At 55.9% G+C, this 114372-nt stretch carries 103 protein-coding genes and 4 pseudogenes (2 of these 107 only partly in view); 45 read left to right on the top strand and 62 right to left on the bottom strand.

Features of this window, described 5'->3' with window-relative positions; all coding sequences use genetic code 11:
• Both ABLV08_RS18315 and ABLV08_RS18310 read left to right on the top strand, forming a co-directional pair.
• On the top strand, positions 1-677 hold the 3' portion of the coding sequence (locus tag ABLV08_RS18315; RefSeq protein ID WP_348856126.1) for an oligopeptide/dipeptide ABC transporter ATP-binding protein. Its footprint begins 292 nt before the window's first position; 677 of the gene's 969 nt are visible here — the last part of the coding sequence; the start codon falls outside the window, past its left edge; it ends in the stop codon at positions 675-677.
• A gap of 122 nt (positions 678-799) precedes the next feature.
• Positions 800-1345 (top strand): anti-virulence regulator CigR family protein, encoded by a 546-nt coding sequence (locus tag ABLV08_RS18310; RefSeq protein WP_348856125.1) that lies wholly within the window; start codon positions 800-802, stop codon positions 1343-1345.
• Positions 1346-1668: 323 nt separating this feature from the next.
• Here ABLV08_RS18310 and ABLV08_RS18305 read toward each other — a convergent pair whose 3' ends face one another.
• The gene (locus ABLV08_RS18305; protein WP_348856124.1) at positions 1669-4068 is read right to left on the bottom strand and encodes a membrane-bound PQQ-dependent dehydrogenase, glucose/quinate/shikimate family; all 2400 of its coding nucleotides are present in this window, start codon (positions 4066-4068) and stop codon (positions 1669-1671) included.
• Positions 4069-4389: 321 nt separating this feature from the next.
• Positions 4390-5304 (bottom strand): DUF535 family protein, encoded by a 915-nt coding sequence (locus ABLV08_RS18300; protein ID WP_348856123.1) that lies wholly within the window; start codon positions 5302-5304, stop codon positions 4390-4392.
• Positions 5305-5619: 315 nt separating this feature from the next.
• Here ABLV08_RS18300 and ABLV08_RS18295 point away from each other — a divergent pair, with 315 nt between their 5' ends.
• On the top strand, positions 5620-5760 hold the full coding sequence (locus tag ABLV08_RS18295; RefSeq protein ID WP_015705194.1) for a hypothetical protein: 141 nt from the start codon (positions 5620-5622) through the stop codon (positions 5758-5760).
• Between the two features lie 46 nt (positions 5761-5806).
• Here the strand turns inward: ABLV08_RS18295 and ABLV08_RS18290 are convergent, their stop codons facing one another.
• Complete coding sequence (locus ABLV08_RS18290; protein ID WP_045367010.1) at positions 5807-6697, bottom strand: LysR family transcriptional regulator; 891 nt, start codon at positions 6695-6697, stop codon at positions 5807-5809.
• A gap of 140 nt (positions 6698-6837) precedes the next feature.
• On the opposite strand from ABLV08_RS18290, the gene ABLV08_RS18285 reads away from it, so the two are divergent.
• From ABLV08_RS18285 to ABLV08_RS18260, 6 genes are read left to right on the top strand one after another with little or no spacing between them, the layout of a single operon-like run.
• Positions 6838-7554 carry a CoA transferase subunit A gene (locus tag ABLV08_RS18285; protein ID WP_289576908.1) on the top strand — a complete coding sequence of 239 codons (717 nt, stop codon included), beginning with the start codon at positions 6838-6840 and terminating at the stop codon, positions 7552-7554.
• On the top strand, positions 7548-8204 hold the full coding sequence (locus tag ABLV08_RS18280) for a CoA transferase subunit B (RefSeq protein ID WP_348856121.1): 657 nt from the start codon (positions 7548-7550) through the stop codon (positions 8202-8204). Before ABLV08_RS18285 ends, ABLV08_RS18280 begins: the two co-directional genes overlap by 7 nt.
• Before the next feature lie 9 nt (positions 8205-8213).
• Positions 8214-9395: an acetyl-CoA C-acetyltransferase gene (locus ABLV08_RS18275; protein ID WP_348856120.1), complete on the top strand. Its 1182-nt coding sequence runs from the start codon at positions 8214-8216 to the stop codon at positions 9393-9395.
• An 11-nt stretch (positions 9396-9406) separates the two neighbouring features.
• Positions 9407-10330 (top strand): 3-hydroxyacyl-CoA dehydrogenase family protein, encoded by a 924-nt coding sequence (locus tag ABLV08_RS18270; RefSeq protein ID WP_348856119.1) that lies wholly within the window; start codon positions 9407-9409, stop codon positions 10328-10330.
• Between the two features lie 47 nt (positions 10331-10377).
• Complete coding sequence (locus tag ABLV08_RS18265) at positions 10378-11769, top strand: GntP family permease (RefSeq protein ID WP_325896045.1); 1392 nt, start codon at positions 10378-10380, stop codon at positions 11767-11769.
• A gap of 23 nt (positions 11770-11792) precedes the next feature.
• Positions 11793-12563 (top strand): 3-hydroxybutyrate dehydrogenase, encoded by a 771-nt coding sequence (locus ABLV08_RS18260; protein WP_325896044.1) that lies wholly within the window; start codon positions 11793-11795, stop codon positions 12561-12563.
• Positions 12564-12626: 63 nt separating this feature from the next.
• On the opposite strand, the gene ABLV08_RS18255 is transcribed toward ABLV08_RS18260, so the two are convergent.
• Positions 12627-13499, bottom strand: a complete 873-nt coding sequence (locus ABLV08_RS18255) for a LysR family transcriptional regulator (protein ID WP_048228686.1) — start codon at positions 13497-13499, stop codon at positions 12627-12629.
• Positions 13500-13605: 106 nt separating this feature from the next.
• Between ABLV08_RS18255 and budA the strand changes: the two genes are divergently transcribed.
• From budA to ABLV08_RS18240, 3 genes are read left to right on the top strand one after another with little or no spacing between them, the layout of a single operon-like run.
• The gene (budA, locus tag ABLV08_RS18250) at positions 13606-14385 is read left to right on the top strand and encodes an acetolactate decarboxylase (RefSeq protein WP_015705188.1); all 780 of its coding nucleotides are present in this window, start codon (positions 13606-13608) and stop codon (positions 14383-14385) included.
• Between the two features lie 9 nt (positions 14386-14394).
• Positions 14395-16074, top strand: coding sequence for an acetolactate synthase AlsS (gene alsS, locus ABLV08_RS18245; RefSeq protein ID WP_234276436.1), 1680 nt, complete (start codon positions 14395-14397; stop codon positions 16072-16074).
• Positions 16075-16096: 22 nt separating this feature from the next.
• The gene (locus ABLV08_RS18240) at positions 16097-16867 is read left to right on the top strand and encodes a (S)-acetoin forming diacetyl reductase (protein ID WP_015366942.1); all 771 of its coding nucleotides are present in this window, start codon (positions 16097-16099) and stop codon (positions 16865-16867) included.
• Between the two features lie 184 nt (positions 16868-17051).
• Here the strand turns inward: ABLV08_RS18240 and ccmI are convergent, their stop codons facing one another.
• From ccmI to ABLV08_RS18220, 4 genes are all read right to left on the bottom strand, one after another.
• Positions 17052-19757 carry a c-type cytochrome biogenesis protein CcmI gene (gene ccmI / locus ABLV08_RS18235; RefSeq protein ID WP_348856118.1) on the bottom strand — a complete coding sequence of 902 codons (2706 nt, stop codon included), beginning with the start codon at positions 19755-19757 and terminating at the stop codon, positions 17052-17054.
• 79 nt (positions 19758-19836) lie between these two features.
• Complete coding sequence (locus tag ABLV08_RS18230) at positions 19837-21180, bottom strand: cytochrome c (protein ID WP_348856132.1); 1344 nt, start codon at positions 21178-21180, stop codon at positions 19837-19839.
• A gap of 10 nt (positions 21181-21190) precedes the next feature.
• Positions 21191-22975, bottom strand: a complete 1785-nt coding sequence (locus ABLV08_RS18225) for a GMC family oxidoreductase (RefSeq protein WP_015366945.1) — start codon at positions 22973-22975, stop codon at positions 21191-21193.
• A gap of 2 nt (positions 22976-22977) precedes the next feature.
• Positions 22978-23727 (bottom strand): gluconate 2-dehydrogenase subunit 3 family protein, encoded by a 750-nt coding sequence (locus tag ABLV08_RS18220; RefSeq protein WP_348856131.1) that lies wholly within the window; start codon positions 23725-23727, stop codon positions 22978-22980.
• A gap of 511 nt (positions 23728-24238) precedes the next feature.
• Here ABLV08_RS18220 and ABLV08_RS18215 point away from each other — a divergent pair.
• Positions 24239-24610: a VOC family protein gene (locus ABLV08_RS18215; protein WP_015366948.1), complete on the top strand. Its 372-nt coding sequence runs from the start codon at positions 24239-24241 to the stop codon at positions 24608-24610.
• A gap of 7 nt (positions 24611-24617) precedes the next feature.
• On the opposite strand, the gene ABLV08_RS18210 is transcribed toward ABLV08_RS18215, so the two are convergent.
• The 3 genes from ABLV08_RS18210 to ABLV08_RS18200 all read right to left on the bottom strand — a co-directional run bounded on the left by ABLV08_RS18210 (position 24618) and on the right by ABLV08_RS18200 (position 28664).
• The gene (locus tag ABLV08_RS18210) at positions 24618-25688 is read right to left on the bottom strand and encodes an ABC transporter ATP-binding protein (RefSeq protein WP_015366949.1); all 1071 of its coding nucleotides are present in this window, start codon (positions 25686-25688) and stop codon (positions 24618-24620) included.
• Positions 25681-27450 carry an iron ABC transporter permease gene (locus tag ABLV08_RS18205; protein ID WP_015366950.1) on the bottom strand — a complete coding sequence of 590 codons (1770 nt, stop codon included), beginning with the start codon at positions 27448-27450 and terminating at the stop codon, positions 25681-25683. The genes ABLV08_RS18210 and ABLV08_RS18205 overlap by 8 nt, the downstream gene beginning before the upstream one ends.
• A gap of 125 nt (positions 27451-27575) precedes the next feature.
• Positions 27576-28664 carry an ABC transporter substrate-binding protein gene (locus tag ABLV08_RS18200; RefSeq protein WP_020079034.1) on the bottom strand — a complete coding sequence of 363 codons (1089 nt, stop codon included), beginning with the start codon at positions 28662-28664 and terminating at the stop codon, positions 27576-27578.
• A gap of 484 nt (positions 28665-29148) precedes the next feature.
• Here ABLV08_RS18200 and ABLV08_RS18195 point away from each other — a divergent pair, with 484 nt between their 5' ends.
• Positions 29149-30240 carry a malate/lactate/ureidoglycolate dehydrogenase gene (locus ABLV08_RS18195; protein ID WP_348856116.1) on the top strand — a complete coding sequence of 364 codons (1092 nt, stop codon included), beginning with the start codon at positions 29149-29151 and terminating at the stop codon, positions 30238-30240.
• A 244-nt stretch (positions 30241-30484) separates the two neighbouring features.
• A complete protein-coding gene (fdhF, locus tag ABLV08_RS18190; protein WP_032707864.1) occupies positions 30485-32635 on the top strand; it encodes a formate dehydrogenase subunit alpha in 2151 nt (716 codons plus the stop codon).
• 219 nt (positions 32636-32854) lie between these two features.
• On the opposite strand, the pseudogene ABLV08_RS18185 reads toward fdhF, so the two are convergent.
• Positions 32855-33861: pseudogene (locus ABLV08_RS18185) on the bottom strand (AraC family transcriptional regulator ligand-binding domain-containing protein).
• Positions 33862-34140: 279 nt separating this feature from the next.
• Here ABLV08_RS18185 and ABLV08_RS18180 point away from each other — a divergent pair.
• Positions 34141-35742, top strand: a complete 1602-nt coding sequence (locus tag ABLV08_RS18180) for an aldehyde dehydrogenase family protein (RefSeq protein ID WP_348856115.1) — start codon at positions 34141-34143, stop codon at positions 35740-35742.
• A gap of 368 nt (positions 35743-36110) precedes the next feature.
• Positions 36111-36554, top strand: coding sequence for an acetyltransferase (locus ABLV08_RS18175; RefSeq protein WP_032707861.1), 444 nt, complete (start codon positions 36111-36113; stop codon positions 36552-36554).
• Positions 36555-36572: 18 nt separating this feature from the next.
• Here ABLV08_RS18175 and ABLV08_RS18170 read toward each other — a convergent pair whose 3' ends face one another.
• The 3 genes from ABLV08_RS18170 to ABLV08_RS18160 form a co-directional block, all read right to left on the bottom strand.
• Positions 36573-37157 carry a helix-turn-helix domain-containing protein gene (locus ABLV08_RS18170; RefSeq protein ID WP_032707860.1) on the bottom strand — a complete coding sequence of 195 codons (585 nt, stop codon included), beginning with the start codon at positions 37155-37157 and terminating at the stop codon, positions 36573-36575.
• A gap of 323 nt (positions 37158-37480) precedes the next feature.
• Positions 37481-38101: a histidine phosphatase family protein gene (locus ABLV08_RS18165; protein WP_071609823.1), complete on the bottom strand. Its 621-nt coding sequence runs from the start codon at positions 38099-38101 to the stop codon at positions 37481-37483.
• Positions 38102-38353: 252 nt separating this feature from the next.
• Positions 38354-38902, bottom strand: coding sequence for a GNAT family N-acetyltransferase (locus ABLV08_RS18160; RefSeq protein WP_032707855.1), 549 nt, complete (start codon positions 38900-38902; stop codon positions 38354-38356).
• 338 nt (positions 38903-39240) lie between these two features.
• Between ABLV08_RS18160 and ABLV08_RS18155 the strand changes: the two genes are divergently transcribed.
• Entirely contained in the window at positions 39241-39597 is a 357-nt protein-coding gene (locus ABLV08_RS18155; RefSeq protein ID WP_161798772.1) for an ASCH domain-containing protein, read from the top strand.
• A gap of 202 nt (positions 39598-39799) precedes the next feature.
• Positions 39800-40018 (top strand): hypothetical protein, encoded by a 219-nt coding sequence (locus ABLV08_RS18150; protein ID WP_015366962.1) that lies wholly within the window; start codon positions 39800-39802, stop codon positions 40016-40018.
• Positions 40019-40333: 315 nt separating this feature from the next.
• On the opposite strand, the gene ABLV08_RS18145 is transcribed toward ABLV08_RS18150, so the two are convergent.
• A complete protein-coding gene (locus tag ABLV08_RS18145; protein WP_015705172.1) occupies positions 40334-40936 on the bottom strand; it encodes a TetR/AcrR family transcriptional regulator in 603 nt (200 codons plus the stop codon).
• 138 nt (positions 40937-41074) lie between these two features.
• On the opposite strand from ABLV08_RS18145, the gene ABLV08_RS18140 reads away from it, so the two are divergent.
• On the top strand, positions 41075-41476 hold the full coding sequence (locus ABLV08_RS18140; RefSeq protein WP_213796238.1) for a RidA family protein: 402 nt from the start codon (positions 41075-41077) through the stop codon (positions 41474-41476).
• A 1272-nt stretch (positions 41477-42748) separates the two neighbouring features.
• Positions 42749-42835, top strand: a pseudogene (locus ABLV08_RS18135) (DUF1348 domain-containing protein); the annotation flags it as partial.
• A 97-nt stretch (positions 42836-42932) separates the two neighbouring features.
• On the opposite strand, the gene ABLV08_RS18130 reads toward ABLV08_RS18135, so the two are convergent.
• The 5 genes from ABLV08_RS18130 to ABLV08_RS18110 form a co-directional block, all read right to left on the bottom strand.
• Entirely contained in the window at positions 42933-44252 is a 1320-nt protein-coding gene (locus ABLV08_RS18130) for an FAD-binding oxidoreductase (protein ID WP_032711475.1), read from the bottom strand.
• Positions 44253-44466: 214 nt separating this feature from the next.
• A complete protein-coding gene (locus ABLV08_RS18125; RefSeq protein WP_032711474.1) occupies positions 44467-45168 on the bottom strand; it encodes a GntR family transcriptional regulator in 702 nt (233 codons plus the stop codon).
• A 95-nt stretch (positions 45169-45263) separates the two neighbouring features.
• Positions 45264-45572 carry a hypothetical protein gene (locus ABLV08_RS18120; protein WP_227502109.1) on the bottom strand — a complete coding sequence of 103 codons (309 nt, stop codon included), beginning with the start codon at positions 45570-45572 and terminating at the stop codon, positions 45264-45266.
• Positions 45547-47049 (bottom strand): aldehyde dehydrogenase, encoded by a 1503-nt coding sequence (locus ABLV08_RS18115; RefSeq protein WP_032711473.1) that lies wholly within the window; start codon positions 47047-47049, stop codon positions 45547-45549. Before ABLV08_RS18115 ends, ABLV08_RS18120 begins: the two co-directional genes overlap by 26 nt.
• A gap of 9 nt (positions 47050-47058) precedes the next feature.
• Positions 47059-47955 carry a dihydrodipicolinate synthase family protein gene (locus ABLV08_RS18110; protein ID WP_101881619.1) on the bottom strand — a complete coding sequence of 299 codons (897 nt, stop codon included), beginning with the start codon at positions 47953-47955 and terminating at the stop codon, positions 47059-47061.
• Between the two features lie 427 nt (positions 47956-48382).
• Here ABLV08_RS18110 and yddG point away from each other — a divergent pair, with 427 nt between their 5' ends.
• Complete coding sequence (yddG, locus tag ABLV08_RS18105; protein WP_032707849.1) at positions 48383-49294, top strand: aromatic amino acid DMT transporter YddG; 912 nt, start codon at positions 48383-48385, stop codon at positions 49292-49294.
• A gap of 263 nt (positions 49295-49557) precedes the next feature.
• Positions 49558-50940: an MFS transporter gene (locus ABLV08_RS18100; RefSeq protein ID WP_032707848.1), complete on the top strand. Its 1383-nt coding sequence runs from the start codon at positions 49558-49560 to the stop codon at positions 50938-50940.
• Between the two features lie 63 nt (positions 50941-51003).
• On the opposite strand, the gene ABLV08_RS18095 is transcribed toward ABLV08_RS18100, so the two are convergent.
• Together ABLV08_RS18095 and ABLV08_RS18090 are read right to left on the bottom strand one after the other, a co-directional pair.
• Positions 51004-52020, bottom strand: a complete 1017-nt coding sequence (locus ABLV08_RS18095) for a GlxA family transcriptional regulator (RefSeq protein WP_080687166.1) — start codon at positions 52018-52020, stop codon at positions 51004-51006.
• A 5-nt stretch (positions 52021-52025) separates the two neighbouring features.
• Positions 52026-52487, bottom strand: a complete 462-nt coding sequence (locus ABLV08_RS18090; RefSeq protein ID WP_348856114.1) for a MarR family transcriptional regulator — start codon at positions 52485-52487, stop codon at positions 52026-52028.
• A gap of 96 nt (positions 52488-52583) precedes the next feature.
• On the opposite strand from ABLV08_RS18090, the gene ABLV08_RS18085 reads away from it, so the two are divergent.
• From ABLV08_RS18085 to ABLV08_RS18075, 3 genes are all read left to right on the top strand, one after another.
• Positions 52584-53159: a UbiX family flavin prenyltransferase gene (locus tag ABLV08_RS18085; protein ID WP_160183988.1), complete on the top strand. Its 576-nt coding sequence runs from the start codon at positions 52584-52586 to the stop codon at positions 53157-53159.
• A 10-nt stretch (positions 53160-53169) separates the two neighbouring features.
• Positions 53170-54636 (top strand): UbiD family decarboxylase, encoded by a 1467-nt coding sequence (locus ABLV08_RS18080; RefSeq protein ID WP_348856112.1) that lies wholly within the window; start codon positions 53170-53172, stop codon positions 54634-54636.
• Between the two features lie 418 nt (positions 54637-55054).
• On the top strand, positions 55055-55945 hold the full coding sequence (locus tag ABLV08_RS18075; protein WP_063411150.1) for a GNAT family protein: 891 nt from the start codon (positions 55055-55057) through the stop codon (positions 55943-55945).
• Between the two features lie 199 nt (positions 55946-56144).
• On the opposite strand, the gene ABLV08_RS18070 is transcribed toward ABLV08_RS18075, so the two are convergent.
• The gene (locus ABLV08_RS18070; protein WP_063421951.1) at positions 56145-56717 is read right to left on the bottom strand and encodes a flavin reductase; all 573 of its coding nucleotides are present in this window, start codon (positions 56715-56717) and stop codon (positions 56145-56147) included.
• A gap of 129 nt (positions 56718-56846) precedes the next feature.
• Here ABLV08_RS18070 and ABLV08_RS18065 point away from each other — a divergent pair, with 129 nt between their 5' ends.
• The 3 genes from ABLV08_RS18065 (at position 56847) to ABLV08_RS18055 (ending at position 59494) form a co-directional block, all read left to right on the top strand.
• Positions 56847-57746, top strand: a complete 900-nt coding sequence (locus ABLV08_RS18065) for a LysR family transcriptional regulator (protein WP_032709936.1) — start codon at positions 56847-56849, stop codon at positions 57744-57746.
• A 199-nt stretch (positions 57747-57945) separates the two neighbouring features.
• Positions 57946-58854: a LysR family transcriptional regulator gene (locus ABLV08_RS18060; RefSeq protein WP_032711470.1), complete on the top strand. Its 909-nt coding sequence runs from the start codon at positions 57946-57948 to the stop codon at positions 58852-58854.
• A 133-nt stretch (positions 58855-58987) separates the two neighbouring features.
• Positions 58988-59494: a polyketide cyclase gene (locus ABLV08_RS18055; protein WP_045396209.1), complete on the top strand. Its 507-nt coding sequence runs from the start codon at positions 58988-58990 to the stop codon at positions 59492-59494.
• Positions 59495-59760: 266 nt separating this feature from the next.
• Here ABLV08_RS18055 and ABLV08_RS18050 read toward each other — a convergent pair whose 3' ends face one another.
• Positions 59761-60789, bottom strand: coding sequence for an alpha/beta hydrolase (locus ABLV08_RS18050; RefSeq protein ID WP_348856111.1), 1029 nt, complete (start codon positions 60787-60789; stop codon positions 59761-59763).
• A 13-nt stretch (positions 60790-60802) separates the two neighbouring features.
• Positions 60803-62032, bottom strand: coding sequence for an MFS transporter (locus tag ABLV08_RS18045; protein WP_348856109.1), 1230 nt, complete (start codon positions 62030-62032; stop codon positions 60803-60805).
• A 295-nt stretch (positions 62033-62327) separates the two neighbouring features.
• Here ABLV08_RS18045 and ABLV08_RS18040 point away from each other — a divergent pair, with 295 nt between their 5' ends.
• The 3 genes from ABLV08_RS18040 (at position 62328) to ABLV08_RS18030 (ending at position 64773) form a co-directional block, all read left to right on the top strand.
• Positions 62328-63227, top strand: a complete 900-nt coding sequence (locus ABLV08_RS18040) for a LysR family transcriptional regulator (protein WP_015366976.1) — start codon at positions 62328-62330, stop codon at positions 63225-63227.
• A 39-nt stretch (positions 63228-63266) separates the two neighbouring features.
• Positions 63267-63956, top strand: a complete 690-nt coding sequence (locus ABLV08_RS18035; protein ID WP_348856108.1) for a YafY family protein — start codon at positions 63267-63269, stop codon at positions 63954-63956.
• A 70-nt stretch (positions 63957-64026) separates the two neighbouring features.
• Complete coding sequence (locus ABLV08_RS18030) at positions 64027-64773, top strand: SDR family NAD(P)-dependent oxidoreductase (protein ID WP_348856107.1); 747 nt, start codon at positions 64027-64029, stop codon at positions 64771-64773.
• Positions 64774-64878: 105 nt separating this feature from the next.
• Here ABLV08_RS18030 and ABLV08_RS18025 read toward each other — a convergent pair whose 3' ends face one another.
• Positions 64879-65370, bottom strand: a complete 492-nt coding sequence (locus ABLV08_RS18025) for a DUF523 domain-containing protein (protein WP_020079058.1) — start codon at positions 65368-65370, stop codon at positions 64879-64881.
• A 55-nt stretch (positions 65371-65425) separates the two neighbouring features.
• The gene (locus ABLV08_RS18020) at positions 65426-66589 is read right to left on the bottom strand and encodes a M20 aminoacylase family protein (RefSeq protein ID WP_348856106.1); all 1164 of its coding nucleotides are present in this window, start codon (positions 66587-66589) and stop codon (positions 65426-65428) included.
• 257 nt (positions 66590-66846) lie between these two features.
• Between ABLV08_RS18020 and ABLV08_RS18015 the strand changes: the two genes are divergently transcribed.
• A complete protein-coding gene (locus tag ABLV08_RS18015; protein ID WP_348856104.1) occupies positions 66847-68046 on the top strand; it encodes an MFS transporter in 1200 nt (399 codons plus the stop codon).
• 54 nt (positions 68047-68100) lie between these two features.
• Here ABLV08_RS18015 and ABLV08_RS18010 read toward each other — a convergent pair whose 3' ends face one another.
• From ABLV08_RS18010 to ABLV08_RS17975, 8 genes and pseudogenes are all read right to left on the bottom strand, one after another.
• On the bottom strand, positions 68101-68823 hold the full coding sequence (locus tag ABLV08_RS18010) for an amino acid ABC transporter ATP-binding protein (protein ID WP_058649269.1): 723 nt from the start codon (positions 68821-68823) through the stop codon (positions 68101-68103).
• A complete protein-coding gene (locus ABLV08_RS18005) occupies positions 68810-69574 on the bottom strand; it encodes an amino acid ABC transporter permease (RefSeq protein WP_100279863.1) in 765 nt (254 codons plus the stop codon). Before ABLV08_RS18005 ends, ABLV08_RS18010 begins: the two co-directional genes overlap by 14 nt.
• 62 nt (positions 69575-69636) lie before the next feature.
• The gene (locus ABLV08_RS18000; protein WP_015366984.1) at positions 69637-70404 is read right to left on the bottom strand and encodes a basic amino acid ABC transporter substrate-binding protein; all 768 of its coding nucleotides are present in this window, start codon (positions 70402-70404) and stop codon (positions 69637-69639) included.
• A 96-nt stretch (positions 70405-70500) separates the two neighbouring features.
• A complete protein-coding gene (locus tag ABLV08_RS17995) occupies positions 70501-71400 on the bottom strand; it encodes a MurR/RpiR family transcriptional regulator (protein ID WP_015705156.1) in 900 nt (299 codons plus the stop codon).
• Positions 71397-72349, bottom strand: a pseudogene (locus ABLV08_RS17990) (iron-siderophore ABC transporter substrate-binding protein). The gene ABLV08_RS17995 and the pseudogene ABLV08_RS17990 overlap by 4 nt, the downstream one beginning before the upstream one ends.
• A gap of 11 nt (positions 72350-72360) precedes the next feature.
• Positions 72361-73413: an iron ABC transporter permease gene (locus tag ABLV08_RS17985; RefSeq protein WP_020079065.1), complete on the bottom strand. Its 1053-nt coding sequence runs from the start codon at positions 73411-73413 to the stop codon at positions 72361-72363.
• Positions 73410-74435: an iron ABC transporter permease gene (locus ABLV08_RS17980; RefSeq protein ID WP_348856103.1), complete on the bottom strand. Its 1026-nt coding sequence runs from the start codon at positions 74433-74435 to the stop codon at positions 73410-73412. The genes ABLV08_RS17985 and ABLV08_RS17980 overlap by 4 nt, the downstream gene beginning before the upstream one ends.
• The gene (locus ABLV08_RS17975; protein WP_020079067.1) at positions 74432-75253 is read right to left on the bottom strand and encodes an ABC transporter ATP-binding protein; all 822 of its coding nucleotides are present in this window, start codon (positions 75251-75253) and stop codon (positions 74432-74434) included. The genes ABLV08_RS17980 and ABLV08_RS17975 overlap by 4 nt, the downstream gene beginning before the upstream one ends.
• A 505-nt stretch (positions 75254-75758) precedes the next feature.
• Between ABLV08_RS17975 and ABLV08_RS17970 the strand changes: the two genes are divergently transcribed.
• Complete coding sequence (locus tag ABLV08_RS17970; protein ID WP_072206517.1) at positions 75759-77831, top strand: TonB-dependent siderophore receptor; 2073 nt, start codon at positions 75759-75761, stop codon at positions 77829-77831.
• Positions 77832-77926: 95 nt separating this feature from the next.
• Here ABLV08_RS17970 and ABLV08_RS17965 read toward each other — a convergent pair whose 3' ends face one another.
• From ABLV08_RS17965 to ABLV08_RS17935, 7 genes and pseudogenes are all read right to left on the bottom strand, one after another.
• On the bottom strand, positions 77927-78703 hold the full coding sequence (locus tag ABLV08_RS17965) for an ATP-binding cassette domain-containing protein (protein WP_348856102.1): 777 nt from the start codon (positions 78701-78703) through the stop codon (positions 77927-77929).
• On the bottom strand, positions 78697-79692 hold the full coding sequence (locus tag ABLV08_RS17960; RefSeq protein ID WP_348856101.1) for an ABC transporter permease subunit: 996 nt from the start codon (positions 79690-79692) through the stop codon (positions 78697-78699). Before ABLV08_RS17960 ends, ABLV08_RS17965 begins: the two co-directional genes overlap by 7 nt.
• Positions 79673-80710: an ABC transporter substrate-binding protein gene (locus tag ABLV08_RS17955; protein WP_348856100.1), complete on the bottom strand. Its 1038-nt coding sequence runs from the start codon at positions 80708-80710 to the stop codon at positions 79673-79675. The genes ABLV08_RS17960 and ABLV08_RS17955 overlap by 20 nt, the downstream gene beginning before the upstream one ends.
• Positions 80707-81681, bottom strand: a complete 975-nt coding sequence (locus tag ABLV08_RS17950) for an ABC transporter substrate-binding protein (RefSeq protein ID WP_015366990.1) — start codon at positions 81679-81681, stop codon at positions 80707-80709. The genes ABLV08_RS17955 and ABLV08_RS17950 overlap by 4 nt, the downstream gene beginning before the upstream one ends.
• A 5-nt stretch (positions 81682-81686) precedes the next feature.
• Entirely contained in the window at positions 81687-82781 is a 1095-nt protein-coding gene (locus ABLV08_RS17945; protein ID WP_348856130.1) for an acyl-CoA dehydrogenase family protein, read from the bottom strand.
• Between the two features lie 85 nt (positions 82782-82866).
• A pseudogene (locus ABLV08_RS17940) lies at positions 82867-83920 on the bottom strand (LLM class flavin-dependent oxidoreductase); the annotation flags it as partial.
• Between the two features lie 144 nt (positions 83921-84064).
• The gene (locus ABLV08_RS17935; protein ID WP_020079075.1) at positions 84065-84958 is read right to left on the bottom strand and encodes a LysR family transcriptional regulator; all 894 of its coding nucleotides are present in this window, start codon (positions 84956-84958) and stop codon (positions 84065-84067) included.
• Positions 84959-85065: 107 nt separating this feature from the next.
• On the opposite strand from ABLV08_RS17935, the gene ABLV08_RS17930 reads away from it, so the two are divergent.
• Both ABLV08_RS17930 and ABLV08_RS17925 read left to right on the top strand, forming a co-directional pair.
• Complete coding sequence (locus tag ABLV08_RS17930) at positions 85066-85671, top strand: cysteine dioxygenase (RefSeq protein WP_348856098.1); 606 nt, start codon at positions 85066-85068, stop codon at positions 85669-85671.
• Entirely contained in the window at positions 85664-87244 is a 1581-nt protein-coding gene (locus ABLV08_RS17925) for a rhodanese homology domain-containing protein (RefSeq protein ID WP_045361235.1), read from the top strand. The genes ABLV08_RS17930 and ABLV08_RS17925 overlap by 8 nt, the downstream gene beginning before the upstream one ends.
• A gap of 54 nt (positions 87245-87298) precedes the next feature.
• Here ABLV08_RS17925 and ABLV08_RS17920 read toward each other — a convergent pair whose 3' ends face one another.
• Complete coding sequence (locus ABLV08_RS17920) at positions 87299-88702, bottom strand: DUF1996 domain-containing protein (protein ID WP_348856097.1); 1404 nt, start codon at positions 88700-88702, stop codon at positions 87299-87301.
• An 80-nt stretch (positions 88703-88782) separates the two neighbouring features.
• Positions 88783-89502 carry a polyphenol oxidase family protein gene (locus ABLV08_RS17915; RefSeq protein WP_046884222.1) on the bottom strand — a complete coding sequence of 240 codons (720 nt, stop codon included), beginning with the start codon at positions 89500-89502 and terminating at the stop codon, positions 88783-88785.
• 136 nt (positions 89503-89638) lie between these two features.
• Between ABLV08_RS17915 and ABLV08_RS17910 the strand changes: the two genes are divergently transcribed.
• From ABLV08_RS17910 to ABLV08_RS17900, 3 genes are read left to right on the top strand one after another with little or no spacing between them, the layout of a single operon-like run.
• Positions 89639-90697, top strand: a complete 1059-nt coding sequence (locus ABLV08_RS17910) for an ABC transporter substrate-binding protein (RefSeq protein ID WP_015366998.1) — start codon at positions 89639-89641, stop codon at positions 90695-90697.
• On the top strand, positions 90687-91694 hold the full coding sequence (locus ABLV08_RS17905; protein ID WP_348856096.1) for an iron ABC transporter permease: 1008 nt from the start codon (positions 90687-90689) through the stop codon (positions 91692-91694). Before ABLV08_RS17910 ends, ABLV08_RS17905 begins: the two co-directional genes overlap by 11 nt.
• Complete coding sequence (locus tag ABLV08_RS17900) at positions 91691-92440, top strand: ABC transporter ATP-binding protein (protein WP_015705137.1); 750 nt, start codon at positions 91691-91693, stop codon at positions 92438-92440. The genes ABLV08_RS17905 and ABLV08_RS17900 overlap by 4 nt, the downstream gene beginning before the upstream one ends.
• On the opposite strand, the gene ABLV08_RS17895 is transcribed toward ABLV08_RS17900, so the two are convergent.
• The 4 genes from ABLV08_RS17895 to ABLV08_RS17880 form a co-directional block, all read right to left on the bottom strand.
• Positions 92424-93164: a substrate-binding domain-containing protein gene (locus ABLV08_RS17895; RefSeq protein WP_086630961.1), complete on the bottom strand. Its 741-nt coding sequence runs from the start codon at positions 93162-93164 to the stop codon at positions 92424-92426. The two genes, ABLV08_RS17900 and ABLV08_RS17895, sit on opposite strands and share 17 nt — an antisense overlap.
• Positions 93165-93222: 58 nt before the next feature.
• Positions 93223-94059 carry a shikimate dehydrogenase gene (locus ABLV08_RS17890; RefSeq protein WP_348856094.1) on the bottom strand — a complete coding sequence of 279 codons (837 nt, stop codon included), beginning with the start codon at positions 94057-94059 and terminating at the stop codon, positions 93223-93225.
• Positions 94060-94074: 15 nt separating this feature from the next.
• The gene (locus ABLV08_RS17885) at positions 94075-95397 is read right to left on the bottom strand and encodes an MFS transporter (RefSeq protein ID WP_015367003.1); all 1323 of its coding nucleotides are present in this window, start codon (positions 95395-95397) and stop codon (positions 94075-94077) included.
• A gap of 76 nt (positions 95398-95473) precedes the next feature.
• Positions 95474-97324 carry a TIM barrel protein gene (locus ABLV08_RS17880; protein ID WP_348856092.1) on the bottom strand — a complete coding sequence of 617 codons (1851 nt, stop codon included), beginning with the start codon at positions 97322-97324 and terminating at the stop codon, positions 95474-95476.
• Between the two features lie 127 nt (positions 97325-97451).
• Between ABLV08_RS17880 and ABLV08_RS17875 the strand changes: the two genes are divergently transcribed.
• Complete coding sequence (locus ABLV08_RS17875) at positions 97452-98090, top strand: TetR family transcriptional regulator (protein ID WP_015367005.1); 639 nt, start codon at positions 97452-97454, stop codon at positions 98088-98090.
• 26 nt (positions 98091-98116) lie between these two features.
• Here the strand turns inward: ABLV08_RS17875 and fumD are convergent, their stop codons facing one another.
• Together fumD and ABLV08_RS17865 are read right to left on the bottom strand one after the other, a co-directional pair.
• Positions 98117-98329 carry a fumarate hydratase FumD gene (gene fumD, locus ABLV08_RS17870; protein WP_015367006.1) on the bottom strand — a complete coding sequence of 71 codons (213 nt, stop codon included), beginning with the start codon at positions 98327-98329 and terminating at the stop codon, positions 98117-98119.
• 235 nt (positions 98330-98564) lie between these two features.
• Positions 98565-98696 (bottom strand): hypothetical protein, encoded by a 132-nt coding sequence (locus ABLV08_RS17865; RefSeq protein ID WP_161799851.1) that lies wholly within the window; start codon positions 98694-98696, stop codon positions 98565-98567.
• A gap of 137 nt (positions 98697-98833) precedes the next feature.
• Here ABLV08_RS17865 and pykF point away from each other — a divergent pair, with 137 nt between their 5' ends.
• Together pykF and ABLV08_RS17855 are read left to right on the top strand one after the other, a co-directional pair.
• Positions 98834-100246 carry a pyruvate kinase PykF gene (gene pykF, locus ABLV08_RS17860; protein ID WP_015705134.1) on the top strand — a complete coding sequence of 471 codons (1413 nt, stop codon included), beginning with the start codon at positions 98834-98836 and terminating at the stop codon, positions 100244-100246.
• Between the two features lie 312 nt (positions 100247-100558).
• Positions 100559-100795 carry a major outer membrane lipoprotein gene (locus ABLV08_RS17855; RefSeq protein ID WP_002908860.1) on the top strand — a complete coding sequence of 79 codons (237 nt, stop codon included), beginning with the start codon at positions 100559-100561 and terminating at the stop codon, positions 100793-100795.
• A gap of 60 nt (positions 100796-100855) precedes the next feature.
• Here the strand turns inward: ABLV08_RS17855 and ABLV08_RS17850 are convergent, their stop codons facing one another.
• The 7 genes from ABLV08_RS17850 to sufA all read right to left on the bottom strand — a co-directional run bounded on the left by ABLV08_RS17850 (position 100856) and on the right by sufA (position 107464).
• Positions 100856-101842 (bottom strand): L,D-transpeptidase family protein, encoded by a 987-nt coding sequence (locus ABLV08_RS17850; protein ID WP_020079084.1) that lies wholly within the window; start codon positions 101840-101842, stop codon positions 100856-100858.
• A 100-nt stretch (positions 101843-101942) separates the two neighbouring features.
• Positions 101943-102359: a cysteine desulfuration protein SufE gene (gene sufE / locus ABLV08_RS17845; protein WP_015705132.1), complete on the bottom strand. Its 417-nt coding sequence runs from the start codon at positions 102357-102359 to the stop codon at positions 101943-101945.
• An 11-nt stretch (positions 102360-102370) separates the two neighbouring features.
• Entirely contained in the window at positions 102371-103591 is a 1221-nt protein-coding gene (sufS, locus tag ABLV08_RS17840; RefSeq protein WP_348856091.1) for a cysteine desulfurase SufS, read from the bottom strand.
• Positions 103588-104859: a Fe-S cluster assembly protein SufD gene (gene sufD, locus ABLV08_RS17835; RefSeq protein ID WP_045366933.1), complete on the bottom strand. Its 1272-nt coding sequence runs from the start codon at positions 104857-104859 to the stop codon at positions 103588-103590. The genes sufS and sufD overlap by 4 nt, the downstream gene beginning before the upstream one ends.
• Complete coding sequence (sufC, locus tag ABLV08_RS17830) at positions 104834-105580, bottom strand: Fe-S cluster assembly ATPase SufC (RefSeq protein ID WP_015367012.1); 747 nt, start codon at positions 105578-105580, stop codon at positions 104834-104836. The genes sufD and sufC overlap by 26 nt, the downstream gene beginning before the upstream one ends.
• 16 nt (positions 105581-105596) lie before the next feature.
• Positions 105597-107084 (bottom strand): Fe-S cluster assembly protein SufB, encoded by a 1488-nt coding sequence (gene sufB / locus ABLV08_RS17825; RefSeq protein ID WP_015705129.1) that lies wholly within the window; start codon positions 107082-107084, stop codon positions 105597-105599.
• 2 nt (positions 107085-107086) lie between these two features.
• The gene (sufA, locus tag ABLV08_RS17820) at positions 107087-107464 is read right to left on the bottom strand and encodes a Fe-S cluster assembly scaffold SufA (protein WP_015367014.1); all 378 of its coding nucleotides are present in this window, start codon (positions 107462-107464) and stop codon (positions 107087-107089) included.
• 361 nt (positions 107465-107825) lie between these two features.
• On the opposite strand from sufA, the gene ABLV08_RS17815 reads away from it, so the two are divergent.
• A complete protein-coding gene (locus tag ABLV08_RS17815; protein ID WP_032707813.1) occupies positions 107826-108227 on the top strand; it encodes a hypothetical protein in 402 nt (133 codons plus the stop codon).
• Positions 108228-108273: 46 nt separating this feature from the next.
• Here the strand turns inward: ABLV08_RS17815 and ABLV08_RS17810 are convergent, their stop codons facing one another.
• On the bottom strand, positions 108274-109071 hold the full coding sequence (locus ABLV08_RS17810) for an MBL fold metallo-hydrolase (RefSeq protein WP_348856089.1): 798 nt from the start codon (positions 109069-109071) through the stop codon (positions 108274-108276).
• A 178-nt stretch (positions 109072-109249) separates the two neighbouring features.
• On the opposite strand from ABLV08_RS17810, the gene ABLV08_RS17805 reads away from it, so the two are divergent.
• Positions 109250-109849 carry a hypothetical protein gene (locus ABLV08_RS17805; protein ID WP_032711440.1) on the top strand — a complete coding sequence of 200 codons (600 nt, stop codon included), beginning with the start codon at positions 109250-109252 and terminating at the stop codon, positions 109847-109849.
• Positions 109850-110345: 496 nt separating this feature from the next.
• Here the strand turns inward: ABLV08_RS17805 and ABLV08_RS17800 are convergent, their stop codons facing one another.
• Complete coding sequence (locus ABLV08_RS17800; RefSeq protein WP_015367020.1) at positions 110346-110594, bottom strand: GlsB/YeaQ/YmgE family stress response membrane protein; 249 nt, start codon at positions 110592-110594, stop codon at positions 110346-110348.
• 168 nt (positions 110595-110762) lie between these two features.
• On the opposite strand from ABLV08_RS17800, the gene ABLV08_RS17795 reads away from it, so the two are divergent.
• Positions 110763-110951: a YegP family protein gene (locus tag ABLV08_RS17795; protein WP_015705124.1), complete on the top strand. Its 189-nt coding sequence runs from the start codon at positions 110763-110765 to the stop codon at positions 110949-110951.
• A gap of 47 nt (positions 110952-110998) precedes the next feature.
• Here ABLV08_RS17795 and menI read toward each other — a convergent pair whose 3' ends face one another.
• Positions 110999-111409 (bottom strand): 1,4-dihydroxy-2-naphthoyl-CoA hydrolase, encoded by a 411-nt coding sequence (gene menI, locus ABLV08_RS17790; RefSeq protein ID WP_015367022.1) that lies wholly within the window; start codon positions 111407-111409, stop codon positions 110999-111001.
• A protein-coding gene (locus ABLV08_RS17785; protein ID WP_015367023.1) for an FAD-binding and (Fe-S)-binding domain-containing protein crosses the window boundary here: on the bottom strand, positions 111406-114372 show its 3' portion. Its footprint extends 90 nt past the window's final position; 2967 of the gene's 3057 nt are visible here — the last part of the coding sequence; its start codon lies off the right edge, out of view; the stop codon is at positions 111406-111408. The genes menI and ABLV08_RS17785 overlap by 4 nt, the downstream gene beginning before the upstream one ends.

The following is a 114372-nucleotide window of genomic DNA, read 5'->3' as shown; positions in this document are numbered from 1 at the left end:
TGGTGTTTCAGGATCCCTATAGTTCACTGAACCCACGCATTCGCATCGGTGAGGCGATTGGCGAGGCGATGCTGCAGCATAAACTATGCACGCGCGCTGAACTCTATGAGAAAGTCATTGCGGTGATGAAGATATGCGGGCTGGCGCCTCAGCATTACCACCGTTTTCCGCATGAATTTTCCGGCGGTCAGCGGCAGCGCATCGGCATCGCCCGCGCGCTTATCCTCAATCCGGACTTTATCGTCGCCGATGAACCCATTTCCGCACTCGATGTGTCGATTCAGGCGCAGATTATCAATCTGTTTGCCGACCTGCGCGACGAGCGTGGCGTCACCTTTCTATTCATCTCCCATGACCTTGGAGTTGTAGAGCATTTGTGCGACGACGTGGCGGTGATGTACCTCGGTCAACTGGTGGAAACCGCCAGCCGCGATGCGCTGTTTAGCCGCCCTCTTCATCCCTATACCCAGGCGCTGCTGGCCGCGGTACCCACACTCGATCCCGAAAGCGAACCGCAGGCGGTCGTCCAGGGAGAAATCCCGGATCCGTCGCGCCCGCCTGAGGGCTGCCGGTTTTCGTCACGCTGCCCGCAGGCAAGTGACCACTGCCGCCGTCAGGCGCCGACGCTTCGTGAAATTTCGCCTGGACACCTGGTCGCCTGTCATTGGGCAGGATAACGATGATCAGAAAAGGCGAGGCATATTTTCTGCGGAGTATAAAAATAAGAAAACATGACATTGTTAAGGTTATGCGCACGTCATATCTTCAAAGCGTGTACTTCACTTTAAGGAACACCCTTATGATTAAGCGTCGCACTCTCAAAGCTGCACTTGCGGCGGTTATTTCGCTCGCCGTCCTTGCCGCGCCAGTTTATGCCAACCCTGGTAATGGCAACGGGGGTGGCGGAGGTCATGGCAATAGCGGCGGAGGTGGCAACCACGGTAATAGCGGTGGAAACCACGGCAATAGCGGTAACCATGGCAACAGCAGTGACCACAGCAACAAAGGCCAGGGAAATGATAAGTCGAAAGAGGATCACGGTAACCGTAAAAACTACGGCAAACCCGACCATGTCGACTCTGATATTAGCTTCTCGCGAGCCCGTTCTCTGGCGGTGAATTATGGTCTGGTAGGTTATCAGGCGCTACCGCCGGGTATTGCAAAAAATGTGGTTCGCGGCAAACCATTACCTCCAGGTATTGCCAAAAAAACGTTGCCGGCATCTATGATTAACGATCTGCCTTACTACCCGGGTTATGAATGGCGCGCAGTGGGCGATGATTTAGTGCTGGTTGCGTTAAGTACCGCAATCGTCACTTCCGTCATTAACGGCGTTTTTGATTAATTTTTACACCTTTCAGGCTACACGCCGAACGTCAAAAAGGCCCATCACCAGGATGGGCCTTTTTTTGCTTTATGCGACAGGGAATAATGAGGATCCAGACGGACTGGCGGAAAGCGCTAAGAATGTGCAATGGATTTTAATGATTTGAGAGTAGAGAAAACCACGGGTTCGCCGATGTCTCTGGCCTACGTCAATGCCGCAGGGCAGCGTATTGCGCAGAGTGATATTCAGAGAGTAAAAGTCCAGCATTGCCCCCTGCTACCTCCCCCGGCTGTCAGCCAGGAACAGGTCCCGTTTACCGGGACCTGTTTCGTTTAGAGAGGTTATTCCTCCAGCGCGTAGGCGATGATATCGTCCCCGACGTCCGGCGAGTGGCTGGCGCCGCCGGCGGAAATCAGCACATACTCTTTGCCGGTTTTCGGCGATTTGTAGACCAGCGGCGCCGCTACCGCGCCAACCGGCAAGCGAGCGCGCCACAGCTCTTTACCGCTGGCGGAATCCAGCGCCCGCAGGTAGTTATCCTGGGTACCGGCGAAGAATACCAGCCCAGAGGCGGTAGAGGTTGGGCCGCCCAGGGTCGGCATTCCCAGCGGGATATGCAGATGGGTTTTCATCCCCAGCGGACCGGTATCTTCCACCGAGCCCATCGGCACCTGCCACAGTAGCTGACGGCTATTCAGGTCAATAGCGCTCATGGTACCAAACGGCGGGGTATTACAGGGCACGCCCAGCGCGGACTGCAGGATGTCGATACGCACGCCGCCGTAAGGCCCGGCAACTTGCGGGCGAACGGTGCCCATAAAGCCAGGGACTTCGTCGGTGGAGACTTTGTATTTCGCCATCTCTTCTTTGCGCACCAGCGACATCCGCAACGGCATACGCATATCGTTGACGAACAGCGTGCCGGTATGTTCATCGATGGTGATGCCGCCCCAGTTCATGCCGCCGAGCAGGCTTGGCCACTCGATATACGGTTTCTCTGACGGCGGCGTATACATGCCAAGGTAGGTCGACTCTTTAAAATCGATACGGCACATCAGTTGGTCGAACGGCGTCACGCCCCACATTGATTTTTCGCTCAGCGGCTCGACGCCTAACTGCGGCATGCCGGTAGAGAACGGCTGGGTGGCAGACAGATGTTCGCCCTCCGCCCCCTGATGAGCGACCGGCAGTTCTTCGACGCGGGTCACCGGTTTGCCGGTGCGGCGGTCAAGCACATAAATCTGTCCGGTTTTGGTGGTCTGGATCAGAACCGGGACGTCCTCGCCCTGCTCGTTTTTCATGTGGAACAGTACTGGCTGCGATGGCAGGTCGTAATCCCAGATATCGTGGTGAACGGTCTGGAAAACCCATTTTGTTTTACCGGTACTGGCATCCACCGCCACCACCGCGGAGCCATATTTCTCTTTCGCTTCATTACGATCGCCGCCCCAGTAGTCCGGCGGCCCGTTACCGGTCGGCAGATAAACCAGATTCAGCTCTTTATCAAAGCCGGGAATGGTCCACACGTTCGGCGTTTCGAGCGTATAAACGCGGCCTTTTTCCGGGTCGGTGATATTTTCCGGCTTGCCGACATCCCAGGCCCAGACGACTTTACCATCGCGTACGTCAAAAGCGCGTACGACCCCGGATGGCTCGCCGTGTACGATATCGCGTACCCAACCGCCCAGCACCGCAATATGCCCCATGATCACCGGCGTTGAAGTCGGATGGTAGCGTTTGCTGTTTTCGGTGTCGCCCATGCCCTGCTTCAGATCCACGCTGCCGTGGTCGCCGAAGTCAGCGCACAGTTCGCCGGTTTTTGCATTCAGCGCCAGCAGGCGCGCATCCACGGTCGATACCATGATCCGCTGCGGACACTGTTGCAGCGCCGGGCTCGCTTTTTCTTCCGCGCTGAGCGTATCGTCGCTCTGCACATCATAGTAACCCACGCCGCGACAGGTCACATGTTCCGCCGTCTGCGCGTGCGGGTCAAAGCGCCAGCGCGCCTTGCCGGTATCGGCATCAATGGCGGTCACCACGTTAAGCGGCGTACAGGAATACAGCGTATCGCCAATTTGCAGCGGCGTATTTTCGTCAACGCCAATGGCCGGGCCGGTCAGGCGGCGGCCTGTGTGGTAGGTCCAGGCGACTTTCAGCTTATGAACGTTTTCCGGGGTAATATCTGTATACGGCGCAAAACGGGTGCCGGAGGCATCGCGGCCGAAGAACTCCCAGTTATCGCTTTTTGCCGCCTGCGTCGCGCTGTTGCCGCTCGCCGCTTTCACGACGCCATTATGGATGCCGCCGTGCGGGTAGAACGCCGAAACCAGCGTCGCCAGCAGCGCAATAAAGATAACCGTTCCGCTCCAGTTCGCCAGACGCACGCGAGCCACCGGCATCGCCGCCGCCAGCCACAGGGCCAGCATCAGCATCAGCGCAGGAACCACCAGACGAGGGATCAAGCCCCAGTAGCTGAGCTGCACTTCATACAGCGCCCAGGCCAGCGTTAACAGAAAGGTAAGAACAGCAAGAGGAAGCGCGTATTGACTACGAGTGAAGTAACCGACGGCGATGATGAGATAAGCGAGACCGGCTAACAGATACCAGGCGCTGCCGCCGAGCGAGAGCAGCTTGCCCCCCCAGATAGTTAAGAAAATCCCAATGCCAAAACTCAGTAACACAAAAAGCAATCGGTATATGGTGAAGAAAATCCTTCGACCATGCCCTTTTTGTTCGTCCATATTTTATCCCATTCGACAGATGTCGATATAACCAAAGCATTTATTTTTAAAGCGCCGATCGATAAGCGATGCCGCTCAGCGCAGTTAACCTGTTGGTTGGACGCCCCAAACCAGGGCGAAGAACGTAAGAAAGTATATGGACATGTAAATTTTATGTAAAATTTAACCGCATAAAATGTTTAAAATATTTTAACTTATAAACTGAATTTGATAGATGAGCAGGTTGTATAGGAGAGTGGTGTTAAGCAGGAGCCGCGGGGAGAGAGATAGCATCTATCATGGGTGCCGACCCGCCGCCCCCGGCGAATCGGCAATCCAGTATTAAGGTTTGTTGGCGCTTTCACCAACGGTTATCTTCTGTAATGCGGCGATCAGATCCAACTGAGCCTGTTCTTTTAAACTTTCACGTTTAATAAACTGGCTGCGATGTTTACTTTTCACCTCTTCCAGACTTTTTTTAATCTCTTGTGCAGGTAATTTGTACCAACCACGCCGCTGCTTCTCGCCGCCGATTTCTAACCACAACTCTGAGTAACTGGCTTTCACCTTGTCGCTCTTCACATGGTAGTCGCTGTCGATGGCGTAGATCTCACGAATATTAAAGTGGCGCAATAACCCGTACAGCAAGGTGATAATCAGGTTTTTTGGCCGCGTGCCGTAGAGCTCTTTGGTCAACGCCTTCACTTCATCGTTGCTAATGTCTTTACCGCCCTGAATACCGCCAATCCACGCGCTTCCTTGATCCGTGCAGGAAAAACAGACGCTATATACGCGTTTATTTTCAAAGAACATCTGCAGCATCAGTTCCCCCTCTTCCTGGAACGGCGAGGCCAGAAGTTTCACTTCCAGGCTGGTTCCATTCTTCAACGGGATGGCAATCATCGAACAACCGAACGCTGATACATTATACAACTGCGGTAATATTTCCGCTTGAAAGCTTTTTTCAATAAAATTCAACGCGCCATGGGCAATATTCAGTTTAGCTCTTTTCGACATTCGCTTATTTAAATAAGCTTTGAAGGGCTTATCTTCAAAATGTACCAGTCCCGGCGTCTCGCTGGTCAATTTAGCACAGCTGTATGTCTGGCAAAGCCGTTGATATTGCTTGTACTTACCTCCTGTTAAAGGTATTTCGCGGCACTTACGCAACACCTTTTTATATTTAAGTTTAACGTGACAAATGACTTTATTATTTCTCCGCCATTCTTTGATGGCAGATGCTGTTATCGATACCATTGATCAAGATCCATAGACTCATCCATAATCGCGGCCATATTATCATGTTTGAAACGGGTCAATGGTTATTTGCAGGTTCGTTGTCATTTCATTTAAGAAATAATCCGAAAATTATCATTTTATGCTCTCTGTATAATACAAGAATAATGTCAACTATAAATAATAGCGGTTATTGACTAATACTCCGCCCTCCCGCTACATGAAACAGGCTGACGATTAACGCTCTGTGCGATAGCGTTGGGCGCGGGGTGCAACCATCAACCGTTTTGACCTATACTCTGCCGACAGTCAAAACAGTAGCAAAGTGGGTACCTCATGGAAATTGATCTCGACAACCTGGTCTTTAGCGGCCTGGAAGAAGCGGAAGAGCGTAACGCTGAACGCCTGGATGAAGCGGATAAAAAAGCGCAGGCGATTGTTGCCGATGATGATTGCGGCGATGCCTGCAAAATCTAATGATTAAACCGGCTAACCAGGCCGGTTTTTTTTCGCCTGTAACTGCCTAAGCGGGCAAAAAGCCCTTTAGCGTTTCCAGCAGCGCCTGCGCCGCCTTCGACAACTGCATATGTCCGGCATGAATAACGCCAATACACTTTTCAATCGGCGGATCGCTTAACGGTAGACAAACCGCTCCCAGCGACTGCATCTGCGACTGGCATAACGCGGGCACCGCGCTGCCGCCCAGACCGCTGGCGACCATCCGCCCGACGGTGACCAACTGATGACTTTCCAGCGCCACGTCCAACTGGCTACCGCTACGCGCCAACTCTTCTTCCAGCATCAAACGCACCGCCGATGGCCGCTGCAGGGTTATAAAATCCAGCGTCAGCAGTTCACGCCAGCTCAACTGCTTTTTACTCGCCAAAGGCGACGTTTTCGGCACGATCGCCATGAAGCGATCCACCGCAAGCGGCGTAAACAGCAGATTGTTGCCGGGCGATGGCTCAAACGCGATCCCCATCTCCACCCGGCCTTCGCGCACCATCTCAATGACCTGCTCATTAATCACGTCATGCACCGTTACATTGACTCCCGCATAGCGGTCGCGGAAGGCTTTAAGCACTTCCGGCAGCACGTTAGCGGCAAACGACGGCATCGCGGCGACGGAGATCTTTCCCCGCTGCAGGGTGAAACTTTGCCGCATCGCCTCTTCGGCATTATCCCAGTCCGCCAGCAGCTGGCGGGCCATCGGCAGAAAAGTTTCTCCCTCCTGGGTTAAGGTCACTTTGCGGGTGCTGCGCTGCAGCAATGCCCCGCCAAGCGCCTCTTCCAACCCCTTAATGGTCAAACTCAGCGCCGGCTGCGACAGGTTCAGGCGCTCGCTGGCGTGGGCGAAGTTAAGAGTGTGAGCTACCGCTAGAAACGCGCGTAACTGTTTGACACTCATTCTCATTTTTCTACCTGTTAACTAATTGAAAGAATTTAGTTAACGATAAATTAATAAAAAAACCAAATGAGTGGGTCACAAATTCAAAATTATCAAATCAGTCCGCGCCCTTAATGATAGAGCCATCGCAAGGCAGGAGAAAAATGATGGCAGGACTGGATAAGCGCGTCGCCAGCTATGAAGCGGCGCTGGACGGATTAACCGATGGCATGACGTTACTGGCCGGCGGCTTCGGCCTGTGCGGCATTCCGGAAAACTTAATTGCCGAGGTCAAACGCCGCCAGGTACAGGGCCTGACGGTAGTTTCTAATAACTGCGGCGTCGATGGCTTTGGTCTCGGCATGCTGCTGGAAACGCGCCAGGTGCGCAAAGTCGTGGCTTCCTACGTGGGAGAAAACGCCCTCTTCGAACAGCTGGTACTAAGCGGCGAACTCGCCGTGGAGCTGACGCCGCAAGGGACGCTTGCCGAGAAAATTCGCGCCGGCGGAGCCGGAATCCCCGGATTCTATACCGCGACCGGTTACGGCACGCCGGTGGCGCAAGGCAAAGAAGTGCGTCAGTTCGACGGTAAAAATTACATTCTCGAAGAGGCCATTCGCGGCGATTTCGCCCTTGTAAAGGGCTGGAAAGCCGACTGGTACGGTAACGTGGTCTACCGCCATACCGCGCAGAATTTTAACCCGTTGATGGCCACCGCCGGGCGGATCACGGTAGTGGAAGTCGAAGAAATCGTCGCGCCGGGAGAACTCCCTCCTTCCGCCATCCACACGCCCGGTATTTATGTCGACCGGCTGATCGTCGGGCAATTCGAAAAACGTATTGAACAGCGCACGCTGCGTGCCGGAGGGAACTTAACATGTTAACTCGCGAACAAATGGCGATGCGCGTCGCCCAGGAACTGCGCGACGGCGATTATGTCAATCTCGGTATCGGCATTCCCACGCTGGTCGCTAACTATATTCCCGCCGGTATTGAAGTGATGCTGCAGTCGGAAAACGGCCTGTTGGGGATGGGCGAATTTCCCGATGAGTCGACTCTCGATGCCGACATGATTAATGCCGGCAAGCAGACCGTTACCGCCCAAACCGGGGCGGCTATCTTTGACTCCGCCCAGTCCTTCGCCATGATCCGCGGCGGCCACGTCGATCTCACGGTTCTGGGCGCTTTTGAGGTCGATGTCGCGGGCAATATCGCCTCGTGGATGATCCCCGGGAAAATGGTGAAAGGCATGGGCGGCGCCATGGATCTGGTGGCCGGCGCGCAAAACATCATCGTGGTGATGACGCACGCCTCGAAAAACGGCGAATCCAAACTGCTGGCGCAGTGCACCCTGCCGCTCACCGGCGCGGGCTGTATTCGCCGGGTACTGACCGATCTCGCGCTGCTGGAAATTAGCGACGGCGCCTTTGTTCTGCGCGAATACGCTCCCGGCGTCAGCATTGACGAAATTGTCCGTAAAACGGCTGGACGGTTGGTCATTGCCGATGACGTCCGCGAAATGCGCTTCAACTGAGGAGGCAATATGAAAGAAGTCGCTATCGTCTGCGCGCTACGTACGCCAATCGGCAGTTTTCGCGGCGCCTTATCTTCCCTTTCCGCCGTCGAGCTTGGCGCCGCCGTAGTGCGTGGTCTGCTTGAACGCACACAGCTACCGGCCAGCGCCGTTGACGAACTGATTTTTGGCCAAGTATTAACCGCCGGCTGCGGACAGAATCCGGCGCGACAAACCGCGCTGCGCGCCGGGCTACCGGTTGAAACCCCGGCCGTTACCGTCAATCTGGTTTGCGGTTCCGGGCTGAAAGCCGTGCAACAGGCAGTACAGGCCATTCGCAGCGGCGAGGCGGAGATCGTTATCGCCGGCGGCCAGGAGAGCATGAGCAATGCTCCGTATCTGGTTCAGGGCGCGCGCGATGGTCTGCGCTTCGGCCATGCCAGCATGCAGGACAGTATGATTCAGGACGGATTATGGGATGCGTTTAACGACTATCACATGGGCATCACCGCCGAGAACCTTGCCGACGCCTTTGACATCTCCCGCCCCCAGCAGGATGCCTTCGCCGCCCTTTCGCAGCGCAAAGCCGCCGCCGCGATAGCCGCCGGACGCTTTCAGGCTGAGATAGTGCCGCTGAGCGTCCCTCAGGGTAAAAAAGCGCCGCGCAGGGTGGACGCAGACGAACAGCCGCGCCCGGAAACCAGCGAACAACAGCTGGCGCAGTTGCGCCCGGCCTTCCGCACGGAAGATGGCAGCGTTACCGCGGGCAATGCCTCTTCGCTCAACGATGGCGCGGCGGCAGTCTTATTGATGAGCGTCGATAAAGCGCGGCAGCTTGGCTTGCCGGTGCTGGCGCGAATAGTCAGCTCTGCGGTGGCCGGCGTCGATCCGTCCGTGATGGGTATCGGCCCGGTAAGCGCTTGCCGGAAGGCGCTGCAGCGCGCCGGCTGGGCGCTGGAGAAGGTGGACCTCATCGAAGCCAACGAGGCCTTTGCCGTACAGGCGCTGGCAGTCGGTAAATTGCTTGAGTGGGACAACCAGAAGGTCAACGTCAATGGCGGCGCTATCGCGCTCGGCCACCCGATTGGCGCCTCAGGATGTCGCATTCTGGTTAGTCTGCTGCACGAAATGCAGCGCCGCGATGTCAGCAAAGGCCTGGCGACGCTTTGCGTTGGTGGCGGTCAGGGTATCGCGATGACCATCGAACGTTAACAGGAGCCACTATGTTTACACCACAACTGGCGGTACTGGGCGCCGGCCTGATGGGCGTCGGCATCGCCTGCCATTTTGCCCGCCACGGCCACGCCGTACGCCTCTACGATACCGACCCGGCGCGCATTAGCGAGATCGAGAACGTCGCCGCCGCCATTTTGCGCGAGCTTGAAGAGTGCGAGCAGTTTGACGCCGCTCAGCGTGCGTCGGTGCTCTCGCGCCTCTCCGGCACCACGGCATTAGGCGATCTTGCTGACGCCAGCTTGCTGATCGAAGCGATTCCGGAGCGTCTGGCACTCAAGCACGCCTTATACCGGGAACTGGAAACGCTGATCGCCGACGAAGCCATCATCGCCAGCAACACCAGCGGACTACCGCCCGATCGGTTGGCGCAGGGTATGCGGCATCCGGAACGCTTGTTAATCGCCCACTTCTGGCATCCGCCGCATTTTATCCCGCTGGTGGAAGTGGTGCCGGGCAGCGCAACACTGCCGCATCTCGCCAACCAGGTCAGCGATTTTTTATCCTCCTGCTCGCTGGAAGCGGTAGTACTCAACCGCGCCGCGCCGGGGTTCGTCGGCAACCGACTACAGTTCGCCCTGCTGCGCGAAGCGCTGCATATCGTTAAGAGCGGCATCGCTTCGCCGGAGGTGGTCGACAAAGTCATGCGCGCCTCGCTCGGCCGCCGCTACGCGATGGTCGGGCCGCTGGAAGCCGCCGATATGACCGGTTTAGCGACGGTCCAGGATATCTGCCAGCACCTGCTGCCGGAACTGGCCACAGGCAGCGACATGATGTCGCTGGTCGCCGACAAGGTTGCGCAAGGCGCTACCGGCGCCCGCAGCGGGCAAGGTTTTTACCGCTGGGATGAGACCCGGCAGAAACGAATACAGTCGCGCCGTGAACATCAGCTGCGCTACGCCCTGAAACCGTAACTTCTCGTTTTGTACCCCGACAATAACAATGATAGTGAGGAGTCGTAATGAGTGTGTTGATTGCCCTGGCCGCGCTGGCATTATTGATGCTGGCTGCGTATCGTGGATACAGCGTTATCCTGTTTGCCCCTATCGCTGCGCTTGGCGCGGTCCTGCTCACCGACCCGAGCGCGGTAGGCCCGACCTTTACCGGCCTGTTTATGGAAAAAATGGTCGGTTTTGTGAAGCTCTATTTTCCGGTATTCCTGCTCGGCGCCGTCTTTGGCAAGCTGATTGAACTATCGGGCTTCTCGCGTTCCATCGTCGCCGCCGCGATTCAAATTCTCGGGCGTCGACATGCGATCCCGGTGATCGTGCTGGTCTGCGCCCTGCTGACCTACGGCGGCGTTTCGCTGTTCGTGGTGGCATTTGCGGTCTATCCCTTTGCCGCCGAACTGTTTCGCCAGAGCTGTATCCCGAAACGGCTGATCCCGGCAACCGTCGCGCTGGGTGCGTTCTCTTTCACTATGGATGCCCTGCCGGGCACCCCGCAGATTCAGAACATTATCCCCACCAGCTTTTTTGGCACCAACGCCTGGGCCGCCCCCTGGCTTGGATTGATAGGTTCACTGTTTATCATCACCTTCGGTTTACTGTGGCTGGAACGACAGCGGCGTAAAGCGCTCGCGAATGGCGAGGGTTACGGTACAGATCTGCAAAACGAGCCGCAGACGCCGGATAACATCAATCTGCCGCATCCGCTGATCGCCATTGCCCCGCTGCTGCTGGTTGGCCTGCTGAACCTGCTGTTTACCCGCTGGATCCCGCAGTGGTATGGCGCCAGCCACGAGCTAACGCTGCCAGGGCTTGCCAAACCCATCGTCACCGAGGTCGGCAAAATCACCGCTATCTGGGCCGTCGAGGCCGCGCTGCTGTCCGGCATCGTCGTGGTGCTGGTGTTCGGTTTTCGCAATATCCGCGGCCGTCTGGCGGAAGGCAGCCGTACGGCGGTCGGCGGCGCGATCCTCGCGGCGATGAATACCGCCTCGGAATATGGCTTCGGGGCGGTGATTGCCGCCCTGCCGGGTTTTCTGGTGTTGTCGAAAGCACTGACCGCCATTCCCAATCCCCTGTTAAACGAGGCGATAAGCGTAACCGTACTGGCGGGGATCACCGGCTCCGCCTCCGGCGGGATGAGCATCGCGCTGGCGGCAATGTCCGATACCTTCGTGGCCGCCGCCCACGCCGCTAATATTCCGCTTGAAGTACTCCACCGCGTCGCTTCAATGGCCAGCGGCGGCATGGATACCCTGCCGCATAACGGCGCCGTCATCACGCTGCTGGCAATCACCGGCTTAAGTCATCGCCAGGCTTACGGCGGCATTTTCGCCATTACGCTTATCAAAAGCCTCGCGGTTCTGTTTGTCATTGCCGTGTTCTATTTAACCGGTATTGTCTGATGCCTGATTTAAGGAGTAACGAAATGAATTTAAACGGTAAAACGGCGCTGGTCACCGGCTCCACCAGCGGTATTGGTTTAGGCATTGCCAAAGTACTGGCGCAGGCCGGCGCGCAGCTGGTGTTGAATGGTTTTGGCGACAGCACGAGCGCGCGAGCCGAGGTTGCCGCGCTGGGTAAAATTCCCGGCTATCACGATGCCGACCTGCGCGACGTTGGGCAAATTGAAGCGATGATGCGCTATGCCGAAAGCGAATTTGGCGGCGTCGATATTGTGATTAATAACGCCGGTATCCAGCATGTTGCGCCGGTGGAGCAGTTCGCGGTGGAAAAGTGGAACGATATTCTGGCGATAAATCTGTCCAGCGTCTTCCACACCAGCCGCCTGGCGCTGCCGGGCATGCGCGAGCGCAACTGGGGGCGGATTATTAATATTGCCTCCGTGCATGGGTTAGTCGCCTCGAAAGAGAAATCCGCCTACGTTGCCGCCAAGCATGGGGTGATTGGCTTTAGCAAAACGCTGGCGCTGGAGACTGCGCGCACCGGCATTACCTGCAACGCGATTTGCCCCGGCTGGGTACTGACGCCGCTGGTTCAGCAGCAGATCGATAAACGTATCGCTGAGGGGGCCCACCCTGAGCAGGCCAGAGCGCAGTTGCTGGCTGAAAAACAACCTTCCGGCGAATTCGTGACGCCTCAGCAACTGGGTGAGATGGCGCTATTTTTATGCAGCGACGCCGCCGCGCAGGTTCGCGGCGCGGCGTGGAATATGGATGGCGGCTGGGTGGCGCAGTAACGGGTAACCCAACGGAGAAAAGGTCAGCGTATCTCCGTTGGGTCGCGCTATGCGCCCCGGGAATTAGAACATCTCTAAAAATCGCTTCACCGTGCGCGAACGCTCGAAGCGCCGCCAGGCGATGGCAATATCGGTCTTGACCGGCGTCCCCTGTATCGATTGATAGCTGACGTTGGGCAGCGCGATACAGGTCATCGACTGCGGCACCAGCGCGAAACCAAATCCGGCGTTAACCATACTCAGCGACGATGAAATCTGCGACGACTGCCTGGCGCGGTTCATATCGATACCGGCGCGCAGGCAGCTATTGAACACCAGCTCATACAAACCCGGCGCCACTTCGCGCGGGAAGAGGATCGGCGCGACGTCCCGCAACTGTTCCAGCGCCAGCGTCGGTTCCGCTGACAATGGATTATCGCGCGGGAGCGCAATGACCATTGGCTCTTCATCAATGATACGCAAGTTAAACGCCTTACTGCTTTCACACGGCAAACGGACAAAGGCGATATCGATCTCCGCCTCGCTCAGCGCCGCCATCAAATTTGCCATGTTGCCCTCCCGTTGATGGAGGACGACGCCTGGGTGATCGAGCTGAAAACGGTGCAGCAAGGTGAAGATTTGTGGATGGAAAGCATCAGAACTGGTAATGCCTAATGACAGGCTGCCGTTCATTCCGCGGGCAATGCCCTTGGCCTTTTCCAGCGCCGCATCGCTCAGCGCGAGGATTTGGCAGGCATCTTCATAAAAGGATTCCCCGGCTTCGGTCAGCTCCACCCCGCGGGTTAGCCGACGCAACAGCGGAGTGCCTACCTCACGCTCAAGTCGCTGAATTTGCTGACTTAACGGTGGCTGTGAGATACCCAGTTCTTTCGCTGCCCGGGTGAAGTGCCGCGTCCGGGCGACGGCGACAAAATAGCGTAGATAACGAAGTTCCATATCGAAAACGTCTCAAACCAGCATGGTTTCTATATTGGAACTGTGAGCTGAATCGGGTCAACCTTTATTTAACCTTTCTTATATTTGTTGAACGAGGAAGTGGCTCATGAATCATGCTTCAGATTGCACCTGTGAAGAGAGTCTGTGTGAAACGCTACGCGCGTTTTCCGCTCAGCATCCCGATAGCGTGCTGTATCAAACTTCGCTGATGAGCGCCCTGCTCAGCGGCGTCTACGAAGGTACCACCACCATTGCGGACCTGCTGAAGCACGGTGATTTCGGGCTCGGCACTTTTAATGAACTCGACGGCGAGCTGATCGCGTTTAGCAGCCAGGTTTATCAACTGCGTGCCGACGGCAGCGCGCGTAAAGCGCGTCCGGAACAGAAAACGCCGTTTGCGGTGATGACCTGGTTTCAGCCGCAGTACCGTAAAACCTTTGACCATCCGGTCAGCCGCCAGCAGCTGCATGAGGTTATTGACCAGCAAATTCCTTCCGACAATCTGTTCTGCGCGCTGCGAATCGATGGTCATTTCCGCCACGCCCATACCCGCACCGTGCCTCGTCAGACGCCGCCCTACCGGGCGATGACCGACGTGCTCGACGATCAGCCGGTTTTCCGCTTTAACCAGCGTGACGGCGTACTGGTCGGTTTTCGGACCCCCCAGCATATGCAGGGAATTAACGTCGCCGGCTATCACGAACACTTCATTACCGATGACCGCCAGGGCGGCGGCCACCTGCTGGACTACCAGCTCGACCATGGGGTATTGACCTTCGGCGAAATTCATAAGCTGATGATCGACCTTCCCGCCGACAGCGCGTTCCTGCAGGCCAATTTGCATCCCGATAATCTCGATGCCGCCATCCGTTCAGTAGAAAGTTAGGAGGTTCACATGGACAAACAGTATCCGCAGCGCCAGTGGGCGCACGGCGCCGATCTGGTCGTCAGCCAACTGGAAGCGCAAGGCGTACGGCAGGTCTTCGGGATCCCCGGCGCTAAAATCGATAAGGTTTTCGACTCGTTGCTGGACTCCTCAATCCGCATTATTCCGGTACGTCACGAGGCCAACGCCGCCTTTATGGCCGCCGCGGTCGGGCGCATTACCGGCAAAGCGGGCGTCGCGCTGGTGACCTCCGGACCCGGTTGTTCCAACCTGATAACCGGGATGGCCACCGCCAATAGCGAAGGCGACCCGGTGGTGGCGCTGGGCGGCGCGGTCAAACGCGCGGATAAAGCCAAACAGGTACACCAGAGTATGGACACGGTGGCGATGTTCAGCCCGGTCACCAAATACGCGGTAGAAGTGACCTCGCCGGATGCGCTGGCGGAAGTGGTTTCTAACGCTTTTCGCGCCGCCGAGCAGGGTCGCCCGGGCAGCGCCTTCGTCAGTCTGCCGCAGGATGTGGTCGATGGTCCGGTGACCGGCAAAGTCCTGCCCGCCAGCAGCGCGCCGCAGATGGGCGCCGCGCCTGACGAGGCAATCAATCAGGTTGCGAAGTTGATTGCCCAGGCTAAGAATCCGGTGTTCCTGCTTGGATTAATGGCCAGCCAGATGGAAAACAGCGCCGCGCTGCATCGTTTGCTGGAAACCAGCCATATTCCGGTCACCAGCACCTATCAGGCCGCCGGGGCGGTCAATCAGGATAACTTCTCGCGCTTCGCCGGGCGCGTCGGGCTGTTTAACAATCAGGCCGGTGACCGCTTATTGCAACTGGCCGACCTGGTTATCTGCATCGGCTATAGCCCGGTGGAATACGAACCGGCGATGTGGAACAGCGGCAACGCGACGCTGGTCCACATCGACGTACTGCCCGCCTATGAAGAGCGTAACTACACGCCGGATGTCGAGCTGGTGGGCGACATCGCCGGCACGCTGAACAAGCTGGCGCAAAATATCGATCATCGGCTGGTGCTCTCGCCGCAGGCCGCTGAAATCCTCCACGACCGCCAGCATCAACGCGAACTGCTTGACCGCCGCGGAGCGCAGTTGAATCAGTTTGCCCTGCACCCGCTGCGCATCGTTCGCGCCATGCAGGATATCGTCAACAGCGACGTCACGCTGACGGTCGATATGGGGAGCTTCCATATCTGGATCGCCCGCTATCTCTACAGCTTCCGCGCCCGTCAGGTGATGATCTCCAACGGTCAGCAGACCATGGGCGTCGCCCTGCCGTGGGCCATCGGGGCCTGGCTGGTCAATCCGCAGCGCAAAGTGGTCTCGGTCTCCGGCGATGGCGGTTTTCTGCAATCCAGCATGGAGCTGGAAACGGCGGTCCGCCTGAAAGCCAACATCCTGCATCTTATCTGGGTCGATAACGGCTACAACATGGTCGCTATCCAGGAAGAGAAAAAATATCAACGCCTGTCCGGCGTCGAGTTCGGTCCTATGGATTTTAAAGCCTATGCCGAATCCTTCGGCGCGAAAGGGTTTGCGGTGGAAAGCGCTGAGGCGCTGGAGCCGACGCTACGCGCGGCGATGGACGTCGACGGCCCGGCGGTGGTCGCCATCCCCGTGGATTACCGTGATAACCCGCTGCTGATGGGCCAGCTACACCTGAGTCAAATTCTTTAAGTCATCACAAAAGGGAATGGAAATGAAAAAAGTCGCACTTGTCACCGGCGCCGGTCAGGGCATTGGTAAAGCTATCGCGTTACGCCTCGTGAAGGACGGTTTTGCCGTGGCGATCGCCGATTACAATGACGTCACAGCGAAAGCCGTGGCGGATGAAATCAACCAGCACGGCGGCCGGGCAATCGCGGTCAAAGTCGATGTTTCCGACCGTGAGCAGGTGTTTGCCGCCGTCGAACAGGCGCGAAAAACGCTGGGCGGATTCAACGTCATCGTCAATAACGCCGGGGTCGCGCCATCAACGCCTATCGAATCCATTACGCCGGAGATTGTCGACAAGGTCTACAACATCAACGTTAAAGGGGTGATCTGGGGGATTCAGGCGGCAGTCGAGGCCTTTAAAAAAGAGGGGCACGGCGGCAAAATCATCAACGCCTGTTCGCAGGCCGGCCACGTCGGCAACCCGGAACTGGCGGTCTACAGCTCAAGCAAATTCGCCGTACGCGGTTTAACGCAAACCGCCGCTCGCGACCTGGCGCCGCTGGGTATTACCGTTAACGGCTACTGCCCGGGGATTGTGAAAACGCCGATGTGGGCCGAGATCGATCGTCAGGTATCCGAAGCGGCGGGTAAACCTCTGGGCTACGGGACTGCCGAATTCGCCAAACGCATCACCCTCGGCCGCCTTTCGGAGCCAGAAGATGTCGCCGCCTGCGTCTCTTATCTCGCCAGCCCGGATTCAGATTATATGACCGGTCAATCGCTGCTGATCGATGGCGGGATGGTATTCAATTAATAAAAAATAAGCTCTGACATGGTTTGCCCCTGCCTGTTCGCAGGGGCTTTTTTTCGTCTATTACGCCGTTATTTTGCCGGGTGGCGGCTACGCCTTACCCGGCCTACCGTTCGCGCGGTCACTGCCATTTGTAGCCCCGGTAAGCGACAGCGCGACCGGGGAGTAGTGCAGAAAAAGCAAATATTTACCGCGCCTGCTGCTGCGCCTGAGCCAGTTGGCGGGCAATCGCCTCGCGGCGGGCATCGCCCTCCGGCAACAACATCAGCAACTGCTGTAGCGCCGCTACCGCCTGCGGATAGTCTTCATTGCGTACCGCGCTGAGCGCCAGCATCTCCAGCACCGGCAGGTTTTTCGGCTGCCGCTGATGCAGATCGCGCAGCAACAGCTCGCCCATCCGCATCTGCGCGTTATCGCCCGCCCGCACCAGCGCGCTGGCATAATCAAAACTTGCCGCCGGGTCATCCGGCGCCAGCTTATGCGCCCGCCCGAACGCGCCGATCGCCGTCTCGCCATCGTTTAGCAGCAGACCGAGCCGCCCAAGCAGTTGCCAGCCGGCAAGATCGTCAGGGCTAGCCTGCAGATGGCTGCGCAGCCCAAGCCGCAGCTGGGCCAACTCATCCATCCGCAGCGGCGCCGCGGTCGGATCTTTCGCCTGCGCCAGCAGCGCGGGATAATGGCGCTCGCTCTGTCGCCACAGCAGCACCTGACCCACATCGCTGGTTTTCAGATAGAGCCCGCCGCTGACGAAGACCAATAACAGCGCCCCCGGTAGCAGCAACCAGCGGCTAAGCGGCCGAACGCGCGTCGGTTCCTGCAGCGAGATATCCGCCAGCAGCGTACGTTGCAGCTCGACAATCATCGCCTCATTACCGTCAGTACGCTCCTGCTCAAGTTCGCGCAGTCGGGACTGGTACAGCGAGCGGTTAATGTCATTGCGATCCACTGCTGTTTTCTGTTGCCGCGACCGGCGGTAACGTGGATCGAGCATACAGCACAGCCCACCCAGCGCCATCAGTACGCCGCCGTACCAGATCCAGCGCACGAACGGTTTGTAGTACAGACGCACCGCCCAACTGCCATCATCCAGCTCTTCGCCCAACGCGGCGTAAAGATCGCGGGTAAACCCGCCGCTGATGGCCGCTTCAGTCATCATCATCCGGCTGGCGGTGTAAAAGCGTTTTTCGGCATACAGCATGGCTTCCGGGCGACCACTGCGGCTGACGGCAATCACGCCCTCGCCGCCGCTCCAGTTCGGCCCGACGATATTACGCACGCCCTTGAAGACGAAGTGATAACGATGAATATCGAGGCTGTCGCCAGCCCGCATGCGGACATCGCGCTCAATGCTGTAGTTCTGGCTGAAGGTGATGCCAATGACGGTTACCGCCACGCCGACATGGCCGAGCACCATTCCCCACTGGCTGCGGGTTAAGGTACGCAGGCCGCGCCAGAAACCGTGGCGATGCGTGGCCCGTTCGTGGACTTCAATCAGCGCGAAGATAAGCACCCACAGCGCCATCATCAGGCCGATGACCGCCATCGCGGTGATGCGGTCCTGAAGAAGCCATGGTAACGCCAGTGAAAGTGACAACGTCACGATTAGTGATATCGCCAATCGTTTAAGCTGTTTACCTGGCTCATCGCGGCGCCAACGAATCAGCGGCCCCAGCCCCAGCAGCAGCGCAAACGGCGCCATCAGCGCGGTGAACATGGTATTGAAGAACGGTTCGCCGATCGATATCGTCCCCAGCCCCAACGCTTTATGCACCAACGGCAGCAGCGTGCCTAATAGCACCACCAGCATCGCGGCCATCAGCAGAATATTGTTGCCAAGCAGGAACGACTCGCGCGACCAGAGCGTATGTTCCACTCGCGCCCGCACTCGCCCACCTTTCACCGCATACAGCAGCAGCGAGCCGCCAATCGCGAGGGTCAACAAGGCCAGTATAAACATCCCGCGCGCCGGATCGGAGGCAAAGGAGTGCACCGATACCAGCACGCCGGATCGCACAAGAAAAGTCCCCAGCAGGCACAGCGAGAAAGCCGCCAGCGCCAGCAGTACCGTCCAGGCGCGGAAGCTGCCGCGCTTTTCGGTCACCGCCAGCGAATGCAGCAAGGCGGTGCCGACCAGCCACGGCATAAACGAGGCGTTTTCCACCGGGTCCCAGAACCACCAACCGCCCCAGCCCAGTTCGTAATAGGCCCACGCCGAGCCCAGCACGATCCCAAGTGTCAGGAACATCCACGCCGCCTGCGTCCACGGGCGCGACCATCGCGCCCACGCGGTATCCAGCCGCCCCGCCAGCAGCGACGCAATCGCGAAGGCGAAGGCCACCGAGAAGCCAACGTAGCCCATGTAGAGGATCGGTGGATGAAAAATCATCCCGATATCCTGCAGCATAGGATTGAGATCGCGGCCATCTACGGGATACAGCGGCAGGCTGCGGCTGAACGGATTGGAGGTGAACAGGATAAAAAGCAGGAAACCGAAGGCGATCATTCCCATCACCGCCAGCACCCGCGCTACCGCGTCGGGCGGCATCTGGCGACTGAAGAGCGCGACGGCGAACGTCCACACGCTGAGCAGCAGCACCCACAGCAGCAAAGAGCCTTCGTGCGCTCCCCAGGTGGCCGCCACCCTGTACCACACCGGCAGCGCGCTGTTGGAGTTTTCCGCCACATAGCGCACGGTGAAATCATTGATTACAAAAGCATGCACCAGCAGCGCAAACGCGCCGATGATGCAGATAAACAGCGCGCAGGCCAGCGGCCGGGCTAATGCCATCAGCCATCGTTCCTGTCGCGCTGCGCCCCATAGCGGAAAGATACTTAGCAGCAGCGCCAGCCCTGCCGCCAGACACAGCAGGTAGTTGCCCAGTTCCGGCATCATGGCTGTGTCCCCTGTTGTTCAGGTGTCATCACGTTTTTTACCTCAGGCGGGGCGAATCCAGTGCCCCGCCCCGGCCCAGTTACTCTGCAGCAGCCGGCAGTTTCGAGACGTCGGCGTTACCTAACGCCTTCTCATCGCGAATCATCGACTTATCTTTTCGTACTTTCGCCACATCGCTGGCGCTCACCGGCGGCGCGTTGTTGCCCCAACTGGTGCGGATGAAGTTGACCACATCCGCAACCTGTTGATCGTCAAGACGCCAGCCGAATGACGGCATAGTCAGGTTCGAGACCGCATCCTTCACCGCCGGCGTGGTGTTGCCGGTCAGAATGATGTGAATCAGCGAGGTCGCATCTTCGGTCTGTACCACCGGGTTGCCTTTCAACGACGGGAACGCGCGTTTATAACCGACGCCGTCGGTACGGTGGCAGGCAGCGCAGTTATCGACGTACAGCGCCGCGCCGGTTTTGCTGTCATCGCCTTTCCACAGATCTTTCGCCACGCTATCTTCCACCGGAGCTGGCGTCTGTTTACCGCCGCGCGGCGGTAGCGACTTCAGATAGCGGGCAATAGCGGTGATATCGTCGTTCGAGAGATACTGCAGGCTGTGCTCAACCACGTCGCTCATGCCGCCGAAGACCACGGATTTGTCATTGCGCCCGGTTTTCAGGAACTCGGCCAGCTCGGCCTCGCTCCAGCTCCCCAGACCGTCGCGATTTTCACCGCGCAGGCTGGAAGCTACCCAACCGTCAATCGGCGCATTGCTACCCGCCAGGTAATCATCGCCTTCACTTTCGCTAAGCGCTTTTTCCTGCATCGTCAGGCTACGCGGGGTGTGGCAGGCGCCGCAGTGGCCGAGCCCTTCCACGAGATAACGGCCGCGCTCCAGTACCGGATCCACGTGCGGATTGGCGACAAAGTCGCTCGGCGTCGGGGCGAAGATGCCGCGCCAGAACGCCAGCGGCCAGCGCATCGACAGCGGCCACGGGATGTCCGTGTCTTTGTTGGCGACGTTAACCGGCTCCACGCCGTGCATAAAGTAGGCGTACATGGCGCGCATATCCGCTTCGTTGATACGGGCGAAGGAAGGATACGGCATCGCCGGATAGAGCGTGGAGCCGTCTTTACGCACGCCTTTACGCACCGCGTCGTCAAACTCTTCGAAGGTATAACCGCCAATACCGTGCGCTTTGTCCGGCGTGATGTTGGTGGAATAAATGGTGCCGATCGGCGTTTCCATCGGCAGACCGCCGGCAAAAGGTTTGCCCTCTTTACCGTTGGTGTGGCAGGCCACGCAGTCGCCGGCGCGCGCCAGATATTCGCCCTGCTTAATCAGATTGCTGTCCGCAGGCGCCTCTTCGGCGAACGCCGCGCAGCTTAACGCACCGAGAACCAGTGCCGATAACCATTGCATTTTCATGATTTGCTTTCCCTTATGCCTGCACCAATGGACCCGGATTTCTCAGGTACTGTTCGCGGATAGCCTTCGCCGACCAGTAGGCCAGCGCGGCAACGGTCCCCGTCGGGTTGTAGCCCAGCCCCTGTGGGAAAGCGGAAGCGCCGATGACGAAGACGTTATGCACGTCCCAGCTCTGCAGATAACGGTTCACCGCGCTGGTTTTCGGATCTTCGCCCATCACCGCGCCGCCGTTCATATGGGTGGTCTGGTAGCTGGTGGTGTCAAAGTGGCTATTGGCGTTTTTCGGGCTGCCGAGCATATATTTCGGCTTCATCGCTTTGGCGATCGGCGCCATCTTATCGAACATAAACTGCGCCATCTTGATGTCGTTTTCCTGCCAGTCGAAGGTCATGCGCAGCAGCGGCTGACCAAAGACGTTTTTGTAGTTCGGATCGAGATCGAGATAGTTCTGGCGATAGGACTGATGCGCGCCGTGGGCATCCATCGACAGGTGGTGGGTGTAGGTGTCGGCCACCGCCGATTTCCATTTACTGCCCCACGCAGGGGTACCCGGAGGCACCGGCACGCCGGAGATAGGCTTGGTCCCCGCCTGGTTGACCCAGAACGGCGAACCGCCGACGAAGCCCGCCGCGCCGTGATCGAAGTTATCGGCGTTGAAGTCATCGACGCCGACGCCGTTGCCGCCCGCGCCGATGAACGGGTTGGTGAAGGTATCTTTATCGAAAATGGCCTTGATAGTGGTCATGTTCTGATAGGCGAAGTTACGCCCGACCACCCCTTCGCCCGTCTCAGGATTGTACGGTTTACCGATCCCGGAAAGCAGCATCAGATGCACGTTATGGAACTGGAAGGCGCCGATAATCACCAGATCCGCCGGCTGTTCCATTTCACGGCCCTGACCGTCGACATAGGTCACACCGGTGGCGCGGGATTTATCGTCGGTCAGATTGACCTTCAGCACATTGGCGTTGGTACGCAGTTCAAAGCGTTTTTCCTGGCGCAGCGCCGGCAGGATGTTCACGTTCGGCGAGGCTTTCGAATACATGTAGCAGGCGTAGCCGCTGCAGAAACCGCAGAAGTTACACGGCCCCATCTGCGCGCCATACGGGTTGGTATAGGAGTCGGAGGTGTTTGCGGAAGGCAGGTTATAGGGATGATAGCCCACTTCCAGCGCCGCTTTTTCAAACAGCTGCGCCGACCAGGTATTTTTCTGCGCCGGCAGCGGGAAATCGTCCGAGCGATCCGGCGCGAAGGCGTTACCGCCGCGGCCTTTACCGACAACCTTCCCTTTAACCGACCAGGCGGTACCGGAGGTGCCAAAGACTTTTTCCGCTTTATCGAAGAACGGTTCCAGTTCGTCGTAGGTGACGCCGAAATCCTGGATGATCATATCCTGGGGAATGAAGTTTTTGCCGTAACGCTCTTCATAATGGCTGCGCATACGTAGTTCGATCGGATCGACGCGGAAATGCACGCCGGACCAGTGCAGACCCGCGCCGCCAACGCCGGTTCCCGGCAGGAAGGCGGCCAGTTGGCGATAGGGTACCGCCTGCTGGCTGGTGTTGTGACGAATCGTCACCGTGCTTTTAGAGAGATCCTGGAACAGCTTGCGGCGGATGTTATAGGTCAGCTCATCGATAACCTGCGGATAAGCGCCGTCCGGCCAGGTATCGCGCATCGGGCCGCGCTCCAGCGCGACGACGTTGAGCCCCGCTTCCGTCAGCTCTTTGGCCATGATCGCGCCAACCCAGCCGAAGCCAACGATCGCTACATCGGTTTTTTTCAATACGGTCGCCATGATTACGCCCTCTCCCCATTAATTGATACCGGCGGGAAGGGATAGCGTTCGCCTCGTTCAACCCAGTCCATAAAGTCGGCGCGCGCGCCGGGAAAATTAATCAGCGTCCAGCCGACCATGCCTTTATTGCCGCCATGGATAGGGTCGCTGAAGAAGCCTTCGCGGGTGTTTTGCAACAGATAGGAAAAAAACAGCGAGGCCGGCAGCTGTTTGAACTGCGCCTTGCCGGATTCCCACAGACCGAGCGCCTCATCCTGCTGTTCGCCGCTCAGTTCAGCAAAGCTCTTGTGATACTGGTTTTGACACCACTCTTCGGCATCGGCGATACCGAGGTTATAAATCTGTTTTGGTACCAGCGGCAACTGGTAGCCCATCTCTTTCGGCACGTCGGGGTTAAATGGCCCCTGCATATACCAGATGGAACCGGTGGCATAAGGGGTGTTAAGCTGGCGGTCGATAAACTCCGACACACCGGCCTCTTTGGCGCCGGGACCGAGTTCATCGGCCGGGATTAAGCGAGCGACGGCGGCGTTGATAAACAGCCACTCGCGATCGTTGAAGAATTGCGGCTTCCAGTCGCTGGATGTCGCGTTGCCACCGGCTGAAGGTGCGGAGGCCGCCTGTGCCGTGGCGCTCGCCGCCACGCCAATGGCGCCCACGCTGCCGCCGCCGATGACTACCGTTGGAATCAAGGCCATTGATTTTACTAAAAAATCACGCCTTGAATTGTTGGTTTTCTCGCTCGACATAATCACATTCCTGTCAATTAAAAATACTGTTTTGTCGCTTACAAGCCCAGCAAATCCCGCTCTGGTACCGATACCATTGAACTGTTGCGAAACAGACCGTCTGGCTTTGGCCAATAAGACGTACAATAAATCGCCAATAGCGATAAGATTTATAGGGTTATCGTTTGGATATTAGACGATTCTCAACGCAACGCGGGAAAATGGCGCAAATATTCACCGGGTTGTCACGATAAGATCGGGCATTTAATAACCTGAGTGCGGTAAGTCATGCGGAAATTTCGCGCCTTTGGTTTTACCAAAGCGCCAATAAAGGGTGATATGTATCACATTTGTTATTTTTTGTTTATGGTACATGGCAGATTAAGCACCTGTAAATACTCGCTTAATGAATAATTAAACAATTCGAGCTGTTAAATTAGTTAATCACCGTTGTTAATTAAATCGATACTGGTTCCCTTATCAATTTAACGACACGGTGATGTCGTACAGATATTCCCAACCACAAGGAGAATTTATGTTCGATCATGTCAAATTTGGCGTCAGTGATTATGCCGCGAGCAAGGCATTCTTTTTACAGGCGCTGGCGCCGCTCGGCGTGACGCTGGCGGGCGAAGGCGAGCCGGCTTACGGCGCGGAGCTAGCCGGAGCGAACGATGCCTCTTTATGCCTCTATCAAAGCGAAGATAAACCCGCGCCGCTGCATATCGCCTTTTGCGCCGAGAGCCGCGAGCAGGTTGACGCCTTCTGGCACGCGGCGCTGGCCGCCGGAGGCAAGGATAACGGCGCGCCGGGATTACGACCTAATTACCACGCCAATTACTACGCCGCCTTTGTCATTGCGCCAGATGGACACAATATCGAAGCGGTGTGTCATCTGGCGCCCTGAGCAAAGTTTATCGCTGCGGAAAAATCCACACATCATCCGCGGGCAGCGTCAGATGACAATGTTCGGCATCGCGCAGGGCCGTGCCGTAGGCGCGGATGGCAAAGTCATCGCCCTCGGTGCGGAACAGATATTCCCACCGATCGCCAAGGTACATGCTGGTCAGCAGCGGAAGTTCCAGGCTGTTATCCTGCGGCGAGCAGTCAAGGCGCAGCCGTTCGACGCGGATCACCGCCGTCGCCGGCTGACCGACGCTGACCCCCTCGCCCGCGCGGCCCCATAGCGCCCAGCTGGCGCCTTCAACTCGCGCGCGTCCGTCCTCCAGCGCCGTCACCTTACCGTGCAGGCGGTTATTACTGCCCATAAACTCGGCGGCGAACAGGGTGGCCGGATTGCCGTACATCTCCTGCGGCGTCCCCTGCTGTTCAATCACGCCGTTGTTAAGCAACAAAATGCGATCGGAGATCGCCATTGCTTCATTCTGATCGTGGGTGACCATCAGCGCCGACAGGCCCAGCTTAATAATGAGCTCGCGCAGGAATACCCGCGCCTCTTCGCGCAGCTTGGCGTCGAGGTTAGATAGCGGCTCATCCAGCAGAATAACCGGTGGGTTATAGACCAGCGCCCGTCCTATAGCCACGCGCTGCTGCTGGCCGCCGGATAGCTGATGCGGATGCCGATTACCGAGATGTCCCAGACCTAGCTGCTCGAGAACGCTCTGCACCCGCTGTTTAATCTCGCCGCTGGCCACCTTACGCAGTTTCAGCGGATAGGCCACGTTGTCGAATACCGTTTTATGCGGCCACAGGGCGTAGGACTGGAACACCAGCCCGAGATTACGCTCTTCCGCCGGGATCTCGCTACGCGGACTGCCGTCATAAACCACGTTATTGCCGATGGTGATCCGCCCGGCGGTCGGTTTCTCCAGCCCGGCGACCGCACGCAACAGCGTGGTTTTCCCGCTACCTGAAGGGCCAAGCAGCGACACCACTTCCCCGCGTTTGAGCTCCATCGACACCCCTTTCAGCACCGGGTTGTCGCCATAGGTCAGATGCAGATTGTCTACCGATAACTCAATCATGTAATTTCACTCCAAAGCGCAGGGCGATACCCAGACCGACTACCACCAGCAGAATATTGATAAACGATAGCGCCGCGACGATATCAATGGCGCCCGCCGCCCACAGAGAGACCAGCATCGACCCGATCGTTTCGGTGCCTGGCGACAACAAATAAACGCCGGTTGAATATTCGCGTTCAAAGATCAGGAACATCAGCAGCCAGGAGCCGATAAGCCCGTAGCGCGCCAGCGGAACGGTGACGTGGCGGGTGATTTGCCCGCGAGAGGCGCCGGTGCTACGCGCGGCCTCCTCCAGCTCCGGCGCCACCTGCAGCAGCGTTGATGAGATAAGGCGCAGGCCGTAGGCCATCCACACCACCGTATAGGCCAACCAGACGCTGAAAATGGTGTTGCGCAGCGCGCGCAATTGCACGATAAGGTGTTCGCGCAGCCAGTCGGCGACCGGCAGCGTCGAGAGCCAGCCGTTTTTCAATGACTGATCGAGCCACATCGGCACAAACAGAAACACCCACAGAAACGCCAGACCGGCCAACAGGCCCGGCACCGCGCGCGGTACCAGCACGCTGTAGTCGAGAAAGCGCGTGACGTTATCCGGTTTACGGTGCATGGCGATACCGACAAACAGATAGCACACCACCGCCAGCGCGCCGCCGATAATCCCGATCGCCATCGAGTTGACGATCGCCCGCAGCAGATTCGGCTGCTGCCAGATGTTGCGGAAAGTCGCCAGCGACAGCTCATCCCATAATGAAACGCCAACGCCCCAATTGGAAATAAAGGCCCGTAGCGCCACACCCAGTAGCGGAACGCCGATGGTCACGGTTAACCACGCCACCACGACCGCGCCCGCGACCCAACGCCATTTCCCCAGCGGCAAGGCGCGCGACTGCGACGCTTTACCTTTCATGGTCACGAAGCGGTTGGCGGTACGCATCAACCGGCGCTGCAACATCACCAGCGGAATGGTAATGCAGATTAACACCACCGCGACCGCCGCCATCAGATGGTAAGAAGGCGTTCCCAGTTTATTGGTCAACTTATAGAGATAGGTCGCCAGCACCATGTTGCCCTCCGGATCGCCGAGCACCAGCATCAGGCCAAAGACCTCAAGGCCGAGGAAGAACAGCAGCACGCAGGCGTAGAGAATGGACGGGCGTACCATCGGCAGGCTCACCGAGGTCATCACCTGCAGCGGCGTGGCGCCGACGGTACGCGCCGCCTCTTCCACATCCGAACCGACGCTACGCAGCGCCGAGGAGATATAAAGATAGGCATGCGGGACGTGCGTTAAACCGGCGATTACCACGATGCTGAACATCGAGTAGATATTCCACGGCACAAAACCAAGCCACGCCTGCGCCCACTGCGACAGGAAACCGACCGGCCCGGCGGCCACCACGTAACCAAAGCCCAGCACCATCGGCGAGACGAAAATCGGCACCAGGATCAGCGGCTCAATAAAGCGCCTGCCGGGTAAATCGGTACGTACCATTAAAAAGGCCAGAATGCCGCCCAGCGGAATCGCGATAATGACCAGACCAAAAGCGAGGATAAATCCAGAGCGTAAGGCCAGGTAAAAATCCGGGTCGGTAAAAATAAAACCGAAGGCTTCGAGGCTCCACTCTTTCGAGCGGGCAAAAAATGGTGCGGAAAGAAAACTTTGCGCCACGATAAATAATAGCGGAACGTAAATTACCAGTGCCGCTATCAATACCACCATGCCACGCGGTAGCCCTTGCCACTTTCTGCGTAAAATGTTCATCTTTAATTCCCCTGGCAAAGTGCAGAGATAAATTATCAAGAAGAGATAATGAGTACTTATTTACTGAATACTGATACGATCATTCCCCCGGATACATTCCAGGGGAAGTTTCACAGGTAATTACTTTATTTCGCAGCAGCGGCGCGCCATTGCTTAATAAATTCCAGACGCTGTTTGGGTTGCAGATATTGCAGCAGGCTTTCATCCACCGGAATAGGCTTCAGCGCATTGCCCAGTAATTTGGTCATCCCGTCGATATCATTTTTACCTTCAATGTCGTTGCGAATTGACGGGATATCGCCCTGAGAGGCAAGAATCGTTTGCCCTTTTTCCGACAGTACATAATCGAACCACAGTTTCGCCGCATTAGGATGCCCTGCTTCCGCGGTGATAAATGAGACGCGGGACAGCACCAGCACGTAGTCTTTCGGATAGGCGATGCCTAATGACGGGTCGGTTTTAGCGCGCGCTTCGGCATAGGATCCCAGAATGTTATAGCCGATCAGGTTTTCACCGGAGGAGACGCGCTCCATCATGGTGCCGGTAGAGGATTGCACCGTCAGGCCGCCTTTGGCGATATTCGCCAGGTCGGCAAAGTAATTGCCGTCAGCCTTGCTATCCTGCACCGCCAGCATAAAACCAAGCCCCGATTTCTCGATATCGTAGGTGGTGACTTTGCCTTTAAATTTATCAGCCTGCCCGGCGATAAGTTTGGCCAATGCGGTATGTGAATCCGGCACTTCATTTTGTGGGATCAGCCGTTTGTTATAGATAAAGACCACCGGCTCATAGGTTGTGCCGTAGGCTTTTTGCTGCCAGACCGCCCATTTCGGCAGCTTGCCAACTTCTGGTGAAGCATACTCTTGCGCATAATCGGTGGCTAATTTCAGCGCCGTGTCCATAGAAGAGCTCCACACCACGTCGCCGCTCCCGCCGCCGGCGGCTTGTTCACTAATATAACGGTTGTACAGCTCGGTGCTGTTCATATCGTTATATTCAACTTTAATCCCAGGATATTGCGCTTCAAAGCCTTTAATTAACGGCCCTGCCGCTTTGGTGTCCGTTGTGGAATAAACCACGACTTTGCCCTCTTTCACCCCGGCATCAACGACTTTTTGATAATCTGCCGGGTAGCCCTGCGGCACCTCCGCCAGCGCGGAGTACGAGAAGACTGTCGTCAGTGAAACCACTAAACCGCCGATTTTCTTATACATAAAATCAACCCTTAAGCATCAATAATTAAACACAAATTTAACATATAGTGCTACAACCCCCTCTGCAACGCTGGGGGAAGGGTTTTTATGGCTTTTGTGACAGTGGTGTAGTTTAAAAAGTGGTGTTTATGGAGTTTATTCAGCGAATAGAGAAAACAGCGAGCGAGGTCACAGATTAATGCCGCAGCGTCACGAAGCGATTACCGCCAATGGCAAAGCCTTTATTTGCATTTCTTCAGGACCATTCGAATAAAGAAAAACAGGAGCAGCGCCATTACGAGGATGGAGTAATAAATGTACCTTTTACATATTCACCTAATATTACATTCAACACCATTTTGCCGGGCGGTTTCGTCAAAATGAACCATGCCAATAATCTCCCTATTCAGTGAGAGATATTTATCGCCTTGATCTTCTGCGCCTTGCGGCGCAGCATGGAATGGCAAACGCAACAAAACAACAACATACATCGAGGAGACTATTCGTGCCTACAGGACATCGCTTTCGCCCCACGGAGCTGCACCACTTCGTTACCACCCTGTTCACGCAGCTGGGCAGTACACCAACCGAAGCCGCGCTGGTCGCAGACCACCTGATCGCTGCCAACCTTGCCGGACACGATTCGCACGGCGTCGGCATGATCCCGAGTTACGTAAAATCCCATAGCGAAGGATTTTTGCAGCTTAACCGCCATGCCAGCGTGATGAAAGACGCCGGCGCCGTCGTCACCCTTGACGGTAACGCCGGCTTCGGTCAGGTCGTTGCCCATGAAGCCATGCAGTTGGGGATTGAAAAAGCCAAACAGCACGGCCTGGCCGCGGTAGCGCTGCGCAATGCTCACCATATCGGGCGCATCGGTTACTGGGCGGAACAGTGCGCCGCGCAGGGGTTAATATCCATTCATTTCGTCAGCGTCGTCGGCGATCCGATGGTGGCGCCATTTCGCGGCAAAGATAGCCGCTTCGGCACTAACCCGCTCTGCGTGGTCTTCCCGCGTGAAGGCCACCCGCCGCTGCTGCTCGATTACGCCACCAGCGCCATCGCTTTTGGCAAAACCCGCGTCGCGTGGCATAAAGACGAAGCGGTGCCCGCCGGCTCATTGATTGACTCTCGCGGCGAACCGACCACCGATCCGGCGGTGATGCAGACCTCACCGCTTGGCGCCCTGCTCACCTTTGCCCAACATAAAGGCTATGCCCTGGCGACGCTGTGCGAGGTGCTCGGCGGCGCGGTCTCGGGCGGACAAACGACCCACCAGGATAGCCTGCAGGGCTGCGTCGACGCCATCTTCAACTGCATGACTACCATTATTCTCAGCCCCGAAGCCTTCGATGCGCCGCAGATGCAGCGCGAAACCGAGGCCTTTATCGACTGGTGTAAACAGTCGCCGCACGATGCCGATACGCCTATTCTGGCGCCGGGTGAGTGGGAAGCGGCCAATCGTCAGCAGCGGCTGGCAAACGGTATTCCGCTCGATGCCAGTAGCTGGCAGGCGATCTGCGCCGCCGCGCGGCAGGCCGGCATGTCGCAAGAGACGCTGAACCAACTTCAGCAGAATATGGAAGTTAACGCTTAACCTCAATCCCCGCGGGGCGATCGTCAGCCACGGCGTCCCGCGTCATCGTCACTTATGACGACATCCATGATTTTCCCGCGTCTTCATCACCTTCATCCCGCGTCATCAGCGCTATCTTCACTTTGGCACGCATTATGCAATCGATTTGTATCGCACGACGATCGACGTCGCGCGTTTGCTGACGGTAGCCTGCCGGGCCCGGCGCGCTATCGCCCTATCTTCACTGTTAACAGGTCTGTTACTGATGAATAAAATTACCAGCGTGTGCCCCTATTGCGGGGCGGGTTGTAAACTCAAATTGGTTGTCGAAAATGATAAAATCATTCGCGCCGAGGCCGCCGACGGCGTCACCAATCAAAACCAGCTATGCCTGAAAGGCTACTACGGCTGGGATTTCCTCAATGACACGCAGCTTCTCACGCCTCGCCTGAAGCAGCCGATGATTCGTTATCAGAAAGGCGGCCCGTTCACCCCGGTCAGTTGGGAAGAAGCGATTCGCTACACCGCCGCTAAGCTCCGCGAGATCAAGGCCAAATATGGCCCGCGCGCCATCATGACCACCGGTTCGTCCCGCGGCACGGGGAATGAAACCAATTACGTAATGCAGAAATTCGCCCGTGCGGTACTCAATACCAATAACGTCGACTGCTGCGCCCGCGTTTGCCACGGGCCGTCGGTCGCCGGGCTGCAGGCTTCGCTCGGCAATGGCGCGATGAGCAACTCGATAAGCGATATTGAGAACTCAAAATGTCTGCTGGTCTTTGGCTATAACTGCGCCGATTCTCACCCTATCGTGGCGCGAAGGGTATTGAGAGCCCGCGACAACGGCGCGAAAATCATCGTCTGCGATCCGCGGCGCATTGAAACCGCCCGCATCGCCGACCAGCATCTGCAGCTCAACAACGGCAGCAATATGGCGCTGGTCAACGCCTTCGCCTATGTCCTGCTGGAAGAAGATCTCTACAATCACGATTACGTTGAGCGTTATACCGAAGGGCTTGAGGCCTATCGTGAGGCGGTGAAAGACTACTCTCCCGAAGCCGTGGAAGCGCTGGTCGGCGTCCCGGCGCTGGCCATTCGCCGGGCGATGCGCACCTTCGCCGCCGCCCCTTCCGCCACCATTATGTGGGGAATGGGCGTAACCCAGTTTGGCCAGGCGGTTGATGTCGTCCGCGGTCTCGCCAGCCTCGCGCTGCTGACCGGCAACCTCGGGCGGGCTAACGTCGGCGTCGGCCCGGTCCGTGGACAAAATAACGTCCAGGGCGCCTGCGATATGGGGGTGTTACCCAACCAGTTCCCGGGCTATCAGGACGTCACCGACGCCGCGGTGCGCGCCAAATTCGCCAATGCCTGGGGCATCGATCCGGCGCTGATGGATACGCAAATCGGCACCCGTATCACCGAAGTCCCGCATAAAGCGCTGGCGGGAGAAATCAAAGCCTACTACATCATGGGAGAGGATCCGCTGCAAACCGAGGCCGATCTGGGTCTGGTACGCAAAGGGATGGAAGCGCTGGATTTTGTGGTAGTGCAGGATATTTTTATGACCAAAACGGCGGAAGTGGCTGACGTGCTGCTGCCGGCGACGTCCTGGGGCGAGCACGGCGGCGTCTTTACCTGCGCCGACCGCGGCTTCCAGCGTTTCGAACAGGCTATTCCGCCCACAGGTAATGTGAAACGCGATTGGGAAATTATCAGCCTGCTGGCCAGCGAGATGGGCTATCCGATGCATTACGCCAGTAACCAGCAAATCTGGGATGAAATGCGCGAACTCTGTCCGCTGTTCTACGGCGTAACCTGGGAGAAAATGGGCGATATGGGCCACGTGCAGTGGCCGTGCCCAACGCTCGATCACCCCGGTACGCCATGGTTGTATCAGGATAATCACTTTGATACTCCATCGGGCAAAGGGCAACTGTTCGCCGCGCCGTGGCGCGCGCCGGCGGAAACGCCGGACGATGATTTCCCGCTGGTGCTCTGCACGGTGCGCGAAGTCGGCCATTACTCCTGCCGTTCAATGACCGGCAACTGCGCGGCGCTGCAGTCGCTGGCGGACGAACCTGGCCGGATCCAGATGCACCCTGCCGATGCAGAGCGGACTGGTATCGCCGATCGTCAGCTGGTATGGGTGAGTTCGCGGCGCGGCAAAGTGATGACTCGCGCCGATCTCAGCGAGCGAATCAACCCCGGCGCGGTGTATATGACCTACCAGTGGTGGGTCGGCGCCTGTAACGAGCTGACCCAGGATAATCTGGATCCTATCTCGAAAACCCCGGAAACCAAGTACTGCGCGGTGAAGGTAGAGGCTATTGCCGACCAGGACTGGGCGGAACGGTACGCGTGGACGACCTATAGCCTGATGAAGGCGCGGTTAAAGGCGGCAGCTAACGCCTGAGGGTGAATTCAGGGAGAGGCTTAGCTTCTCCCTGATATCTGACGTTGACCGGATTGACATAAAAATAGGTCTTCTTTGGCAGGCCTGCTTTATGAAAATCTGTTGTCCCGTTCAGGGATCTGCCAGCAGGGACTGAAGTATAAAGCCGCCCACCCGTCCTGGGACGCCGGCAAACAGGGCTTTCTCCTGTTCGGTAAGTTAAGACATGGTGTGTTTTCCTCAATTCAAGCGCATGGCATGACGGACGCTGTCAGGTGTTTTTCCAGTCCACCCCTGGAATGCGCGATAAAAGGAATTGGGATCTTCGAATCCAAGGAGGAAAGCGATCTCTGCGCCGGACATCGTGGTATTTGCCAGGTAGTGTCGGGCAAGGCTCTCCCGCACCATATTGACCAGGGCGCGAAAGTTTTCCCCCTCCTCCTCAGCCGACGTTGAAGCGTACGCTTACTCAAGCCCAGTCGTTCCGCGGCCTTCTCAATGGTAGCCGCATTACCAGGCAACAGCTCCAGTAAGACAGCACGCACGCGTTCCGCCGTCGACGCCGTCGAATCAAGTTCACTGAGCCGTCGGCGAAGATCGGGTTCGAACGCGTGAAACATGCTTTCGTTGACCGTCAGGAATGGACGCAAAGCATCCACAGCGGCGAAAGCGATAACTGGATACTCTCCCTTTTGCACAGGTACGCCGAAGAAATTCTCGTAACGCCGGAGATAACGACTGGACGGAAGTTGCGGCAGGATAACGCGATGCGCCTTAATGTGCTCACGGGTAGCCAGTCTGGTTAGTCGCACGAAAAACGCAATCTCGGCCACTTGCAGCGAGTAAGGTACCTCGGTTTGTATCGACAACCAGCGAGGCGTCACGACCAGCTCGCCTGCGTCACCCGTATTGACTTCCAGGCTCATGGGCGCCACCAGTTGCTTGTATTTGGCGAGGCGCTGCAAAGCCTGTACCAGATTCGCGCTGCACAGGGCAGCGAACAGTGGTGGGTTGAAAGAATCAGCCGAGAGAGTCTCGACGAGGCGTAAGGGAAACATGGCATTACTTGCCTCAGCCTCTAAAGCGCGCCAGAAACGAAAATAGTCTTCGCCAGAAAGCCCCTGTCTTGTACGAGAGAGTAAATCGTCTGGAAGGCCGGCCCGACGTAATACATGACCAGGCTGAACATCTAAGTCCTTCAGTATTGCCAGCCAGCCAATATCCATGGGAAAAGTTTTGTTTTGCACCTTCAGAACTCCGTCACTATTGCTCTTTCAACCGACGCTCAGAGTATAGAGCAGTCGTGCGCTTAACCCCCTTCAAACCGCGCCACAATGACTGCACGTTACGCCAATCTGTAACATCCACGACTCAACTCCCTGTGCTGGCATCTCTCGCATTAAAATTGGCGCGGATTGCCAGAGCGTTGTCGTGGCTTGCTTCCTATAGTGAGATGTAAACATCACACCAGCCAGGACACGTTCCACCTGTCCTGGCGGTCCAATCTGAACAATAGAGAAATTCCCATGAATGCTACCGAAGCTATCGACCAACTGGATCCCCAAAAATGGACCACAACATCTCCCGCAGAACGTTTGCGTCTGCTGGAGGAAGTCCGTGCAAACCTGAAGAAGTACGGTGATGACCTCGCCTTCGCCGACAGCAAGATGAAGAACGGCATCCTCGGTGCGCCTCTTTTTTCATACCCAATGTCAAAGGTTGCTACCGTCGTTCCTATGGCGAGTACCGTCTCGGCAGCCATCATCCTTTATGAATCCATTCTCGACGGCAAGATGCCACAGCCGCTGAGCGTGGAAAAAGTGAGTGAGGATCTCTACGATATTTATGTCTTTCCGCAGGAGCGGAAGGACAAGTTGATGTACGCGGATCAGAAGAGTCGCATCCGTGTGAAAGGCGCACCGAAACAAATCAATCCGATGGAAAAGCCCGCGGGTATTATTGCCGTGCTGGGTGCAGGCAACTACAGCTCAGCGCTCGAGGTGTTGAAAGCGATCTTCTTCGAGAACTGTACAGTCGTACACAAACCGCATCACCTGAACGAAGAAACCGACAGGATTTGGGCAAAGATCATGCAGCCGCTGATTGATCGGCGCGTTCTGAGCTTCTGCGATGCCGATCGGGGACAAGATCTGACAGTAGACCCCCGCCTCTCCAGGATCTACTTTACTGGTGGAACCGCAACGGCCGAGGCTATCATGTCAGCGACAGAGACGCCGCTGATCTCCGAATGCGGCGGTAATAACCCATGCATCATCGTGCCGGGCGACCGGCCATGGACAAAGAAGGAAATTGAGCACCAGGCAGTGCAGATAGCCACCATGGCAAAGTTCAATGGTGGCGCGAACTGCGGTCGTCCCCAAACTCTGGTGACAAGCAAACACTGGCCGCAGCGCAAGGAATTCCTCGACGCGCTGCGGGTCGCTATCTCGGAGACTACTCCGGCCATGGGTATGTACTACCCTGGCGCCGACAAGGTCGTGGATGGTTTTCGACAGGCCTATCCCGATGCGGAAGTACTGAGCCCCGAGGGCGGCAAGTATCCGCATTCCGATGTCATATTACTCACAGACGTTGAGCCCGGTGGCTACGCCACTTCACATGAAGCGTTCAGCCTGGTGCTCGCTGAAGTGCCGCTTGACCTGCCAGCCAATGCCGCGCACTTTCTCCCCGGCGCCGTCAAGTTCGCCAACACCCAGCTCCTGGGCACGCTCGCCAGTGCGATACTTATCGATGAGGACACCAGAAAGGCCCATCAGAAATTACTTGAGCAGGCGGTGTCTGACCTGGAATATGGTGCGGTCGCCATCAACAGCATGCCGTCCTTCATTTTTCTCAACCCCTATCTGGCCTGGGGTGGAAATGAGGCAGGCAAGACGTTCGTTTCTGGTCGCGGCAACTTTGGCAACCTACTCAATTACGAGAACGTTGAGAAATCGATCATGGAGACAAAGTTTATGTCACCTGGGCACATGCTCTACACCAACAAGCGAGCGTTCGACAATATGGCTGGAAACATGGCGAATTTCGCAGTCGAGCCTACCTGGATGAACCTGACCTGTCTGATGGGGGACGCCATCCGCGATAGCTTCCGTAAAAAAGATTTCTGAGTCAGTAGAACGTATCGGCCTGAAAGGCCTTATCCATTGCCCTTTACTCGACTATCTTCTAGCGAGTCTGCTTCGTAGCCTGAGCAGTGAATGTGACCTTGAGGACATGCATAGGGTGAGCTCCACAACAATAAATCGGAACTCATCGCGGCTTTCCACAATAAATCGTGGTGCTCGAACGGCTTGTACGCCAGTTCGAGCGCTATCAGGCCAGAGCCGGTCGTGGCATTCTGCACCTGAAAGTGAGTCTAGCAACGATAGACTTGACGACACCTTCACTATTGTGAATTTAATTACACCATAGTAAATTACGTGGATTCATTTTGTAGGTTATTACCCAAAAACATGTCCATTTTAAGGAAAAAAAGATGATAAAAATCAGAATGTCACGACCTTCTGAAGCGGAAGACATCATCCAAATTTGGAAAAATTCTGTCGATGCTACGCACGATTTTCTGAAAGCTCACGACCGGCAAGAGATCGAAAAAGAGGTGGTCGGCTTTTTTTCGGAAACCCCTGTATGGGTAGCGACAAATGATGAAGACCAGCCACTCGGATTTATGTTTTTACATGATGGTCACCTGGAGGCCCTGTTCGTAGATGCTGCTGCTCGCGGGCTTGGCGTCGGAAAACAGTTGATATCCCATGCCCTTGCTCTTCATCCTGATTTAAGCGTCGACGTCAATGAACAAAACCAACAGGCTGTCGGGTTTTATCAACATATGGGCTTTCAGGTTTCAGGGCGCTCCGGGCAGGATAGTCAGGGAAGACCTTATCCCCTGCTGCACCTGCGTAAAGGGCATGGCGTCTAACCGTTTGCCAGGGAAATATCATCTGTTTTTTTGGCTAAACGCAACGATGTATGTACAGCTCTGTTCGCTATCCGGGTTGGTCATTTGGCACTCGCCTGCAAAGGTAAGAGCAAGACAGTCACCCGCTTGCAAATGATGAGTCTGATGATTGATCCTAAAATCAAGGTTGCCGCTCAGCATCCAAAGTGTTTGCCCGCAAAGATGCTCAATAGCGGAAGCGGGGATCGTCAGTTGCCCCAGTGCAGGGATTTCAACTTTTATCAGTTCCGGACTGGCGCCCGCCGGGGACAATGTCCAACGAATAATGCCTGATTGTTCATCTGTCCAATGCTGCTGCTGGTGAGCGAAACGAACCAGCGAATTCTGATGTTGCTCAAGCTCGGCGAAAAGTTTTGATAGCGTAATATTCATGGCGTTCGCTAAACGACTAAGGATAGTCGCGCTGGGGCTGGAGACGCCTCGTTCAATCTTACTAATCATCGCCTGGCTCACGCCTGAGCGTTGAGCAAGCTCCGTTACCGTCCAGTTACGAGCTTTCCTGTGCTTTAGTAATAACTGTGCAATGTCGCTATCTACTATCTGATTTTTCGCTGTTTTATCCATTTTCACCCTCACTTTCGCCTGCCTGATTATGCCATTAGCCAAATTAGGCTGGAATCATTGATTATGTCAGTGTGAAAAAATCAGGTTTCAATGGATGGACAATTATCTTTAGCACCCACGTCATCAGAAGAGCATGAGTTTGCGATGCCCGCATCCGGCACAACGCGGGTAAGTTAATCCGAGTTCTTCGTTTCATAGCAACGTCCCCCCTTGATTAAGGATAGCGTTGCATCGACCCGTTGAACTCACAGCGAGGAGTGAACATTGTGCTTAAATAATGATGATTCTGGCAGGATGGGTTTTCAATGCCTGGAAGGTAGCCACTAATTCAGGTGACGTAAATGTGTAGCAATCCCCCACTTTAGGCCAATACATTTTCCATTAATCAGGTCGATAACAGAATAACTTGCATTGGGATGAGCATAGCGAGGGAAACTATCGACAGTCCCTTCTTTAAGAATTGCCAGAGTGCCCTGACTGACATGCCCGTGAGACACAATACATATTGTTTGTTGATGTGATGAAGTATCTTCCAGGTTTTGTAAAAAACGCATAACTCGCTGAGAAGCATGCGCCAGTGACTCCCCCCCTGGTGGACAATACTCTGCATCAAGCCTGAATAATGCATTTGCATAGTTTGGATGTTTTTGTCTGAGTAGTTCTAACGGCATACCTTCAAACTGACCAAAGGCCTGCTCTTTAAGGGCCGGTTCAGCCGTCAGTGAACAATGAAAGTGTTCAGCCAGGCTTTGCCCCATTTGCCAGGCACGCCCAAGCGGAGAAGCGTAAATACGCTCTATTTGATACTCACTTGCACTAAACGCTGCTAGTAGGAGGGATGTTTCACGCAAACCCCGACAGGTCAAGGAGCTATCGCTGTGCCCCTGAATAATTCCTTCCCAATTCCACTCTGTTTCTGCGTGTCGAACAAGTATCAATTTCATCGTTAGCTGGCCATGCTCGTTGTTGATCAAAATGTCCCAACTGCGCGATGTCAAACACACACCGTTGAAGCAGCGGAAGGCTTTCCTGTTGTGGAAATAATGAACAAGTGTAGCTTATTGCCGTTATGCAGCGGCTCTGGGTGTGGGGCGCTGAATTTTATCCGTAGTTAACTTCCGCTTTTGGCACGGAGCGGACGTGTTAACGAAGCTGAAGGTCCGCTGGGAGCGCTTAGCGGACATGCCATCAGCTTATCAGCCACCTTTACGAGCATTCCATTCATCACGTGTGATTTCCCATAGCTCGGAATCCAGCAGACCGCTGACATATGCTTTCTTTTCAGTCCTAATGAGCCGCATGCCACTGCTTTGTGAGATACGTTTGGAGCGGTTATTGAGAGCCGCTTTCGGCGCACGCAATATAGTCTTATTTAAGGAATTGAACCAATAATCTGTAGCTGCGTTACAGGCCTCACGCATAAAACCTTTGCCCTGATGCTCCGGAGATAACCAAAATCCTCGGTTGTTATCCTCAACATCATAAAGACAGATTAAACCTACCATGTTGTCAGGTGTTTCACGATGCCTAATAGTCCAGATCCAAGCGATTCCATTTGCTATATCAGGCAAGGCAACGTTATTGACATAATTCTCGGCGCCATTATCCGGATAGGGCCACGGTACTGATGAGACCATGTACCGAACAATCTCCCAGCGAGGATAAAGTATCTGAATTTGTGAGGCATCTTCTGAGGATAATGGTTTTAACAGTAAGCGTTCTGTATAGAGAATAGGTATTGGCATCAGCACTTTTCCTTCCTGAACTTAGTGTCTATTACTATTTAAGCCATTAAATAGCTATCTCAATGTATCTTGATGTACAGAAAATATCTATACAATAGGAGGCGCGGTTAACAAGCAGTCAGGGGCAGTTTTTGGCACTGCGCGGATGAACCAACTGAGTTTAAGCTCCAGTCTGAGCGAAGAGCAAACCACACTATCTGAGGTAACGTATTACTGTTAATGGTGACCCCATTAACGCTAATACTATTATTACTTTTTTCATCAACGGTTAGGCAGATGCATTAATGGTTAAGCTTAGGGAAATAGAAATGAAATATCCAGGCGCAGGGGCCTGGCAAATGGGAGACAGTCCAGAACTGGCAAGCGAGCTTGCTAACCTTATTAAAAAAGGAATCAAAACGGCCTCTTGTGGATCTTTTGCCTCTTACCAACAGGAAGAATCTGCTCCGAGGATTGGCAGCTATAACATAATTCTTGATGGACAGAATGTCCCGGTATGCGTGATCCGGCTGGTTTCGCTACAATTGGTGCGTTTTTGCGATATTAATGAGGAGTTCGCTCGCAAAGAGGGTGAAGGCGATTTAAGTCTTGAATACTGGAAGAAAGAGCATCAGCGATTTTTCATCCGTGAAGGTCATTTTTCTGAGGATATGGAGTTGATCGCAGAAGAATTCGAAGTGGTTGAGGTGCTGTAATCGGAGATAAAATTGCTGATGTTTATCTATCACCCTTTTCATAAACGTCCGCTCCTGGCACGAAGCGGTCAGCATGCAGGATCACCAGAACTGTCATGACAAAAGAAGATGTTGTCCTCTAACGAATGCAGGATTTATTCTCTGCCTTTCTTATTCGAAGTAATATAACGTGTGGTTTGATTGACATTACTGGAGGTATAACATGTTGGTTTATAATGTCTTTGGTCGATACCTTGGCATTCTGCGTAAGAATGAGTGCTGGTTGGTTTTTCGAGTAGATCTGACAGAAAGAAAGTATTCCCGTATCTATGACGTTGTTATTCCAGATGATCTGGCAGAAGATGAAATTGCAGGCTGGTTAGATGATATTTTCCATGAAGCTGCAACCGAACGTCATCCAGATGTTAAACGCATCGAATAATTAATTGATCAAATTATCAATATCCGCTTCTGGCGCGACGCGGACTGCCTGAATAGCCGTAAGATCTCTATGAATGAAAGGTGGAGTTTAGCTTCTCGGGCCTGTTTATACACAATCGGGCTGGCTGTATTGTAACGTCCGAAAAATCTGGTAAAACATTGCTACACAAAATTCTTTACTATCAAGATTCGTGAAGGCCGTATTGAACCGGCCTTATGTGATTTTCAGACTGAATTACTGACCCGAGAGAATCGAAGCCGGAACAAGCGGCACGGAGCTCAACTTATTAACGAACCTTCAGGTTGAGAATGGAGGTTATGGGTGCTTGCCCTCTTCCAGCAGGCCATTTACCAGCAGGGTGAAAACCTGAATCGCTTTTGGTAAAGCATGCTGCGGATCTTCACTGGCAGCCACCCACTGAGCGGCATTCAGTGCAGCTCCATTTAACAGCCAGGCGGTAGCATCCACATCTACCGGCTTGATTAAGCCGCGTTCAATCAGATCTGAAATGCTCTCTCGGGTGGCGTCAAGGCAGTTATTCTGACTCGGCCATTTCGTAGGATCGCCAAGAAAAGCCGGGCCATCAAGCAGAACGATACGCCGGACTTCTTCATCCAGAGCCATTCTGATATAGGCTATCCCTTCAGCCAGAAGCTTTTGCTGGTCATCCCTGAACTGTGTCGCTGCACTCTTGGCACTTTGTGCCATTTCTGAGTCAATCTGGGCAACCACAGCGGCAAGCAACCCTTTTTTGTCCCCAAAATTATGGTACAGAGCCCCACGCGTCAGGCCAACGCTGGCAGTCAAATCATCCATTGATGCTGCTGCAAACCCTTTTTCGGCAAAGGCTTTTCGTGCGGCTGTAATCAACTTCGTGCGGGTTTCTTCCATCGTTTCGGCGCGGCGTTTGGCAGCCATGCGGACTCCTTGCAATATACGCAGCGTATGAAATTTGACATACGCCGCGTATGTGTGGTTAAGTTTACATACACTGCGTATATTAATTCATTTATTTATGTCACGCACGGCTTCACACATCCGAAAAAAGGATACGTTATGAACCAACCGAAACCTGTTTTCCCGGCGAATCGCCACGCTCTCTATGAGAAGCATGGTTATTCTGCTGCGATCCGCTCTGGTGATTTACTGTTTGTATCCGGTCAGGTGGGTAGCCGGGAAGATGGTAGTCCTGAGCCCGACTTTGCAACGCAGGTAGAACGTGCCTTTGAAAACCTCAAGGCCACTCTTACCGCCGCAGGATGTTCGTTTGAAGATCTTATCGATGTGACAACCTTTCATACCGATCCGGAGAGTCAGTTTTCAACCATTATGCAGGTGAAACAAACCGTTTTTCCGAAGCCGCCATATCCCAACTGGACAGCCGTGGGGGTTAACTGGCTGGCGGGATTTGATTTTGAGATAAAGGTTATCGCCCGGATTCCGGAACATCAGCAATAAAAACTTCACACACAGATATCACGAGATCCGATATCTGTGTGTAAACCCGCCGCCAGGTCAGCTAAGTCTGGCTTCGGCATTCACTTCATCCAATCGAGTGAATATTTTCTTTTTTTAAGCTCTGCAGTCAGCTCTTACACATGTTTCAACGTGATATGGTATTTCGCTATAATGCCCCTGAGACTCATACGAATCCATTCCATATCGATATGACACTTTTTACCCCCTTTTCATATGGTCAGGGTACAATTTGCTCTACACAGGTAAACTATTATCCTTCTGGGCTTCTGGGTATTGACGAAACAGCGCTAAATATTCAATTTTTCCACAGGTGCTCAAACCGCCTATATACAACTGACCTGCCCTCAGCGGCTTAGATTGTTTTATTGTGCCTGGATTCTGTGCTCTGCTGTAATAAGGCCGTCGTATGGGTGTACGTGGTTTTGATCTCTGTTTAATATATGAAACTCAAAAGCAGGAGTTATGATAAAAGTACAACGGTACTTATCCCCTCTCCTCAAACTATTGATGGTTACAGCCAGGATAAAGCGGATACCTTGCCGAGATACGGCGAGCGAAAATAGAGCCATCAGGTGCTGTTATCCCGCATCAGTCAGGACAAATTAGATGACATTTATTATTGAGATCAATAGGTTATTCTGTCACGGAGTGGACGGATTCACTGAGCAGAAAGGCCACTGTGAGCGAAGAGCTGTCATGCTTACCTATGGAACAGGTTCTCAATGGTGGCATCACTTAATAATGAAGGGAAGCAAGCCAACGAATCAGCACAGGAATGCCCATTATACACGTGTATAATGGGCATTCCTGTTATGGCATGGCGAACTTAGCTGGAGGACCGCAGTGAGCGAAAAGCAGACGTTGCTTTTAGCTCTAAATCTAAATATGTATACATTGATACTGGTGTCCCTGTGCGCACAAAGCTATTCAATTAACGCAAAAAAACTAAAGATGGGGACAGAAATACCCACACATTGGATTTCAATTTGTCCTCTTTGAATCGTAAGTTGTGTCCCGCGGGCTTATTACCCTGAAGTCTTTGCGTACCTACACTGGTCCCCGTTTAATATATCGAGTCCACGTAGTTTATGAGTACGAGAATTATCCTTTATCCCATTTTACTGGTCGTTTCACTTAACGCCGTCGCGTCGTCCACCTGGGTGGATAACCGTTACGCACAAAAAAACCAGTACAAGATTGGTGGACAAGGAATCACTGAATCACACAAACACCCTTATAACAAACTGCACGCCAAGCAAGGAATCCGAGCAACTCTATCACTGGCCGCTGGGAAGACGTCCTGACGATCACCCGAGTCTGAGTGATCCTGCACTGTAAGGCATTCAGTAAGAGCGTCGGGTGGCGCTGCGCTTACCCGACCGGGATACTCCGTAGGCCTGATAAACGCAGCGCCATCAGGCATTTTAACGGAATGCTACACCTCCAGTCCGGCGCGGAACTGGCCCCACTTCAGCACCGAGTTCACCCCAATCGACAGGAACGGCTCCGGCGGGGTTCTGTTCGGGCCCGGCGAGGCCACCAGGAAATCGATCAGCTCGTTGCGCTCCCCGGCGATCATATCCGCCAGCAGTTTGCCGGTGGCGGTGCCGCGGGTTATCCCCAGACCGTTACAGCACAGCGCGCCATAGACGTTCGGCGCCAGCTGGCCGAAGAAGCCTTCGTGATTGTCTGACAGGCAGATGGCCCCGCTCCAGGAGTATTCGAAATCAACCTTGCTCAGCATCGGGAAGCGGCGCTCGAACGATTTACGGTGGGTCTCAATATTGTGCTTCAGCTGTTTTTCACGCGGGCGACCGTCGGGATGGAAGCTAAAGCTGTTGCGCATCAGGATGCGATTATCAACCGTGCGGCGCACGGTGCTGCCAAACGGATGCGCGGGAATAACGCCCCACACCGGCTTACCGCCAAGCTGCGCCTGCTCTTCGGTGGTCAACGGACGGGTCAGGCTGCCATAGAGGAAGGTCGGCAGCAGGCGACCGCGCAGAAAACCAAAGTGCGCAGCAAAGGCGTTGTTCGCCAGGATCAGCGTGTCGGCGGTGATGCTGCCGTGGTCATGCACCAGCGTCACTTTGTCGCCATAGTCGATGGACGTGATCGGCGTATTTTCATACAGGGTCACGTTAGAGGGCAGGCTGTCCGCCAGTCCTTTCACCAGCGCCGAGGGCTGGAGCAGAATAGTGCCCGGAATGTAGAGTGCCTGCTGGTAGTATGAGGTGCCGATATGGTCCGGCAGATCCTTCCCGGGGATCATCTCCGCGTGACGGCCAATTTTCTCCAGCCCGCTGCGGTAAGCCTCGAGAATAGCGATCCCCTTCTCCCCCACCGCGGCCTGATATTTGCCGGAATCGCTCATCTGACATTCAATGCCGTGCTCCTTCACAATCTCACGCAGGTAGTTCTGCCCGAGGGTGTTGAGCTTGAGGATCAGATTCGCGGTGGTGACATCACCGATATAATCCTTCGCCCCGATATCGTGCGGGACATCAATGGCGAAACCGGCGTTGCGCCCGGAGGAGCCGTAGCCCACGTCTTGCGCCTCAACCAGCACCACTTCATCATCCGGGAAGTTGAGCGCCAGCTGGCGGGCCGCGGCCAGCCCGGTTAATCCGGCTCCGACTATTGCCCAGCGGGCATGCTTTTGCCCGACGTGGGCAAGACGCGGGGTACGCGGTTGACTGGTGTGATACCAACCCGGCAGGGCGTCGTCAGCAGGTAGAGAAGTGATCTTTTGCACGTGGGTTACTCCGGTAAGTAGCGTTGAATCAATGTTAGCCATCCCGAGAAAATGTGTATGTGATGTATATCTCATGTATACATAAAGTATAAAAATAGTTGCGAGAATAATAAAAAAGGCGTGCAGAGCCCGGCGCAGCGGGGCGTCAGAGAAGAAATACGAATGGGGAAAGGAGGCCTGTCAGCGGGTGCCAGCAGACCTTAGCGGGATGCGATCAGCGGTTATTGCCCTCAGGGAAAGGGGCGAAGTTATCGGCTTTCAGCCCCTGGGGCGCGATGAAGATCTCCATGTTTTCCCGCGACAGTTCCCAGTGCTCAAACACCAGATCGACAACCGCCTGTTCGTCACGCGCTTCGATGGCAGCGATAAAGGCGTCGTGATGATCCGCAGCCAGCTGTAAACGGCGCTCCATGTCCTCGTTTTGCGGCCGGAAGAAGGTATGTCCGATGCGACAGTGGTCGATCAGCAAACGCCCCAGGCTCGGCTGCAGATAGGGGTTGGCCGCCATCTCGCCCATGATCTCGTGAAAACGATTGTTCTCCAGCGCCAGCGCTTCGGCATCGCGGGTTTGCACCGCCTTACGAAAGCGTTTCTGGGTCTCTTTCAGCGCCTTAAGCTGCGCCGGTTTGTAGTGCTGCACGGCAAGGCGTCCGGTGGCGGCATAGATCATCGGTGCCACCAGGAAGAAATTACGCAGCGTCGAGTGGCTCATCGGGATCACCCGTACGCCGCGTTTTTCCACAATCTCGAGATACCCTTCCCCCGCCAGGCGCTGGAATACTTCACGCACCGGTGTACGGGAGAGACCGTACTGCGCGGTCAGCGCGGCTTCATCCAGCAGCTCGTCCGGATCCAGCTCCATGGTGAGAATATGTCGCTTGAGATCCTCATACAGCGCTACCTTTCCCGTTCTCATTGCCGCCTCCTGAAAATCGACCTGTGATGCTTAACTATGATGTTGCTTAACCTACAGATAAAGATGTGCAACAGCAAAATTATTAGCCACAGCAATCATGCTCTGCGCATCTCGCTGGCAGTTTGATAGATCAGCCTCAGGAGGGGCTCCGGATCCCGGTCCGGTGGATGGCGCAGGATCTCCCCACGCAGCCAGACAATTTCACTGCCAGCCACGTGGCGAAACGGCGGCAGCTGCCCGGCATTTTTTAGCCACTTCATAATAAAGGCATTTTTCTGCCGGTTTGAGCAGATGCGTCCCTGCTTTCTCGACAGGCCAACCGCCACCAGAAGACAGAAATAGAAATGAATTCTCTCTTCCAGACCGTTAAAAACGGCTTCAGGCGTCGTCTTCAGAGAGATCAACCCACAGGGTCTTCAGTTCGGTGTACTGGTCGAGGGCGAAGACAGATTTATCGCGCCCGCCAAAGCCCGACTGCTTGTAGCCGCCAAACGGGGTGGTGGCGTCGCCTTCCCCGAAGCAGTTCACCGTCACCGTGCCGGCGCGAATGGCGCGCGATACGCGAATGGCCCGGTTCAGCCTGCCGGTGTAAACCGACGCGGCCAGTCCGTACTGGGTATCGTTGGCCAGCGCGATGGCCTCGGCTTCGGTTTTGAACGTGGTGACGCACAGCACCGGGCCGAAGATCTCCTCCCGGAACAGCGCGCTCTCAGGCGTTACGCCATCGATAATGGTCGGCTGGACGTAAGCGCCCTGCTCGGTATCGCCGCCCTGCACCATCCGCAGCCCTTCCTGGCGGGCGGTGTCGAGATAGCCGCTCACCTTGCTGAAATGCTCCGTCGAGACCATGGCCCCCAGCCGGTTGTTCGGATCGAGCGGGTTGCCCATCGGCCAGTCGCCGATCTGTTTGGCCATCTCGGCCAGCAGCGCCTCTTTGACACTTTCCTGCACCAGCAGGCGCGAGGTGGCAGAACAGTTCTCGCCCATGTTCCAGAATGCGCCATTCAGCACGTGGCTAGCCACGGTCGCCAGATCCTGAGCATCGTCAAAGACAACCGCCGGGTTTTTACCGCCGCACTCCAGCACCACCTTCTTGAGGTTGGACTCTGCCGCATAGTGCAGGAAACGCCGTCCGGTGGCGGTGGAGCCGGTAAAGCTCACCATGTCGATATCCGGATGCAGGCCAATCGGTTCACCCACTTCTTTGCCGGTGCCGGTGACGATATTCAGCACGCCCGCCGGGACGCCCGCTTCGAACGCCAGCCCGGCGACCCGCAGCGCGGTGAGCGAGGTTTGCTCCGCCGGTTTCACGATCACCGAGCAGCCAGCCGCCAGCGCCGGGCCGATTTTCCAGGCCAGCATCAGCAGCGGGAAGTTCCACGGCAGGACGCAACCCACCACGCCAATCGGCTCGCGCACCACCAGCGCCATCGTGCCGTTACCGACCGGGGCAGTATGGTCGTAGAGTTTGTCGATGGATTCGGCGTGCCATTTCAGCACGTGAATGGTTTCCGGCACGTCCACCGCCAGGCATTCGCTGACCGGTTTGCCGCTGTCGAGGCTCTCCAGCACCGCCAGCTGGTCGATCTCCTGCTCCATCATCGCTGCCAGTTTCAGCAGCACCGCTTTGCGTTCGCCGGGTGCCCGCTTGCTCCAGCTTCCGGCCTCGAACGCGCTGCGCGCCCCTTCCACCGCCGCGTTAACGTCGGTGGCGTCGCAGGCGGCAATGTGGCCGATGGTCTCTCCGGTAGCCGGGTTAGTAGTCGGCAGCGTTTTGCCGGATTGCGCGGCCACGAAGCGCCCGTTGATAAAGGCCTTACTCGCCAGGGAGAGTTCCCGTGCAATGGCCGTTACGTCGTCCAGGGTCTGCAACTGACTCATAGTGCCTCCTTACAGCGCCGCAGCGACGTTGCGTTTCACATCGGCAATCACCGCTTTCAGCTGCACTTTCTCTTCTTCATTCAGATCCTGCAGCGGCGCGCGCACCGTGCCGGAGGTCAGGCCATTCAGCTCGCAGCCGTAACGGATCGACTGCACGAACTTACCGCCGTCGAGGAAGTTCATCAGCGGCATCATCGCAGCCATGATCTTGCGGCCTTTGGCGAAATCTTTCTCCACCACGCAGGCTTCATACAGCGCCACGTGTTCACGCGGAATAAAGTTGGAGCCGGCGCAGACCCAACTTTGCGCCCCCCAGGCGAAGAATTCGAGAGCCTGATCGTCCCAGCCGCAGGAGAGCGCGATGTTCGGGAACTTGCAGGCCAGCAGGTGCAGGTTATTGAAATCGCCGGAGCTCTCTTTGATGGCGACCACGTTCGATGAGCGGCTCACTTCGCGGAAATAGGTTTCGCCCATGGTGATGCCCATGCGACCCGGGTAGTTGTAGAGCATGATCGGCAGCTGCGCGGCTTTATCCACGGTCAGCGCATGATGGGCGTTTTCCAGCTCGGTCGGCAGGGCGTACGGCGGTGAGGTCACCAGAATGGCATCGGCTTTATGCTCACGGGCATGTTTAGCGTACTCCACCGCGTCTTCAGTACGGGTAGCCCCGGTGCCGACAATCAGCGGCAGGCGGGTGCCAATCACCTGGCGGGCATGTTCTACCAGCGCTTTACGCTCTTCCGGGCTCTGGGCGTAGTATTCACCGGTAGAGCCACCGATGATGATGCCGTGTACGCGGGCCTCGATCAGCGACTCCAGCACGTCGGAAAAGCGTGCAAAATCAATGCTGCCATCGGCTGCGTAAGGGGTAATTGCCGGGGTGTAGATACCTTCAAATGTCAACACGATAACCTCCAGGGGGAATTCACGACCATCACAGTCTGCTACGCAACCCTGATGGACTGCGTTTGTTAAAAATTTGCATACGGGGGGGCAAAAGGTCAATGAATGAATATTTTTTGTATACATAAAAAATACAACGAAAATACGTAATAACAGAAGATTATGACAAACACTGAAAATTTATATTATACAAATCAATAAATTAAATATTTTATTTCATCGTAGTAATTTTCTATATGATTTCCGATAGCGATCACATTCCCGAATTATCACCCTCTGAGACGTATTTACAGCGCCTTTCCGGCGGCATAGTTTTAATGCTGTAGTTAACCAGAATTTAACAAAGCGGCACGCCGGAACGCCGGAACGCCGGAACGCCGGAACGCCGGAACGCCGGATTATGACCAGAATGTAAACAGAGGTACAGGGCATGCCCCATAAGAAAGCGACACTCATCGGCCTGATCGCCATCCTGCTCTGGAGCGCGATTGTCGGCCTGATCAAAAGCGTGAGCGAAGGCTTTGGCCCGGTGGGCGGGGCGGCACTGATCTACACCTGCAGCGCGGTGCTGCTGCTGTTTACCCTTGGCTTTCCGAAGATCAAAAAATTCCCGGTGAGTTACCTCATCATCGGCAGCGTACTGTTCGTCTGCTATGAGCTGTGCCTGTCGCTGTCGCTGGGCTTTACCCACTCCGGGCGGCAGGCGATTGAAGTGGGGATGGTGAATTATCTCTGGCCGAGCATGACCATTTTACTGGCGGTGATCGTTAACCGGCAGAAAACCAGCCCGTTAATTATTCCCGGGGTGATTTTAGCCATCGTCGGAATAGGCCGAGTATTAGGTGGCGACGACGGGTTTTCGCTGACGGAAATGATGAATAACGTTATGGATAATCCGTTGAGTTACGGGCTGGCATTCAGCGGAGCGGTGATCTGGGCGACTTATTGCGTAGTCACCCAGCGTATCGCTCAGGGAAATAACGGCATTACCTTGTTCTTTATCTTAACGGCGCTGACGCTGTGGGTAAAATATCTCACCTCACCCCAGCCGGAATTTAATCTTTCGTGGCATGCGTGGATCAGTCTGATGCTGGCGGCGATGGCGATGGGCTTTGGCTACGCCGCCTGGAACGTCGGGATCCTGCACGGCAACGTCACGGTGCTGGCGGCAGCGTCCTACTTTATTCCGATTATCTCGGCAGTACTGGCGGCCTTTATGCTGGACTCACACCTGACGCTGGCCTTCTGGCAGGGAACGGCGATGGTCAGCCTCGGATCGCTAATCTGCTGGTGGTCGACGCGTACGGTTGCCGTAAAACGCTTATCTGACGAAGCGTCTTAAAATAACAAACACAGTAACAACATAATAAATATAAATAACATCTTATCCGACCATCCTGCAGCGGAGGAGTATTTGCCATGAATTACGCGAAATAACGCACGCTCTTATTTAACGCTTGAACCTTCTTAGACCTATATTTATTCCGTAATCGATGATTAATGGAAAGCGGTTTCGCTCGGCCTGAATAAACATTCATCGCTAATGATGTTTATTCCTGCTGTGACCCATTAATTCAACGATATCGGGGAAAGACAGGAGTTACCATGTCAAATACCGTTTCTGTTGAAGACGTACCACTCAACCGCTTTCACCGTCTGCTGACCGTTCGCTCCGGCGGCGGCTCCTTCGTCGATGGCTATGTGCTGAGCATTATCGGCATCGCCATGATGAAGGTCTCCCCGGCCCTGGGGCTGACCGCCTTCTGGGAGGGGCTGATTGCCGCCTCGGCGCTGATCGGCATCTTCTTTGGCGGTTTTATCGGCGGCGCTCTTACCGACCGGCTGGGCAGACGGATGCTCTATTTCGTTGGCCCGACGCTGTTTGTGGTCTGCTCCGTGGCGCAATACTGGGTGCAGAGCGGCGAGATGCTGTTTGCCCTGCGCTTTTTAAACGGCGTGGCGGTGGGCATTGAATACCCGGTGGCGACCGCCTTCCTGGTGGAGTTTTTGCCGAAGAAAAACCGCGGGCCGTGCCTGGCCACCCTCACCATCCTGTGGTTTGCCGGTGCCGCCGCAGCCTATATGCTCGGCGAAGCGCTGCTGCACTTTGGCGGCCCGGACGCCTGGCGTCTGACCCTGGCCAGCACTGCGGTCATTGGTGCGCTGCTGTTCCTGGTGCGTATGGGCACCCCGGAATCCCCGCGCTGGCTGATCAGCAAAGGCCGTCACGCTGAAGCCGAAGCGATTATTCGCAAGGTGTATGGCCCTGACTTTGGCCTGGGCAACCTGCCGGAGCAGGCGGAAAGCAAAAACCTCTCCTTCTTCAACCTGCTGCACTCAGGTTACGGTAAACGTATGGCGTTCGTGGCCATCTTCTGGACCTGCTCAGTGATCCCGGTCTTCGCGGTGTATGCCTTTGCGCCGAAAGTGCTGGATGCCCTGCACCTGAGCGGTAAGTGGGCCTCCTACGGTTCCGTCGCCATCACGTTGCTGTTCGTGGTCGGCTGCGTTATCGCAACCCGGCTGGTGAACACTCTGGGCCGCCGCAAGCTGCTGCTGCAAAGCTTCCTCTGGTCGGGACTGGCGCTGCTGCTGCTGGGCCTGCTGCGTGACGGTCCGTCGATGATCATTCTGCTGATGTTCGGTGCCTACGCGCTGTTTATCGGTGGAGCGCAGGTGCTGCAGCTGGTCTATCCGAACGAGATCTTCCCGACGGAGATCCGTGCCGGTGCGGTGGGCGTGGGGACCTCGCTGTCGCGCATTGGTGCCGCGGTCGGGACCTGGCTGGTGCCCGCCTCGCTGCAGAGCCTGGGGATCGGCACAACCATGTACATCGCCGCGGCGATCACCTTTGTGGGACTGGTCGTCTCCTGGTGGCTGGCACCGGAAACCAACGCCCGCAGCCTGGCCGATGCGTCCTCGCTGGATAATGAGGCCTCGCAGAAAGCGCGCGTGCCGGGGCATATGGCGAAGCGGCATATGTTGTAGTTGTGCCGTCTGTTGTGCCGGGTGGCGCTACGCTTACCCGGCCTACAAAAGGGCAAAGGCCCTTTACTCTTTCACTAGTTTTTCCACTTTCCTGCGCCGCTTTCTGAATGAACTGGGGGTTTCACCGTACTGCTTACGGAACCAGGCGATCAGGTGCGAGGCATCCGCAAAACCGGTGGCCGTGGCAATGGCGTTAATGCTGTTGCTGGAGTCGGCCATCAGCTTACGCGCCTGCTCAAGCCGCATCCGCCGCCAGTACACCGCCGCCGAGTGGCCGGTACACTGGGTAAAGATCAGATTGAGCTGGCGGAAGGTTACCCCGGCAAACTCTGCCACCTCCGCCAGCGGCACCGGCGAGTCGAGATGGTGCTTCATAAACTCAATCACCCTGGTGACCAGCGGGTTCTCGTAAACGTCGGGTTCGCTGAGCGACGCTTTGTACTTCGCTTTCGGCGTGAGCACCTCATCCACCAGCAGATATTTCAGCACCTTTTGCGAGCGCACCAGCCCGCAGTGCTGGCGGATCAGATCCGCCGCCAGGTCAATCGCCGTGCCGCCCGGACAGGAGATAATCCCGCCGTCCTTGATGTAGGTTTTATCAATCACCGGAATGGCATTCGGGAAGCGCAGCCGGAACTCATCCCGGGTGGTGAAGTGGATCGCGCAGTGGCGACCGTCCAGCAGCCCGGCGTTACCGGCGACAAAGGCCCCGCTGCACAGGGTAATGATCGGGATATTGCGGGCATGCAGGTCCCGCAGGGCCTGCAACAGCCACTCCGGCGACTGGCGGGTCTCTTCCAGCAGTCCGCCCGCGACCACGAAGTAATCCCACTCTTTTGAGAAATCGAGCTTAGCGGTGGGTGACACCGGCAGACCGCAGCTGGCGGTAATCGGCTGGTCATCGCAGGTCATCCACTCCCAGCGGCAGAAGATCTGCCGGCTGGAGAAGGACTCGTCCGCCGCAAAGCGCAGGGACTCCACCAGCCCCGCCACCGAGGCCAGCGTAAAGTGCTTCATTAGCAGAAAGCCGATCGTCAGATCGGGCTTCGGCTCACTGTCAGGCAATTTCGTTGGAGGCATAGTCATCAGGCTCCTGCAATCCCCCCCAGCTTGCTCAGCAGACGCTTCAGGTCCGCGATATCCTGGGAATTCAGACCAGCGGTAATCATCTTCTCGGCGCTTTTGGCCTGCTCAATCATCCGGGCAAGCATCGCCTCACCCTCTGCGGTCATGGAGACCTGCTTGCGGCGGCGGTTGGCGGGATCGGTCTCTACCGTCAGTAACCCACTTTTGGTCATACGATCAATCACATAGGTGCCGGTGGCTTTATCAAACCCGGCGCGGCTCCCTAGCGTTTGCTGGTCGCAGGTGGTTTCTTCCGCCAGCACTACCAGTATGGCGTACTGCACGGCAGATAACCCGGTATCGACGCACTGGCTCCAGCAGGTGGTGGAGTGCTGCCCTGCGCGGCGCATCAGGTGCATTAATGAACAATCGCCGTGCGGCCACAGGGGCGCGGCAAGGATTAAGTCGCGATTTTCTGCCATCGACTCTCTTGACTCCTGAAAATGACAATCATATTGTTCGAGAACAAACAGTTTGAACTCAAACTATACATGAAAGAATACATTCAGAGAACCCGCATGAAGCTTGTTGTAGGCATGACTGGCGCGACAGGCGCTGCAATTGGCGTTCGTTTACTGGCCGCGTTGAAAACTCTGGACGTCGAAACGCATCTGATCATCTCCAAGTGGGCGCGCGCCACCATTCAACTGGAAACGCCCTACAGTGTACAGGAGGTTGTCGCCCTCGCCTCGAAGACTTATAGCAAGCACGACCAGGCGGCCGCCATCTCCAGCGGCTCATTCCGCGTCGACGGCATGATCGTCGTGCCGTGCAGCATGGAAACCCTTGCCGCCATCCGCTGCGGCTACGGCGATGGCCTGATTGCCCGCGCCGCCGACGTGACCCTGAAAGAGCAGCGCAAGCTGATGCTGGTGCCACGGGAATCGCCGCTCAACGCCATCTACCTGGAGAACATGCTCGCCCTGACCCGCGCCGGGGCGATGATGCTGCCGCCGATGCCCGCCTTCTATAACAACCCCACCAGCACGGACGACATCATCAACCACTTTGTGTCGCGCATTCTGAATCAGTTCGGCCTGGATAACGCTTTAACAAAACGCAGGGGGGAATCTCACTCCACCCCAACGGCTTAAGGAGAGCCTGATGAACTATTACGGTGATTTACGCAGTTATATCGATGCCCTCGACGCCATGGGCGACATCATGCACGTGACCCGCGAAGTGGACGGTGATTTTGAGCCGAGCGCTATTACCCGCCGCAGCTATGAGATCCAGTCCCCTGCCCCGCTGTTCCATAAGGTGGCAGGCGTGGCCCCCGGTTTCCGCCTGTTCGGTGCCCCGGCCAGCCTCTCCTCCCGTCAGGAGATGCCTTATGCCCGCGTGGCGATGTCGCTCGGCCTGGCCCCGGAATCCACCGGGCCGCAGATCGTCGAAGCGCTGTCGGCGGCGCGCCATAAGCCCGGCATTCCCCCGGTGCGGGTGGAGTCTGCGGATGCCCTGTGTCATCAGAACATCCTGCGCGGTGAAGAGGCGAACCTCGATCGCTTCCCGATCCCCTTTGCCCACGACAAGGACGGTGGTCGCTACGCCAACACCTGGGGCACGCTGATCGTCAAAACGCCGGACGGCAAATGGGTGAACTGGTCCATCGCCCGCGTGATGAAGGTCGACGGCAAACGGATGGTGGGGCTGATTGTGCCGAGCCAGCATATCGGCCAGATCTGGAGTGAGTGGGTCAAACTCGGCCAGCCGATGCCTTACGCCCTGGTGCAGGGCCCGGCTCCGGCGATCTCGTGCGTGTCCGGCATTCCGATCCCGGCCCACGCCGACGAGGCGGATTACATCGGCACCCTGGCGGGCGATCCGGTGCCGGTGGTGAAAGCGGTCAGTATAGATCTGGACGTGCCTGCCACGGCAGAGATTGTGATTGAGGGCCATGTCTCGATCAACCGCGATTGCCGGGAAGGCCCCTACGGCGAGTACGGCGGCTATCTTGGCGAGGGCTCGTCTGCCCAACCGACCTTCCACGTCGAGACCATTACCCACCGGGACGACCCGATCTGGCCGATGTCGATCACCGGCCGACCGACCGACGAGTCGCACACGCTCTGGGCGATGGGACTGGCCGCCGATGCCCTGACGTATCTGCGTGAAGCGGAACTGCCGATTGTCACCGCCTGGATCCCGGAGGACTCTACCGTCCACTGGCTGCTGGTGGTGGTGCCGCAGAACTGGCGCGAGCTACTGCCAGGCGTCAGCAGCGAAGCCCTGGCCCAGCGCATCGGCGAGGTGCTGTTTAAGACCGACGCGATGGTATTTATTCCGAAGGTCTACGTGGTAGACGATGATTTTGATCCCACCAACCTGCGCGAAGTGGTGTGGGCGCTCTCAACCCGCGTTCACCCGGTTGGCCGCCGCGTGGTGTTCGACGATCAGCGCGTGATCCGCTTGCCGCAGTGTTATGAAGAAGAAGAGTATGTGGCAGGTAAGGGGGCAAAAGTGGTGTTTGATACGCTGCAGTCCACCCGCCATCTGCATGCCTCATTTGAGCAGGGGTATCCGGAAGAGGTACGCCAGCGCGTACTGGAGAACTGGCCGTCGGAGTTATAAGTCTCTTAAGCCTGTCTGTTTAAACAACTGACAGGCATGTCCGGGTTTCCCATCGCCCACTTATACGGCGATGAAAAACGACAAGGTCAAAGCTGTTGTCGCCTTCGAGCCTGGCAGCAGCTCTGTATTCCCGGAAATATCTTGAGTATGTTACCAGTCGTACCTGCCTGTGGCGTTTATCTCAGTAATACCTGAATCAATTGAAAGAAGATATACACTGACCTGCTCCCCACAGATTGATGCAAATAGATGTTAGTAACGTCCGCTCTTGGCACGAAGCGGACAGAACTTTAGCGGCGCAACGCGCCATAAACCAGAAGTGGATTCTTTAGTTCCGAAAGCTGCTTGCTATTTGAGCGAAAGGTAGTGCAATCTGTGTAGCCTCAGTTGAACCATGGAATTATGCCAGACAAATATGATGCTAGAATTCATGCTTTCTCAGTATGCTCAACTGCCCGTACCACAGGATATTCTCCATAGCTGGCTTGAAAAATGGATTTCTGAGCAGGAAAAATACTGTGTGGATAGCACCTTTTCAGCAAGGTTTCCGTGGAAAGAAACTGGCTTGCCACAGGAGTATTTTTTACAGCGAAAACTTAATATCGATGGACAGCATTTTCTTACTGGTCCGCGTTACCGTGGGGGCGATATCAATAGCCCTTTCATTGACATTGTCGCTTCAGACTCCAGTATAGATTGTTCTGTACTCAAATACGTTTGCCAAGAGTGGGCGCAGCTAAAGCCGCTGTACATTCGAATTCTCACGCCCGGCCATCATAAAAATCAGGGTATAACAGATCAATTCATCTATGCATCCTGCCTGTCAGGTGCCTCAGAATATCAGGATGACACAGTAACCCTGAGGCTGGCTAAACACGCCGATTTTGAATGGTGTCGAAAGGCGCTCATGGATGCCTATCAGAATTCGTTGTCAGCTATCCCAGCCTTAAGAGGCAATCTGTGCTCTGTCGATGACGAAGAACTCAGTGATTATATTTCAGAAGGCGTTGCACATATTGTTTATGAAGAAGGAGTACGCGTCGGACTAATAATTTGCGAAAAAGGAGGCGTCGCTTTTTTAAGTGGCCACAGGATTTCTGAAGAGGTAATCCTTCCTGCCTTTCGCGGACGCTCTCTGGCCTCCCGGGCTCAGCGCCTGCTTTGTAACCATCTTCAACGCTCCAGCCGGGAACCCTGCCTAATGACAGGGACTATCATTCCGGAAAATTTGCCGTCGATAAAGACAGCTGAAAAAGCGGGGCGGACATGCATTCTCAGATTTGAGTATTTACCTGTGATGTTTAGTTAATCTGCTGAACCTGAACGTTAAATCTGTTGCTGCGTGTGATATGAAATATGTCTATATAACTCTTTTCTTGCTGCACAAGGCAGACAAGATAAGTAGCGTTAAGGTCCGCAGTGAACGAGAAGCGGACATCTTAATTATTTTTTATGCTACTACCTCAATGTAGCCATGTTATATGGCTATATTTAGAAAGTGGTAAGGATTAGTCTTTTCCTGGACCATAATTAAATTTTGTACCTTTGCCAATGGCGTAAAACTGTCCGCCAGCTACGTAATGGACAGTACGTAATTCATCAGGCGCATCATCAAAAATCCAGTGCCCATTTCTGAAAACGCGGTCATCGCTCCATGCTCCGACAATTTCCCCCATGAACAAGTTGTGCTGCTTTTCATTTTCTTCATTGGGTATGACCTTACAGACTAGCCAACCAACGCAACCTTCAACTAAAGGCAGATCAAACTCTTTCTGATAAAACAGTGGAATTTTACTGTTTTTATCGGGTGTGTCAGAATAACTGTGGCCCCCAGCATATAAAACCATTTCCATCTGATTTACTACTGGGATCTGGACAACGTAATATCCGCTTTTTTCTACAAGCCCACGAGTAAATGCCTGTGGACCTATAAAAGCCATCACTTTGTTATTGCCTATTAATCCCACCCAAGCCGCTGCCATGACATTTTCAATGCCATCATTTTTAGCCGATATCATTGTTGTTGGCCCGATCTGCAATAAACGATAGGCTTTGTTTAACTCTACTGGTTGAATTGACATAATTTACTCTTTTGAGTTCTGATAAAAAATTAAGACAGGTTACTTATTTGATTGTTCGATTATATGACTGGAATAGTTGCAAATTAATTGCTATTATCAAAATACATTATTGCAATTTTCACAACAATCATGAACAAACTTGATGCTCTAAAGTTTTTTATCATCGCCTCTGATACCCTGAACTTCCGCGAAGCAGCAACCAAGCTGTCGGTTTCACCATCAGTAGTCACGCGGACAGTCGCTGAGCTGGAGAAACAACTTGGTGAACCTCTTTTCAAACGCAATACTCGTTCGATCTTTCTCACCAGTTTCGGCGAGCTATTTTTACCCCAAGCGAAGCGACTGCTGGAGGATTCTGAAAAACTATTTCAGACGGCGAAAGATGATAATGAAATGAAGGGTATTGTTCGTATCACATTACTTCGATTTCCAAATCATGAACAAATATTGTATGAACTATTGACTGCACTACGTCCCTATCCTGAGTTATTTATCGACTGGCGTTTAGATATGATGAAACTTGATACTATAGAGCATCGTATCGATATAGGTATACGCGTAGGGCGAGAACCTAATCCTAACTTTATCATTAAAAACATCGGGCAAGTTGAACATATTTTAGTCTCATCCCCTGAACTCATTGCACGCCTGGGAGCACCAACTGATTTAGAAGATCTTCGGCAGCGTTATCCATTTAGTGGTTTAATTAACCCTGATACAGGAAAATTATTTGAGTTTATGAGTGACGCAGTGAATACTTTTGTCCCTCGTCATATCGAGTTTTATACAACAGACCCATACGCCGAAATTCAGGCTGCCTTGGCCGGGAAAACAGTTGTACAATCCAGCGATTTTATTTGTAGGGAGTACTTAACAAGCGGCCAACTTGTTCCCCCACTGCCAGAACTGCGACAGGAGAAATGGCAATTTTATTTATATCGGCCTTACCAGCTGATTACTCCAAAAAGGGTGACGGTCGTTTTCTCGCTATTAGAAAAAATATTACGCAAATATTTCGCATCAAAATAACATTCTCCTCAACGTCCGCCTCTGGCACGGAGCGGACAAACTCAGGTCTGCCGTAAGCGAAGAGCGGATTTATCTTTACAAAGGTTACCAGCCAAAACTAAAAGATCACCAAAAGGAAAACACTCATAAACCTTCTAGACAACCTTTTCCCGAGCATTTAGCCTGAATTAAAATTTTATATCTGTCAGGCTACTTCACTATGAAAAATGATATGAGAACCCTCGACCTTAACCTTCTTAAGGCCCTTGATGCATTACTGGATGAAGGAAGCGTGACCCGGGCTGCGCAGCGCCTCTCCCTGACACAACCTGCCGTCAGTGGCATGCTTATTCGCTTGCGTGATTATTTTGACGATCCCCTCTTTGTTCGCACCAGTCACGGTATGGTTCCCACAATGCGGGCCACCGAACTTTCTATGCCGGTGAAACAAATACTCACCGATATCGCTATCATGCTGAAACCAAAGCAATTTGATCCTATGGCGGCGGAGCTGACTTATACCATCGTCGCAACGGACTATGCACTTAAGGCTGTTGTCGTTCCGTTGATGGCTGAGCTAAAACAACGTGCACCGAATATTAAAATCGCCGTGCGACCCGTGGACAATGAGCGAATGTATCAGCAGTTGTCTCGGGGTGAAGTTGATCTGGCTTTGATAACACCGCAAACAACCCCCGAAGACCTGCATGGAAGAGCGCTCTATGAAGAAGATTATGTCTGCGTAGCACGACGTCATCATCCTCTGGCAGCGAGTTCGGAAATGACGCTCGAACAATTTTGCAAACAGGAACATATTTTGGTGTCATCAGAAGGTAACTTCACCGGTGTTACAGATGAAGCACTGGCTAAGCTCAGTCTGACACGACGAGTAGGCATGTCAGTTAACAGTTTTCAGGTGATACCTGATATATTGCAAGTAACTGATATGATTGCAGTTGTACCTCACCGCATGGTCTTGACTAACAACGATCTCATCATTCTCCCTTTGCCCCTGAAAGTACCCGGCTTTACCAAGAGCATGGCCTGGCATGAGCGAACCCATCGTGACCCAAGTCATCAGTGGATTCGTGCTTTATGCGCAGAAGTAAGCCAACATCCCGCGCCCTGATATAATTTATCTTATTAAGAATATAAGTAATGACAATTCGCCTTATAACTCCATTGCACCAATAATCACTGTCATCACGTTACTTCCGTAACGGCACACGCAGTGCAATCAACTATCGCAGCTGGAGAAATTTATGAACGCGATTAACTGGCCTGAAGGCTTTATTCCGGGTTTTACCGATAACTTTGTTTCTAATGAAATGATCATCTCAGGTCTGAACGTCAATGATGTCTGGCCGCTCCTGTGTCAGCCACTGCTATGGCCGGAATACTATAAAAATTCCGCCGATGTGCGCTTTTATGACAACAAAGGTCCAGAATTGGAAAATGGGGTTCGCTTCTACTTCAGCACGTTTGGTTTCCCAGTTGAAGCTCAGGTTGTGGAGTTTGTTCCACCTGCTGAGGGTAAACCTGCTCGCCTGGCATGGCACGGATGGGCCGGTGAAAAAGATACCGCTCAACGACTCGATGTCCATCATGCGTGGCTACTGGAGGATCTTTCCGGTCATAGGGTCCGTATCCTAACGCAGGAAACACAGAACGGAGTCCCGGCAAAAGATCTGGCCAATACCCGCCCGAACCCAATGCTTAATGGTCATCAGGAATGGCTTGACGGCCTGATTCGAGCAGCAAAGAAATAATAAACCGCTTTCCACAGTCATATCACTGAGGCTGCACTTCCCCGCAGCCTCAAGAATATTTGCCCGTTTGCTATGGCACTTGATTACAGGTAAATCATGTAACCCCCGCAAGTGACACCACACAGCCATCTCTGTAATGTCCCCTCCTGGCACTACACAGACATTTCAACTCTCAGTGATGCGGCAGCATTTTGTCCTTTTGATCAAATTACGCCCCACTACCGACCCGAAGGCCGGTAGCTGTTGATACAACCCATTACCACGCGTTATTTGAGATTCTTGCGGAAAAAGTCCGTCAGCTTGTCGAAGGGGATCACATCCGTGCGGTCATACAGATCGACGTGCCCTGCCCCCGGAACGACATACAGCTCTTTAGGCTGACCGGCGCGTTTAAAGGCGTCCTCGCTGAACTCTTTTGAATGGGCTTGGTCACCGGTAATAAAGAGCATCGGACGCGGCGAAATGGTTTCAATATCATTGAAAGGATAGAAGTTCATAAACTTACCGATACTGCTCAGCATCGGTTTTGTCGTCAGTTCCTCTTTCTCGCCCTGCGGGGTATAACCGCCGCGTTCGGTACGGTAGAAATCAAAGAACTCGCGCTGAATTTCCGGCGTGGAAGCGTCCAGCTTATTCACAGTGCCCGGAATGTATGCTTTCTCTCCTCCTTTGAACTCGGCAAACCGCTGCTCAATGGCCGACTGGATAAAGGCCTTACGCTGTTCCAGCGTCTGGGAGTGGTTAAGGCCGTTACGAAACGCGGCGCCCATGTCATACATACTGACGGTGGCGATAGCTTTCATACGCGGGTCAATTTTCGCGGCGCTGATGACAAAACTTCCGCTACCGCAGATGCCCAGCACGCCGATATTTTCTGGATCAATAAACGATTGTGTACTGAGGTAATCCACCGCCGCGCTGAAATCATCCGCGTAGATTTCTGGTGAAATCAGGTGCCCCGGCTTGCCTTCGCTTTCCCCCCAGAACGAGAGATCGATCGCCAGCGTAACAAACCCCTGCTCCGCCAGCTTCTGCGCATACAGGTTTGCGCTTTGTTCCTTGACCGCGCCCATTGGATGACCAACGACGATCGCCGGGTTTTTGGCGTTCTGATTTAACGTTTTCGGGACAAACAGATTGCCAACCACGTTCATTTGATACTGATTTTTAAAGGTGACTTTCTGCTGCGTCACCTTTTCGCTTTTATAAAAGTTATCAGCGCCTCTGGACATATCCGCCGCCGAGGCGGCAAATGCGCTGATGAACATTCCCAGGGCTAACGCAAATTTATTCATGATAGTTTCCTTGTCAGGACGAGTGTGATGAAAGACCCTCGGCAGACGCGTCTGCACGTGAGGTCAGGAAAATCAGTACGGTTGCGATAATCAACATCGCGGCGCTAGCCAGAAAGGTGCTCTGGTAGCCATGATGGTCGAACAGCACGCCCCCCACGGTGGATCCCAGCGCTATGGACAACTGCACCATCGCCACCATCAGCCCGCCGCCCGCTTCGGCATTCTGGGGGAACGTGCGTGGAACCCATGCCCACCATCCCACGGGCGCGGCGGTTGAAATAAACCCCCACAGCCCGAGCAAGGCCGTCACGATGGCCGCCTGGCTGCCAAACGCGATCAGGGTCAGCGCGACGATCGCCATCAGCACAGGAATAGCCATTAGCGTCGGGTAGAATCCGCGCTTCAGTACCCGGCCAATCAGCGTGGTGCCGATGAAACCCGCGCTCCCGATGACCAGCAGGATGAGGGTCACCGCTGAGGCGTCCACCTTCGTGACCGTCTCAAGGAAAGGCCGGATATAGGTAAAGAGCGTGAACTGCCCCATAAAGAAGATCCCCACACCGAGCATGCCCAGCATGACCACCCGACGGCGTAACAGTGCAAAGACGTTGCCGGCCCCCGCTGGCTGGCGGGTAACCTGCATGGAAGGCAGGCTGAGCAGTTGCCAGATAAACGCGACGATGGCGACGGGTAACAGGCACAAAAAGGCTCCCCGCCAGCCGATGACGGAACCCAGCCAGCTGCCCAGAGGCGCGGCCACAACGGTTGCCAGCGCGTTGCCGCTGTTAAAAATGGCCAGGGCCAGCGGAACACGGTGCACCGGCACCAGGCGCATCGCTGTCGCCGCCGACATCGACCAGAACCCGCCGACCACGATGCCAATCAGGGCCCGGCCGGTCATATAGGTCAGGTAATTAGGTGCCATCGCAATGACGCCCCCCGAAAGTGCCATGATGCACGTCAGGCCAAGCAGCAGCTTTTTCCGGTTAAGCGTGCCTGCCAGTCGGGAAATAAACAGGCTGGTCACCACCGCAAACGCGCCGGAAATAGCGATCCCCTGCCCGGCCATGCCTTCGGTGACGTTTAGGGAGTGCGCCATCGATGTCAGAAGGCTGACCGGCATAAACTCGGAGGCGATTAGGGCGAAGACGCACAGCGTCATAGCAAACACGCCGCCCCAGTGCGCCTGTTGTTTTTCACTTGCTCCGTTCTGGTTTTTGGTTTCAGTTTTCTGATTACGCATTTAGCCTTTCTTTTCCGTTGATAATGGGATGCCCTTCCCCTTCTGAAACGGCGACGTGGGGGATAAGCGCGTGAGTTAAAGAGAACGATGGATATGGAAGGCGCGACGGCTCAATCCGCAGCCCTGAGCCCGGCAGAGAGGAGCATCAGCAGGGACGTCTTACGGTGAGCATTTTCCATCTCGTTTAGCGTTGACTTTTTCATCGCATTATTGTTACCAATAGGCAGCGGTGAAACTAGCTAATGAATACTTAACAGCCTTATAAGTAAAATTTATAAATAGCCCGGAAACCAATATGGCAAGACGCAACCTCAACGATTTACTCTCTTTCGTCACCGTGGCGCGGGAAGGCAGCTTCACGCGTGCCGCCGCGCAGCTTGGCGTGACCCAGCCTGCGCTGAGCCAGGCGATTTCCGGGCTGGAAGAGCGAATGCAAATCCGCCTGCTGACGCGGACCACCCGCAGTGTGTCCCCGACGGCGGCCGGGGAACGCCTGTTGCAATCAGTGGGCCATCGTATTGATGAGATAGAGGCTGAGCTGGACATGCTGACTGAACTGCGGGACAAGCCTGCGGGAATCGTCCGCATTACCTGCGGACCGAACGTGCTGAAAACGACCCTGCTGCCCAAGCTGGCGCCGCTGCTCCGCGAATATCCGGATATTCATATTGAGTTCGATGCTAATCACGGATTCCGGGATATCGTGGCGGATCGGTTTGATGCGGGCGTGCGGCTTGGCGATACGATTGATAAAGATATGATAGCGATGCCAATCGGCCCGAAACTGCGCATGGCAGCAGCCGCCTCGCCAGATTATTTCGCACGATACCCGGTGCCGAAAACGCCTCATGATCTGACGCAGCATCAGTGTATTAATATGCGCATGGTCCGCTCCGGCGGGATTTATGTCTGGGAATTCGATCACGAGGGAGGAGAGTTGAAGGTCCGGGTTAATGGACAGTTGACGTTTAACACGTCGGATCATGTTGTCGACGCCGCCCTGGCAGGGTTAGGCATCGCCTTTTTACCTGAAGAGGAATTCGGCTCACACATCAGAGAAGGTCGTCTCGTACGCGTGCTTGAGTCCTGGTGTCATCCTTTTCCGGGCTACTATCTTTATTATCCCAGCCGCAAACAGCCTTCCCCAGCCTTCTCACTCGTTGTTGATGCGCTGCGCATGAACGGGAAACTTTAGGTTTAAGATTTTTTCGCTGTATCAGGATGGACTTATCAAATGACCAGAACAGAGAGGCTTCTCGAGTTACTACAGATATTAAGAGCGCAAAGATATCCCATCACGGCATCCACGCTCTCAGAAAGATTAGGGATAAGCGTACGTTCACTTTACAGGGATATAAAAACGCTACAGCATCAAGGGGTGCGCATTGAAGGTGGGGCCGGAATGGGTTATATCGTTAAGTCTGACTTTCATTTACCACCCTTAAATTTTTCTCATGAAGAAATCAATGCTATTACCCTTGGGCTAAATTGGGTATCTCATAACACAGATGATGATTTCAAAAACACAGCAAGGAATGCGCTTGCTAAAATACACGCCGTCATTCCCGACGAATTAAAAAGCCTTATCGAAAGCCAATCTTATTTAATCGGTCCTTCAGAAAGTAATGAGGTCTTTTTCAAAGACATTCGCGATGCTATTAAAAAGCAAAAGAGAGTCCAAATAAAATATTGTGACAAGAAAGGCACTGACTCTTCTCGTGTTATATGGCCCATCGGATTGGCATATATGCAGTCATGTTGGCTTTTGGTCACATGGTGTGAGATGAGAAATGATTTTCGTCACTTTAGAACTGATCAAATTGCAGAGATGACACAACTGGACTCTATCTACAGGGAAAGCCGAACGGCTTTATTGAAAAAATGGAGAATAAAAGAAAGGATCGACGAGGAAAAAGAGTACTGACAAAAACTGTCACAGCTATTTTGTATACTCCCCCAGATGCAAGACTCAATTCTACGCCATAGGGGGAAGGATGAATTTCCAGAATAAAGTTGCTGTCATCACAGGAAGCACGACAGGGATAGGTGAGGCAGTCGCAGAGCAATTACACCAATATGGTGCTAAGGTCGTTATTGTCTCCCGCTCGCCAGAGCAGGCCATCCAAAAAGCGAAACAATTATCTTCACAGGGGCAACAGGCGCTGGGGATCGGATGCGATGTGTCGCAACCTGAACAAGTACAGAAAATGATTGCTGAAGTGATCAAACATTTCGGCAGACTTGATTATGCTGTAAATAATGCGGGCATAACAGGTGAGCATGGTAAAAATATAACAGAACAGACAGTTGAAAACTGGGACAAAGTTATTGCCACTTCATTGAGCGGCGTTTTTTACTGCCTAAAATACGAAATACCTGCAATGATGAAGTTTGGCGGCTCTATCGTTAATTTATCTGCAGTCAATGGTCTGGTTGGCATTCCAGGATTAGCGCCCTACACCGTGGCTAAACACGGTATCATCGGTTTAACCCAAACCGCTGCATTAGAGTTTGCAACGCAAGGCATTCGAATCAATGCCGTTGCTCCGGGCTACGTCCAAACGCCACGAATGAGTGAATTCCCTGACAATATCGTACGTAGTTTCGCCAATAGCCACCCAATGAAGAGGATGGCAAAAATGCAAGAAATAGCAGACTTCATACTGTTTTTGCTATCAGAAAATGCGGCGTTCTGTACCGGCGGCGTTTATCCCATCGATGGTGGTTATTTAGCTGAGTGAAACTCCCCCCAGTGCTTTTAAACTGCAAGAGTTTCATAAGGCTTTAACGTCGGCTATGTCGAGGTGTGAACCTCATACAGTTCGACGTTAACCCTGGGGAACCGCTCATTCCCGTTCTTCTATCCAGCTCACAAGCTCCGCAAACTGAGCTTCTGAAAATACCGCGATGCCATGCTCACTGAGCAGTGACGCCGCCACTCCCATACCCGATTTACGCTGATTACTGAAAGAACCATTATAGATAAACTGACTGCCGCACGTAGGACTACCATCAGTTAACAATGCGGCGGTACAACCTGCTTCTTGTGCTGCTCGCAGAGCCAGCCAGGCTGCCAGTTGATAATGCGGCGTAACATCCCTTCCCGTATTTTCAATTATTCTGGCTTGTCCACTCATTACGTCTCTCCCATCAGCCGACACGATCTCGGCAGGTGGTCGCGGAACAGGTAGCCCGGCAGCCAGCTCAGGACAGTGGATTACCAGGCGCTGCTCCCGCTGCCAGCGAGCAAGTTGATGGGTCATCTGCGCTTTCTCTTTTCCGTTATAACGGACTTTAAGGCCCATCAGGCAGGCACTGACCAATATTTTATTTATCATTTCTTTGTTGGCCCCCGGAGACCGTTCACCCGCGCTTTCCGCGGCACACGAAAACTTAGCCCTGCCCGGCAGGCAGCAGTGATTCCACCAGCGCCGTCCACAGCGCCACGCCCGGCGCCAGTAGATCGTCGTTAAAATCGTAGCTGGCATTGTGTAGCGGCCTGGAGGGCGTCTCGCCGTCTGTGCCTATCCAGAAATAGGCGCCGGGACACACTTCCAGCATGCAGGCAAAATCCTCCGACGCCATGGAAGGATTGATCTGCCAGCGCACCGCGGCTTCGCCGAGCTCGGCCTGCGCCACCTCGCGCACCTTCAGCGCCTGTTGCGCATCATTTTTGGTCACCGGATAGCCCGGATACCACGAAATCTGACCGTCAACGTCGGAAACCTGCGGCTGCGTATGCACGTACTGCTCAATCAGGTTTTTTACCCGCTCGCGCACCGTATTGCTCAGGCAGCGAAAAGTCCCGCGCAGCACCACGCGGTCCGGCAGCACGTTGATCGCCTCACCGCCGTTTATCTGGGTAATGCTGACCACTGCGGAATCCTGCGGCGACAGGCGGCGCGACGGAATCGTCTGCAGCGCCATAATCAGCTGGGCGGCGGCGACGATAGGGTCGACGCCGCTCTCCGGCATCGCCGCATGGCAGCTTTTACCGGTGAGCGTTATCTCGAAGGCATCAAGCGAGGCCATCATTGCCCCGGGATTCACCGCCACATGCCCCAGCGGCAAGCCTGGCCAGTTGTGCAACGCGTAAATGGCGTCCATCGGGAAGCGCTCGAACAACCCCTCTTCCACCATTTTGCGCGCGCCGCCGAGGTTCTCCTCCGCGGGCTGAAAGACAAAATGCACGGTGCCGCCAAAGTTGCGGGTCTGGGCAAGGTGCGCGGCGGCAGCCAACAGCATGGCGGTGTGGCCGTCATGACCGCAGGCATGCATCACGCCAGCACGACGCGAACGATATTCCACCGTCCCCTGTTCAGCGATCGGTAGCGCATCCATATCGGCGCGCAGGCCAATCACCGGCCCCGGGCCGTTCTCAAGCGTCGCGACGACCCCGGTACCTGCCAGCCCGACATGTACCTGCAGGCCGAACGAAGCCAGTAGCCCGGCAACCCGACGCGAGGTCTCCTGCTCCTGGTACCCGAGCTCCGGATGAGCATGAAAATCGCGACGCCAGCCGATAGCTTCGGCAATCAGTGAAGACGATACCGCCATGTCCTGTTCCTTCCATTACTGAATGAGTGGTCCCCGTCCTGCTGCTTCCAGGCGGCACCCTTCGTTATATCCTTTCGCCCCCGCGGCTGACAACTTCAGCGATGATGATTTTTGTCTATTCACCAGCGGATCGTTTTATCGATATCAAAAATAGTAGCTATTCCAGCGGTGACTTCCGTCAGCTGATTAATTATCATGCAGACTGGTCGGCGTCTTGCCGGATTATCCACCTGCAACCTTCCGTTATCGGGAATACAATGTTTAACCCAGACCAGAATCGCCTGGCCCCCACGCTGGCGATGATCATGGCCGCTTCACTTGTGGGATTTATCACCGGCTATACGGTGCCATTAATCAGCCTTGAGCTGGCGCAGCAGCAAGTTGCTCCGCTTTATGTCGGCCTGCTGGCCGCGCTGCCGCCCGCTGGAATGATGCACTCTTCTTTTCTTTCTCCCGCGCTGTGCCGTCGTTTTGAAATGGGCGCGTTGCTCAGCGTTAGCCTGATCCTGCTGGCGTTGGCGACCATCGCCTCCTGCATGACCACCGACATGACGCTGTTGCTGGTGCCGCGTCTGCTGACCGGACTCGCCTCCGGCGTCATTATCGTATTGGGGGAAAGCTGGATAACCGGCGGCGCGGCGGGCAGTAATCGCGCTACTCTCACCGGCATCTATGCCTCGGCCTTTACCGGCTGCCAGCTCGCCGGCCCGCTGCTTATCTCCGTCGGCCCCGCCTGGCAACACGCGGCGCTGATGGCCATTGTCGCCATTACCGCCGTTTGCCTGCTAATGCTGCGTCATCTGCCGCGCGGCAGTCGCGAAAGCCTTGCCGAGCGCGCCAGCTGGCGCAGCCTGGGGGCGTTTCTACCGGTGCTGGCCTCTGGGGTATTCTGCTTTGCCTTCTTCGACGCCAGTATTCTCGCGCTACTGCCGCTGTACGGCATCGATAAAGGTTTAAATGAAACGATGGCGGTACTGCTGGTCACCGTCGTCCTCACCGGCGACGCTATGTTCCAGGCGCCGCTGGGCTGGGTTGCCGACCGCTTCGGCATCCGTCGCGTGCATCTTATCTGCGCGGTTGTCTTTAGTCTGTCGCTACTGGCGCTGCCGTTTATGCTCGCCTCGCGAGTACAGCTGATGGCTATCTGCCTGCTGCTCGGCGCCGCGGCGGGCGCGCTTTACACCCTGTCGCTGGTGCGGGCGGGGAAAACCTTTAGCGGGCAAAAGCTCATCATGATTAACGCCCTGTTTGGCTTTTTCTGGTCCGCCGGTAGCGTGGCCGGGCCGATTGTCAGCGGCATGCTGATTGGCGTCTCCGGCTATGACGGCTTGATCATCACCCTGTTCGCCAGCGGCGTGCTGTTCCTGCTAATCCAGTGTCTTAGCAAGAATGAAAAAACGCTGCTCGCCAATGAGCAGGAAGAAGACATGGAAGAGGCTACCGAGACCGCGCAATAGCGGAGGTTGTTGATAACGGGCAGGCGGGGATCCACCTGCCCGTTTTGCTTTTGGCTACAGCACCTTACTGAGGAAGGCAGCGGTGCGCGGATTGGTCGGCGCGCTAAAGATCTGCGCCGGTTTGCCCTCTTCCTGAATCACCCCCTGATCGATGAAAATCACCCGGTCGGCCACTTCGCGGGCAAAGCCCATTTCGTGGGTCACGATCACCATCGTCATCCCTTCGCTGGCGAGATTTTTCATCACTTCCAGCACATCCCCTACCAGTTCCGGATCCAGCGCTGACGTGGGCTCATCAAACAGCATGATCGATGGCTTCATTGCCAGCGCACGGGCAATCGCTACCCGCTGCTGCTGACCGCCGGAGAGGCTGGAAGGCCAGGCGTCACGCTTATCGCTGAGTCCCACCTTCGCCAGCAAGGCCTCCGCCAGGTCGACCGCCTGTTGGCGCGGCATGTTGCGCAAATTCATCGGCGCCATCAGCAGGTTTTCCAGCACCGTCATATGCGGGAACAGGTTAAAGCGCTGGAACACCATGCCAACGCTTTCACGCATCTTGTTGAGGTCGGTCGTCCGGTCATGGGCGGCAAAGCCGTTGACCACCACTTCGCCTTCGCTCACGGTTTCCAGCGCATTCATACAGCGCAAAAAGGTGCTTTTGCCGGAGCCGGAGGGCCCGATAATGCACACCACTTCCTGCGGTTTAATATCGCAACTGATGCCGCGCAGCACGTGGCTATCGCCAAAACGCTTATGTAAATTATTAATGTGAATCACTTTTGCCAAACCTCTTTTCCAGACGGTTAACCAGCTGCGCCAGCAGGAAGGTAATCACCCAATAGACCAGCGAGATCGTCAGGTAGGGCTCCCAGTAGGTGGCGTACGCGCCGGAGACGGTTCGCGCCGCGTAGGCCAGATCGGCAAGCCCGATCGCCGAGGCCAGCGATGAGTCTTTAACAATAGCGATAGCGTTGTTGCCAAGCGGCGGCAGAATGCGGCGAAATGCCTGCGGCAGGATCACTTTACGCATGGTTTTCCACCACGGCATACCCAGCGCGCGCGAAGCTTCCATCTGCCCTTTATCGATAGACTGGATCCCGGCGCGGAAAATCTCCGACACGTAGGCCCCGGCGTTAAGGGTAATCGCCACGATACAGGAGAGGAACGCGCCGTAGTTAGAACGCAGTTCGCGGGCAAAATCGGCGCTCATCATCCCGCTGGTGACCAGCAGGCCGTCGCGCGGGTTAATAAACAGCGGCACCAGCGCAAAGTGGACCACCATGATCTGCACAAACAGCGGCGTACCGCGGAAGGCGCTGACGTAGAAGCGCACCGGAAACTGCACCAGATAACGCAGAATATATTTCCATGGCCCGTGCTCGGCCTTCGCCATCCGCCCCAGCCCAAGCGTTAACCCCCACAGCGTCCCGAGGATCACGCAGATAATGGTACATTTAATCGTCATCAAGGCGCCGTCCATAAACAGCGGGCCATACTCCTCGATGATCTCCCAACGGAATCCCGTCATAGTCTTTCCCTAAAAAATACGGCCATCGCCTGAGCGACAGCCGCGGTCACTGAAAATTCGTGTTATTGCGCAGGCAGCGTCGGTACGTTGTCATCGAACCAGGTTTTATAGATTTTGGCGTAGGTGCCGTCGGCAACAATTTTCTGCAAACCGGCGTTGATTTTGCCCAGCAGTTCACTGTTACCTTTAGCGACGGCGATGCCGAAATACTGGCGCTCAAATTTAGCGTCAGGCACCAGCTTGAACTGCTTTTCCGGGTGCTGCTTGATGTAGTATTTAACCACCCCGACGTCGCCTACCGCGGCGCTGACGCCATCCTCAAACAGCTCCTGCAGCATCAGCGGCGTATTGTCGAAGCGCTTAATAGAGGTGCTGTTTTTACCCAGCTCCTGCGAAACCACAATATCGCCAGTGCTGGAGTTCACCACGCCGACTTTTTCGTTTTTTAACGCCGCCAGCGAGTTCACTTTTGAACCTTGCGGCACCACAATCGACTGCTCGGCCGGGAAGTACGGCGCGGAGAAATCCACCATCTGTTTGCGTTTATCGGTGATGGTAATACCCGAGATGATAATGTCGCGATCGCCGGTACCCAGAGTGGCGAAAATGCCCTCCCAGGGGGTATTGACCAGCTTCACGTCAAAACCTTCGGCCCTGGCGATCGCTTTGATGATATCGATATCAAAGCCTTCCAGCTGCTTTTGGCTATTTTCGAATTCAAAGGGACGGTAGGTGCCGCCGGAGCCGACGGTATAGGTTTCCGCAGCCGCCTGTCCGGCTGCCGCCAGCGCGGCCATCATGAAACACGCTTTGAGCAAATTCTTGACCATGAGATATCCTTTTTATGCATTTATTTTGCATAAAAAATACACACACTTAGCATAGCATGCAACCGGAAAGCATCGGGATAGCGAATTATCGTTTGTTCAACCGCGTTGACCACCTGATTTGCCAATGGCTCGATGCAATTCATTGATTCGCTTCATTGATTTGACCGTCTTTTGCGGCGTAGTCGAGGCAACGGACAGCACGATCATTTCAAGGCAAATCAGCACCGTACCGTGCAGCGGCACTCGCCCGTTATCGCCGCCGCGCGGAACATCAATCACCACCTGTGCCAGTTGACTGAAGCGCGAATCCAGCGCCTGGGTGAGTAATATCGTCGGGATCCCCAGCCGCTGCGCCTCGCGCAACGTGGTCATGCCCTCCCGATGCGGTGATTTTTGCCCCATCATAATCAGCACGTCGCCGCGCTGCAGGCTAATCAACTGCTCAGCAAGACTGAAGCCGGTACGGTTGAGGGTACAGGCAGGTAAGCCAATACGATTAAACAGACGCGCGGTGTACTCGGCGAGGATCCCCGACGCCCCGATGCCAAATATCGCCACCTGACGCGCATCGCCCAGCAGCGCCACCGCCTGGGCTACCGCCGCGCGATTGTCCGCACGCGATAGCACCTCACAGGCGCGTTGATGCCCATCGAGCACAAAATCGATGCTGGAATTGACATCACAGGAGAGTGCCCCCACCGTCGAGCGCATCTTTTCCGACGAGGTCGCTGACGGCCCGAACCAGCGCGCCATGGTCTCTTTTAATTCGCGTAGCCCGGCAAAACCCAATGCCTGAATTGCCCTCACCACGGTGGCATCGGAGGTGTGAGTAGCGGTGGCGATCTCCATCGCCGTGCGTTCCAGTACCACCTCGCGATTATCATTGATGTAGTTTGCCACTTCGCGTAAACGGGGCGAAAGTTGATGCGCGCGGGCGCGAAAACGCTCGCCAAACAGATCGACTCTCCCCTTCTCTTTTTTCACTCCCGCTTTCATTTCGCCCCCGCCGGAATCGGCCGACCGGCGATGTGCGACTGCACCTGAGCAACCATCAGCGTCAATGCGGCATACGAATTAGAAATAACCTCTTCGCGCGGCAGCAAAATATAGCGGCCGGTGCGGCAGGCGCGCATAAAATCACACCAGCCGGGCATTACCGCCTCCATGGCCTTTAGCTCATCCTGCGGCTTACCGCCGGTGTCCGAACGCCAGGTCGCGAAGACAAAATCGGCATCCAGTTCCGGTAGCTGCTCGGCGCTGACGTCGATCCGCTGGCCATCGGGGATCTTGTCGATCAACGGCGGGAAGCGGAACCCGGCGTCACGCAGAACTCGCCCCAGCGCGTGATAGGAGTAGTGTACCGTCACCTTGCCGTTATTCGCCTGAATCACCGACACGCGGTACTGCTGCGGGTCGACCGTGGCCTTTAGCTGTTTAATTTGTTCCTGATAACGACGTTCAAGCACCGCCAGCCGCGCCTGGCTGCCGGTGAGCTGCGCCAGTTTGCGGTAAATCCGCGGCGCGCTGCCCTGCAGGTGATCGATACTGACCGTCGGCGCGATTTTCGCCAGTTGCTCCACCGAGACATGGCGGCTGGGCTCGGTAATAATCAGATCCGGCTTCGCCGCAGCCACGGCTTCAAGGTCGATATCGGCGGTGCCAATAAAGCGGATCTCGCTATTGTCGAAATCGACGCCGGTTAACTGGGCGCTGGAGCGCAGGTAGTGGCTACCGTCCGGGCGCGTGCGGCCATGGCTGGCCACCGGCGGTACCCCAAGCTCAATTAGCGGGATGGTAATATCGAGATCGTGCATCGAAACGATACGCTGCGGATGCAGCGGTACGCTCACCGTACGACCTAAATCGTCGGTGAAGGTTTGCGAATCGGCAGCCGCGGCAGCGCCCGCGCACAGCACCAGCAGAGAAACGAACCAACGCATAACAATCCTTTTTGATTTACAGGGCGTCACGGCGACGCCAAAGCAGAGCAATAAAAAATGGGCACCCTACCAGCGCAATGACAATCCCCGCCGGGATCTGCAGCGGCGCAAACGCCAGCCGCCCCAGCGTATCGGTTGCCAGCACCAGCAACGCGCCAATCAGCGCGCTGCCGCAGAGTAGCGCCACCTGACCGCCGCGCAGGACGAAGCGCGCCATATGCGGCGCCATCAGACCGACAAAACCCAGACTGCCAACGCAGGAAACGCTGGCAGAGGTCAGCAGCACGGGGGCAAAGAAGCGTAGCAGCGTGAGCTGCGGCAAACGTACGCCAAGACCGATGGCAGTACGATCGCCCAGCAGCGCCACATCCGCCGCGCGGGCGGTGCAAAACAGAATCAATGCGCCAGGCAGCGCCCAGCAAAACGCCACCGCCAGCAGCGGCCAGGTCGCCGCGTGCAGGCTGCCGGAGAGCCAGATCATCGCCGTCTGTACATCGCGTACGTCGGCGGTGGTCATAAAAATGCCAACCGCCGCCGCCAGCGTCCATGACACGCCGATGCCAATCAGAATAAAGCGCGGACGTGAACAATCGCGCGCCAGCGCCAGCACCAACAGCGCCACCAATACGCCGCCGAGCATTCCCGCCAGCGGCCGCCACGCCAGCCCTATGGCCGGGAAGAACAGAATTAGCGCCAGTACCACAATGCAGGCTCCCTCTTTGACGCCAATAAGGCCGGGGTCCGCCAGGCCGTTACGGGTAATGCTCTGCATCGCCGCCCCCGCCAGGCCAAGCATGGCGCCGCACAGCAGCGCCATCAAAATTCGCGGCAGGCGAATGTCAAACAGGATAAAGCGTTGCTGCTCGCCAATCTGCTCCGGCGCCAGCAGCGCACGCGCCCATGTCGAAGACGGCAGCGGGAAGCTGCCGCGGCTGAGGCTGTAGAGCCCCAGCGTCAGCAAAATGAACAGGATGAAGGCGGCAATTTTTAATGCCGCCGGACGTAACAATAGGCGGGTTGAACCCATCGCCAGAGGCCGAAATCCGGCGCGATGAACGGCGCGTTTCATTTAAAAAACCTCGCGGCAATAAAGATAAACAGCGGCGCGCCCACCAGCGCGGTCATCGCGCCGGTCGCCAGTTCCAGCGGGGCGACGATCGTACGGGCGGCGATATCCGCCAGCACCAGCACCAGCGCCCCTACCGGCGCCGCCAGCGGTAACGCCAGACGAATATCTTGCGTTATCAGACGGCGCACCACGTGTGGCACCACCAGCCCGACGAACCCTATTGGTCCGGCGACCGCCACCGCCGCGCCGCACAGCAACGCAATAGCGGCCAGCCCCAGCAGCCGGGTCTGCACCAGATTCACCCCCAGCCCCATCGCCACTTTATCGCCCAGCGCCAGCACGTTCAGACGTGGCGCGAGGCGCAGCGCCAGTCCCATGCCAGAAAGCACCGGCACCAGCGCCGCCTGTAGGGTAGCCCAGTTCAACCCGGCCAGATCGCCGGCAAGCCAGGTGCGCATCGCCAGCAGCGTTTGTTCGTCAAGAATTAATATCGCCGCCGTCACCGCCGAGGCAAACGCCGAGATCGCCACGCCGCATAGCGTAATGCGCAGCGGCGTCGCCCCGCCGCGCCCGGCAGAGGCCAGCGCCATTACCCCGCCGAAAAGTAGCGCCGCGCCACAGGCGGCGGTTAGCGGGCGAGCTGCCGGAAAATCGCCGACAGAGAGGCCCAGCGCCGAGGTCGCGACCACCGCCAACGAGGCCCCGGCGTTGAGCCCAAGGATATGCGGCTCGCCAAGCGGGTTGCGGATCACCGTCTGCAGCAGCACCCCGGCAACGCCAAGCGCCGCGCCGGTCAACAGCGCCGCTGCCAGCCGAACCAGACGTAAATCAACAATAATACGGTGACCGAAGTTCCGCGGGTCGTACTCGATCAGCGCCTGCAGGACCGTCTGCGGCGCGATCCATCGGGCGCCTAAACCAAGATGAATCAGCGAACCGGCGATTAGCATCAGGGTTAATAGCAGCATGGCCAACCGCGGACGAGTACGACGCCGCGTGGCGTACAGCACGGCGGCGCTCATCGGGCAACGGCCTGGGGTGCGCGAAACGGCATAAAGAAAGGTTTGCCGGTTTGCGGATTGATTGACATCTGCACATCAACATCAAAGACGTTTTTAATCAGTTCGGGGCTGCAGATTTCCTGTTCTGAAATGGTCCCGGCTATCCGCCCCTTTTTGAGAAATACCAGCAGGTCGGCATAGTTCACCGCAAAGTTCAGGTCGTGAAGCACCGTCACTACCGTGCGGCCATGTTCGCGGGTCAGGCTTTGCAGAAGTTCAAGAATTTCGACCTGATAGCGCAGGTCGAGCCAGGTGGTCGGCTCATCCAGTAATATGGTTTTCGTCTGCTGGGCCAGCGCCATCGCTATCCAGCAGCGCTGACGCTGGCCGCCGGAAAGGCTATCCACCGCCAAATGGGCGAATTCGGCGGTGCCGGTTAATAGCAGCGCCTCTTCCACCGCCTGTTCATCGGCTTCAGACCACTGGCGCATCAACCCCTGCCACGGGTAGCGCCCGCGCGATACCAGTTCGAATACCGTGAGCCCTTCCGGCGTCAGCGGCGATTGCGGCAGGATCCCCAGCTGGCGGGAGACCGTTTTGGTCGGCATGTCGTGGATGGCCTTTCCGTCCAGACGCACGCAGCCGCCGAGCGGCTTTAGCATCCGGGCGATGGTCGATAACAGCGTTGATTTGCCAGAGCCGTTAGCCCCGGCAAGCACCGTCATTTTACCGCTGGGGATCGTCAGGTTAATGTCATCGACGATAAGCGTCTGGCCATATCCGGCCGACAGGGATTCCAGGACGATCCCCTTTTCTGCAGGGTTTACCCGCTGTGGCATAACTCGCTCCTGCGCCGCAGCGTTCCGGCATCAGCCCTCGACGTTCTGCAGTCAAATCAAAATAAATCTCATTCTCTTTTGATCATGAAGGGGATGAATGTAGTAGTCAATACTGTGCTTCATGTTGCTTCCTTCACGTTGACCATCTCGCGAAGCGACAAAATGAATTTTATGAATAGCATTTATAATCAATAAAATAAGAGCATCTTACCGCCTACGACAGGCTGCGAAATCGCGCTTTTCTTCTGCGATGATTTTTTATCTTACATAACATTTACTACTACATTTCTTCGTGTTTGAATGATTCTCAATTACATATCTGAAGGCGCGTTCAGACGCTTAACAGATAGGTTTTATTTTCAGGGCAATGATTTTATTGGCTTTATCTGACCGCAAAGGCAGATTCGTTCACGAGAAACAGATAATGACTCAACCCCATGTCGCCTGCAGGACATTGCAAAGGCGCGCGCTTTTTTCGCTTCTTTTTTTAGCCTCACCGGGATTAATGGCCGCAGAAAATAACGCGGCAAAGAATACAAAGGATGTTGAGGACACTATTACCGTGGTGGCTGACGGCCGCCAGCAGAACGCCACCAGCGGTTATCAGCCGCTGAGTTCGTCCACGGCGACATTGACCTCAATGCCGCTGCTGGATATTCCGCAGGTGGTGAATACCGTCAGCGACCGGGTGCTGGAAGATCAGCACGCTACCTCGCTGGATGAAGCGTTGTATAACGTCGCCAACGTAGTGCAGACCAATACCCTCGGCGGTACCCAGGATGCCTTTACCCGCCGCGGCTTCGGCGCCAATCGCGACGGTTCTATCATGACCAACGGCCTGCGTACCGTTCTACCGCGCAGCTTTAACGCCGCTACCGAGCGGGTTGAAGTCCTGAAAGGCCCGGCCTCAACGCTGTATGGGATTCTCGACCCCGGCGGGCTGATTAACGTGGTCACCAAACGCCCCGAGCGCCAGTTCTCCGGTTCTGTTTCCGCCACCTCCAGCAGTTTTGGCGGCGGCACGGGTAGCTTCGACGTGACCGGTCCGATAGAAGGGACTCGTCTGGCCTATCGTCTGATCGGCGAATATCAAAATGAAGATTACTGGCGCAATTTCGGCAAGAACAAAAGCAGCTTTATCGCCCCTTCCCTGAGCTGGTTTGGCGATAGCGCGACCATTACCGCTTCGTATTCACATCGCGATTACAGCGCCCCCTTTGACCGCGGCACCATTTTCGACCTCGATACCGGCCACGCGGTCAACGTCGATCGTAAAACCCGTTTCGATGAAGCCTTTAATATCACCGATGGTTATTCCGATATTGCCCAACTGAATGCCGAGTATCGACTTAACAGCGCCTGGACCGCGCGCTTTGATTACAGTTACAGTCAGGATCACTACAACGATAACCAGGCCAGGGTAATGGCCTATGATTCTGCGACCGGCAACCTGACCCGCCGGGTCGACGGCACGCACGGCTCGACGCAAAAGATGCATTCCACCCGCGCCGATCTACAAGGCAATGTGGTCATCGGCGGCTTTTATAATGAACTGCTGACCGGCGTCGCCTATGAGAATTACGATTTGCTGCGTACCGATATGCTGCGTTGTAAGAACGTGAAAGGCTTTAATATTTATCATCCGGTTTACGGCACTCTCGATACCTGTAATACCGTTTCCGCTGCCGATAGCGATCAGCGCATCAAGCAGGAGAGCTATGCGACCTATCTGCAGGACGCCCTGTATCTGACCGACAACTGGATTGCCGTGGCCGGCGTACGCTACCAGTATTACACCCAGTACGCCGGTAAAGGCCGTCCGTTTAACGTCAATACCGATAGCCGCGATGAGAAATGGACGCCGAAGGCTGGGCTGGTTTACAAGGTAACGCCAAACGTGTCGCTGTTTGCTAACGTCGCCCAGTCGTTTATGCCGCAGTCGTCGATTGCCAGCTATATCGGCGAACTGCCGCCGGAAGAGTCCACCTCTTACGAAGTCGGCGCAAAATTCGACCTTTTAGAGGGTATTACCGCCAATATCGCGTTATTTGATATTCATAAACGTAACGTGCTGTATACCGAAAGTATTGGCGACGAGACGGTGGCGAAGACCGCGGGTAAGGTTCGCTCGCGCGGTGTGGAGGTGGATCTGGCGGGCTCGCTCACCGATAACCTCAGCGTCATCGCCAGCTACGGCTATACCGATGCCAAAGTGCTGGAAGATCCCGATTATGCCGGTAAACCGCTACCGAACGTGCCAAAACATACCGGTTCGCTGTTCCTGACCTATGACATTCATAACGTCTATAACAGCAACACCCTGACCGTTGGCGGCGGCGGCCACGCGGTCAGCAAACGTTCCGGCACCAACGGCGCGGATTATTATTTGCAGGGCTATGCGGTGGCCGACGTCTTCGCGGCCTATAAAATGAAGCTGCAGTATCCGGTAACGCTACAGATGAATGTGAAGAACCTGTTCGATAAGACCTATTACACCTCGTCAATCGGCACCAATAATCTCGGCAACCAGATTGGCGACCCGCGTGAAGTGCAGTTTACGGTGAAAATGGATTTTTAAACCTTGCCCTGCCCCGGATAGCGGCGCGCTGCGCCTTATCCGGGCTACTTCTCCCCAACCCCTGCTGCGGGGAAATACCGGATAACGCATTTGGCTTACCAATCCTCTTCCTGGCCGAGGATACGCAAAATATCCTGCCGATGCTGCAATAGCAGCGGATTGTCGCGATGGCGGGGAAACGCCAGAGGAAGCGTAAATTCAGCGATAATGCGCCCCGGCCGCGGCGACATCACCAGTACTCTCTCGCAAAGCAGCAACGCTTCTTCAATATCGTGAGTGACCAGCAGGCTGGTATAACCCTGCTGCTGCCACAGCGCAATCAGCTCGCGCTGCATGCTGATGCGAGTGAGCGAATCCAGCTTACCCAGCGGCTCATCAAGCAGCAGTAAACGCGGTTCATTCAGCAACGCGCGCGCCAGCGCCGCACGCTGCGCCATCCCGCCGGAAAGCTGCCGCGGCCACGCCTCGCTGAACGACTGCAGCCCGATGCGCGAAATCAGCGCGTCGGCCTTCGGCGCCAGCCCCTTTTTCCCCTGCGCCTGCGGCCCCAGCAGCACGTTCTGCCGCACCGTCAGCCACGGATAAAGCGTCGGGTCCTGGAAAACCAGGATCCGTTCCGGCCCCGGCCCGCCCATCGCCGCATCGTCAATCTCAATATGCCCGCTTTGCTGTGGCTCCAGCCCCGCCAGCAGGCGCAGAAGCGTCGATTTACCGCAGCCTGAGGGGCCAAGCAGGGCGACACTCTCCCCTGGCCGCAGTTGCAGGCTGATATTGTCCAGCACCGGCACCGTCTGTTTGCCCAACGTAAAAGCATGATGAAGATGACGTACCGCCACCGCCGCACCGGTCGAAATTGTCTGGGCACTTACCATTGCATCCCTCCGCGCTGCCAGCTCAGCAGCCGATCGCGAATCATAAATAGCCCGCTAATCAGGCCGGAACATAACAACGCCATCACGAATAGCGCCGCGTACATATTCGGATAGGCCGCCCAGCCCTGCGCCCACTGCAGATAAAAACCGATCCCGAATTTGACGCCGACCATTTCGGCGACAATCAGCACCGAAAACGACGCGCCAAGCCCCATAAACAAGCCGACAAACACGTTCGGCAGCGCGGCGGGGATCGCCACGCGCAGGATCAGAAATCGCTGGCTGGCTCCCAGCGTTCGCGCCACGTCATACCACGCTTTATCGATTCCGATGACCCCGGACCAGGTCAATACCGTGACCGGGAACCAGGTGCTGAGCGCAATCAAAAACACGCTGGCGCCGAAGCTGGAAGGAAAGATAAACAGGCACAGCGGCAGCAGCGCGGTGGAAGGTACCGGCCCCAGCAGGCGTAAAATTGGATGCACCCAATAGCCAATACGCTGAGACCAGCCAATCGCCAGCCCGCTGATAAACCCGCAACTGGTGCCAAGCAGCACTCCGAGCCCGAGCAGCCCCAGCGAATGCAGTAGGCTATCAAGCAGCCGCGGCCAGTCATCGTGCAGCACTTCAATCAGCGCCTGCGGCGGAGCGAAAAACGGCACCGGCAAAAACGCCGTCTTGGCCGTCAGCCCTTCCCATAGCGCGAAGAGCACCGGCAGCAGCGCCAGCCATTTTCCGGCACGCTGCAAACGCGCGCCCCGCTGGCGCCAGTAACGGTAACTCAGCGTCAGTAACAGCAGTCCGCCGCCGAGAGTGAACTGCGCCAGCGCCCACTCCTCGCTAAACGGCCAGCGTCGACCGGCATCGGGCCAGGCCTGCGTGAACAGGCCGCCCAGCAGCCATAGCGCGGCGGCAAGCCCGCCCTCCGTCCAGATCAGAGCGCCGAACCCCGGTCGGGCGAGCGCGCGGTCAGGCGAAAACGTTGACATAAATACTCTCCGCAAACTGATGAGGATCGGTTCCCGGTTTGATGACCTGTACCCGCTGCAGATCCACGGCATACTGCGTCAGCTCTTTAACAAAAGCCTCGCCCACCGCATGATGACCCTGCCCCTGGCCGTGAAGAATGCCGCTCACCTCCGCTTCGTTAGTATTTAGCGCATGGGTGAGAAAAGATTGCGCCACGCTTTCCGGATGCGCGGCGGCATAGCTGTGCGCTTCCAGAATCGCCTGGGTAAGCGCGGCCGCCGCCGGTTTATGATCGCGCGCAAGGGCACCGCTGACGCCCAGCACGCAGCAGCTGAGATTGGCATAATCGCCGGTCATATTGCTGGCGATTAGCTGATATTTCCCGGTTTCCAGCAGACGATAGCTAAAGGGCTCGCTGCCGCTAATGGCGGCGATTTCGCGTTTATCCAACGCCACGCTGAGCAGGTCTGCCGGATAGACTTTCCACTGCACATCGCTTATCGGGTCGATGCCGTGGCGTTTCAGCAAGATGGCGAAGAAGTTTTTATCCGGCCCGGCCATATCGGTAACGCCAATGGTTTGCCCTTTCAGACTCTCCAGCGCGCCAAAAGGCGAGTTTTTGGCCGTCAGCAGATTCAGGCAACCGCCGTGCGTTCCGGCGGTAAGTTTGACGTCAAAGCCCTGCTCCAGCGCCTTCAGCCAGCGTAGCGCCATGCCTACCCCGGCGTCGGCCTTGCCGGTGGCAATCGCTTCCAGCAGGACATCCGTCGAGTTACCAAAGTTAACAAACTCAACGTCGAGGTTATATTTACTAAAAATCTTCTGCTGCTCAGCGACGGCGACCGGCGCCAGGCACACTGCGCTTTTGTTAATCGCCAACTTGATTTTGTAAGGCTGCGCCAGACGCAGCGCCGGATGTTCATCACCGCTCGCCATCTCCGCCATATCGTGAGCCCATAGCGGCACAGACGCCCCGGCCAGCGCCAGGCCACCGGTAAACTGTAAGAAACGACGACGGGTAAAACGTGTGGTCATCATGGCGCCGCCTCCGCATGAACCGGCGTGACCGGCACGTTAAAGCCGTGATCAAATGTCGGCGTTACATCGAGCTTTGCGCGAATGAGGCCGTTGGCAAGATAAAAGTCCGCCGTCGACTGCTGCTGGGCGACCGTCGGCGCGTCCAGCCGCTGCCACTGCGACTGGCGGTTGGCAAACTGCGCGCGGGCGATATCCGCCGGGAAACGAATGATCTCCCCCAACGTTTTGCCATAGCTATCGAGATTGGCGTAAGCCCAACGCTCGGCGCCGGCCAGTCGGGTAAGATAATCCTGAAGCGCCGCGCGCTTTTGCGGATCCTTCAGCGCATTATCGGTGGCGGCCAGGAAGGTATTACCCGGCAGCAGCCCTTTGCCGCTCACCAGAATCTGCCCTTCAGCGGTTTTCACCAGTTGCGTGGTATAGGGCTCCCAGGTCGCCCAGGCATCTACCGAACCGTTAAGCAGCGCGACTTTTGCATCCACCGGGCCAAGGAATACCCACTGCACTTCCTTCGGCGAAACACCCGCCTGCTCCAGCGCTTTCAGCGCCACAAAATGGCCAATCGATCCTTTCCCTGTGGCAATGCGTTTACCTTTTAAATCCGCCGCGCTTTTTAAAGCGCTGCCGGGAGGTACCAATACAGCGGTCCCCGCCGGGTTGCTCTTATCGACGGCAATCGCTTTTACCGGCGCGCCGTTCGCCAGCGCGAACAACAGCGGCGCATCGCCGATAATCCCCACGTCAACCGCGCCAGCGTTGAGCGCTTCAGCCAGCGGCGCGGCGGCAGGAAACTCGGCCCATTTAATATCGTAAGCGAGGTTTTGCAAGGCGTTAGCGGCCTCCAGTTGTGACCGCATGCCGCCTTTTTGATCGGCAATTCTTAGTGTGATTCTTTCCTGAGCTGCAACATAGCTGCTCAGCGTCAATAGCATTAGCGCCCCGGCTATGCGGGTAAAATGGGGTATGCGCATTTGAATTATCCTTGTTGTTGAAAAGCGTGTTTACCCGCCGCCAGCCACGCGCTGTCGTTCTGCGGCGTATGTACCCGCCCGCACAGGACGTTGCGATAGTGGCGTTCCAGAGGATGTTGCCGGCTTAAACCATGATTGCCGGTGAGTTCAAGCGCCAGGTTGACCGTCTGAATGGCGTTGTCGGTGACAGTGACTTTCGCCAGATTGGCCTCAATAACGGAAAAGCCGAGCTTCGCGGCATTCTCCAGCAGCGCGCGGTTAACCAGCAGCAGCCCTTCGATCTGCCCCACTTTTTCCTGTACCCGCGGCAGGCTGGAAAGCGCTTGCCCAAGATTGCCGGGGACCCGCGCGCCGAGCCACGCGACAAGCCAGTCGCGCGCCGCACGGGCCACGCTATCGTAAATCGCCGCCAGTAGCGCCGTATGACGGTTGGCAAACAGACGAAATTGTTCGGCGTCCGGCGCGGGCGGCTCGTCGGTGGGCCAAACGTCTACCGCGTGCCCGGCGGACACCTGCACGTTTTTCAGCACCACCTGGTGACTGCCGGTGGCCCGCATGCCGAGGTGATCCCAGCTTTTCACTACGCTGATGCCCTCGCTGTCGGCAGGAACCAGCCAGCTACCGACCAGCGGCGGGTTGTCGTCGCTGCGCGCCCACAGCGCCAGCCAGCTCAATCCTTCGATACCGGTGGTATAAATTTTGTGGCCGTTAATCAGCCAGCCCCGACTGTTACGGCTGGCTATCGTTTGCGGCAGGCCGCCGCGCGCCGGAGAGCCCAGATCCGGTTCGACGCGCAGGCTATTGATCAACCCACCGTTTGTGAGCGCATCATCAAATACGCGCTGGCGTAGCGGCTCTGCCCAGTGCGTATTTTCCGCCAGCCGCAGATGATGCAGATACTGCATGCAGACAATCAGCGCGGTTGCCGGTTCGCCCCAGGCGATGGCGGCGATAGCCTGTTGCAGCTCGGCTAAACTGGCACCAGGTCCGCCGTACTGCTGCGGTACGGCAAGGCTTAAAAACCCGCGTCGACGCAGAACGTCAATATTGCGATGGGGAAAATCGCCGCTGGCATCAAGGCTGGCAGCCTCCTCCGCCATCAGTTGGCGGATCTCGGCAAGCTGCCGTGGCCAATCTGCGATTGGGCGATGACTCACGATGCACGCTCCGCCACGGCGCGCAGCGCGGCTTTTTCGCGGGTAATCGGCAGTAGCGCTTTGCCATACTCCTGCGCATCGTTCAGGGGGTCGAATCCGCGGATCAGGAAGTTACGTACGCCGAGGTCGTAGTAGTCGAGCAGCGCATCGGCAACCTGTTCCGGCGTGCCGACCAGCGCGGTGGAGTTGTGGCCGCCGCCCACCAGCTGCGCGATGCCGGTCCACAGGCGTTTATCCACCACCTTGCCCTGCGCCGCCGTAGCCCGCAGACGCTGCGCGCCAACGCTATCGGGCTTGGCTTTAAAGCCCCCGTCGTTCTGCGCCGCCCGCTCGGTGGCGACATGCAGAATATGCTCGGCCTTCTCCCAGGCTTCCGCTTCGCTATCGGCGATAATCGGCCGGAACGACACGCTGAAACCGATCTCGCGCTGATGTTTTGCCGCTTCGGCCCGTACCCGCTGGATAGTTTCCGCAGTCTGCGCCAGCGACTCCCCCCATAGCGCGAAGACGTTAGCGTGTTTACCGGCAACCGTAATTGCCGCCTCCGACGAGCCACCGAAATAGAGGGGAATATGCGGTTTCTGCAGCGGGCGAATCGCCGACCACGCCTGTTGCGCCTGATAAAAATCATTGTCGATGTCCACCGGCTGTTCGGCGGTCCAGACTTTGCGGATGGTATCGAGGAAGGCGTCGGTGCGCGCATAGCGCTGGTCGTGGTCGAGATAGTCGCCGTCACGGCGCTGCTCGGCATCATTGCCGCCGCTGATAATATGTACCGCCAGCCGGCCGCCAAGCAGATGTTCAAGAGTGGCAAATTTACGCGCGGCGAGAGTTGGCGAGACAAAACCGGGGCGGTGCGCCAGCAGGAAAGCTATCTTTTGCGTCGACAACCCCGCCAGCGCAGTCACCAAAAAGCCGTCGGGTTGATCGGACCAATGCCCCACCAGCAGACGGTCAAACCCCGCGGCTTCATGTGTTTGCGCGAAGCGCACAATATAATCACGGTCAAAAATCGGCCCTACCGGGGCGATGGTTTCTGACGACAGGCGGTGGCCGATCATGCCGAGAAACTGAATGCTCATACAGAACTCCTGGTAGCAAGGTAATGAATGGGCCGCGGCGGCGGCGCGTTTTCATTACCCTATACACAGGCACTTAATGATCGAAATGCATTTTTATCATAACTTAATATGCAGAATAAGCATTTAAAAATTTATAGATATCTTTCAATCAGATGCGTTAAGTTGCTGCACAATTTTTCCGGCAAAAAAAGTCAGCGGCTGGCTCAGATTAGCCAGATTCTGCGCGTTTACCAGCCACAGATGCACTTGCGGCTGAAAATCCGCGAGCGCAAGCGTGGCCACTTCATCGCGCCACGGGCTGGCGGCCAGCGCGGCGCGAGGCACCAGTCCAAGCCCCAGTCCCTGCGCCACCAGGCTGATTTGCAGCTGGGCGCCGGCGGTCTCGACGTTCAGCGCAAGCCGCAGCCCCTGCGATTGCAGTTCGCGGATTAGCCCGGCCCGCAGGCCGCAGCCGTCGGGATTCAGTACCCAGCCTCGCTGCGCACAGTCGCGCAGCGCCCCGGCGTGCAGTCGCCAGCTTTTCGCCGCGATGACCACAATATCCAGCGGACACAGCAGCCTTCCGCTGTAGCCGTCAGCAAAGCGCTGCTGTTGTGGTCCCATCGCCAACACGCCATCCAGTTCGACGCTCTCCAGCCTTTTTTGCAGCAGCCCGCTCCAGCCGCAGGTCACCTGCGGCTCCAGGGCCGGAAACTGCTGGCGTAGCGCGCTCAGCGCCGGCTGGAGGGCGATTTCCGCCACGCTCTGCGGCACGCCGAGTCGCAGAACGCCCTGCGGTTCCGCCTCCGGGTCAAGCAGACCGTACAGCTTTTTGGTTTCCCGCTTAATGCTCAGGCACTGCTCATACACCCGATGCCCGGCGGCGGTGAGCGTCAGGGGCCGGGTCTGGCGCTCCAGCAGCGTCACATTGAGGGTTTGCTCCAGACGCTGAAGCCGACGGGTAATGGCCGATTGGGTAATGCCGAGATATTCCGCAGCCTGGTTAAGAGAGGAAAACTGCACAGTAGCCAGCAGGGCATCAATGTCATCGATACGCATATAATCCTTAATGTGATTTTTGCATATTAATATATGCGGAAATTGCATTTTAATTATATTAACGTCTTTGCTAGCGTAATGACCAGTCCCGACAACAGGAAACCACCATGACTGCACCGCGAGTGGAAAAATTACGCCAGTTTATTCAAGACCTTGATGCTCTGCATCGCCAGTTTACCGATGAGGCCACCCTGCTCGACGCCGTCGCCGAGCGCCTGGCTTCGCTGGTGCAAAAAGACGACTGGTTGCCGGAAGAGTACACCCTGCCGCATCCCCATCACTATCAGCAGTATTTGCTGCATGCCGATTCCGGCCAACGTTTTTCGATTGTCAGCTTCGTCTGGGGGCCGGGGCAATCGACGCCGATCCACGACCATCGGGTCTGGGGAGCCATCGGTATGTTGCGCGGCGCGGAGGAGAACCAGCGCTACCGACTCGACGAACGCGGTTTGCCGATCGCCACTGGCCCTGCTGAACGGCTTTCACCCGGCAAGGTGGAAAAAGTCTCATCCCGCGATGGCGATATTCATCGGGTGAGTAACGCGCTCGCTGACCACGTCTCAACCAGTATTCACGTCTACGGCGCTAACATCGGCAGCGTCCGGCGTGCTGTTTATACCGCGGATGGGATCGCCAAACCTTTCGTCTCCGGTTACTCCAACCGTCACTTGCCCAATATCTGGGATCTCTCAAAGGATAATGAATATGCCTGACTACAATTATCGCCAGCCAGCCGAGGTACGCCAGGCGCTAATCGATGGCGCAGAAGTGGCGCTCATCGATGTTCGCGAAGAGGCCGTATTTGCCACTAACCATCCGCTGTTTGCCGCTAATTTGCCGCTCAGCAAGCTGGAGCTGGAGATTTTTCGCCGCGTGCCGCGCCTGACGACGCCGATTACCCTCTACGATAACGGCGAAGGTCTCGCGGAGCAGGCCCTTGAACGGCTGCAACGCTGGGGCTATCAGGATGTCGCGCTACTGGCTGGCGGACTGACGGGCTGGAAGCGCAGTGGCGGCGAGCTCTTTCAGGACGTTAACTCACCGAGCAAAGCGTTCGGCGAGCTGGTAGAGAGCGAGCGCCAGACGCCCTCGTTGAGCGCCGAGGAAGTGAAGGCGCTGATCGAGGGTCCCCAGCCGGTCGTGGTGGTCGACGCGCGGCGTTTCGATGAGTATCAAACGATGAATATTCCCGGCAGCATCAGCGTGCCCGGCGGGGAGCTGGCGTTACGCATCGAAGGCCTACTGCCGTCGGCGCAAACGACAGTGATCGTTAACTGCGCCGGCCGTACCCGCAGCATTGTCGGTACCCAATCGCTGCGCAATGCCGGCTTAGCCAATCCGGTATACGCACTGCGCAACGGTACCATCGGCTGGACCTTAGCCGGACTGGAACTCGAGCACGGCCAACAGCGTCGCTACGACGCCGATTTCCGCGCCTCAGCGCAGCGCGTGGCTGCGGTGACGCAGTTGGCCGAGCGCGCTGGCGTGGCCTTCATTGATGCCCCGACTTTAGCCCGCTGGCAACAGCAGCCGAGCCGCACCACCTATCTGTTTGATGTTCGCAGCCCCGAGGAGTATGCCGCAGGCCATCTGCCGCACAGCGTGAATGCGCCCGGCGGCCAGCTGGTGCAGGAAACCGATCATTATGCCAGCGTACGCGGAGCACGGATTGTGCTGGTCTCCGATGATGAGATACGCGCGCCGATAGCAGCGTCCTGGTTAGCGCAGATGGGCTGGGAAGTGGCGGTTTTACGCGATGTCCGCGTGGAGCAATTGAGCGAACGCGGCGTTCCGCCCGCCAGCGTACCGCCGGCGCCGCAGGCTGAGGAGATAACCCCAGCGCAGTTAGCGGAACAATTGCGCGAACCCGGCACCGTGGTACTGGATTTCACCACCAGCGCTAACTATGTCGCACGGCATATCCCCGGCGCCTGGTGGCTGGCGCGTTCACAGCTGCGTCAGGCGCTTGAGCTCATCCCTCCCGCAAAACGTTACGTTGTCACCTGCGGCAGCAGCCTGCTGGCCCGCTATGCCGTGCCTGAAGTCGCGGCATTGACCGGTAAGCAGGTACAACTGTTAAGCGGCGGGACGCTGGCGTGGATTGATGCCGGGCTGGCGCTGGAACAGGGCGAGACGCATCTGGCAACGCCGCGCGGCGATCGCTATCGACGGCCTTATGAAGGAACCGATAACTCCGCTGAGGCAATGCAGGCTTATCTCGACTGGGAGTATGGCCTGGTGGAACAGTTAGCGCGCGATGGTACCCACGGCTTTAAAGTGTTGTAAGTCACAAACCCGGTGGCGACACGGCCACCGGGAATAGCTTACCTTTATTGGAAATTAAATTTCCGGGGTGGTTTTAAAGCCAACCAGCATCAGGATCGGCTGCTTCTGCGCCGCTGCGGCGTCAAACTGATAGTGGTTGCCCTGACGGTCGCCGCCGATGTACCAGGAGATCTCGGTTTTCCCTTCCGCCAGCGCCTTACGCACTGCTTTATCGATATCCACCATCCGATACTCACGAGATGAATTGAGATACAGTTGAGCATCAGAGTTGTAGCTGCAGGTCGGGCGATGCTTCCAGGTCACGCTCACCGCGCTCCAGTCATTACTGGCCGGGTAGAAGAAGATCTGATCCGCGCCGTTAGTTTCCACTTTGCCGCCGTACAGACGCAGGCGATATTTAAACAGCGACGCATCCTGATCTTTCGGCAGCACCGGGATTTTAAACTTCACCAGGGTCAGGGTTTCCGGGTTGCTGGTACGGCCACCGTTCTTCCAGTTATCGGAAATCTGCAGCGCTCCAGGCGCCCCGAAGTTAACATTCGGCTGCGCGCTCTCGACCACCGCGTTTTCTTCCGCCAGCGAGAAGCTATAAGGCACGTTGGTCCCGCAATCCATGCCTTCATTCATACAGTGTTCGGTCATGAAGTGCGCGCCCTCGACCGTCCAGCCGTTCATGAAATCAGCATGGGCAGTATAGATGCTGCCCCACTTCTCTTCACGTTTATCGCCCTTCATAACCGGGTCCATCGACAGCTCAATTTTCGCCGTGTCCAGTGATTTAATCTGCGGCAGCACGTAGGCGATATTCATATTAACCGTCGGGATTTTTACCGGATAGTCGGCCGGGCAGGCACCGTTGACATCATAGGCGGCGTTGCTGTGACCGTGGCTCGGCTTCAGGTTGACGCCATCCCAGCAGTTGGGGAACTGAATACCGATATTAAACTGCACCGCGTCGCCCGCTTTACGTAGGCCGCAAACCTCACCTGCCTTGTTGCTATAGCCTTTACCGTTAGCGCACAGGAAGGTTATCCGTGAGCTCGGCGCAGTGCCGTGGTGGTCGCCAGCCAGCAGCTCTAACCCCGACGGGAAAGGATGCAGCGGATACTGTTCGACTTTGGTCGCCTGGTAATAGGTTTTCTGATAAGCCGGAGTGACAATTTGTCCATCCGGCAACTTCATTGACGGCGCCCAATAGGCAGAACTATCGGCCTTGTTATCACAGGTGGTTTCCGGCTGCGCGCGCAGGGTTTGATAAGTTGAGACCGCGTCGGTGTGGGTATTGCCGAAGAAATCATGCCACATCGCCTGGTTTGGCATACCGAACATCATAATCGCGTCGTCGCCAAGAGTGTGGCTGTAACCGCATACCGCCTGGGCTTGCGGTCCTGCATGGGCGGAAAAAGCGCTGGCGGCCAGCAGCGGGGTCAGGGCCAGTACAACTGAGTTAGCTTTCATTTTACGATCCTCCTTGTTTGAAGGACCGTAGAGATAGCAAGCGTGCGCCAATGTTACACATCAGCAAACATCATTTTATCTCATTCGCGCATAATCCATGAATACTGGAAGGTTTTCGCCGCCGGAAAATGGGTGCGCCGACGGTACGAGCCGAGCGCCTGCGGCGTGCAGTAGGTACAGCTTCCCAGCCATTCGGTATTTTCCGCCGCCACCCCGGCCTGTTGCAGCACCCGCTGCGCCAGCGCGCGGAGATCGAACCACAGATTATCGTTCCCGGTCGCCTGCGCTTGCCCGGTTTCTGGCGGGGCGAGGCGCTGATGAAACAGCTCGTCATTGTACCGTTTTGCCAGCTTGCCCGCCGGCATGGTCAACAGCAACTGATAAAACTCGGCCGAAACCTCATAGCAGCAGGCGTGAATATGCGGCCCGCAGACCACCACAACGTCTTCTATCGCCACCTGATGCTGGCGAAATAGCGCCAGGCTGTTTTCGATAATGCCGCTGGCCGCTCCTCGCCAGCCGGCATGCACGCTGCAAACATAGCGCCCATCCCGCGAGGCCATTAACAGCGGTAAACAGTCGGCGGTGACGACGCCGACCTTTTGCCCACGCAGAGCCGTAAATACAGCATCGGCATGCGGCCGCTCTGCCTGCGGCCCCTGATAATGATGAACAACATTGCCGTGCACCAGCTTAACCGGCGCCATTTCGCTGTACGGAAAAGCGGCGGTTTCGTGCACATCGAGAAAAGCGTAACGAATACCGGGGATATCACTTAATAAGCGGGATGGATAAGACATAACGGCGCATGAATGGATTGGTGGTGGATTTACCGTAGGTCAAAGCCGCTCGATACGCAAGATGTGGATGCTTTGTTCCCGGTATCGCTATATAATTTAATATATATCGCTTATTCTTATCCAATCGGGTTAATCCATGTCACCACACCGTTTACTTTTGGCGCTAACGTTGTTCAGCGCCAGCCTGTTCACCAGCCAGGCCTTTGCCGACCGCACCGTCACCGACCAACTGGGCCGCCAGGTTACGCTGCCGGACCACATCACCCGCGCGGTCGTCCTGCAGCACCAGACGCTAAATCTCCTGGTCCAGTTGAATGCCGGCGACGATATCGTCGGCGTGTTAAGCAGCTGGAAAAAACAGCTCGGGCCGCAGTTTGTCCGCTTTATGCCCGCTATTGAAAATCTGCCGACGCCGGGCGATTTAACTCAGGTCAATATCGAAAGCCTGCTGGCGCTGCATCCGCAGGTGGTGTTCGTCGCCAATTACGCGCCGCAGGCGATGATCCAGCAGATCCAAAACGCCGGGGTTCCGGTCGTCGCGATATCCCTGCGTCAGGACGCGGCGGGCGAGAAAAACAAAATGAACCCGACAATGGCCAATGAAGAGCAGGCCTATAACGACGGGCTTAAACAGGGGATCCGCCTGATTGGCGAAGTCGTCGAACGCCAAAACCAGGCCGAAGCGCTGATTGATTACACCTTTGCGGCGCGGGCAGAAGCTAACGCTCCGGTCGCCGGTATCCCTGACAGCCAGCGGGTGCGCGTGTACATGGCCAATCCAGATCTCAACACTTACGGCTCCGGCAAATATACCGGTCTGATGATGAAGCATGCCGGGGCGCTGAACGTTGCGGCCGCGACGGTTAAGGGTGCCCGTCAGGTCTCGCTGGAACAGGTTCTGCAGTGGAACCCTGAGGTGATCTTCGTCCAGGACCGCTATCCGCAGGTGGTCAAACAGATTGAAAACGACCCGCAATGGCAAGCGATAGACGCGGTGAAAAACCACCGGGTATGGCTGATGCCGGAATACGCCAAGGCCTGGGGCTACCCAATGCCGGAAGCGCTGGCGATAGGCGAACTGTGGATGGCGAAAAAGCTCTATCCTTCCCGCTACCGGAACGTCGATGTCGATGCGAAAGCGCAGGATTACTATCAACGCTTCTACCGCGTGAAATGGACGCCGAATGCGCAGTAACCTTCACTGGGCCCTGCTGCACGGCGGGCTAACGGCGGCGACGTTGTTTATCGCTATCGCTTCGCTATGCCTGGGGCAGTACCACCTCAGCCTGAATGAGGTCTTTCATGAGCTTACGCATGGCGCGCCCGATAGCGGCATCGCCGGGCAGATAGTCTGGTCAGTCAGGCTTCCCAGGGTAGCGATGGCGCTGCTGGCCGGCGGCTCGCTGGGGCTATGCGGCGCGACTTTACAAGGCGTATTCCACAACCCGCTGGTCGACCCGCATATCATCGGCGTGACCTCCGGCTCCGCCTTCGGCGGCACGCTGGCGATCCTGCTGGGTTTTGACATCATATCGATGATGGGGTGTACCTTCTTCTTCGGCCTCGCCGCGCTGGCGCTGGTTTATCTGATTGCCAGGCTGCAAGGGCATGAAAACACGCTAGCGCTGATCCTTTCCGGCATTATTCTCAGCGGTTTCTTTGCCGCGCTGGTCAGCCTGATGCAGTACCTTGCCGACACGGAAGAAACCCTGCCGAATATCGTTTTCTGGCTGCTCGGCAGCTTTGCCACCGCTAACTGGCATAAAGTGCTGTCCATGGCGCTGCCGGTCGCCGCCGCCGCCGCTATCCTGCTAAAGCTGCGCTGGCGTATCAACCTGCTGGCGCTGGATGATAAAGATGCGCGCGGTCTTGGCGTTTCGGTGACCACATTGCGCCGCGGAGTGTTGGTTTGCAGCGCGGTGCTGGTCGCCGCCCAGGTCGCGGTCAGCGGCAGCATCGCCTGGGTCGGGCTGGTGATTCCGCATCTGGCGCGACTGCTGGTTGGTGCCGATCACCGCCGACTGCTGCCAACGGCATTCTGGCTCGGCGGCGCGTTTATGGTAGTGGTGGACGACCTGGCGCGCACCTTAACCCAGGCGGAGATTCCGATTGGCATTATTACCGCCCTGCTCGGCGCGCCGCTGTTTACCCTTTTACTCATTCGGTCCCAACGCCGCGGAGTGGCCCAATGAACATTTCATTATCACTGGACACCCTGCGCTATGGCCATCGTCAGCCGCTCTTCTCCCCACTATCAATGCAGTGCCGTCACGGGCAAATCTGGGCGATACTGGGCGCCAACGGTCGCGGCAAAAGTACACTACTGGATACCCTGACCGGCGTTCTGCCGCCGCTCGGCGGAAAGTTTAGCGTAGAAGGCGGCATCGCCATCGTGCCGCAGTCGTTTCGTCCGGCATTCGGCTGGCAGGTACGCGATGTAGTACTGATGGGGCGCGCCCGCCACGTCGATCTGTTCGCGCAGCCGGGGCCGGAAGATGAACGGGAGGTTCAACAGGCGCTGGCGCAGTTGGGGATCGCCGCGCTGGCCAATCGGCTTTTTCGCGCCCTGTCCGGCGGACAGCAGCAGTTGGCGCTCATTGCCCGCGCGCTGGTCAGTGAGAGTCAGAATATCCTGTTAGACGAACCCTGCTCAGCGCTGGATCTGGCCAATCAACAGATTGTGTTACAGCTGATTAGCGACCTTGCTCATCGGCAGAAGCGCACCGTGATGTTCACCACCCATGATCCGACTCACGCCCTGCAGGTCGCCAGCCATACCCTGCTGCTGTTGCCCGGCGGCGAATGGCTGGCGGGAGAGTCGTTCGCGGTGCTCAGCGAGACAAACCTCCGGCGCGCCTACGGGCTGCCGGTCCACAAAATCGATCATCCCGGTAGCGCGGTGCCGTTACTGGCGCCGCAGTTTACGATCCATCGTTAACGGCCAAAAAACCTGCCGCGCGCAGAAAATTCTGCCCTTCCTCAGCGGTGATAAAGCGCCGTAACTGCCGCGCGGCGGCGCTCTCCTCAATTTCTGCCAGCTGATATTCGCAGCGAATATTCCACGGCTCGGGAATGAGTAACGTGCGAAACTGCGCGCTCTCCGTCATCTGAACCGCATAGTGGGCGTAGCCGATAAACAGATCGGCAAAGTCTTCGCCAATTAGCCATGCCCCTGCGGTAGCGCCCGACGGCACAGTGAGCGACGCCCGACCACCGACCAGCTGCTGCGCCCGGGCCATCAACGTCCGTCCGAGGCCCGGATAGCTGGCCTCAAGACGGGCAAAAAGCTGCCAGGTGTAATCACCGGAAGGATCGCAGCCCGGCGTCGAGGTCGCCAGCCGCAGCCGAGAATCGTGCAGTAACGCCAGCCAGTCAGCGCGATCGGTATCAGGCGTGCGGCGCACGGTCAGCATCAGTCGGTTAGCGGCAAACGAACAGCATTTTATCGCAAGCCCGGCTTGCAGCAGCGCCTGAGGGTGTTCGGTATTCGCACAGGCGAACAGCGAGCAGCGTTCGCCGCCTTCAATGCGTTCGCGCAGCAGGCCGGCCGGGCCAAACTGCGCCTCGACCTGAATGCCGCTAAGCTGCTGAAATCGCGCCAGCAGCGGGAGGAAAGCGCTTTTCAGGCTTCCCGCCGCCAGCAGGGTCAATGAAGTGGTCATCACACGAATCGCTATAAAGATGAAAATATAGCGCCAGGATAACGCCTTTTTTGTTGATTCAGTAGCGAATTTCCGCCCGTTCGCGCAGCTGTTCCGGCGTCGCCACCGGCAGCTGGAAGAACTCGAGATAGGCCGGAATCATTTCGAACAGCATATCGGTACCGCGCTGAATCGGACACCCCAGCGCCTGCGCCGCCCGCAGTAGCGGAGTATATTCAACGCTCATCACCACCTCGCCGACCCAGGTACGCGGCGACAGGCGCGAAACGTCCAGCGGTAGCGGATCATCCGCTTTCATGCCCAGCGGCGTGGCGTTGACCACCAGATCCTGCGCGGCGGGATCGCGCTGCATCAGAACGATCTCCAGACGCGGATAGTGCTGATGCAGCCGCTGCGCCAGCGCCTCGGCGGCGGATAAAGAGGTATCGAACAGCGTCAAGGTACTAACCCCTGCGGCCGCCAGCGATGCGGCAATCGCCGAGCCGACGCCGCCGCAGCCGAACACCTGCGCCCTCGCCCCTTGTGGTTGAAAGCCCTTGCGCTTAATCCCCAGCACAAAGCCTTCGCCATCGAACATATCGCCGCGCAGGCTGCCGTCGTCTTCGCGGCGGATGGCATTGCAGGCGCCGGCGATTGCCGCCGTCGGGCTCAGTTGGTCTACCAGCCCGCAGGTAGCCATTTTATGCGGCATGGTGACCAGCGCTCCGACGATGTTAGTCATGGAAAACAGCGCTGGCACCAGCGCCGCGTAATCCTCCGGCTTCACCCCCATCGGCACCACTTTGACGTCCGCCTCGCAATGGGCCAGCCATGGGTTATAAATCATCGGCGCTTTAAAACTGGCGGTCGGATAACCAAGATGCGCTATCAGCCGCGTATGACCACTAATGATCATGCCCTACTCCTGTTGTTACTGCGAAAGTTCGATGCGTTTGACATCGCCAAGAATAAACAGATAGGCCACTACGCCAAGCAGCGCCGCGCCGCCGATATAGACCAGCGCGTAGAAAAAACTACCGGAAGCGGCAACGATAAAACCGATAATCAGCGGCGTGAGGATCCCCGCCAGATTGGTGCAGAAATTAAAGATACCGGCGGTTATCCCGCCCATCCCCTGCGGCGCGATATCGGAGATTAGCGTCCAGCCGAGGCCAACCATACCCTGGCCAAAGAAGGCAAATGACATCATCAGGATCACCGCCAGGTCGCTCGGCAGCCAGTTGGCGGAAATAATGCTGCTGGCCATCATCAGCCCGACGACGATAGGCAGCTTACGCGCCAGATTGGCCGAACCGGTGGCTTTCAGCAGCTTGTCGGAGAGCCAGCCGCCAAACAGCACGCCACCCGCCGCGGCGAGAAACGGCAAGATGGCGAAGAAGCCTACTTTCAACCACGCCATGTGTCGCTCGGTCGCCAGGTACGTTGGAAACCAGGTCAGAAAGAAGACCAGCACGGTATTACCGGCGAATTGACCGACGCTGGCGCCAATCACCTGTCGTTTTGCCAACAGCTGGCGCACCAGCGGCCAGCTAAAAGCGTTTTGCTGCTGCTGCGCGCTAGCCAGTCCGCCGCCGCGAAGAATATGTTCGCGTTCACTGTCGCTCAGGCGGCTGTCCTGATGGGGTTCGCGGTAGCAACGCCACCAGACCAGCGCGAACAGGATGCCAACAACCCCGACGCTGATAAACAGCGCGCGCCAGCCGAAGCTGCCCATAATCCAGAACAGCAGCGGCGAGAAACAGGCCAGCCCGAGATATTCACCGACGGTGTAGACCGCCGTGGCCTTCGCGCGCTCCTGCTGTGGAAACCAGGTACTCACTACCCTGCTGTTGACCGGAAAACAGGGCGCTTCACTGACGCCAAGCCCGAAGCGACACAGCAACAGCGTTTTCAAGCCAATCGCCATACCGTGAAATAAGGTGAACAGCGACCACAGCGCCAATGAGAGGAAATAGGTCACCTTATTGCCGAAACGATCGAGGAAAATACCGCCGGGGATTTGCGCCAGCGCGTAGGTCCAGGCAAAGGCCGAAAAGACAATTCCCATGATGGCGGCATCAATGCCGAGCTCGGCGGTCAGTTTCGGCGCGGCGATACCGAGCACCGTGCGGTCGAGATAGTTAATCATCGTGCCGACGGCCAGCAGCGCCAGGATCCCGATACGCCGCCGGGAGCGAGGCGCGGTGGTCGCGGTATCCGCCGCCGTCGCCTGGTTATGGCTATAAGAGTTCATAGTCGTTTCCTGTCTTGAGTACAGATGAATGTTGTTATTGTGTTTGCGATGTTGTGTTGTGAACCATTTGCTACGTTTAACTGTACTGCATCGCCGAAAGGCGGACGGCGGCATTTACCGCGCCGTACTGGGCGTAACCGTCGCGCCGTTCGGTCAATTCGAAGAAGAAACGCCCCGCCGCGAATGGACGGGTATAAAGGTGGAGGAATTCGCCGCCGCGGGTATCACGGTCGTAGAGAATTTGCAGGCGTTGCAGCGTCTCTACCTGCGACTCTCCACCGAAGCGCGCCAGCAGATCCTCATAGTAATTCGCCGGGATCGGTAGCGCGTTCAGCGCGGCCTGCGGCAGATTTTCGAGCGTTGCGGGTAAATCGCGGCAGGCAAAAGCGGCGTGCTGTAGCCCGGCGCCCTGATAACAGGCGACCGAACGCGCTATCTGCGTGGCTCGACTTTGCGAAATATTCAGCGCCAGACGGATATCGCCCTGCGGGCTATGAACCGCCAGGCTGCGCACCAGGCCGTATGGGTCGGGCAACGTCTGTTCGTGTTCGAGACTGAAGCCGAAAACCGTACGGAAAAAGATAATCCAGTTGTCGCGGCTATCGGCCTCCATGCCTAACGCCAGATGGTCAATACCGCAGTAGTCGTCGCGCGGCGCGTCTGCCTGCAAATGAAAATCGCGGGCGTAGATGTCGTCACCGGTTTCAACCAGGTAGATCAGGCTGCCATCCGGGGCGCAAACCGCCGGGATCGAACTCTCATTAGGACCGGCATCCCCCTGCCAGGTGGCATAACCGTAGGCGCGGGCGCGCTCCACAACCGGTGCGCTGTGGCTAACCCGCAGCGCCATTGCGCACAACGAGATGCCGTGGCGCTGATGAAAATGGTCGGCCCAGCTGTGCGGCTGCGCGTTAACAATCACCCGCGCCTCGCCATTACGCCAGAGCGCAACCTGCTTGGAACGATGCTTGCCCTGGAGCTTAAAACCCAACTGCGCCAGGCGCTGGCCAAGCGCGACAGACTCCGCCGGACTGGCGGCGAATTCAATAAACTCCAGGCCGTCATAGTGCGGTAGCGCAGGTGGCGAAAATAACTCCGCATCGCTATCCGCAAGCTGCCGACGGGTCTGCTCTTCGAGCCACAGCAACGAACGATAGCCATCTTTCGCCGTGGCACCCGTGGGCGAGGCGCGAAAGCCGTCATTGAAAATCTCCAGCGACCAGGGTCCGCGATAGCCGCAGCGGGTCAGTTCACAGGCGAAATCCACCAGCGGCAGTTGTCCCTGGCCAGGGAAGCAGCGGAAATGACGGCTCCATTCGAGGACATCCATCTTCATCAACGGCGCGTCGGCCAGCTGCAGGAAAGTGATTTTCTCAACCGGCACCTCGGCAAGGCCTTGTAGATCATCACCGAGCGACAGAATATGGAAACTATCAAGAACGATGCCCATCGCCGGGCTGTTAACCCGCTGCACCCGTTCCCATGCCTGACGCCAGCGGTTAACGTGAGTACCCCACGCCAGCGCTTCGTAGCCAATGACAACCCCCTCCTGCTCGGCGAGATCGGCCAGCGCGCGCAGGTCGGCGACCTGCAGTTCGATATCGGCCGAACAGTCCGGCTGGACGTTGCTACAGAGCAGCATGGTATCGCAACCCAGTTCATGCATCAGGGCGAATTTCCGCTTCGCCCGCTGCAGGTTAGCGGCAAACTGCGCGCGGCTGGCGCCCTCGAAATCGCGAAAGGGTTGAAAAAGGGTGATTTTTAGCCCTAATTCAGCGGCAAGGTTGCGAATATCGCGCGGCGTGCCCGTATAATAGAGCAGATCGTTTTCAAAGATTTCAACGCCCTGATAACCGGCCGCGGCGATAGCGTGCAGCTTTTCGGGTAAAGTTCCGGATATCGAGACGGTAGCGATGGAACGCAACATAAGAGTCCTCGGGTCATCATTCGACATGAGCACTGACTATGTATCATTTGGTTCACATGCGCCAGATTTGGTTGCTAAATTGTGATCATTATGTGTATTTTTTGTCTCCATAGAAAAAGGAGTCGTTATGTCCCTCGTTGCTCATGATGAAGCACAATCCCTGAAAGAGCGCATCTTTGCCGCCGCCATCACCGTGTTTGCCGAATATGGCCTCCCCGGCGCGCGTATGGAGCAGATCGCCATCGAGGCGCAAACCACCAAGCGCATGGTGGTCTACTACTTCAAGAGCAAAGAGCAGCTGTACCAGGCGGTACTGCAACATGTGTATGCGCGGATCCGTGAAACGGAACAACAGCTGGGGCTGGAGCACCTGCCGCCGGTCGAGGCGCTGGTGCAATTGGTGAAATGGAGCGTGCGCTATCACGCCACTCACGCCGACTACATGCGAGTTATCTGTATGGAAAACATGCAGCGCGGCAAGTGGTTGAAGGGTTCCGGGGAGCTGAAACCGCTGAACCGTACCGCGCTGTCGATTATCGAAGATATTCTGCAACGCGGCCAGCAACAGGGGATTTTCCAGGCCGGTCTGCAGGCGCGCGACGTGCATCGGCTGATCAGTAGTTTTAGCTTCTATCAGGTATCGAATTTTTATACTTTTAGCAGCCTGTATCTCGACGATCCGCTGCCTGAAATCGACGATGAAGCAATGGTTTCACACCACTGCGAGATTGCGGTAAAAGCGGTGATTCGGTTCGTTATCTCTTAAGCATTACTTATGTCGGGGCGCGGGGTTTAGTGCCCCGACAACGCGTGAATCACCCTTTCCATCGCCTCGCGGGTGAGCGCTGAACGTTCAATTTTGCTATTTGCCAGCGCGGTGCGTACGACACCGGCAATAACAATATGTTTCGGCTCCTGACCAAGATCGCGCATTTCCAATACCACCTTACCCACTACGCGGCACATTTCCTGATAGAGTTCGTCGTCTTTCGCTTTATTTCCCATTATTAAGACTCGTAAATTATCATTATCAATCAATTCATTATTGATACGATTTTATAATAAAGCAAACTGCGCTATTTTTTTCCACTCAATGAAGCGTTTTACTGCCTTTAATAGGTTTGTAAATATCATAAAACGCCGTTTAATCTGATCCGCTGCGGCAAAAGTGTGTTGCAGCTTCGCGAGCGAATCGTGTGAATTTTGTTACATTAATCACACTAAAAATGAAACGCCGTTTTTATTTTCCTTTTTCGTTTCGGCAGCGTATAATGCGCCTCGATTCTTTCTTGAATGGTTTCAGCGCATTGGACTGCACAAAAAAACGTACAAAACATTGCCACTTTTCATGGGCTGAACCGCCAGCACACATTCTTCTGCACGCTCTTTTGTTGTCACCTATCCTTAGAGCGTGGCATTGCAACTTTCGTAACACAGGTTTGACTCCGCGGCAGTGCGCCCCCGGAGCGAGATTTCCATATCCTTCACAACTTAAAGACTAAGACTGTCATGAAAAAGACCAAAATTGTTTGCACCATCGGTCCGAAAACCGAATCCGAAGAGATGTTGACCAAAATGCTGGACGCGGGCATGAACGTCATGCGTCTGAACTTCTCTCACGGCGACTATGCGGAACACGGTCAGCGCATCCAGAACCTGCGCAATGTGATGAACAAAACCGGTAAGAAAGCCGCAATCCTGCTGGACACCAAAGGGCCGGAAATCCGCACCATCAAGCTGGAAGGCGGTAACGACGTCTCCCTGAAAGCGGGCCAGACCTTTACCTTTACCACTGACAAGTCCGTGGTCGGCAACAATGAAATCGTTGCGGTGACCTACGAAGGCTTCACCACCGACCTGAGCGTCGGCAACACCGTACTGGTCGACGATGGTCTGATCGGCATGGAAGTGACCGCGATCGAAGGTAACAAAGTTATCTGTAAAGTGCTGAACAACGGCGACCTCGGCGAGAACAAAGGCGTTAACCTGCCGGGCGTCTCTATCGCTCTGCCGGCGCTGGCTGAAAAAGACAAGCAGGACCTGATCTTCGGTTGTGAGCAAGGCGTTGATTTCGTAGCCGCTTCCTTTATCCGTAAGCGTTCTGACGTGGTTGAAATCCGCGAGCACCTGAAGGCGCACGGCGGCGAAAACATCCAGATCATCTCTAAAATCGAAAACCAGGAAGGCCTGAACAACTTCGACGAAATCCTCGAAGCATCCGACGGCATCATGGTTGCTCGTGGTGATATGGGCGTTGAAATCCCGGTAGAAGAAGTTATCTTCGCGCAGAAGATGATCATCGAAAAATGTATCCGCGCGCGCAAAGTCGTTATCACCGCGACCCAGATGCTGGATTCCATGATCAAAAACCCGCGTCCGACCCGCGCTGAAGCAGGCGACGTCGCTAACGCCATCCTCGACGGCACCGATGCCGTTATGCTGTCCGGCGAATCCGCGAAAGGTAAATACCCGCTGGAAGCCGTTACCATTATGGCGACCATCTGCGAGCGTACCGACCGCGTGATGACCAGCCGTCTGGATTACAACAACGACAACCGTAAACTGCGCATCACCGAAGCGGTTTGCCGCGGCGCAGTTGAAACCGCTGAGAAACTGGAAGCGCCGCTGATTGTCGTCGCCACCCAGGGCGGTAAATCCGCACGCGCCGTGCGTAAATACTTCCCGGACGCCACTATCCTTGCGTTGACCACCAACGAAACCACCGCCCGTCAGTTAGTCCTGAGCAAAGGCGTAGTACCGCAGCTGGTGAAAGAGATCGCCTCTACTGATGATTTCTACCACCTGGGTAAAGAGCTGGCGCTGCAGAGCGGCCTGGCGCGTAAAGGCGACGTGGTTGTGATGGTTTCCGGCGCGCTGGTTCCAAGCGGCACCACTAACACAGCCTCCGTGCACGTGCTGTAATAATTTACAGGTTATTTTATCTTTTTTTAAAGCGCTCCAGTCGGGGCGCTTTTTTTTATTCATTCACTAGCTGTTCTTAATAAAAATGCAAATCGGATTTTACTATTTAATAAGAGATTATCTAAGATGAATCCGATGGAAGCCTTCTGTTTTCACAGCGCTTTTTAAACTAGATCTACGAATTCGATGCTTCTTTGAGCGAACGATCAAAAATAAGTGCATTCGGATAAAAAAAATATTCTCATCCCAAAAAAGTTTGTGTAATACTTGTAACGCTACATGGAGATTAACTCAATCTAGAGGGTATTAATAATGAATCGTACTAAACTGGTACTGGGCGCGGTAATCCTGGGTTCTACTCTGCTGGCTGGTTGCTCCAGCAATGCTAAAATCGATCAGCTGTCTTCTGACGTTCAGACTCTGAACGCTAAAGTTGACCAGCTGAGCAACGACGTGAACGCAATGCGTTCTGACGTTCAGGCTGCTAAAGACGACGCAGCTCGCGCTAACCAGCGTCTGGACAACCAGGCTCACTCTTACCGTAAGTAAGAGTTCTGGTAATAAAAATGGCGCACATTGTGCGCCATTTTTTTTGCCTGTTGTTTTCCCCTACTGCGTCAGTTTAGTGTCATTCTGCTGGCTATTCTGCGCTGACAGCTCGGTCGTCGCGCTGCCCGCCCCTTCAGAAACCACCACCGGATAGCCCGCTCTTCGCGACAGCGCTTTTTTCAGCTGCAGGTCATCCACCGCTTTATCGTCAGAAAAGGCGTGAAACGCGGCAGGAAGCGTGTAAGAGATTGTCCGGGTATTTTCCCCTTCAGTTTGCGAAAGCGGCCTGTGGACCTCTACATAGCGTTTACCATCGGGTTCTACTGCGAACTTCACCGGCTGATTGATAATCCGTACCGGCGTGCCGGCGCGCACCTGGCTGAACAGCGCCTTGATGTCGTCAGCGTTCATTCGCATACAGCCGGAACTCACCCGTAGCCCGACGCTATCAGGCGCATTAGTGCCGTGGATAAGATACTCGCCGTTACCGTAGGCCAGTCGCAGCGCGTAGCGGCCTAATGGGTTATTGGGCCCGGCGGGGATCACCGGCGGCAGCTTAATGCCCTTCTCCAGCGAGCGCGCGCGAATACCGGCAGTCGGCGTCCAGGTCGGGTTAGGGATTTTCTGCCCGACACGGGTGGTCATCTCCGGCGTTTCCAGCCCCAACTGGCCAATGCCGAGCGGATAAACCTGCACCTGATTTTGCCCCGGCGGGAAATAGTACAGCCGCAGCTCGGCCAGGTTGACGACAATGCCTTCACGCGGGACATCCGGCAGCAGCATCTGCGATGGGATTAAGACCCGTGTGCCCGGCTTCGGCTGCACCGGCGCAATCGTATCGTTGGCTTCAAGAATCAGCATCGCCGCCGTGTCGAAATGGCGGGCGATAGCCTGCAGGTTGCGATCCCCTTCCTGTACCGTCCAGTATTGGTTTTGGCCAATCAAACGGCTGTTGGCTGGGGGAAGCGGATAATCGACAGCCCAGGCGCCGTGCTGCGCGCTCAGAGCTGCGAGAAGGGTCATTGCGATGAGAGACGCGCGTTTCATACTGAGATTCCTTCTTTCGCTGATAAAACGCCAGGATCTGCGCGGCGACGAAAGCGTTCGCCTTCGTCGCACGTAACAGAATGAAATCTACCTGTTTATTCTAGCTAAGATTTGCGGCTTTCGCGCGAATTGCGCGGATCATCGCTTCAAGGCCCTGCGAGCGGGAGGGGGTAAGATGTTGGGTCAACGCCATTTTTTCAAACCACGGGCGTACATCGAATTCGCTAATATCCTGCGCGGTCATGCGGTCATAAAGGATGAATACTACCGCAATCAGCCCTTTGACGATGGCCGCATCGCTATCGCCGCGTAGGGTAATCACGCCGGATGGCTCCTGCTCCATCACGATCCACACCTGGCTTTGGCAGCCCTGAATAATATTCTGCGCGATGTGTTCTTCCGCGCTGAGCGGCGCCAGGCGCTGGCCGAGTTCAATGATGTAGAGATACTTCTCTTCCCAGTTAGCGCAGCGAGAAAAGTTGCGCAGCAATTTGTCTTTGTCTGGTAATGCCGCCATAGTCGCGTCCTTTAACCCAGTAATTTGTGGATCCGCTGCAGCCCGGCCACCAGCCGATCCACCTCTTCCATCGTATTGTACATCGCCAGCGACGCCCGGCACATCGCCGGAACCTGATAGAACGCCATCAGCGGCATCGCGCAATGGTGTCCGGTACGCACCGCGATACCGTAGTTATCGAGAAAACTGCCGACATCGTAGGCATGATGTTTCCCGAGGTTGAAAGCGATGACGCCCAAACGATGTTGCGGGCCGTAAAGCGTTAAATCCGGCACCTTTTTCAGCTCCTGCAAGGCATAGCGCATCAGCGTCTGCTCATATTCGCCGATCTGCTCAAGCCCAATCTCGCTGACGTAGTCCAACGCGGCGCCGAGGCCAATAATTCCACCGGTATTCGGCGTGCCGGCTTCAAAGCGCCACGGCGCTTTCGCCCAGGTGGTGCCCTCCCTCAGGCTGACGGTGGCAATCATCGACCCGCCGCCTTCCCACGGCGGCATCTCCTGTAACAACGATTCTTTGGCGTACAGCACGCCGATACCGGTCGGCCCGTACAGCTTATGCGCCGAGAAAACGTAAAAATCGCAATCCAGCGCCTGCACATCCACCGGGTGATGCATCACCGCCTGCGCGCCATCCACCAGCACCTTCGCGCCATGCTGATGCGCCAGCGGGATCAGCGCCGATAGCGGGTTTTCTGTCCCCAGTACGTTCGACACCTGGGTTATCGCCAGCAGCCGGGTGCGGTCGTCAAATAGACCGGAAATAACATCGAGTTGTAGGGTACCGTCCTGGTTGAGCGGGATCACTCTTAGCTCGGCGCCGACGCGGGCACAGAGCATCTGCCACGGCACGATATTGGCGTGGTGTTCCATTTCGCTGACGATAATATTATCGCCGGCCCCGACGTTAGCCCCGCCCCAGCTATTGGCTACCAGATTGATGCCTTCGGTGGTACCTCGTACGAACACCAGCTCTTCCGGCGAGCGGGCATTAAGAAAAGCGGCCGCCTGCTGGCGTACCTGCTCCATCCGCGCCGTCGCTTCGGCGCTCAGGGTATGGATACCACGATGGACGGCAGCGTAACCATGGCGATAAAACTCGGCTTCGGCGTTAATCACCGCTTCCGGTTTCTGCGCGCTGGCGGCGCTATCGAGATAAACCAATGGTTGGCCGTTAACCTCTCGGCTCAACACCGGGAAATCGGCGCGCAGGCGTTCTACTGAAAATGTCATGCATCCCCTCCCGGCAGGCGCTTGCCAATGCGCGCCAACACCTGTTGTTTCAGCGCGTCATCGCTAATGGCTTCAGTAAGTTCGGCGGCGAAGGCGTAAAGGATCATCTGCTGCGCCGCCTGTTGTTCGATGCCGCGCGAGCGCAGATAGAACAGCTGTTCGTCATCGATACGACCGACGGTGGCGCCGTGGCTGCATTTGACGTCGTCCGCGTAAATTTCCAGCTGCGGTTTGGTATCGACTTCCGCCAGCCTTCCCAACAACAGATTGTTATTGGTCATCTGACCATCGGTTTTCAGCGCGTGTTTCGCGACGTTAATCAGGCCATTAAATACCGCCCGCCCCTTATCGCTGACGATGGTTTTGTGTAGTTGACGGCTGTTGCAGTAGCCAACGCGGTGATCGAGCCAGGTACGGCTGTCGCAGACCTCGTTTTTCACCGGCATCGCCAGCGAGTTAATGCGCAGATTGCTGTTTTCACCGGCCAGACGGGTACTGGTATGGTGTCGTAACACCGCGCCGCCCAGCAGGAAGCTGCTGCTGAATGCCGAAGCATCGCGGCCAAGCAGCAGATCGTTATGGGCGAAGTGGTAGCTTTGCCCATTTTCAAACGCCAGCTTGATATGCTGCAGATGGGCGTTGTCGGCGACAGACATCGTCAGGCGTCCGCCGGTGAAATGCCGCTGCTCATCAAGGCTAATATAGTGTTCGATGATGGTCGCCTGCGCCCCGCTCTCCAGCGCCAGATGATGGCGATAGTGAGCGGTATTAAGCTCGTCGCCGGCCAGTCCGCTGGTAATATGCATCAGCAGCAGCGGTTTCTCCGGGCGCTGATTGCGCTTCACATCGATGCGGGTTACCGTCTGCGCCAGACTTTCGGTGAGATGAAGAAACACTTCCGGCTGTACCGCATCCGGCAGATGCTGGCGCTGGTTATCAACGCTAACGTCAAAACCGCTAGCGGTGAGATCGTCGCTGAGCGCCGGGCTGAAGCGGCCATCAACAAACACCATCCGCCAGGCGTCGAGGTTGAGCGCCAGCGCGTCGCGCTGCGCCACGCTGAGTGTAGCCGGCGTCGCAACAAACGTGCCGCTTAGCAGCGCGTCCAGCGGTGTGTATTTCCAGTTTTCATGTTTGCGCGTCGGCAACCCCAGGCGCAACAGCTGTTGCAAATGCTGATTGGCCTGCGGCGTGCGTTCTTCGCCCTGTGCTTCAAACAGATGATGCCACTGCTGCAGCGCGTTACTGCTGTTCGGTAAGCCAGCCATAGCCCTGCTCCTCCAGTTGTTTAACCAGAGTGAAATCGCCCGACTTGACGATTCGCCCCTGATACAGCACGTGGACATAATCCGGTTTGATGTAATCAAGGATACGCTGATAGTGGGTGACGATAATAAAGGCGCGTTTGCCGTCACGCAGTGAGTTAACCCCCTCCGAGACAATCTTCAGGGCATCAATATCCAGCCCGGAATCCGATTCATCGAGGATACACAGCTCAGGCTCAAGCACCGCCATTTGCAGAATATCGTTGCGTTTTTTCTCGCCGCCGGAGAAACCAACGTTCACCGAACGAGTTAGCAGATCTTCCGGCATCTTCAGCAGTTTGATCTTCTCTTCCATTAAATCCTGGAAATCGAAACGATCCAGCGCCTCCAGGCCGCGATAGGCGCGTACGGCGTTGAGCGCGGTTTGCAGGAAAAACTGATTACTGACGCCTGGGATTTCCACCGGATACTGAAAAGCCATAAAAATGCCCTCCCCGGCGCGATCCTCCGGGGCGAGTTCGAGCAGGTCTTTGCCCTTAAACTCGACGCTACCGCCGGTGACTTCGTAATCCTCCCGTCCGGCGAGGGTAGCCGAGAGCGTACTTTTCCCTGAGCCGTTAGGGCCCATGATCGCGTGGACTTCGCCGGGGCGCACCTCAAGGTTCAGCCCGCGCAGGATCTCTTTGTCTTCTACGGCGACTTGCAAATCTTTAATACTTAACATCTTTTTTCCTTAATTATCAGCCGACGCTATGTTCAAGGCTAATAGCCAGCAATTTTTGCGCTTCGACGGCGAACTCCAGCGGCAATTCTGAGAACACGTCTTTACAGAATCCATTGACGATCATTGAGATCGCATCATCTTCGCTAATACCCCGCTGCAGGCAGTAAAACAGCTGGTCTTCACCAATCCGCGAGGTGGTAGCTTCGTGTTCCAGCTGGGCGCTGTTATTGCGGCATTCGACGTACGGGAAGGTATGCGCCCCGCAGTCCGGGCCGATCAGCATCGAATCGCACTGGGTGAAGTTCCGGGCGTTCGTCGCGGTCGGCATAATTTTGACCAGCCCGCGATAGCTATTCTGGCTGTGGCCGGCGGAGATCCCTTTCGAGATGATGGTCGAACGGGTGTTCTTGCCGATATGAATCATTTTGGTCCCGGTATCCGCCTGCTGATGGCCGCTGGTCAGCGCCACCGAGAAGAATTCGCCGATCGAGTTATCGCCGCGCAGAATGCAGCTCGGGTATTTCCATGTTATAGCCGAACCGGTTTCCGACTGGGTCCACGACATCTTGCTGTTTTCGCCTTCGCACAGCGCGCGCTTGGTGACGAAGTTAAGTATGCCGCCGGTATTGTTGTCGCCGGGGAACCAGTTCTGCACGGTGGAGTACTTCACTTCCGCATCTTTATGAATGATGACTTCAACCACCGCCGCATGCAGCTGGTAGCTGTCGCGGACCGGCGCCGAGCAGCCTTCGATATAGCTCACGTAGCTACCCTCGTCGGCGACCAGAATCGTACGTTCAAACTGGCCGGTTTTCTCGGCGTTGATGCGGAAATAGGTCGACAGCTCCATCGGACAGCGCACGCCTTTCGGCACGTAGATAAAGGTGCCATCGGAAGCGACCGCGGCGTTCAGCGCAGCGAAGAAGTTGTCGTTGCCCGGCACTACGGTACCGAGATACTTTTTCACCAGTTCCGGATGATCGTGAATCGCTTCGCCAAAGGAGCAGAAGATGATCCCCTGCTCCGCCAGCTTCTCACGATAGGTGGTTGCCACCGATACCGAGTCGAAAATGGCGTCCACCGCCACTTCTTTGCCTTCGCGTACCGGTACCCCGAGCAGGTTAAAAGCTTCCTCGACTTCATTTGTCAGGAAGGTGTTTGCCCCGGTCTGTTGCACCGCGCCGGGCTCCGAGGCGCAGGTCTCGTCGCAGTTGCCGCAGGATGGCGCCGAGTAGTAGCTGTAATCCTGATAATTAAGCTTATCGTAGTGCGCTTTCAGCCAGTGCGGCTCCTCCATCTCCTGCCAGGCCTTAAAGGCGTTGAGACGAAATTCGAGCATCCACTCCGGTTCATTACGACGAGCGGAAATCGCGCGTACCACCTCTTCATTAATGCCTTTGGCCAGCTCATCGGTTTGTAGCTGGGTAAAAAAGCCTTCTTTATAGTTGAGCGGGCCGCCGGTCCAGCTTTTGACATCGTCAGTTGCTTCAGTATTTCGAGACATAGTTACTCCGCCTGAACCCCGAAGCTTTCGCCGCAGCCGCATTCGTGCTGCGCTTTCGGGTTATGAAACTTGAATATTTCATTTAAGCCTTCGCGAACATAATCCAGTTCGGTACCGTCAATGAACGGCATCGCCTGCAGCGGCGCAAACAGCTTGGCACCGTCGCGTTCAAACAGCAGATCGTCGTCCGCCGGCTCGGCAATCATTTCCAGCACGTAGCCAAAACCGGCGCAGCCGCTGGTTTTAATCCCCAGGCGCAGTCCCTGTTTGTCCGGCTGTTTGTGCATCAGATCGCGAATATGGGCCGCCGCAGCGGGGGTCATCGTTAGCCCCTGCCAGTTGAAATCGTCAGGATTAAAGGTGTTTGTTTGTAGTTCCATCGCTCTACCTCATCGAGTGCCGCCATCGGGCCATACCCTCATGTTAGTGATAATGATTATCACTTCAACCCTGCCGGAGCAGGGGTATTCGGCCATTTCGCCCGTTTCTGCGCTTTTCTATAAGCATAGACCCTGGTGAAGGGGTTATCAGGAAGCAATTCTTATATTTAATAGATTGATAAATAATAAGTTATTGAGAATAAGAGCACAGGCGAAGCGGCAATGGAAAAGATGTATCGAAAATACCGATTTATGCGATAGAGACCGGAAATGGCACTTTTCGTCAGTGTTGGGGATATGAAGGGGGTTAATCTACCGCAGAAAATCACAGGATAAGCAGGTCGTTCATAAAGGAACTCTAATGACGAAGGTCACCAAATTTAGTTCGCTCGCGGTTTTGGCTGTCGTGTTGTGCGGGATATATAAAACCGCGTCGATTGCCATGGCGGCTAGCGCCGATTACTCGCGCGCGGACTGGCTCACCTTCTATCTGATTGCACCGAGCGAAGTTAAACATGCCCCCCTCATCAATGACAGCACGCCGATTCACTTCAGGGCTGCTGATGGCGCCTCCCCCCAGATAGACGAGATTGAATACGCCAGGGATACGGACGAAAACATCTTGTCTGAATACCTACGCGCTTTAGGTTATCGCCAGGAAAAAGATCCGGTATTCGGCACCCGCTGGTCTTTGCAAGGCACCGATAAAAGCGCCTATATTGCTGCGACTGAAAATTCAATCAGGCTGACGTTTACGGATTGAAATACCTGAGACAACGGATAGCAGCTGGCGTTGTCGAACTCCCATCTTACTTTCGCAAACAAGCAACATACTTTTCCCCGCTGCGACGGACGATCTCCCCGGCGTTATTCAGAATCTCCCGCCCCTCAAACGCGCCGTAGATTTGGCTGAATTTCACGTCCGCCAGCCGATGAATGATATCCGTGACCGTTGATGCCGGCAGCGGTAGCATATTGGGATAGCTCCACATGAAAGAAACGGCGTTTGCTCCGGGCGCCACCTGGACAATATCGCCGGATAATAGGAGGCCGTCGCCCTGCGCCCAGTGCAGGACGCAGCCACCAGCAAAATGCCCACCCAGGCGAATCAGACTGGCATCGGCCGTCAGTTGCAGGCTATCGCCCTCCCAAAAGGTAATCCACGGGCTGTCTCGCATGACCCACTGGCGGTCATCCCCATGCAAATAGATTGGCGCCTTGAACTCCGCCGCCCAATCCTGCATACAACTGTAGTAATGCGGATGTGAGATAGCGATGGCTTTCAGCCCACCCAGCGCGGAAACCAGCGTTTTTGTCGCCTCGTCGAGGTTGGCGATGCAGTCCCATAGAATATTGCCCTGCGGCGTACGCAGCAGAAATGCCCGCTGATTAATGGCAAAGCCAGGAATAGTGCGAATGCTAAAAAGCGCGCTGTTATGCTGTTGCCACTTATTGCTGTGCGATGCGGTGAGCTTATTTAATGCAATCCACTGCTGGCCGCCCACCGGAACAAATTGCCGTTCGTCTTCGCATATCGGGCAATGTTGCGGAGGGTTTTCGCTAAATTCATATGAGGTACCACAAGCTTTGCATAGCGTAATCGTCATCTCTTTCTCTCTATTCCAGCATCCGATAACAAGCATGGCACAGCTTATTTTAGCGGTGTGGCAGATTGTGCAGAGCGCAAAAACCTACCTGCTTTGGTAGCGTTCTGTGTTTTTTATCGTTTGTCATAACGGGCATAATCAACCGGCACCAGTAGATGAACGATCGCCGGGGAAAAGGATGCGCAAATTTACAGCACTACTATTAATGGGGTTACTTACCGGCTGCTCGGTTAACGCGCCGCAAAGCGCGCAATACAATGCCGAGTACTCCCAGCGCCAGGATATACGCACGCAGAACGTATATCGATTTAAGATCAAACCGCTGCAACCCAGCGGCGGAAAATATTGGGGTGCGGATAATTTAACGCAGGTTTTTTACGTCAGTGATAAAAATGCCGCAGCCATTGAATTACGTTTCAATTTCCCCACCGCCACGCTGCAGGCTTCATCGTTAGACGAGCAAGGGAAAGTAGTAAGTACTCAAACGTTCGCCTTGTTAGCCGAATCCGCGACGCCGCCATCGGGTTCGGACACGAAGTATTTATATCTGACGAAAAGTGGCGAGTTACTTAGCAAATGGAAAAACTGTACTCCGGATATGAGCGTGGGTTGTAGTTGGGGGGGACATCAAATATTTATCACCCACAGCGCCGATCTGGCAGTGCAGTATGCAACCGGTGGCGCGGGTTTAGCTTTTCTGCTGATTCCATTTTACAATTCCGAAGCCCGGCTACAGATTTTCGCCAAAGCGCCAATCGGCGCAGCTGGCGACGAATAGAACGATTCAATTTTGTGATGCGATCGGTTAATTCTTAAAAACAGGGTTGGTTTAGGCAGCGTTTACTCATGTACAATTCGCGTCGTTTGTAAATGTTTACCGATGCAAAGTCGGATTATGGTTTACGGGAGCGAGTGTCGTACAGGATGATTGATATCAGTATTATGTCGATGTGCATGGTAGTGCTGCTGGTGATGAGCGTGTTGCTGGAGTAACCCTCCCCCTACTGTTTTTGTCAGCTTATGTAACCCCGGAATTAAACATAAAATTACCTCGCTGCTTCTCCAGCCGGGAAGGAGTCAGGCTGCGCCTTACCATCCTGCAAAACGGAGTTTACGCCCTTTGTCAGGAGGCAGCCGAAAAAATTTGCCAAAAAGGGTTCGCCCGCGGGTATCCAGCGGGCTTTTTTTTGTTTACGAGCGTCTGTCGCGGGCATAAAAAAACCGCCGTGGTGAACGGCGGTTTACTGTTTCAGAGTGAATATGCGCTCGGCGTATTAACTCTTCACTTTACGGTAGATAAACAGCACAACGATTGCGCCAATCACCGCCACAACAAAGCTGCCGAAGTTAAAACCGTCAACCTTGCCAAAGCCGAATAACGTACTGATCCAGCCACCGACTACCGCACCGATAATACCGAGGATCACGGTGACAATAAACCCACCGCCGTCTTTGCCCGGCATAATCCACTTAGCCAAAATACCAGCGATCAGACCAAAAATGATCCAGGAAATGATACCCATGGTTAACTCCATCCTCTTTGTTACCGTGAAAGTATTTCGTAATTAAAATAGTAGCATAATTACAACGAATGATTTAACAAATATATATTTATTAGATGATTGCTTGCCGTTTCGCTAGCCCTGGTCTACAGATTATTCAGTGCTCGTTAATAACGAAAGGGGTGAAGAATGGGGTATTACGTACTGAAAAAGTCTGATAAGAGCGTCCCACAGCCGTGGTATTTTCTGCTGAAGGCGGACAACCATGAGACCATCGCCACCAGTGAGATGTACTCATCGAAAGATGCGGCCAAAAAGGGCATCGCCTCGGTACAGAAAAACGGTGTCAGCGAGGTCATTAAGGACGAAACGCAATAAACAAGAAGGGGATGCAAGTGCATCCCCTTAAATTATTCTGCCGACCGCTACACCACGGCGGTGGTCAGTCGTGATGAGCAGCACAAACGCCCCTGCTCATCGGAGATATCGATTTGCCACACCTGATGGCGCGACCCCACATGTAGCGCGGTACAAACCCCACGCACCCGCCCGCTGCGTACCGAACGAATATGGTTGGCATTCACTTCCAGGCCGACCACTTTCTGTTCCCCTTCGGTACACAGATAGCCCGCGACCGAACCCAGCGTTTCAGCAAGAACCACCGATGCGCCGCCGTGGAGCAGGCCAAATGGCTGATGTGTGCGGTGATCCACCGGCATCGTCGCTTCAATGGCGTTATCGCTGATGGCCACAAAGTGAATATCCAGCAGGCCAACCATGTTCCCCTCGCCCATCGCGTTAAGCTGCGCTAGCGAAGCCTGACGTTTCCAAATCATCCGATAATCTCCAGCAGAGCCTGCAGCGGGTGACGCACTCCGCTGCCTTCGATACGCTTCACCTGACTGCGGCAGGAATAACCGGTAGCCAGACAGCGGCTGCGCGGTAAACGCGCCATCGCCTGCTGCCAGGAAAGCGCGTAAATCGCCAGCGAGTTGGCATGGTTTTTCACTTCATGACCATAGGTACCGGCCATACCGCAGCAACCCGTACTGATGTACTCCATTTTCGCCCCAAAACGGGCAAATATTTCCGCCCACTGTTTGGGCGCGGCCGGTAGCGCCGTCACTTCCGTACAGTGGCCAAACAGATACCAGGGTTCGCCGCTATTGTCCTGGCCGGCCGATGGCGCTATCGCCTGGGTCAGCCACTCATGCGCCAGCATCACGCGAAAATCGCCGCGTTTCTCGCCCAGCGTCTGGTTATATTCATCGCGATAGCAGAGCACCAGCGCGGGGTCGACGCCAACCATCGGTATATCCAGCCGCGCTACGCGGTTGAGAAAATCAGCGGTTTTCTGCGCGGTACGCGCAAAGCGCGTCAGGAACCCCTTGATATGCTGCGCTTTACCGTTCGGCGAGAACGGCAACAGCACCGGCTGATAGCCAATTTTTTCAATCAGGCGGACAAAGTCAGCCACCACCTGCGCTTCGTAATAGCTGGTAAACGGATCCTGTACCACCAGCACCTTCTTCGCACGCTGTTCGACGCTCATCGCCTCCAGATCCTCAAGCGTGGTATTGGCGGAACGATGGCCTGCCAGCTGCTGCTTGAGCGACGGCACGGAGAGCAACGGTAGATCGACCATACCGATATGTTTTTCCGACAGCTTGCGCATCCACGGCTGATTGATAAAGAAGTTGAATGTTTTTGGCGCCTGGGCCATCAGCGGCGCGTAGGACTCGACCGTCGCAACCAGATGGTCGCGTACCGGACGCAGGTAGCGGCTGTGATAAAGCTGCAGGAAGCGGGAACGGAATTCCGGCACGTCAATCTTAATCGGACACTGGGTTGAACAGGCCTTACAGGCCAGACAGCCGGACATGGCCTCTTTCACTTCATGTGAGAAATCATATTCGCCTTTACGCGCATGCCAGCTGTTGCGGGTACGCTCGATCAGGGCGCGCAGGCTTACACCTTTCTCCGGGAGTTCTTGCTCCAGTTTGTTCGGGTCTATCCCGCGGTCGGCCAGCAGGCGTAACCATTCGCGCACCAGCGTCGCGCGGCCTTTCGGCGAATGGATGCGCTGATTGCTGACCTTCATTGACGGACACATCGGGCTTTTTACATCGAAGTTAAAGCACAGACCGTTGCCGTTACACTCCATCGCGCCGCGCCAGGCGCTACGCACGGCGATGGGAATTTGGCGATCGTAGGTGCCGCGTTTCACCGCATCGACTTTCATCATCGGCGCGTCAACGCCTTCGGGCGGGCAAATTTTCCCCGGATTCAATCGGTTATCCGGATCAAAAGCGGCTTTCACTTTACGCAGTTCGCTATATAACTCCTCGCCAAAGAAGGCCGGACTGTACTCGGCGCGGAAACCTTTACCGTGTTCGCCCCACAGCAGACCGCCATATTTGGCCGTCAACGCCACCACCTCGTCGGAGATCTGCTTCATCAGCACCTCCTGCTGCGGATCGCACATGTCCAACGCCGGACGAACGTGCAGCACGCCGGCGTCGACGTGTCCAAACATGCCGTAGCTCAGACCATGTCCGTCGAGTAAAGCACGAAACTCGGTGATGTAATCCGCCAGATGCTCCGGTGGCACGCAGGTATCTTCTGCAAAAGGAATCGGTTTAGCGGCGCCTTTAGCATTGCCCAGTAGACCTACCGCCTTTTTACGCATGGCATAGATGCGCTCGACGCCATCGAGTTCATGACAGACCTGCCAGCCAATCACCCCGGCGGCGCCCTGCGCCATCAGCTCATCAAGACGCTGACACAGGGTGGTTACCTGGCCGTCTATTAATTCAGCATCATCACCGGCAAACTCAACAATATTGAGCCCCAGCATCTCTTTTTCCGGCACATCGGCGATCAGTTCGCTCACCGAGTGCCAGACGATATCTTCGCGCGCCAGATTAAGGACCTTCGAATCGACGGTCTCCACCGACAGCGCCTTTGCTTCAACCATGAAGGGGGCGTTACGCAGCGCCGAATCAAAAGAGTCATACTTGACGTTGACCAACCGGCGTACCTTCGGCAGACGCGTAATATCGAGCCGCGCTTCGGTGATAAATGCCAGCGTGCCTTCGGAGCCGGTCAGAATGCGCGTCAGGTCGAACTCGCTCATCTCATCATTGAACACGTGACGCAGATCGTAGCCGGTCAGGAAGCGGTTCAGTTTTGGGAATTTATCGATGATCAGCTGACGCTGCGCTTTGCAGCGCTGATAGACGGTACGGTAGATGCGGCCAATCGCTGACTGCTCGCGCCCCAGCGTTTCCGCCAGCGCGGCGGGAATGGGTAAGGTATCAAGGATATCGCCGCCCATGAGAACCGATCGCACCCCAAGCACATGATCGGAGGTTTTACCGTAGACCAATGACCCCTGTCCGGAGGCATCGGTATTGATCATACCGCCGAGCGTCGCGCGGTTACTGGTCGACAGTTCAGGGGCAAAGAAATAGCCGTAGGGCTTAAGAAACTGGTTAAGCTGGTCTTTGATTACCCCGGCTTCGACCCGCACCCATCCCTCTTCGGGGTTGATTTCGATAATACGGTTCATATAGCGCGACATATCGACGATAATCCCCGCGTTCAGCGCTTGACCATTGGTGCCGGTACCACCGCCGCGTGGGGTAAAAATCAGCGATTTAAAGCGTGGCTCCGCCGCCAGCCGCGCCAGTAAAGCGACGTCTGCGGTGGAACGGGGAAACAGAATGGCGTCCGGCAACAGCTGATAGACGCTGTTATCGGTCGCCATGGTGAGCCGGTCGGCATAGCTGGTGGCGGT

The sequence above is a fragment of the Klebsiella sp. CN_Kp088 genome (assembly GCF_040064335.1).
Taxonomy (GTDB): Bacteria; Pseudomonadota; Gammaproteobacteria; order Enterobacterales; family Enterobacteriaceae; genus Klebsiella; species Klebsiella aerogenes.
The sequence above is the reverse complement of the archived record's forward strand: the minus strand, read 5'-3'. Positions and strand labels throughout refer to the sequence as shown.

Excerpts from the sequence above, each read along its gene's own strand:
- ABLV08_RS17850 (WP_020079084.1), bottom strand. The coding sequence starts at position 101,842 with ATGAAACGCGCGTCTCTCATCGCAATGACCCTTCTCGCAGCTCTGAGC.
- ABLV08_RS18215 (WP_015366948.1), top strand. The coding sequence starts at position 24,239 with ATGTTCGATCATGTCAAATTTGGCGTCAGTGATTATGCCGCGAGCAAG.
- ABLV08_RS18065 (WP_032709936.1), top strand. The coding sequence starts at position 56,847 with ATGAACAAACTTGATGCTCTAAAGTTTTTTATCATCGCCTCTGATACC.
- ABLV08_RS17815 (WP_032707813.1), top strand. The coding sequence starts at position 107,826 with ATGACGAAGGTCACCAAATTTAGTTCGCTCGCGGTTTTGGCTGTCGTG.
- ABLV08_RS18150 (WP_015366962.1), top strand. The coding sequence starts at position 39,800 with ATGTTGGTTTATAATGTCTTTGGTCGATACCTTGGCATTCTGCGTAAG.
- ABLV08_RS18305 (WP_348856124.1), bottom strand. The coding sequence starts at position 4,068 with ATGGACGAACAAAAAGGGCATGGTCGAAGGATTTTCTTCACCATATAC.
- ABLV08_RS17960 (WP_348856101.1), bottom strand. The coding sequence starts at position 79,692 with ATGTCAACGTTTTCGCCTGACCGCGCGCTCGCCCGACCGGGGTTCGGC.
- ABLV08_RS18095 (WP_080687166.1), bottom strand. The coding sequence starts at position 52,020 with ATGCCTCCAACGAAATTGCCTGACAGTGAGCCGAAGCCCGATCTGACG.
- ABLV08_RS18025 (WP_020079058.1), bottom strand. The coding sequence starts at position 65,370 with ATGATAAATAAAATATTGGTCAGTGCCTGCCTGATGGGCCTTAAAGTC.
- ABLV08_RS17950 (WP_015366990.1), bottom strand. The coding sequence starts at position 81,681 with ATGCGCATACCCCATTTTACCCGCATAGCCGGGGCGCTAATGCTATTG.
- ABLV08_RS18165 (WP_071609823.1), bottom strand. The coding sequence starts at position 38,101 with ATGAAATTGATACTTGTTCGACACGCAGAAACAGAGTGGAATTGGGAA.
- ABLV08_RS18020 (WP_348856106.1), bottom strand. The coding sequence starts at position 66,589 with ATGGCGGTATCGTCTTCACTGATTGCCGAAGCTATCGGCTGGCGTCGC.
- sufC (WP_015367012.1), bottom strand. The coding sequence starts at position 105,580 with ATGTTAAGTATTAAAGATTTGCAAGTCGCCGTAGAAGACAAAGAGATC.
- ABLV08_RS18060 (WP_032711470.1), top strand. The coding sequence starts at position 57,946 with ATGAAAAATGATATGAGAACCCTCGACCTTAACCTTCTTAAGGCCCTT.
- ABLV08_RS18255 (WP_048228686.1), bottom strand. The coding sequence starts at position 13,499 with ATGGAACTTCGTTATCTACGCTATTTTGTCGCCGTCGCCCGGACGCGG.
- ABLV08_RS18115 (WP_032711473.1), bottom strand. The coding sequence starts at position 47,049 with ATGAGTCAGTTGCAGACCCTGGACGACGTAACGGCCATTGCACGGGAA.
- ABLV08_RS18295 (WP_015705194.1), top strand. The coding sequence starts at position 5,620 with ATGGAAATTGATCTCGACAACCTGGTCTTTAGCGGCCTGGAAGAAGCG.
- ABLV08_RS18045 (WP_348856109.1), bottom strand. The coding sequence starts at position 62,032 with ATGCGTAATCAGAAAACTGAAACCAAAAACCAGAACGGAGCAAGTGAA.
- ABLV08_RS17810 (WP_348856089.1), bottom strand. The coding sequence starts at position 109,071 with ATGACGATTACGCTATGCAAAGCTTGTGGTACCTCATATGAATTTAGC.
- ABLV08_RS18310 (WP_348856125.1), top strand. The coding sequence starts at position 800 with ATGATTAAGCGTCGCACTCTCAAAGCTGCACTTGCGGCGGTTATTTCG.
- ABLV08_RS18210 (WP_015366949.1), bottom strand. The coding sequence starts at position 25,688 with ATGATTGAGTTATCGGTAGACAATCTGCATCTGACCTATGGCGACAAC.
- ABLV08_RS17880 (WP_348856092.1), bottom strand. The coding sequence starts at position 97,324 with ATGTTGCGTTCCATCGCTACCGTCTCGATATCCGGAACTTTACCCGAA.
- ABLV08_RS18280 (WP_348856121.1), top strand. The coding sequence starts at position 7,548 with ATGTTAACTCGCGAACAAATGGCGATGCGCGTCGCCCAGGAACTGCGC.
- ABLV08_RS18180 (WP_348856115.1), top strand. The coding sequence starts at position 34,141 with ATGAATGCTACCGAAGCTATCGACCAACTGGATCCCCAAAAATGGACC.
- ABLV08_RS17865 (WP_161799851.1), bottom strand. The coding sequence starts at position 98,696 with ATGTGTGCTGGCGGTTCAGCCCATGAAAAGTGGCAATGTTTTGTACGT.
- ABLV08_RS18145 (WP_015705172.1), bottom strand. The coding sequence starts at position 40,936 with ATGGCTGCCAAACGCCGCGCCGAAACGATGGAAGAAACCCGCACGAAG.
- ABLV08_RS18125 (WP_032711474.1), bottom strand. The coding sequence starts at position 45,168 with ATGAGAACGGGAAAGGTAGCGCTGTATGAGGATCTCAAGCGACATATT.
- ABLV08_RS17795 (WP_015705124.1), top strand. The coding sequence starts at position 110,763 with ATGGGGTATTACGTACTGAAAAAGTCTGATAAGAGCGTCCCACAGCCG.
- ABLV08_RS18240 (WP_015366942.1), top strand. The coding sequence starts at position 16,097 with ATGAAAAAAGTCGCACTTGTCACCGGCGCCGGTCAGGGCATTGGTAAA.
- ABLV08_RS18205 (WP_015366950.1), bottom strand. The coding sequence starts at position 27,450 with ATGAACATTTTACGCAGAAAGTGGCAAGGGCTACCGCGTGGCATGGTG.
- ABLV08_RS18015 (WP_348856104.1), top strand. The coding sequence starts at position 66,847 with ATGTTTAACCCAGACCAGAATCGCCTGGCCCCCACGCTGGCGATGATC.
- ABLV08_RS17955 (WP_348856100.1), bottom strand. The coding sequence starts at position 80,710 with ATGATGACCACACGTTTTACCCGTCGTCGTTTCTTACAGTTTACCGGT.
- ABLV08_RS17975 (WP_020079067.1), bottom strand. The coding sequence starts at position 75,253 with ATGCCACAGCGGGTAAACCCTGCAGAAAAGGGGATCGTCCTGGAATCC.
- ABLV08_RS17945 (WP_348856130.1), bottom strand. The coding sequence starts at position 82,781 with ATGGCGGAGGAGGCTGCCAGCCTTGATGCCAGCGGCGATTTTCCCCAT.
- alsS (WP_234276436.1), top strand. The coding sequence starts at position 14,395 with ATGGACAAACAGTATCCGCAGCGCCAGTGGGCGCACGGCGCCGATCTG.
- ABLV08_RS18285 (WP_289576908.1), top strand. The coding sequence starts at position 6,838 with ATGGCAGGACTGGATAAGCGCGTCGCCAGCTATGAAGCGGCGCTGGAC.
- ABLV08_RS18030 (WP_348856107.1), top strand. The coding sequence starts at position 64,027 with ATGAATTTCCAGAATAAAGTTGCTGTCATCACAGGAAGCACGACAGGG.
- ABLV08_RS17910 (WP_015366998.1), top strand. The coding sequence starts at position 89,639 with ATGTCACCACACCGTTTACTTTTGGCGCTAACGTTGTTCAGCGCCAGC.
- ABLV08_RS17800 (WP_015367020.1), bottom strand. The coding sequence starts at position 110,594 with ATGGGTATCATTTCCTGGATCATTTTTGGTCTGATCGCTGGTATTTTG.
- ABLV08_RS18170 (WP_032707860.1), bottom strand. The coding sequence starts at position 37,157 with ATGGATAAAACAGCGAAAAATCAGATAGTAGATAGCGACATTGCACAG.
- ABLV08_RS18225 (WP_015366945.1), bottom strand. The coding sequence starts at position 22,975 with ATGGCGACCGTATTGAAAAAAACCGATGTAGCGATCGTTGGCTTCGGC.
- ABLV08_RS18275 (WP_348856120.1), top strand. The coding sequence starts at position 8,214 with ATGAAAGAAGTCGCTATCGTCTGCGCGCTACGTACGCCAATCGGCAGT.
- ABLV08_RS17985 (WP_020079065.1), bottom strand. The coding sequence starts at position 73,413 with ATGAAACGCGCCGTTCATCGCGCCGGATTTCGGCCTCTGGCGATGGGT.
- sufA (WP_015367014.1), bottom strand. The coding sequence starts at position 107,464 with ATGGAACTACAAACAAACACCTTTAATCCTGACGATTTCAACTGGCAG.
- ABLV08_RS18140 (WP_213796238.1), top strand. The coding sequence starts at position 41,075 with ATGAACCAACCGAAACCTGTTTTCCCGGCGAATCGCCACGCTCTCTAT.
- ABLV08_RS18000 (WP_015366984.1), bottom strand. The coding sequence starts at position 70,404 with ATGGTCAAGAATTTGCTCAAAGCGTGTTTCATGATGGCCGCGCTGGCG.
- ABLV08_RS18005 (WP_100279863.1), bottom strand. The coding sequence starts at position 69,574 with ATGACGGGATTCCGTTGGGAGATCATCGAGGAGTATGGCCCGCTGTTT.
- ABLV08_RS17885 (WP_015367003.1), bottom strand. The coding sequence starts at position 95,397 with ATGAACTCTTATAGCCATAACCAGGCGACGGCGGCGGATACCGCGACC.
- ABLV08_RS17980 (WP_348856103.1), bottom strand. The coding sequence starts at position 74,435 with ATGAGCGCCGCCGTGCTGTACGCCACGCGGCGTCGTACTCGTCCGCGG.
- ABLV08_RS17920 (WP_348856097.1), bottom strand. The coding sequence starts at position 88,702 with ATGAAAGCTAACTCAGTTGTACTGGCCCTGACCCCGCTGCTGGCCGCC.
- sufD (WP_045366933.1), bottom strand. The coding sequence starts at position 104,859 with ATGGCTGGCTTACCGAACAGCAGTAACGCGCTGCAGCAGTGGCATCAT.
- ABLV08_RS18035 (WP_348856108.1), top strand. The coding sequence starts at position 63,267 with ATGACCAGAACAGAGAGGCTTCTCGAGTTACTACAGATATTAAGAGCG.
- sufE (WP_015705132.1), bottom strand. The coding sequence starts at position 102,359 with ATGGCGGCATTACCAGACAAAGACAAATTGCTGCGCAACTTTTCTCGC.
- ABLV08_RS18290 (WP_045367010.1), bottom strand. The coding sequence starts at position 6,697 with ATGAGAATGAGTGTCAAACAGTTACGCGCGTTTCTAGCGGTAGCTCAC.
- ABLV08_RS17915 (WP_046884222.1), bottom strand. The coding sequence starts at position 89,502 with ATGTCTTATCCATCCCGCTTATTAAGTGATATCCCCGGTATTCGTTAC.
- ABLV08_RS18085 (WP_160183988.1), top strand. The coding sequence starts at position 52,584 with ATGAAGCTTGTTGTAGGCATGACTGGCGCGACAGGCGCTGCAATTGGC.
- ABLV08_RS17925 (WP_045361235.1), top strand. The coding sequence starts at position 85,664 with ATGCCTGACTACAATTATCGCCAGCCAGCCGAGGTACGCCAGGCGCTA.
- ABLV08_RS18080 (WP_348856112.1), top strand. The coding sequence starts at position 53,170 with ATGAACTATTACGGTGATTTACGCAGTTATATCGATGCCCTCGACGCC.
- sufB (WP_015705129.1), bottom strand. The coding sequence starts at position 107,084 with ATGTCTCGAAATACTGAAGCAACTGACGATGTCAAAAGCTGGACCGGC.
- ccmI (WP_348856118.1), bottom strand. The coding sequence starts at position 19,757 with ATGATGCCGGAACTGGGCAACTACCTGCTGTGTCTGGCGGCAGGGCTG.
- ABLV08_RS17905 (WP_348856096.1), top strand. The coding sequence starts at position 90,687 with ATGCGCAGTAACCTTCACTGGGCCCTGCTGCACGGCGGGCTAACGGCG.
- ABLV08_RS18050 (WP_348856111.1), bottom strand. The coding sequence starts at position 60,789 with ATGAATAAATTTGCGTTAGCCCTGGGAATGTTCATCAGCGCATTTGCC.
- ABLV08_RS18100 (WP_032707848.1), top strand. The coding sequence starts at position 49,558 with ATGTCAAATACCGTTTCTGTTGAAGACGTACCACTCAACCGCTTTCAC.
- ABLV08_RS17895 (WP_086630961.1), bottom strand. The coding sequence starts at position 93,164 with ATGACCACTTCATTGACCCTGCTGGCGGCGGGAAGCCTGAAAAGCGCT.
- ABLV08_RS17930 (WP_348856098.1), top strand. The coding sequence starts at position 85,066 with ATGACTGCACCGCGAGTGGAAAAATTACGCCAGTTTATTCAAGACCTT.
- ABLV08_RS18155 (WP_161798772.1), top strand. The coding sequence starts at position 39,241 with ATGGGAGACAGTCCAGAACTGGCAAGCGAGCTTGCTAACCTTATTAAA.
- ABLV08_RS17890 (WP_348856094.1), bottom strand. The coding sequence starts at position 94,059 with ATGATCATTAGTGGTCATACGCGGCTGATAGCGCATCTTGGTTATCCG.
- ABLV08_RS17995 (WP_015705156.1), bottom strand. The coding sequence starts at position 71,400 with ATGAAAGCGGGAGTGAAAAAAGAGAAGGGGAGAGTCGATCTGTTTGGC.
- ABLV08_RS18075 (WP_063411150.1), top strand. The coding sequence starts at position 55,055 with ATGCTAGAATTCATGCTTTCTCAGTATGCTCAACTGCCCGTACCACAG.
- ABLV08_RS18090 (WP_348856114.1), bottom strand. The coding sequence starts at position 52,487 with ATGGCAGAAAATCGCGACTTAATCCTTGCCGCGCCCCTGTGGCCGCAC.
- ABLV08_RS18160 (WP_032707855.1), bottom strand. The coding sequence starts at position 38,902 with ATGCCAATACCTATTCTCTATACAGAACGCTTACTGTTAAAACCATTA.
- ABLV08_RS18040 (WP_015366976.1), top strand. The coding sequence starts at position 62,328 with ATGGCAAGACGCAACCTCAACGATTTACTCTCTTTCGTCACCGTGGCG.
- pykF (WP_015705134.1), top strand. The coding sequence starts at position 98,834 with ATGAAAAAGACCAAAATTGTTTGCACCATCGGTCCGAAAACCGAATCC.
- ABLV08_RS18300 (WP_348856123.1), bottom strand. The coding sequence starts at position 5,304 with ATGGTATCGATAACAGCATCTGCCATCAAAGAATGGCGGAGAAATAAT.
- ABLV08_RS18200 (WP_020079034.1), bottom strand. The coding sequence starts at position 28,664 with ATGTATAAGAAAATCGGCGGTTTAGTGGTTTCACTGACGACAGTCTTC.
- fdhF (WP_032707864.1), top strand. The coding sequence starts at position 30,485 with ATGAATAAAATTACCAGCGTGTGCCCCTATTGCGGGGCGGGTTGTAAA.
- ABLV08_RS17970 (WP_072206517.1), top strand. The coding sequence starts at position 75,759 with ATGGCCGCAGAAAATAACGCGGCAAAGAATACAAAGGATGTTGAGGAC.
- ABLV08_RS18260 (WP_325896044.1), top strand. The coding sequence starts at position 11,793 with ATGAATTTAAACGGTAAAACGGCGCTGGTCACCGGCTCCACCAGCGGT.
- budA (WP_015705188.1), top strand. The coding sequence starts at position 13,606 with ATGAATCATGCTTCAGATTGCACCTGTGAAGAGAGTCTGTGTGAAACG.
- sufS (WP_348856091.1), bottom strand. The coding sequence starts at position 103,591 with ATGACATTTTCAGTAGAACGCCTGCGCGCCGATTTCCCGGTGTTGAGC.
- ABLV08_RS18270 (WP_348856119.1), top strand. The coding sequence starts at position 9,407 with ATGTTTACACCACAACTGGCGGTACTGGGCGCCGGCCTGATGGGCGTC.
- ABLV08_RS18055 (WP_045396209.1), top strand. The coding sequence starts at position 58,988 with ATGAACGCGATTAACTGGCCTGAAGGCTTTATTCCGGGTTTTACCGAT.
- ABLV08_RS17935 (WP_020079075.1), bottom strand. The coding sequence starts at position 84,958 with ATGCGTATCGATGACATTGATGCCCTGCTGGCTACTGTGCAGTTTTCC.
- ABLV08_RS18265 (WP_325896045.1), top strand. The coding sequence starts at position 10,378 with ATGAGTGTGTTGATTGCCCTGGCCGCGCTGGCATTATTGATGCTGGCT.
- fumD (WP_015367006.1), bottom strand. The coding sequence starts at position 98,329 with ATGGGAAATAAAGCGAAAGACGACGAACTCTATCAGGAAATGTGCCGC.
- ABLV08_RS18175 (WP_032707861.1), top strand. The coding sequence starts at position 36,111 with ATGATAAAAATCAGAATGTCACGACCTTCTGAAGCGGAAGACATCATC.
- ABLV08_RS17875 (WP_015367005.1), top strand. The coding sequence starts at position 97,452 with ATGTCCCTCGTTGCTCATGATGAAGCACAATCCCTGAAAGAGCGCATC.
- menI (WP_015367022.1), bottom strand. The coding sequence starts at position 111,409 with ATGATTTGGAAACGTCAGGCTTCGCTAGCGCAGCTTAACGCGATGGGC.
- ABLV08_RS17805 (WP_032711440.1), top strand. The coding sequence starts at position 109,250 with ATGCGCAAATTTACAGCACTACTATTAATGGGGTTACTTACCGGCTGC.
- ABLV08_RS17900 (WP_015705137.1), top strand. The coding sequence starts at position 91,691 with ATGAACATTTCATTATCACTGGACACCCTGCGCTATGGCCATCGTCAG.
- ABLV08_RS17965 (WP_348856102.1), bottom strand. The coding sequence starts at position 78,703 with ATGGTAAGTGCCCAGACAATTTCGACCGGTGCGGCGGTGGCGGTACGT.
- ABLV08_RS18070 (WP_063421951.1), bottom strand. The coding sequence starts at position 56,717 with ATGTCAATTCAACCAGTAGAGTTAAACAAAGCCTATCGTTTATTGCAG.
- ABLV08_RS17855 (WP_002908860.1), top strand. The coding sequence starts at position 100,559 with ATGAATCGTACTAAACTGGTACTGGGCGCGGTAATCCTGGGTTCTACT.
- yddG (WP_032707849.1), top strand. The coding sequence starts at position 48,383 with ATGCCCCATAAGAAAGCGACACTCATCGGCCTGATCGCCATCCTGCTC.